The 108,407-nt window shown below is 44.6% G+C and carries 141 protein-coding genes and 22 pseudogenes (2 of these 163 only partly in view); 93 read left to right on the top strand and 70 right to left on the bottom strand.

Features of this window, described 5'->3' with window-relative positions:
- The 3 genes from rnhB to DXE37_RS07830 all read left to right on the top strand — a co-directional run.
- Positions 1 to 443, top strand: the 3' portion of a protein-coding gene (gene rnhB / locus DXE37_RS07840; protein WP_174221036.1) for a ribonuclease HII. It extends 151 nt beyond the left edge of the window; 443 of the gene's 594 nt are visible here — the last part of the coding sequence; its start codon lies beyond the left edge, outside the window; its stop codon occupies positions 441 to 443.
- A gap of 3 nt (positions 444 to 446) precedes the next feature.
- The gene (locus tag DXE37_RS07835; RefSeq protein ID WP_114637094.1) at positions 447 to 1,271 is read left to right on the top strand and encodes a TrmH family RNA methyltransferase; all 825 of its coding nucleotides are present in this window, start codon (positions 447 to 449) and stop codon (positions 1,269 to 1,271) included.
- A 451-nt stretch (positions 1,272 to 1,722) separates the two neighbouring features.
- Positions 1,723 to 3,072 carry a bifunctional diguanylate cyclase/phosphodiesterase gene (locus tag DXE37_RS07830; protein WP_114637093.1) on the top strand — a complete coding sequence of 450 codons (1,350 nt, stop codon included), beginning with the start codon at positions 1,723 to 1,725 and terminating at the stop codon, positions 3,070 to 3,072.
- 22 nt (positions 3,073 to 3,094) lie between these two features.
- On the opposite strand, the pseudogene ppsR reads toward DXE37_RS07830, so the two are convergent.
- A pseudogene (gene ppsR, locus DXE37_RS07825) lies at positions 3,095 to 3,923 on the bottom strand (posphoenolpyruvate synthetase regulatory kinase/phosphorylase PpsR).
- Between the two features lie 106 nt (positions 3,924 to 4,029).
- On the opposite strand from ppsR, the pseudogene ppsA reads away from it, so the two are divergent.
- Positions 4,030 to 6,434: pseudogene (ppsA, locus tag DXE37_RS07820) on the top strand (phosphoenolpyruvate synthase).
- Between the two features lie 161 nt (positions 6,435 to 6,595).
- Here ppsA and DXE37_RS07815 read toward each other — a convergent pair.
- From DXE37_RS07815 to smpB, 6 genes and pseudogenes are all read right to left on the bottom strand, one after another.
- Positions 6,596 to 7,363 carry a peptidase gene (locus DXE37_RS07815; protein WP_197713174.1) on the bottom strand — a complete coding sequence of 256 codons (768 nt, stop codon included), beginning with the start codon at positions 7,361 to 7,363 and terminating at the stop codon, positions 6,596 to 6,598.
- A 16-nt stretch (positions 7,364 to 7,379) separates the two neighbouring features.
- On the bottom strand, positions 7,380 to 7,958 hold the full coding sequence (locus DXE37_RS11690; protein ID WP_197713173.1) for a transglutaminase-like domain-containing protein: 579 nt from the start codon (positions 7,956 to 7,958) through the stop codon (positions 7,380 to 7,382).
- Positions 7,959 to 8,023: 65 nt separating this feature from the next.
- Entirely contained in the window at positions 8,024 to 8,266 is a 243-nt protein-coding gene (locus tag DXE37_RS11685; protein ID WP_197713172.1) for a transglutaminase N-terminal domain-containing protein, read from the bottom strand.
- A 16-nt stretch (positions 8,267 to 8,282) separates the two neighbouring features.
- A pseudogene (locus tag DXE37_RS07805) lies at positions 8,283 to 9,263 on the bottom strand (alpha-E domain-containing protein).
- A 15-nt stretch (positions 9,264 to 9,278) separates the two neighbouring features.
- Positions 9,279 to 10,698 (bottom strand): annotated as a pseudogene (locus tag DXE37_RS07800) (circularly permuted type 2 ATP-grasp protein).
- A gap of 133 nt (positions 10,699 to 10,831) precedes the next feature.
- Positions 10,832 to 11,284, bottom strand: coding sequence for an SsrA-binding protein SmpB (gene smpB / locus DXE37_RS07795; protein ID WP_114637092.1), 453 nt, complete (start codon positions 11,282 to 11,284; stop codon positions 10,832 to 10,834).
- A 25-nt stretch (positions 11,285 to 11,309) separates the two neighbouring features.
- On the opposite strand from smpB, the gene DXE37_RS07790 reads away from it, so the two are divergent.
- The 22 genes and pseudogenes from DXE37_RS07790 to DXE37_RS07675 all read left to right on the top strand — a co-directional run bounded on the left by DXE37_RS07790 (position 11,310) and on the right by DXE37_RS07675 (position 28,708).
- Positions 11,310 to 11,741: a type II toxin-antitoxin system RatA family toxin gene (locus tag DXE37_RS07790; RefSeq protein ID WP_114637091.1), complete on the top strand. Its 432-nt coding sequence runs from the start codon at positions 11,310 to 11,312 to the stop codon at positions 11,739 to 11,741.
- Positions 11,734 to 12,084 carry an RnfH family protein gene (locus DXE37_RS07785; protein WP_114637090.1) on the top strand — a complete coding sequence of 117 codons (351 nt, stop codon included), beginning with the start codon at positions 11,734 to 11,736 and terminating at the stop codon, positions 12,082 to 12,084. The genes DXE37_RS07790 and DXE37_RS07785 overlap by 8 nt, the downstream gene beginning before the upstream one ends.
- A gap of 26 nt (positions 12,085 to 12,110) precedes the next feature.
- A complete protein-coding gene (gene guaB / locus DXE37_RS07780) occupies positions 12,111 to 13,574 on the top strand; it encodes an IMP dehydrogenase (protein ID WP_114637089.1) in 1,464 nt (487 codons plus the stop codon).
- Between the two features lie 26 nt (positions 13,575 to 13,600).
- Positions 13,601 to 15,208, top strand: coding sequence for a glutamine-hydrolyzing GMP synthase (guaA, locus tag DXE37_RS07775; protein WP_114637088.1), 1,608 nt, complete (start codon positions 13,601 to 13,603; stop codon positions 15,206 to 15,208).
- A 578-nt stretch (positions 15,209 to 15,786) separates the two neighbouring features.
- On the top strand, positions 15,787 to 16,107 hold the full coding sequence (locus DXE37_RS07765; protein ID WP_162786232.1) for a hypothetical protein: 321 nt from the start codon (positions 15,787 to 15,789) through the stop codon (positions 16,105 to 16,107).
- A complete protein-coding gene (locus DXE37_RS07760; protein WP_114637085.1) occupies positions 16,026 to 16,397 on the top strand; it encodes a glycosyltransferase in 372 nt (123 codons plus the stop codon). Before DXE37_RS07765 ends, DXE37_RS07760 begins: the two co-directional genes overlap by 82 nt.
- 1,177 nt (positions 16,398 to 17,574) lie before the next feature.
- A complete protein-coding gene (locus DXE37_RS07745; RefSeq protein ID WP_231971271.1) occupies positions 17,575 to 17,955 on the top strand; it encodes a hypothetical protein in 381 nt (126 codons plus the stop codon).
- Between the two features lie 520 nt (positions 17,956 to 18,475).
- Positions 18,476 to 19,942: pseudogene (locus DXE37_RS07740) on the top strand (PgaA family protein).
- A 105-nt stretch (positions 19,943 to 20,047) separates the two neighbouring features.
- Positions 20,048 to 20,578 (top strand): polysaccharide deacetylase family protein, encoded by a 531-nt coding sequence (locus DXE37_RS07730; RefSeq protein WP_114637079.1) that lies wholly within the window; start codon positions 20,048 to 20,050, stop codon positions 20,576 to 20,578.
- 18 nt (positions 20,579 to 20,596) lie between these two features.
- On the top strand, positions 20,597 to 21,352 hold the full coding sequence (locus tag DXE37_RS13650) for a poly-beta-1,6-N-acetyl-D-glucosamine N-deacetylase PgaB (protein WP_162786230.1): 756 nt from the start codon (positions 20,597 to 20,599) through the stop codon (positions 21,350 to 21,352).
- A pseudogene (locus DXE37_RS14395) lies at positions 21,319 to 21,866 on the top strand (poly-beta-1,6-N-acetyl-D-glucosamine N-deacetylase PgaB). Before DXE37_RS13650 ends, DXE37_RS14395 begins: the two are co-directional and overlap by 34 nt.
- A gap of 344 nt (positions 21,867 to 22,210) precedes the next feature.
- Positions 22,211 to 22,720 carry a ferritin-like domain-containing protein gene (locus DXE37_RS07710; protein WP_231971270.1) on the top strand — a complete coding sequence of 170 codons (510 nt, stop codon included), beginning with the start codon at positions 22,211 to 22,213 and terminating at the stop codon, positions 22,718 to 22,720.
- Positions 22,721 to 22,783: 63 nt separating this feature from the next.
- Positions 22,784 to 24,686: pseudogene (locus DXE37_RS07705) on the top strand (B12-binding domain-containing radical SAM protein).
- A 455-nt stretch (positions 24,687 to 25,141) separates the two neighbouring features.
- Positions 25,142 to 25,426: a hypothetical protein gene (locus DXE37_RS11680; protein WP_231971269.1), complete on the top strand. Its 285-nt coding sequence runs from the start codon at positions 25,142 to 25,144 to the stop codon at positions 25,424 to 25,426.
- 83 nt (positions 25,427 to 25,509) lie between these two features.
- Positions 25,510 to 26,167, top strand: a pseudogene (gene queE, locus DXE37_RS07695) (7-carboxy-7-deazaguanine synthase).
- Positions 26,168 to 26,203: 36 nt separating this feature from the next.
- Positions 26,204 to 26,667 (top strand): annotated as a pseudogene (locus DXE37_RS07690) (6-pyruvoyl trahydropterin synthase family protein).
- A complete protein-coding gene (gene tadA / locus DXE37_RS07685; RefSeq protein WP_114637076.1) occupies positions 26,668 to 27,126 on the top strand; it encodes a tRNA adenosine(34) deaminase TadA in 459 nt (152 codons plus the stop codon).
- Positions 27,123 to 27,287: a hypothetical protein gene (locus DXE37_RS12880; protein ID WP_231971267.1), complete on the top strand. Its 165-nt coding sequence runs from the start codon at positions 27,123 to 27,125 to the stop codon at positions 27,285 to 27,287. Before tadA ends, DXE37_RS12880 begins: the two co-directional genes overlap by 4 nt.
- Entirely contained in the window at positions 27,284 to 27,664 is a 381-nt protein-coding gene (locus DXE37_RS12875) for an LD-carboxypeptidase (RefSeq protein ID WP_231971266.1), read from the top strand. Before DXE37_RS12880 ends, DXE37_RS12875 begins: the two co-directional genes overlap by 4 nt.
- 58 nt (positions 27,665 to 27,722) lie before the next feature.
- Entirely contained in the window at positions 27,723 to 28,073 is a 351-nt protein-coding gene (locus DXE37_RS12870) for a S66 peptidase family protein (protein WP_269460356.1), read from the top strand.
- 4 nt (positions 28,074 to 28,077) lie between these two features.
- Entirely contained in the window at positions 28,078 to 28,275 is a 198-nt protein-coding gene (locus DXE37_RS11675; protein WP_197713170.1) for a heme-binding protein, read from the top strand.
- Position 28,276: 1 nt separating this feature from the next.
- Positions 28,277 to 28,708, top strand: a complete 432-nt coding sequence (locus tag DXE37_RS07675; protein ID WP_231971265.1) for an SOUL family heme-binding protein — start codon at positions 28,277 to 28,279, stop codon at positions 28,706 to 28,708.
- On the opposite strand, the gene rlmJ (DXE37_RS07670) is transcribed toward DXE37_RS07675, so the two are convergent.
- From rlmJ (DXE37_RS07670) to DXE37_RS07650, 6 genes are read right to left on the bottom strand one after another with little or no spacing between them, the layout of a single operon-like run.
- Positions 28,705 to 29,310: a 23S rRNA (adenine(2030)-N(6))-methyltransferase RlmJ gene (rlmJ, locus tag DXE37_RS07670; protein ID WP_331852145.1), complete on the bottom strand. Its 606-nt coding sequence runs from the start codon at positions 29,308 to 29,310 to the stop codon at positions 28,705 to 28,707. The genes DXE37_RS07675 and rlmJ (DXE37_RS07670) overlap by 4 nt on opposite strands.
- Positions 29,303 to 29,578 (bottom strand): 23S rRNA (adenine(2030)-N(6))-methyltransferase RlmJ, encoded by a 276-nt coding sequence (rlmJ, locus tag DXE37_RS14095; RefSeq protein ID WP_331852144.1) that lies wholly within the window; start codon positions 29,576 to 29,578, stop codon positions 29,303 to 29,305. The genes rlmJ (DXE37_RS07670) and rlmJ (DXE37_RS14095) overlap by 8 nt, the downstream gene beginning before the upstream one ends.
- A gap of 3 nt (positions 29,579 to 29,581) precedes the next feature.
- Positions 29,582 to 30,373: a phosphatase PAP2 family protein gene (locus DXE37_RS07665; protein WP_114637075.1), complete on the bottom strand. Its 792-nt coding sequence runs from the start codon at positions 30,371 to 30,373 to the stop codon at positions 29,582 to 29,584.
- Positions 30,370 to 31,638, bottom strand: a complete 1,269-nt coding sequence (locus tag DXE37_RS07660; RefSeq protein WP_114637074.1) for a glycosyltransferase family 9 protein — start codon at positions 31,636 to 31,638, stop codon at positions 30,370 to 30,372. The genes DXE37_RS07665 and DXE37_RS07660 overlap by 4 nt, the downstream gene beginning before the upstream one ends.
- Before the next feature lie 17 nt (positions 31,639 to 31,655).
- Complete coding sequence (locus DXE37_RS07655; RefSeq protein WP_114637073.1) at positions 31,656 to 32,699, bottom strand: lysylphosphatidylglycerol synthase transmembrane domain-containing protein; 1,044 nt, start codon at positions 32,697 to 32,699, stop codon at positions 31,656 to 31,658.
- Positions 32,700 to 32,748: 49 nt separating this feature from the next.
- Entirely contained in the window at positions 32,749 to 34,245 is a 1,497-nt protein-coding gene (locus tag DXE37_RS07650) for a glycosyltransferase family 39 protein (RefSeq protein ID WP_114637072.1), read from the bottom strand.
- A gap of 220 nt (positions 34,246 to 34,465) precedes the next feature.
- Here DXE37_RS07650 and DXE37_RS12865 point away from each other — a divergent pair, with 220 nt between their 5' ends.
- The gene (locus DXE37_RS12865) at positions 34,466 to 34,819 is read left to right on the top strand and encodes a DUF3047 domain-containing protein (protein WP_231971264.1); all 354 of its coding nucleotides are present in this window, start codon (positions 34,466 to 34,468) and stop codon (positions 34,817 to 34,819) included.
- On the top strand, positions 34,819 to 35,091 hold the full coding sequence (locus DXE37_RS12860; protein WP_231971263.1) for a DUF3047 domain-containing protein: 273 nt from the start codon (positions 34,819 to 34,821) through the stop codon (positions 35,089 to 35,091). The genes DXE37_RS12865 and DXE37_RS12860 overlap by 1 nt, the downstream gene beginning before the upstream one ends.
- 14 nt (positions 35,092 to 35,105) lie before the next feature.
- Here DXE37_RS12860 and DXE37_RS07640 read toward each other — a convergent pair whose 3' ends face one another.
- Positions 35,106 to 37,376: a heavy metal translocating P-type ATPase gene (locus tag DXE37_RS07640; RefSeq protein ID WP_114637071.1), complete on the bottom strand. Its 2,271-nt coding sequence runs from the start codon at positions 37,374 to 37,376 to the stop codon at positions 35,106 to 35,108.
- A gap of 51 nt (positions 37,377 to 37,427) precedes the next feature.
- Between DXE37_RS07640 and DXE37_RS14090 the strand changes: the two genes are divergently transcribed.
- The 20 genes and pseudogenes from DXE37_RS14090 (at position 37,428) to DXE37_RS07575 (ending at position 49,874) form a co-directional block, all read left to right on the top strand.
- On the top strand, positions 37,428 to 37,523 hold the full coding sequence (locus DXE37_RS14090; RefSeq protein WP_331852143.1) for a heavy-metal-associated domain-containing protein: 96 nt from the start codon (positions 37,428 to 37,430) through the stop codon (positions 37,521 to 37,523).
- A 164-nt stretch (positions 37,524 to 37,687) separates the two neighbouring features.
- Positions 37,688 to 38,335, top strand: a complete 648-nt coding sequence (locus tag DXE37_RS07630; protein WP_114637070.1) for a DUF47 domain-containing protein — start codon at positions 37,688 to 37,690, stop codon at positions 38,333 to 38,335.
- Between the two features lie 80 nt (positions 38,336 to 38,415).
- Positions 38,416 to 39,357: an inorganic phosphate transporter gene (locus DXE37_RS07625; RefSeq protein ID WP_231971379.1), complete on the top strand. Its 942-nt coding sequence runs from the start codon at positions 38,416 to 38,418 to the stop codon at positions 39,355 to 39,357.
- 130 nt (positions 39,358 to 39,487) lie between these two features.
- Positions 39,488 to 40,576: an iron-sulfur cluster carrier protein ApbC gene (gene apbC, locus DXE37_RS07620; RefSeq protein WP_114637068.1), complete on the top strand. Its 1,089-nt coding sequence runs from the start codon at positions 39,488 to 39,490 to the stop codon at positions 40,574 to 40,576.
- Positions 40,577 to 40,703: 127 nt separating this feature from the next.
- On the top strand, positions 40,704 to 41,117 hold the full coding sequence (locus DXE37_RS07615) for a DUF3305 domain-containing protein (RefSeq protein WP_197713168.1): 414 nt from the start codon (positions 40,704 to 40,706) through the stop codon (positions 41,115 to 41,117).
- Positions 41,118 to 41,315: 198 nt separating this feature from the next.
- On the top strand, positions 41,316 to 41,684 hold the full coding sequence (locus tag DXE37_RS07610; RefSeq protein ID WP_114637067.1) for a DUF3306 domain-containing protein: 369 nt from the start codon (positions 41,316 to 41,318) through the stop codon (positions 41,682 to 41,684).
- A gap of 11 nt (positions 41,685 to 41,695) precedes the next feature.
- Positions 41,696 to 42,097 (top strand): hypothetical protein, encoded by a 402-nt coding sequence (locus DXE37_RS12855; RefSeq protein WP_231971262.1) that lies wholly within the window; start codon positions 41,696 to 41,698, stop codon positions 42,095 to 42,097.
- A 20-nt stretch (positions 42,098 to 42,117) separates the two neighbouring features.
- Positions 42,118 to 42,558, top strand: a complete 441-nt coding sequence (locus tag DXE37_RS12850) for an ATP-binding protein (protein ID WP_231971261.1) — start codon at positions 42,118 to 42,120, stop codon at positions 42,556 to 42,558.
- A complete protein-coding gene (locus DXE37_RS12845) occupies positions 42,548 to 43,351 on the top strand; it encodes an ATP-binding protein (RefSeq protein WP_231971260.1) in 804 nt (267 codons plus the stop codon). The genes DXE37_RS12850 and DXE37_RS12845 overlap by 11 nt, the downstream gene beginning before the upstream one ends.
- Positions 43,320 to 43,787 carry a 4Fe-4S dicluster domain-containing protein gene (locus DXE37_RS12840; protein ID WP_231971259.1) on the top strand — a complete coding sequence of 156 codons (468 nt, stop codon included), beginning with the start codon at positions 43,320 to 43,322 and terminating at the stop codon, positions 43,785 to 43,787. Before DXE37_RS12845 ends, DXE37_RS12840 begins: the two co-directional genes overlap by 32 nt.
- Entirely contained in the window at positions 43,780 to 43,923 is a 144-nt protein-coding gene (locus DXE37_RS12835; RefSeq protein ID WP_231971258.1) for a hypothetical protein, read from the top strand. The genes DXE37_RS12840 and DXE37_RS12835 overlap by 8 nt, the downstream gene beginning before the upstream one ends.
- Positions 43,924 to 43,973: 50 nt before the next feature.
- Positions 43,974 to 44,429: a TorD/DmsD family molecular chaperone gene (locus DXE37_RS07600; RefSeq protein WP_231971257.1), complete on the top strand. Its 456-nt coding sequence runs from the start codon at positions 43,974 to 43,976 to the stop codon at positions 44,427 to 44,429.
- Positions 44,430 to 44,626: 197 nt separating this feature from the next.
- On the top strand, positions 44,627 to 44,767 hold the full coding sequence (locus tag DXE37_RS10850; protein WP_162786228.1) for a hypothetical protein: 141 nt from the start codon (positions 44,627 to 44,629) through the stop codon (positions 44,765 to 44,767).
- 70 nt (positions 44,768 to 44,837) lie between these two features.
- Positions 44,838 to 47,597 (top strand): annotated as a pseudogene (locus DXE37_RS07595) (formate dehydrogenase subunit alpha).
- Positions 47,598 to 47,624: 27 nt separating this feature from the next.
- On the top strand, positions 47,625 to 48,281 hold the full coding sequence (fdh3B, locus tag DXE37_RS07590) for a formate dehydrogenase FDH3 subunit beta (RefSeq protein WP_114637066.1): 657 nt from the start codon (positions 47,625 to 47,627) through the stop codon (positions 48,279 to 48,281).
- Positions 48,281 to 48,517 carry a hypothetical protein gene (locus DXE37_RS07585; RefSeq protein WP_114637065.1) on the top strand — a complete coding sequence of 79 codons (237 nt, stop codon included), beginning with the start codon at positions 48,281 to 48,283 and terminating at the stop codon, positions 48,515 to 48,517. Before fdh3B ends, DXE37_RS07585 begins: the two co-directional genes overlap by 1 nt.
- 47 nt (positions 48,518 to 48,564) lie before the next feature.
- Positions 48,565 to 48,906 (top strand): hypothetical protein, encoded by a 342-nt coding sequence (locus tag DXE37_RS11670; RefSeq protein WP_197713167.1) that lies wholly within the window; start codon positions 48,565 to 48,567, stop codon positions 48,904 to 48,906.
- 4 nt (positions 48,907 to 48,910) lie between these two features.
- Positions 48,911 to 49,261: a cytochrome b/b6 domain-containing protein gene (locus DXE37_RS11665; protein WP_197713166.1), complete on the top strand. Its 351-nt coding sequence runs from the start codon at positions 48,911 to 48,913 to the stop codon at positions 49,259 to 49,261.
- A 12-nt stretch (positions 49,262 to 49,273) separates the two neighbouring features.
- Entirely contained in the window at positions 49,274 to 49,555 is a 282-nt protein-coding gene (locus tag DXE37_RS11660; RefSeq protein ID WP_197713165.1) for a cytochrome b family protein, read from the top strand.
- Between the two features lie 46 nt (positions 49,556 to 49,601).
- On the top strand, positions 49,602 to 49,874 hold the full coding sequence (locus DXE37_RS07575; RefSeq protein ID WP_231971256.1) for a hypothetical protein: 273 nt from the start codon (positions 49,602 to 49,604) through the stop codon (positions 49,872 to 49,874).
- Here the strand turns inward: DXE37_RS07575 and DXE37_RS07570 are convergent.
- The 3 genes from DXE37_RS07570 to DXE37_RS07565 are packed head-to-tail and all read right to left on the bottom strand — an operon-like array spanning position 49,871 to position 51,270.
- Complete coding sequence (locus DXE37_RS07570) at positions 49,871 to 50,578, bottom strand: ATP-binding cassette domain-containing protein (RefSeq protein WP_114637064.1); 708 nt, start codon at positions 50,576 to 50,578, stop codon at positions 49,871 to 49,873. The genes DXE37_RS07575 and DXE37_RS07570 overlap by 4 nt on opposite strands.
- Positions 50,571 to 50,696: a hypothetical protein gene (locus DXE37_RS13645; protein ID WP_269460325.1), complete on the bottom strand. Its 126-nt coding sequence runs from the start codon at positions 50,694 to 50,696 to the stop codon at positions 50,571 to 50,573. The genes DXE37_RS07570 and DXE37_RS13645 overlap by 8 nt, the downstream gene beginning before the upstream one ends.
- A 22-nt stretch (positions 50,697 to 50,718) precedes the next feature.
- Entirely contained in the window at positions 50,719 to 51,270 is a 552-nt protein-coding gene (locus tag DXE37_RS07565; RefSeq protein WP_231971255.1) for an ABC transporter permease, read from the bottom strand.
- Positions 51,271 to 51,336: 66 nt separating this feature from the next.
- On the opposite strand from DXE37_RS07565, the gene DXE37_RS07560 reads away from it, so the two are divergent.
- From DXE37_RS07560 to cls, 3 genes are all read left to right on the top strand, one after another.
- Positions 51,337 to 51,516, top strand: coding sequence for a (2Fe-2S)-binding protein (locus DXE37_RS07560; protein WP_114637063.1), 180 nt, complete (start codon positions 51,337 to 51,339; stop codon positions 51,514 to 51,516).
- Between the two features lie 213 nt (positions 51,517 to 51,729).
- Entirely contained in the window at positions 51,730 to 52,236 is a 507-nt protein-coding gene (locus DXE37_RS07555) for a hypothetical protein (RefSeq protein ID WP_231971254.1), read from the top strand.
- Positions 52,237 to 52,287: 51 nt separating this feature from the next.
- Complete coding sequence (gene cls / locus DXE37_RS07550) at positions 52,288 to 53,763, top strand: cardiolipin synthase (RefSeq protein WP_114637062.1); 1,476 nt, start codon at positions 52,288 to 52,290, stop codon at positions 53,761 to 53,763.
- Positions 53,764 to 53,799: 36 nt separating this feature from the next.
- On the opposite strand, the gene DXE37_RS12830 is transcribed toward cls, so the two are convergent.
- From DXE37_RS12830 to DXE37_RS07540, 3 genes and pseudogenes are all read right to left on the bottom strand, one after another.
- The gene (locus DXE37_RS12830) at positions 53,800 to 54,141 is read right to left on the bottom strand and encodes a CoA transferase (protein ID WP_231971253.1); all 342 of its coding nucleotides are present in this window, start codon (positions 54,139 to 54,141) and stop codon (positions 53,800 to 53,802) included.
- A pseudogene (locus DXE37_RS07545) lies at positions 54,089 to 54,664 on the bottom strand (CoA transferase). The gene DXE37_RS12830 and the pseudogene DXE37_RS07545 overlap by 53 nt, the downstream one beginning before the upstream one ends.
- Before the next feature lie 11 nt (positions 54,665 to 54,675).
- A pseudogene (locus DXE37_RS07540) lies at positions 54,676 to 55,818 on the bottom strand (acyl-CoA dehydrogenase family protein).
- A 160-nt stretch (positions 55,819 to 55,978) separates the two neighbouring features.
- On the opposite strand from DXE37_RS07540, the gene DXE37_RS07535 reads away from it, so the two are divergent.
- Positions 55,979 to 56,482 carry a YqaA family protein gene (locus DXE37_RS07535; RefSeq protein ID WP_114637061.1) on the top strand — a complete coding sequence of 168 codons (504 nt, stop codon included), beginning with the start codon at positions 55,979 to 55,981 and terminating at the stop codon, positions 56,480 to 56,482.
- Between the two features lie 18 nt (positions 56,483 to 56,500).
- On the opposite strand, the gene DXE37_RS07530 is transcribed toward DXE37_RS07535, so the two are convergent.
- From DXE37_RS07530 to DXE37_RS07500, 12 genes are all read right to left on the bottom strand, one after another.
- Complete coding sequence (locus tag DXE37_RS07530; RefSeq protein ID WP_269460324.1) at positions 56,501 to 56,878, bottom strand: ATP-binding cassette domain-containing protein; 378 nt, start codon at positions 56,876 to 56,878, stop codon at positions 56,501 to 56,503.
- Entirely contained in the window at positions 56,875 to 57,111 is a 237-nt protein-coding gene (locus DXE37_RS13640) for an ATP-binding cassette domain-containing protein (protein WP_269460323.1), read from the bottom strand. Before DXE37_RS13640 ends, DXE37_RS07530 begins: the two co-directional genes overlap by 4 nt.
- 107 nt (positions 57,112 to 57,218) lie before the next feature.
- Positions 57,219 to 57,644 (bottom strand): ATP-binding cassette domain-containing protein, encoded by a 426-nt coding sequence (locus DXE37_RS13635; protein ID WP_269460322.1) that lies wholly within the window; start codon positions 57,642 to 57,644, stop codon positions 57,219 to 57,221.
- Positions 57,645 to 57,652: 8 nt separating this feature from the next.
- The gene (locus DXE37_RS13630) at positions 57,653 to 57,976 is read right to left on the bottom strand and encodes an ATP-binding cassette domain-containing protein (RefSeq protein WP_269460321.1); all 324 of its coding nucleotides are present in this window, start codon (positions 57,974 to 57,976) and stop codon (positions 57,653 to 57,655) included.
- Positions 57,976 to 58,125 carry a hypothetical protein gene (locus DXE37_RS12815; RefSeq protein ID WP_231971252.1) on the bottom strand — a complete coding sequence of 50 codons (150 nt, stop codon included), beginning with the start codon at positions 58,123 to 58,125 and terminating at the stop codon, positions 57,976 to 57,978. The genes DXE37_RS13630 and DXE37_RS12815 overlap by 1 nt, the downstream gene beginning before the upstream one ends.
- Entirely contained in the window at positions 58,113 to 58,442 is a 330-nt protein-coding gene (locus DXE37_RS13625) for an ABC transporter permease subunit (RefSeq protein WP_269460320.1), read from the bottom strand. The genes DXE37_RS12815 and DXE37_RS13625 overlap by 13 nt, the downstream gene beginning before the upstream one ends.
- Before the next feature lie 58 nt (positions 58,443 to 58,500).
- Positions 58,501 to 58,809 carry a branched-chain amino acid ABC transporter permease gene (locus tag DXE37_RS13620; protein ID WP_269460319.1) on the bottom strand — a complete coding sequence of 103 codons (309 nt, stop codon included), beginning with the start codon at positions 58,807 to 58,809 and terminating at the stop codon, positions 58,501 to 58,503.
- Between the two features lie 142 nt (positions 58,810 to 58,951).
- Positions 58,952 to 59,122 (bottom strand): hypothetical protein, encoded by a 171-nt coding sequence (locus tag DXE37_RS13615; protein WP_269460318.1) that lies wholly within the window; start codon positions 59,120 to 59,122, stop codon positions 58,952 to 58,954.
- A gap of 14 nt (positions 59,123 to 59,136) precedes the next feature.
- On the bottom strand, positions 59,137 to 59,823 hold the full coding sequence (locus DXE37_RS07515; protein WP_269460317.1) for a branched-chain amino acid ABC transporter permease: 687 nt from the start codon (positions 59,821 to 59,823) through the stop codon (positions 59,137 to 59,139).
- Positions 59,824 to 59,914: 91 nt separating this feature from the next.
- Positions 59,915 to 61,078, bottom strand: a complete 1,164-nt coding sequence (locus tag DXE37_RS07510; RefSeq protein ID WP_197713228.1) for an ABC transporter substrate-binding protein — start codon at positions 61,076 to 61,078, stop codon at positions 59,915 to 59,917.
- A 149-nt stretch (positions 61,079 to 61,227) separates the two neighbouring features.
- On the bottom strand, positions 61,228 to 61,596 hold the full coding sequence (locus tag DXE37_RS07505; RefSeq protein WP_162786227.1) for an FAD-dependent monooxygenase: 369 nt from the start codon (positions 61,594 to 61,596) through the stop codon (positions 61,228 to 61,230).
- Positions 61,557 to 62,114 carry an FAD binding domain-containing protein gene (locus tag DXE37_RS07500; RefSeq protein WP_114637059.1) on the bottom strand — a complete coding sequence of 186 codons (558 nt, stop codon included), beginning with the start codon at positions 62,112 to 62,114 and terminating at the stop codon, positions 61,557 to 61,559. The genes DXE37_RS07505 and DXE37_RS07500 overlap by 40 nt, the downstream gene beginning before the upstream one ends.
- Between DXE37_RS07500 and DXE37_RS11655 the strand changes: the two genes are divergently transcribed.
- The 9 genes and pseudogenes from DXE37_RS11655 (at position 62,106) to DXE37_RS07470 (ending at position 68,172) form a co-directional block, all read left to right on the top strand.
- On the top strand, positions 62,106 to 62,633 hold the full coding sequence (locus DXE37_RS11655) for an FAD binding domain-containing protein (RefSeq protein ID WP_197713164.1): 528 nt from the start codon (positions 62,106 to 62,108) through the stop codon (positions 62,631 to 62,633). The genes DXE37_RS07500 and DXE37_RS11655 overlap by 9 nt on opposite strands.
- Positions 62,634 to 62,693: 60 nt before the next feature.
- Positions 62,694 to 62,930 (top strand): hypothetical protein, encoded by a 237-nt coding sequence (locus DXE37_RS11650; RefSeq protein ID WP_197713227.1) that lies wholly within the window; start codon positions 62,694 to 62,696, stop codon positions 62,928 to 62,930.
- A 71-nt stretch (positions 62,931 to 63,001) separates the two neighbouring features.
- The gene (locus DXE37_RS07490; RefSeq protein WP_114637058.1) at positions 63,002 to 63,511 is read left to right on the top strand and encodes a (2Fe-2S)-binding protein; all 510 of its coding nucleotides are present in this window, start codon (positions 63,002 to 63,004) and stop codon (positions 63,509 to 63,511) included.
- A 20-nt stretch (positions 63,512 to 63,531) separates the two neighbouring features.
- Complete coding sequence (locus tag DXE37_RS12810) at positions 63,532 to 63,876, top strand: hypothetical protein (RefSeq protein ID WP_231971251.1); 345 nt, start codon at positions 63,532 to 63,534, stop codon at positions 63,874 to 63,876.
- Positions 63,813 to 65,081, top strand: coding sequence for a xanthine dehydrogenase family protein molybdopterin-binding subunit (locus tag DXE37_RS13610; protein ID WP_269460316.1), 1,269 nt, complete (start codon positions 63,813 to 63,815; stop codon positions 65,079 to 65,081). The genes DXE37_RS12810 and DXE37_RS13610 overlap by 64 nt, the downstream gene beginning before the upstream one ends.
- Positions 65,050 to 65,745 carry a molybdopterin cofactor-binding domain-containing protein gene (locus DXE37_RS13605; RefSeq protein ID WP_269460315.1) on the top strand — a complete coding sequence of 232 codons (696 nt, stop codon included), beginning with the start codon at positions 65,050 to 65,052 and terminating at the stop codon, positions 65,743 to 65,745. The genes DXE37_RS13610 and DXE37_RS13605 overlap by 32 nt, the downstream gene beginning before the upstream one ends.
- 314 nt (positions 65,746 to 66,059) lie before the next feature.
- Positions 66,060 to 66,840: pseudogene (locus DXE37_RS07480) on the top strand (3-hydroxybutyrate dehydrogenase).
- Positions 66,841 to 66,974: 134 nt separating this feature from the next.
- Entirely contained in the window at positions 66,975 to 67,550 is a 576-nt protein-coding gene (gene sodB, locus DXE37_RS07475) for a superoxide dismutase [Fe] (protein ID WP_114637057.1), read from the top strand.
- A 28-nt stretch (positions 67,551 to 67,578) separates the two neighbouring features.
- A complete protein-coding gene (locus DXE37_RS07470) occupies positions 67,579 to 68,172 on the top strand; it encodes a urate hydroxylase PuuD (protein WP_114637056.1) in 594 nt (197 codons plus the stop codon).
- 208 nt (positions 68,173 to 68,380) lie between these two features.
- Here DXE37_RS07470 and DXE37_RS13600 read toward each other — a convergent pair whose 3' ends face one another.
- The 5 genes from DXE37_RS13600 to DXE37_RS07455 form a co-directional block, all read right to left on the bottom strand.
- A complete protein-coding gene (locus DXE37_RS13600) occupies positions 68,381 to 68,881 on the bottom strand; it encodes an FAD-dependent oxidoreductase (protein ID WP_197713163.1) in 501 nt (166 codons plus the stop codon).
- Positions 68,848 to 69,096 carry an FAD-dependent oxidoreductase gene (locus DXE37_RS13595; RefSeq protein WP_197713162.1) on the bottom strand — a complete coding sequence of 83 codons (249 nt, stop codon included), beginning with the start codon at positions 69,094 to 69,096 and terminating at the stop codon, positions 68,848 to 68,850. The genes DXE37_RS13600 and DXE37_RS13595 overlap by 34 nt, the downstream gene beginning before the upstream one ends.
- Positions 69,059 to 69,433 carry an FAD-dependent oxidoreductase gene (locus DXE37_RS13590; RefSeq protein WP_269460314.1) on the bottom strand — a complete coding sequence of 125 codons (375 nt, stop codon included), beginning with the start codon at positions 69,431 to 69,433 and terminating at the stop codon, positions 69,059 to 69,061. Before DXE37_RS13590 ends, DXE37_RS13595 begins: the two co-directional genes overlap by 38 nt.
- A gap of 132 nt (positions 69,434 to 69,565) precedes the next feature.
- Positions 69,566 to 69,661 carry a rubredoxin gene (locus DXE37_RS14390; protein ID WP_415066901.1) on the bottom strand — a complete coding sequence of 32 codons (96 nt, stop codon included), beginning with the start codon at positions 69,659 to 69,661 and terminating at the stop codon, positions 69,566 to 69,568.
- A gap of 64 nt (positions 69,662 to 69,725) precedes the next feature.
- Complete coding sequence (locus tag DXE37_RS07455) at positions 69,726 to 70,208, bottom strand: rubrerythrin family protein (RefSeq protein ID WP_114637569.1); 483 nt, start codon at positions 70,206 to 70,208, stop codon at positions 69,726 to 69,728.
- A gap of 144 nt (positions 70,209 to 70,352) precedes the next feature.
- Here DXE37_RS07455 and DXE37_RS07450 point away from each other — a divergent pair, with 144 nt between their 5' ends.
- Both DXE37_RS07450 and DXE37_RS07445 read left to right on the top strand, forming a co-directional pair.
- Positions 70,353 to 71,261, top strand: a complete 909-nt coding sequence (locus DXE37_RS07450; protein ID WP_114637055.1) for a hydrogen peroxide-inducible genes activator — start codon at positions 70,353 to 70,355, stop codon at positions 71,259 to 71,261.
- Positions 71,262 to 71,342: 81 nt separating this feature from the next.
- Positions 71,343 to 72,443: pseudogene (locus DXE37_RS07445) on the top strand (alkene reductase).
- Between the two features lie 83 nt (positions 72,444 to 72,526).
- Here the strand turns inward: DXE37_RS07445 and DXE37_RS12795 are convergent.
- The 6 genes and pseudogenes from DXE37_RS12795 to DXE37_RS07430 all read right to left on the bottom strand — a co-directional run bounded on the left by DXE37_RS12795 (position 72,527) and on the right by DXE37_RS07430 (position 75,503).
- Positions 72,527 to 72,673 (bottom strand): hypothetical protein, encoded by a 147-nt coding sequence (locus tag DXE37_RS12795; protein WP_231971250.1) that lies wholly within the window; start codon positions 72,671 to 72,673, stop codon positions 72,527 to 72,529.
- A 23-nt stretch (positions 72,674 to 72,696) separates the two neighbouring features.
- Entirely contained in the window at positions 72,697 to 73,083 is a 387-nt protein-coding gene (locus DXE37_RS07440; protein WP_162786226.1) for a cytochrome b, read from the bottom strand.
- Positions 73,084 to 73,343: 260 nt separating this feature from the next.
- On the bottom strand, positions 73,344 to 73,535 hold the full coding sequence (locus tag DXE37_RS10845) for a hypothetical protein (protein ID WP_162786225.1): 192 nt from the start codon (positions 73,533 to 73,535) through the stop codon (positions 73,344 to 73,346).
- A gap of 21 nt (positions 73,536 to 73,556) precedes the next feature.
- On the bottom strand, positions 73,557 to 73,919 hold the full coding sequence (locus DXE37_RS12790) for a bestrophin-like domain (protein WP_231971248.1): 363 nt from the start codon (positions 73,917 to 73,919) through the stop codon (positions 73,557 to 73,559).
- Positions 73,920 to 73,931: 12 nt separating this feature from the next.
- The gene (locus DXE37_RS12785) at positions 73,932 to 74,291 is read right to left on the bottom strand and encodes a hypothetical protein (RefSeq protein WP_231971247.1); all 360 of its coding nucleotides are present in this window, start codon (positions 74,289 to 74,291) and stop codon (positions 73,932 to 73,934) included.
- 66 nt (positions 74,292 to 74,357) lie between these two features.
- Positions 74,358 to 75,503 (bottom strand): annotated as a pseudogene (locus tag DXE37_RS07430) (alpha-hydroxy acid oxidase).
- A 145-nt stretch (positions 75,504 to 75,648) separates the two neighbouring features.
- Here DXE37_RS07430 and DXE37_RS14085 point away from each other — a divergent pair.
- The 3 genes and pseudogenes from DXE37_RS14085 (at position 75,649) to DXE37_RS07420 (ending at position 77,808) form a co-directional block, all read left to right on the top strand.
- Complete coding sequence (locus DXE37_RS14085; RefSeq protein ID WP_331852142.1) at positions 75,649 to 76,203, top strand: DMT family transporter; 555 nt, start codon at positions 75,649 to 75,651, stop codon at positions 76,201 to 76,203.
- A gap of 131 nt (positions 76,204 to 76,334) precedes the next feature.
- Entirely contained in the window at positions 76,335 to 76,547 is a 213-nt protein-coding gene (locus DXE37_RS14080) for an EamA family transporter (protein WP_331852141.1), read from the top strand.
- A 117-nt stretch (positions 76,548 to 76,664) separates the two neighbouring features.
- Positions 76,665 to 77,808: pseudogene (locus DXE37_RS07420) on the top strand (aminotransferase class V-fold PLP-dependent enzyme).
- Here DXE37_RS07420 and DXE37_RS07415 read toward each other — a convergent pair.
- A pseudogene (locus DXE37_RS07415) lies at positions 77,745 to 78,361 on the bottom strand (FABP family protein). The pseudogenes DXE37_RS07420 and DXE37_RS07415 sit on opposite strands and share 64 nt — an antisense overlap.
- A gap of 81 nt (positions 78,362 to 78,442) precedes the next feature.
- Here DXE37_RS07415 and DXE37_RS07410 point away from each other — a divergent pair.
- Complete coding sequence (locus tag DXE37_RS07410) at positions 78,443 to 78,652, top strand: protein tyrosine phosphatase (protein WP_231971246.1); 210 nt, start codon at positions 78,443 to 78,445, stop codon at positions 78,650 to 78,652.
- Between the two features lie 104 nt (positions 78,653 to 78,756).
- On the opposite strand, the gene DXE37_RS07405 is transcribed toward DXE37_RS07410, so the two are convergent.
- Together DXE37_RS07405 and DXE37_RS07400 are read right to left on the bottom strand one after the other, a co-directional pair.
- A complete protein-coding gene (locus DXE37_RS07405) occupies positions 78,757 to 79,734 on the bottom strand; it encodes a DMT family transporter (protein WP_114637053.1) in 978 nt (325 codons plus the stop codon).
- Between the two features lie 6 nt (positions 79,735 to 79,740).
- Positions 79,741 to 80,625: an NAD(P)H-hydrate dehydratase gene (locus tag DXE37_RS07400; RefSeq protein ID WP_114637052.1), complete on the bottom strand. Its 885-nt coding sequence runs from the start codon at positions 80,623 to 80,625 to the stop codon at positions 79,741 to 79,743.
- Between the two features lie 63 nt (positions 80,626 to 80,688).
- On the opposite strand from DXE37_RS07400, the gene DXE37_RS12780 reads away from it, so the two are divergent.
- From DXE37_RS12780 to DXE37_RS12765, 4 genes are read left to right on the top strand one after another with little or no spacing between them, the layout of a single operon-like run.
- The gene (locus tag DXE37_RS12780; RefSeq protein ID WP_231971245.1) at positions 80,689 to 81,282 is read left to right on the top strand and encodes an MBL fold metallo-hydrolase; all 594 of its coding nucleotides are present in this window, start codon (positions 80,689 to 80,691) and stop codon (positions 81,280 to 81,282) included.
- The gene (locus DXE37_RS12775; protein WP_231971244.1) at positions 81,279 to 81,446 is read left to right on the top strand and encodes a hypothetical protein; all 168 of its coding nucleotides are present in this window, start codon (positions 81,279 to 81,281) and stop codon (positions 81,444 to 81,446) included. Before DXE37_RS12780 ends, DXE37_RS12775 begins: the two co-directional genes overlap by 4 nt.
- Positions 81,422 to 81,820, top strand: a complete 399-nt coding sequence (locus DXE37_RS12770; RefSeq protein WP_231971243.1) for a hypothetical protein — start codon at positions 81,422 to 81,424, stop codon at positions 81,818 to 81,820. Before DXE37_RS12775 ends, DXE37_RS12770 begins: the two co-directional genes overlap by 25 nt.
- Before the next feature lie 45 nt (positions 81,821 to 81,865).
- Positions 81,866 to 82,108 carry an MBL fold metallo-hydrolase RNA specificity domain-containing protein gene (locus DXE37_RS12765; protein ID WP_231971242.1) on the top strand — a complete coding sequence of 81 codons (243 nt, stop codon included), beginning with the start codon at positions 81,866 to 81,868 and terminating at the stop codon, positions 82,106 to 82,108.
- Positions 82,109 to 82,148: 40 nt separating this feature from the next.
- Here the strand turns inward: DXE37_RS12765 and DXE37_RS07390 are convergent, their stop codons facing one another.
- Both DXE37_RS07390 and DXE37_RS07385 read right to left on the bottom strand, forming a co-directional pair.
- On the bottom strand, positions 82,149 to 82,727 hold the full coding sequence (locus DXE37_RS07390) for a type 2 periplasmic-binding domain-containing protein (RefSeq protein WP_231971376.1): 579 nt from the start codon (positions 82,725 to 82,727) through the stop codon (positions 82,149 to 82,151).
- 309 nt (positions 82,728 to 83,036) lie between these two features.
- Complete coding sequence (locus DXE37_RS07385) at positions 83,037 to 83,228, bottom strand: hypothetical protein (RefSeq protein WP_114637051.1); 192 nt, start codon at positions 83,226 to 83,228, stop codon at positions 83,037 to 83,039.
- A gap of 296 nt (positions 83,229 to 83,524) precedes the next feature.
- Here DXE37_RS07385 and DXE37_RS11630 point away from each other — a divergent pair, with 296 nt between their 5' ends.
- The 4 genes from DXE37_RS11630 to DXE37_RS07370 all read left to right on the top strand — a co-directional run bounded on the left by DXE37_RS11630 (position 83,525) and on the right by DXE37_RS07370 (position 86,020).
- The gene (locus tag DXE37_RS11630; protein WP_197713160.1) at positions 83,525 to 83,767 is read left to right on the top strand and encodes a hypothetical protein; all 243 of its coding nucleotides are present in this window, start codon (positions 83,525 to 83,527) and stop codon (positions 83,765 to 83,767) included.
- Entirely contained in the window at positions 83,761 to 84,255 is a 495-nt protein-coding gene (locus DXE37_RS11625) for an LOG family protein (protein ID WP_197713159.1), read from the top strand. The genes DXE37_RS11630 and DXE37_RS11625 overlap by 7 nt, the downstream gene beginning before the upstream one ends.
- A 28-nt stretch (positions 84,256 to 84,283) precedes the next feature.
- Positions 84,284 to 84,637, top strand: coding sequence for a hypothetical protein (locus DXE37_RS07375; protein ID WP_231971241.1), 354 nt, complete (start codon positions 84,284 to 84,286; stop codon positions 84,635 to 84,637).
- Positions 84,638 to 84,826: 189 nt separating this feature from the next.
- Complete coding sequence (locus tag DXE37_RS07370; protein ID WP_231971240.1) at positions 84,827 to 86,020, top strand: BaiN/RdsA family NAD(P)/FAD-dependent oxidoreductase; 1,194 nt, start codon at positions 84,827 to 84,829, stop codon at positions 86,018 to 86,020.
- A gap of 27 nt (positions 86,021 to 86,047) precedes the next feature.
- On the opposite strand, the pseudogene DXE37_RS07365 reads toward DXE37_RS07370, so the two are convergent.
- Positions 86,048 to 86,383: pseudogene (locus DXE37_RS07365) on the bottom strand (TerC family protein); the annotation flags it as partial.
- A gap of 17 nt (positions 86,384 to 86,400) precedes the next feature.
- Positions 86,401 to 86,760 (bottom strand): group II truncated hemoglobin, encoded by a 360-nt coding sequence (locus tag DXE37_RS07360; protein WP_269460355.1) that lies wholly within the window; start codon positions 86,758 to 86,760, stop codon positions 86,401 to 86,403.
- Between the two features lie 146 nt (positions 86,761 to 86,906).
- Here DXE37_RS07360 and DXE37_RS12760 point away from each other — a divergent pair, with 146 nt between their 5' ends.
- Positions 86,907 to 87,071 carry a hypothetical protein gene (locus tag DXE37_RS12760; RefSeq protein ID WP_231971238.1) on the top strand — a complete coding sequence of 55 codons (165 nt, stop codon included), beginning with the start codon at positions 86,907 to 86,909 and terminating at the stop codon, positions 87,069 to 87,071.
- A 14-nt stretch (positions 87,072 to 87,085) separates the two neighbouring features.
- Positions 87,086 to 87,415 carry a hypothetical protein gene (locus tag DXE37_RS12755; protein ID WP_231971237.1) on the top strand — a complete coding sequence of 110 codons (330 nt, stop codon included), beginning with the start codon at positions 87,086 to 87,088 and terminating at the stop codon, positions 87,413 to 87,415.
- A 63-nt stretch (positions 87,416 to 87,478) separates the two neighbouring features.
- Here DXE37_RS12755 and DXE37_RS07350 read toward each other — a convergent pair whose 3' ends face one another.
- Positions 87,479 to 87,661 carry a TIGR02450 family Trp-rich protein gene (locus DXE37_RS07350; protein WP_231971236.1) on the bottom strand — a complete coding sequence of 61 codons (183 nt, stop codon included), beginning with the start codon at positions 87,659 to 87,661 and terminating at the stop codon, positions 87,479 to 87,481.
- 531 nt (positions 87,662 to 88,192) lie between these two features.
- Between DXE37_RS07350 and DXE37_RS12750 the strand changes: the two genes are divergently transcribed.
- The 4 genes and pseudogenes from DXE37_RS12750 to DXE37_RS14075 all read left to right on the top strand — a co-directional run bounded on the left by DXE37_RS12750 (position 88,193) and on the right by DXE37_RS14075 (position 89,247).
- Positions 88,193 to 88,333, top strand: coding sequence for a hypothetical protein (locus tag DXE37_RS12750; protein ID WP_231971235.1), 141 nt, complete (start codon positions 88,193 to 88,195; stop codon positions 88,331 to 88,333).
- Positions 88,311 to 88,637 carry a hypothetical protein gene (locus tag DXE37_RS12745; RefSeq protein ID WP_231971234.1) on the top strand — a complete coding sequence of 109 codons (327 nt, stop codon included), beginning with the start codon at positions 88,311 to 88,313 and terminating at the stop codon, positions 88,635 to 88,637. Before DXE37_RS12750 ends, DXE37_RS12745 begins: the two co-directional genes overlap by 23 nt.
- A pseudogene (locus DXE37_RS14385) lies at positions 88,603 to 89,182 on the top strand (fumarylacetoacetate hydrolase family protein). The gene DXE37_RS12745 and the pseudogene DXE37_RS14385 overlap by 35 nt, the downstream one beginning before the upstream one ends.
- Positions 89,149 to 89,247 (top strand): hypothetical protein, encoded by a 99-nt coding sequence (locus DXE37_RS14075; RefSeq protein ID WP_331852140.1) that lies wholly within the window; start codon positions 89,149 to 89,151, stop codon positions 89,245 to 89,247. The pseudogene DXE37_RS14385 and the gene DXE37_RS14075 overlap by 34 nt, the downstream one beginning before the upstream one ends.
- Positions 89,248 to 89,285: 38 nt before the next feature.
- On the opposite strand, the pseudogene DXE37_RS07340 reads toward DXE37_RS14075, so the two are convergent.
- A pseudogene (locus DXE37_RS07340) lies at positions 89,286 to 90,882 on the bottom strand (rhodanese homology domain-containing protein).
- Positions 90,883 to 91,333: 451 nt separating this feature from the next.
- Here DXE37_RS07340 and DXE37_RS12730 point away from each other — a divergent pair.
- Positions 91,334 to 91,606: a cupin domain-containing protein gene (locus DXE37_RS12730; RefSeq protein ID WP_114637050.1), complete on the top strand. Its 273-nt coding sequence runs from the start codon at positions 91,334 to 91,336 to the stop codon at positions 91,604 to 91,606.
- On the opposite strand, the gene selD is transcribed toward DXE37_RS12730, so the two are convergent.
- From selD to DXE37_RS07295, 8 genes and pseudogenes are all read right to left on the bottom strand, one after another.
- Positions 91,598 to 92,662 (bottom strand): selenide, water dikinase SelD, encoded by a 1,065-nt coding sequence (selD, locus tag DXE37_RS07325; RefSeq protein ID WP_114637049.1) that lies wholly within the window; start codon positions 92,660 to 92,662, stop codon positions 91,598 to 91,600. The genes DXE37_RS12730 and selD overlap by 9 nt on opposite strands.
- A 34-nt stretch (positions 92,663 to 92,696) precedes the next feature.
- Positions 92,697 to 93,272: a TlpA disulfide reductase family protein gene (locus tag DXE37_RS07320; RefSeq protein ID WP_162786224.1), complete on the bottom strand. Its 576-nt coding sequence runs from the start codon at positions 93,270 to 93,272 to the stop codon at positions 92,697 to 92,699.
- Positions 93,265 to 94,047, bottom strand: a complete 783-nt coding sequence (locus DXE37_RS07315) for a transglutaminase-like domain-containing protein (RefSeq protein WP_197713158.1) — start codon at positions 94,045 to 94,047, stop codon at positions 93,265 to 93,267. Before DXE37_RS07315 ends, DXE37_RS07320 begins: the two co-directional genes overlap by 8 nt.
- A gap of 24 nt (positions 94,048 to 94,071) precedes the next feature.
- Positions 94,072 to 94,275, bottom strand: coding sequence for a hypothetical protein (locus tag DXE37_RS11620; protein WP_197713157.1), 204 nt, complete (start codon positions 94,273 to 94,275; stop codon positions 94,072 to 94,074).
- A gap of 170 nt (positions 94,276 to 94,445) precedes the next feature.
- Positions 94,446 to 95,727: pseudogene (locus tag DXE37_RS07310) on the bottom strand (DEAD/DEAH box helicase).
- 134 nt (positions 95,728 to 95,861) lie between these two features.
- Positions 95,862 to 96,440 carry a cysteine dioxygenase family protein gene (locus DXE37_RS07305; protein WP_114637047.1) on the bottom strand — a complete coding sequence of 193 codons (579 nt, stop codon included), beginning with the start codon at positions 96,438 to 96,440 and terminating at the stop codon, positions 95,862 to 95,864.
- An 11-nt stretch (positions 96,441 to 96,451) separates the two neighbouring features.
- Positions 96,452 to 96,877, bottom strand: coding sequence for a YbgC/FadM family acyl-CoA thioesterase (locus DXE37_RS07300; RefSeq protein ID WP_114637568.1), 426 nt, complete (start codon positions 96,875 to 96,877; stop codon positions 96,452 to 96,454).
- 16 nt (positions 96,878 to 96,893) lie between these two features.
- Positions 96,894 to 97,331: a GNAT family N-acetyltransferase gene (locus DXE37_RS07295; protein ID WP_231971231.1), complete on the bottom strand. Its 438-nt coding sequence runs from the start codon at positions 97,329 to 97,331 to the stop codon at positions 96,894 to 96,896.
- Positions 97,332 to 97,513: 182 nt separating this feature from the next.
- Between DXE37_RS07295 and DXE37_RS07290 the strand changes: the two genes are divergently transcribed.
- Positions 97,514 to 98,095, top strand: coding sequence for a hypothetical protein (locus DXE37_RS07290; RefSeq protein ID WP_114637567.1), 582 nt, complete (start codon positions 97,514 to 97,516; stop codon positions 98,093 to 98,095).
- 89 nt (positions 98,096 to 98,184) lie between these two features.
- On the opposite strand, the gene DXE37_RS12725 is transcribed toward DXE37_RS07290, so the two are convergent.
- From DXE37_RS12725 to DXE37_RS07275, 5 genes are read right to left on the bottom strand one after another with little or no spacing between them, the layout of a single operon-like run.
- On the bottom strand, positions 98,185 to 98,295 hold the full coding sequence (locus tag DXE37_RS12725; RefSeq protein ID WP_269460313.1) for a TOBE domain-containing protein: 111 nt from the start codon (positions 98,293 to 98,295) through the stop codon (positions 98,185 to 98,187).
- On the bottom strand, positions 98,292 to 98,411 hold the full coding sequence (locus DXE37_RS12720; RefSeq protein ID WP_231971230.1) for a TOBE domain-containing protein: 120 nt from the start codon (positions 98,409 to 98,411) through the stop codon (positions 98,292 to 98,294). Before DXE37_RS12720 ends, DXE37_RS12725 begins: the two co-directional genes overlap by 4 nt.
- 8 nt (positions 98,412 to 98,419) lie before the next feature.
- Positions 98,420 to 98,626, bottom strand: coding sequence for a hypothetical protein (locus tag DXE37_RS11615; protein ID WP_197713156.1), 207 nt, complete (start codon positions 98,624 to 98,626; stop codon positions 98,420 to 98,422).
- On the bottom strand, positions 98,613 to 99,128 hold the full coding sequence (locus tag DXE37_RS07280; protein WP_197713155.1) for a substrate-binding domain-containing protein: 516 nt from the start codon (positions 99,126 to 99,128) through the stop codon (positions 98,613 to 98,615). The genes DXE37_RS11615 and DXE37_RS07280 overlap by 14 nt, the downstream gene beginning before the upstream one ends.
- 5 nt (positions 99,129 to 99,133) lie before the next feature.
- On the bottom strand, positions 99,134 to 99,913 hold the full coding sequence (locus DXE37_RS07275) for an ABC transporter substrate-binding protein (RefSeq protein ID WP_114637045.1): 780 nt from the start codon (positions 99,911 to 99,913) through the stop codon (positions 99,134 to 99,136).
- Positions 99,914 to 100,185: 272 nt separating this feature from the next.
- On the opposite strand from DXE37_RS07275, the gene DXE37_RS11610 reads away from it, so the two are divergent.
- Together DXE37_RS11610 and DXE37_RS11605 are read left to right on the top strand one after the other, a co-directional pair.
- The gene (locus DXE37_RS11610; protein ID WP_331852139.1) at positions 100,186 to 100,461 is read left to right on the top strand and encodes a hypothetical protein; all 276 of its coding nucleotides are present in this window, start codon (positions 100,186 to 100,188) and stop codon (positions 100,459 to 100,461) included.
- On the top strand, positions 100,442 to 101,053 hold the full coding sequence (locus DXE37_RS11605; protein WP_197713153.1) for a substrate-binding domain-containing protein: 612 nt from the start codon (positions 100,442 to 100,444) through the stop codon (positions 101,051 to 101,053). The genes DXE37_RS11610 and DXE37_RS11605 overlap by 20 nt, the downstream gene beginning before the upstream one ends.
- Positions 101,054 to 101,145: 92 nt before the next feature.
- Here DXE37_RS11605 and DXE37_RS13580 read toward each other — a convergent pair whose 3' ends face one another.
- Positions 101,146 to 101,271, bottom strand: a complete 126-nt coding sequence (locus DXE37_RS13580; protein WP_269460312.1) for a hypothetical protein — start codon at positions 101,269 to 101,271, stop codon at positions 101,146 to 101,148.
- Here DXE37_RS13580 and DXE37_RS14380 point away from each other — a divergent pair.
- Both DXE37_RS14380 and DXE37_RS11600 read left to right on the top strand, forming a co-directional pair.
- Positions 101,236 to 101,445: a substrate-binding domain-containing protein gene (locus DXE37_RS14380; RefSeq protein ID WP_415067140.1), complete on the top strand. Its 210-nt coding sequence runs from the start codon at positions 101,236 to 101,238 to the stop codon at positions 101,443 to 101,445. The two genes, DXE37_RS13580 and DXE37_RS14380, sit on opposite strands and share 36 nt — an antisense overlap.
- Positions 101,393 to 101,656: a substrate-binding domain-containing protein gene (locus tag DXE37_RS11600; protein ID WP_197713152.1), complete on the top strand. Its 264-nt coding sequence runs from the start codon at positions 101,393 to 101,395 to the stop codon at positions 101,654 to 101,656. Before DXE37_RS14380 ends, DXE37_RS11600 begins: the two co-directional genes overlap by 53 nt.
- A gap of 9 nt (positions 101,657 to 101,665) precedes the next feature.
- Here DXE37_RS11600 and DXE37_RS07260 read toward each other — a convergent pair whose 3' ends face one another.
- A complete protein-coding gene (locus DXE37_RS07260; RefSeq protein ID WP_114637044.1) occupies positions 101,666 to 102,292 on the bottom strand; it encodes an FMN-binding negative transcriptional regulator in 627 nt (208 codons plus the stop codon).
- Between the two features lie 180 nt (positions 102,293 to 102,472).
- On the opposite strand from DXE37_RS07260, the gene DXE37_RS07255 reads away from it, so the two are divergent.
- From DXE37_RS07255 to DXE37_RS07240, 4 genes are all read left to right on the top strand, one after another.
- A complete protein-coding gene (locus DXE37_RS07255) occupies positions 102,473 to 102,718 on the top strand; it encodes a FeoA family protein (protein ID WP_114637043.1) in 246 nt (81 codons plus the stop codon).
- Positions 102,711 to 104,624, top strand: coding sequence for a ferrous iron transporter B (gene feoB / locus DXE37_RS07250; RefSeq protein ID WP_114637042.1), 1,914 nt, complete (start codon positions 102,711 to 102,713; stop codon positions 104,622 to 104,624). The genes DXE37_RS07255 and feoB overlap by 8 nt, the downstream gene beginning before the upstream one ends.
- A 119-nt stretch (positions 104,625 to 104,743) precedes the next feature.
- Positions 104,744 to 105,094 carry a c-type cytochrome gene (locus tag DXE37_RS07245; protein WP_114637041.1) on the top strand — a complete coding sequence of 117 codons (351 nt, stop codon included), beginning with the start codon at positions 104,744 to 104,746 and terminating at the stop codon, positions 105,092 to 105,094.
- Positions 105,095 to 105,296: 202 nt separating this feature from the next.
- Positions 105,297 to 105,956 carry a hypothetical protein gene (locus DXE37_RS07240; RefSeq protein WP_114637040.1) on the top strand — a complete coding sequence of 220 codons (660 nt, stop codon included), beginning with the start codon at positions 105,297 to 105,299 and terminating at the stop codon, positions 105,954 to 105,956.
- Between the two features lie 76 nt (positions 105,957 to 106,032).
- Here the strand turns inward: DXE37_RS07240 and DXE37_RS07235 are convergent, their stop codons facing one another.
- Together DXE37_RS07235 and DXE37_RS13575 are read right to left on the bottom strand one after the other, a co-directional pair.
- Entirely contained in the window at positions 106,033 to 106,689 is a 657-nt protein-coding gene (locus DXE37_RS07235; protein WP_415067137.1) for a Bug family tripartite tricarboxylate transporter substrate binding protein, read from the bottom strand.
- Positions 106,620 to 106,967 carry a tripartite tricarboxylate transporter substrate-binding protein gene (locus DXE37_RS13575; RefSeq protein ID WP_269460310.1) on the bottom strand — a complete coding sequence of 116 codons (348 nt, stop codon included), beginning with the start codon at positions 106,965 to 106,967 and terminating at the stop codon, positions 106,620 to 106,622. The genes DXE37_RS07235 and DXE37_RS13575 overlap by 70 nt, the downstream gene beginning before the upstream one ends.
- 195 nt (positions 106,968 to 107,162) lie before the next feature.
- On the opposite strand from DXE37_RS13575, the gene DXE37_RS07230 reads away from it, so the two are divergent.
- Positions 107,163 to 107,423, top strand: coding sequence for a SemiSWEET transporter (locus DXE37_RS07230; protein WP_114637039.1), 261 nt, complete (start codon positions 107,163 to 107,165; stop codon positions 107,421 to 107,423).
- 36 nt (positions 107,424 to 107,459) lie between these two features.
- Positions 107,460 to 108,057: pseudogene (locus tag DXE37_RS07225) on the top strand (fumarylacetoacetate hydrolase family protein).
- Positions 108,058 to 108,075: 18 nt separating this feature from the next.
- Here the strand turns inward: DXE37_RS07225 and DXE37_RS07220 are convergent.
- Positions 108,076 to 108,407: the end of an enoyl-CoA hydratase/isomerase family protein gene (locus DXE37_RS07220; RefSeq protein WP_114637038.1), read on the bottom strand. The gene runs 448 nt beyond the window's last position; only the last 332 of its 780 coding nucleotides appear in the window; the start codon falls outside the window, past its right edge; it ends in the stop codon at positions 108,076 to 108,078.

The raw sequence follows: 108,407 nt of genomic DNA, 5'->3' as shown, positions 1-108,407 counted from the left end.
TCTACCAGCAGATCTTGGAGAGGTCGAAAGCCTGGGGTATTGGTGAGGCAAGCCCTGCTGAGATTGATGAGATCAATATTCTTCAGGCTACCATGCTGGCTATGCGCCGTGCCATTGAAGATCTCACCATTCGTATGGGTGCTTGGCCTGAGAAAGCATTGATTGATGGCAATCGCTGCCCAGAGTTGCCAATTTCGGCGGAGGCAATTGTGAAGGGCGATGCGAAAGAACCAGCGATTTCTGCGGCTTCTATTATTGCTAAAGTGACGCGCGATCGTCAGATGGTGGCTTTGCATGAACGTCATCCCGAGTATAGGTTTGCACAACATATGGGTTATCCAACAGAAGCCCATTTTGCAGCTCTCCAGCAATATGGTGCGTGCGATCAACATCGACGTAGTTTTTCACCAGTTCGTAAGGTATTGGAATCCATTGCAAATTAAGCTATGAACTTCGATCTCATTACCTCCAAAGAGAATCCTTTATTTAAAGAGATTCGTAATCTACAAACTACTGGTTCGAAGGGGCAGAAGGCTAGGTTAGCCAGTGGTCATGCATTATTAGAGGGGATTCATCTTGTGCAAACTTGGGTAGGTGATCCAGCCCTAAAAACTCTCTTCACCTCTGAAATGGGGCTTAAGAATTTAGAGATTTCCCAAGCGGTCTATGAGCATTTGGATGTTTGCCCCGAGACTAAGGTATATCAGCTAGATAGCGCTCTCTGGGATTTATTGAGCGATTTAGTCAATGCACCACATCTCGCTGGTTTGTTGAATCTTCCAAAATCAATAATCTCTCCCCCGCAATCTATTGCAACATTAGATGGTGATGTGGTGATATTGGATCGAGTACAAGATGCAGGTAATGTAGGTTCTATCTTGCGCACAGCCGCCGCCGCGGGTTTCACCCAAGTCATTGCTTTGTCAGGGTGCGCACATTTGTGGTCAAACAAAGTGTTGCGCGCGGGTATGGGAGCGCATCGTCTTCTAGATTTATACGAAGGTTGGTCTAACCAGCAAGTATTAAGTGCTGTAACTGCATCCTTATTATCGGCAACTGCAGATGCAGAGCAAGATCTTTACACTTTAAAAAAAGAGCTCTTTCATCCTGTTGCATGGGTAATGGGCAGCGAAGGGCGGGGCGTTTCTGAAGAGCTCTTTGCGCAAGCCAAGGGTGTCTCCATCCCTATTGACCCAAGAGTAGAGTCCTTGAATGTTTCAACGGCTGCTGCGGTATGCCTTTTTGAGACTATGCGGATTAGACGTATTTAATCTCATCTCCTATCCCTAATAAAAGCTTTATTTATCAAAGGCCTAGCACTTGGCAGTGCAGGAATGCTCATAAAATGATTAAATAATTTAAAATTATCAATAATGAAGAATCCTAGCGAGTTTCATAAACCTCCTTGTTTTAAGTCAAAAACAATTTTTTAGAAGTAGCTAAGATAGCTTCAACAACACTTATCTTTGTAAAGGCAACTTATAAGATGTTTATGGTCTTTGCAAAAGAACAATTCAATGGATTTTTTACAGAGAACGGCCAAAATACATAATGGTTGTTCTTGAATCCTTTGGCGCTGCGAAGCGCAACCTTCGTATTATTAAACCTATCTCGATTGGCCTTGCGATCGTCTTGATCGGCAACGCTTTTGTTTCTATTTAGCTGCTTTGCAAGAGTAGTGTCGAGGATCGTTTAGCGCAACTATCAAATCTGTCATCTGTCTTGGCTGAGCATACTGCTCAAACTATATTTTCGGCTAATACTGCGTTGGATAGCATTTACGATGTGATCGAATTGGCTCACATTAAAAATGAAAAGAGTTTTCGAGAGTTCGCCTCTAAAAAAGATTTATATGAAGCTTTAAAAGAGAAAGCTGGAACAAATCCCATATTGGATGTCAGTACATTTGTGGGCTCTGATGGAAAGGTTCTGAATTTTTCAAGGGAGTATCCGCCGCCAGATATCAACTTGAAGGATAGGGATTGCTTTAAATATCTAAGCGTCACCGATGATGATGTATCGACGTTCTATAGCGTCCCTGTACAAAATAAAGAGACAGGTAAATGGGTTTTTTATCTTGCTAAACGGATTAATGGCAGCAAACATGAATTTTTGAGCCTAGTACTCATTGGCGTTTCAGTTGAGATGATTTCTAACTTCTATAAGGGCGTGAGCTCTAGCTTGGGTGATGGCGCCTCTATTATTTTGTACCGAAGTGACAATACATTGCTTACACGTTGGCCCTTAGTGACTAAACAAATTGGACAGGTTAATTCTTTGGGATTGATTGAGCAATCATTAGCGCATGCTGATCTCAAAAATGGTGTCGTATTTTCATCTAATGCGGCATTTACTAATCCTGGTGAGGTGGGTATCACCAGAATGCTCTCTTATAAAAGGGTTAATGGCTATCCCTTTATCGTTGGTGCTACGCTTCCAGAATCAGTATATCTATCTAATTGGTACAAGAATGCTATTGGTGTATTGGTAGCTACCACGCTCAGCTTAATTGCGTTGATTGTTGGCACCTATTATTTGTTGGGGTCATATAGTAAAGGTGTAGAAGAGCATTACCATCGTGCAAACCACGATATTTTGACTGGTCTACCAAATAAAGGCCTATTCTTTGATCGCTTTAGTCAGGCCATCAATCAGGCTAAGCATAACAAAACAAATTTAGCAAATTTATTTATTGATCTTGATAATCTCAAAACAATCAATGACGCCTATAGCCATGATGCTGGTGATGCGTTACTTATAGAGGTTGCCAAGAGATTAAAGGCGAGTGTGCGTGTATCGGATACCGTTGGACGTATTGGTGGGGATGAGTTTGTAGTCTTATTGCTAGGTTCTGATACTGAGGCTCATGTCTTGCAAATAGCAGAAAATATTCGGCAATCACTGATGAAGCCAGTGAGTTATGAGGGTAATGAGTTGACTTCAAGCGCGAGCATTGGAATTGCTTTACATCCAATGCATGGAGAAGACGGGGTAGAGTTAATGAGACGCGCAGATGAAGCTATGTATAAGGCTAAAACCAGCGGTAGAAATCAAATCGTTTTTTCGAGTTAACACTATTGCGGCAGCTAGAGCTCTAACCCAAAATAGTTTTGTCTGATTTAATGGCTTGCAATACGGTGGTGGCAATCTCTTCAATTGATTTGTTGGTGGTGAGTGCCCATGGAATTGATTGTTTTTTCATCATTGCTGTCGCTTCATTGATTTCGTAGCGGCAGTTTTCTAGCTTCGCATAATTACTACCAGGGCGCCTTTCATTACGTATCTCTGAGAGTCGCTCGGCATCAATCATGAGGCCAAAAATTTTATGGCGATAGGGTACCAAGTCTTTTGGAAGTTGACCACGCTCAAAGTCTTCAGGAATCAGTGGGTAGTTCGCTGCCTTAAGTCCGTACTGCATTGCTAAATAGAGGCTAGTTGGCGTTTTCCCCACTCGGGAAATGCCAATTAGAATGACATCAGCTTCAGCCAGGTTTTGATTAGATTGGCCATCATCATGGGCTAAAGAGTGGTTAATAGCTTCTATGCGATTTTTATAGGCCTCGGTATCGGCGTTATGGTGCAGGCGGTTCATGGCATGAGTAGATTTCATGTCTAAAGCCGCTTCTAATGGGGCCACAAAAGTCTGGAACATATCGAGGATAAGGCCATTTGCTTTGCCAACAATCGAATTGAGCTCAGAATTCACTAAAGTGGTGAAAACAATGGGTTGCACCCCATATTTGCTAGCCGCCTGATTGATACTGCTGACAGCATCATGAGCTTTATCTACGGCTATCCACAAAAGGCACCCGAATATGCCTAAAAGTGGCCTCAAATTGGGTCAAACTTGACTGGCTGAAGTTCTCGGCCGTAATGCCGGTGCCGTCGGAGACAATAAAAATAATACGGGTTTCGTTAGACATGGATTTAGCTTAAAAGTCAGGGTCAGCACTACAATAGGATCATATTAAAGCATGCCCCATTTAGGGTGGCCGCTAGACCAGTTTCCTTATCTTTTGAGAGTATTTTATGTCCAACCAACAGCGACAAAATAGCAGTATGGTTGATGCCTATGTTTTACCTTTTGAGCAACTTCGCATGACAGATGTTGAGTCAGTCGGCGGTAAGAATGCTTCCTTAGGCGAAATGATTTCTCAATTAGCTTCAACCGGGATACGTGTGCCAACTGGATTTGTTACTACGGCATTGGCATTTCGTGATTTTCTGAAGCACAACAATTTGACTGAGCTTATTCAACAACGTTTGGATGGCTTGAATATTGATGATGTTCGTGCGTTAGCGGAAGCTGGTGCGGAGATTCGTCATTGGATTGAAACAGCGCCATTTCAGCGTAAGCTTGATGAAGAAATCCGTAAAGCATTTGCTGTTTTGGATGATTCAGGTAAAGGCTCTTTTGCTGTGCGTTCATCAGCCACCGCTGAAGACTTGCCAGACGCGTCATTTGCCGGTCAACAAGAAACTTTCTTGAACGTTGAAGGTATTGATGATGTTCTCAAGAAGATTCGTGAGGTATTTGCATCTCTTTACAACGATCGCGCTATCTCTTATCGCGTTCATAAGGGCTTTGCCCATGCTGAAGTAGCCTTATCTGCTGGTATTCAGCGAATGGTTCGCTCCGACCTTGGTGCTGCTGGCGTCATGTTTACATTAGACGCTGAGTCAGGATTTGAGGATGTAGTGTTCATTACATCAAGCTATGGCTTGGGCGAGACCGTTGTTCAAGGTGCCGTAAATCCAGATGAGTTTTATGTTTTCAAAACCACCTTAGTGCAAGGTAAAAAAGCGATCATTCGTCGCTCTTTAGGTTCGAAGTTAATTCAGATGCAATTTGCACCTAAAGGCTCTGCGGAAAAAGTACAGACTGTTGATGTATCCCCAGAGAAACGTAACCGTTTCTCTTTAGAGGATGCAGGCATTACTGAGTTGGCTAAATACGCCATGATCATCGAGAAGCACTACGGTCGTCCATGGATATTGAGCGGGGCAAAGACGGTCAAGATGGCCGTATTTACATCCTTCAAGCGCGTCCTGAGACTGTGAAGAGTCAGGCGGCCGGTCAAGTCGAGATGCGCTACAAACTCAAAGGTAGCTCTAAAGTGTTGGCAAAAGGACGTGCTATTGGGCAAAAGATTGGCGCAGGCCCTGTACGCATCATTCGCGATCCAAGCGAAATGGATCGAGTTCAGCCTGGTGATGTATTAGTTGCTGATATGACTGATCCAAACTGGGAGCCGGTAATGAAACGTGCTTCTGCGATTGTGACTAATCGTGGAGGACGTACTTGCCATGCGGCGATTATTGCGCGTGAGCTCGGCGTGCCTGCAGTGGTTGGTTGTGGCGACGCTACAGAGCATTTGCAAGACGGCATGATGGTGACTGTTTCCTGTGCCGAAGGAGATGAAGGTCATATCTATGATGGCTTGATCGAGACAGAGGTAACAGAGGTATCTCGTGGCGTATTGCCCGAGATTCCAGTGAAGATCACCATGAATATTGGTAATCCTCAATTAGCATTTGATTTCTGCCAGATCCCAAATGCGGGCGTAGGCTTGGCCCGCCTTGAGTTCATTATCAATAACTACATTGGCGTTCACCCTCGCGCAGTTTTGGAGTATCCAAACATTGACCCTGATCTTAAACGTGCAGTGGAGAGTGTTGCTCGTGGCTACGCTGGCCCACGTCAGTTCTATGAAGACAAATTGGTTGAGGGTGTAGCCACTATTGCAGCGGCTTTCTATCCAAAACCGGTCATTGTTCGTTTGTCAGACTTCAAATCCAATGAGTACAAGAAGTTGATTGGTGGATCACGTTATGAACCCGATGAAGAAAACCCAATGCTGGGTTTCCGCGGTGCCTCACGTTATGTGTCAGAAGACTTCGGCGAAGTTTTTGCCCTAGAGTGTGCAGCAATGAAGCGCGTACGTGAAGATATGGGCTTGGATAACGTGGAAATCATGGTTCCGTTTGTGCGTACGATCAAGCAAGTTGAACGCGTTATCAACATGATGGAAAAGTTTGGTCTCAAGCGTGGCGTTAATGGCCTGCGTTTGATCATGATGTGCGAGATTCCTTCAAATGCAATCTTGGCTGACCGGTTCCTAGAGTATTTCGACGGATTCTCTATTGGCTCTAACGATATGACCCAATTAACTTTGGGTCTAGATCGTGACTCCGGTATGGAATTGTTGGCCATTGACTTTGATGAGCGTGATCCAGCAGTGGAATTTATGATTGCTCGTTCAATTGATGCCTGCCGCAAACAAAATAAATACGTTGGTATTTGTGGTCAAGGCCCTTCAGATCATCCAGACTTCGCTCGTTGGCTAGTGGAGAAGGGTATTACCTCAATCTCATTAAATCCAGATAGCGTAGTGACTACCTGGGAAATGTTAGGCAAGAATCTCAAAGCCTAATTTAACAATTCGTAAAACTAAAAAGGCCTAGATTTTTCTAGGCCTTTTTAGTTTGGAACTCAGATGTGCAAGTTAACTGTGTCGCTTACTTTTTCTTGGAAGTCGACTTTTTACTAACAATTTTCTTTACTGGCTTGCTTGTTTTAGTGGCTGCGGGGGATTTAACCGCCTGCTTTTTGGATGGGGAAGATTGATTGGTACAGCACCCATTTTCTTAGCGGGAATGGGAGATGTCGCTGGATTTTTGAGCGCCACTCCAGCTGGGTTTCAGCAATCGAATTAAAAGCCTCTCGCAACCTCTCTCCCCACGATTGATGAATCATCGCAAAATAAGGATTCGCATCATCAAGAGTAACTAGTTTTGTAGCCTTTAGAGAGTTGTTTTCATAAACGAGCATATCCAGAGGCAAGCCAACTGAAATATTACTTTTTAAGGTTGAGTCCATCGAGATGAGTGCGCATTTAGTTGCTAGATTTAGTGGGGTTGTAAAGTTAAGCACTCGATCCAAAATGGGTTTGCCGTATTTGGATTCTCCAATTTGGAAATAACAAGTTTCTGGAGTGGATTCAATAAAGTTTCCAGCGGAATAAATGTTAAATAGGCGTGGCTTTTCACCTTTTACTTGGCCACCGAAAATCATATTGCAATTAAAGTCGAGCCCCGCCTTTTCAAGAGCCGCATGATCACGTTCAAAAACTTGTTTGATGGCGTTACCGACAACAACCGCGGCTTCATATGAGTTTTTAGCAGTCCACAGATTCCTGCCCTTGAAGGCTTGACCCTGAAGCAGAATTTCTTTAACAGACTGCGTGATAGCAAGATTGCCAGCGCTCATGAGAGCAAAGGAGCGATCCTTATTTTGAAATAAGGTCATTTTTCTAAAGGTGCCAATTTGGTCTACACTAGCATTTGTCCAAGTGTCAGACAAGAAAACCAGACTGTCTTTAAAGCAAAGACCAACACAATACGTCATACACTGACCCTCTTAATAATTTCTTGGAATTATCCCTTAATTGTCTAAGAGGGTTGCTATGGCAACTGTTGAATGGAAATGTTCGCAGTAAGCTCTTCACCCCCCCCCCGCCACCCGAGCGTACGCCCTTCACGGGTGCTGCTGAATAGTAATCTCGCCCAATAGCCAAGCGGATATGACGAGAATCAATTAAGCAAGCATGGGTAATATCCACGCTGGTCCAAATGCCTTGATCGATGTCGCTACAAAAATCGATCCATGCGTGGCTAGCTAAATTAGGCGATTCTTCAGCGAAAAAGTAGCCGCTCACGTAGCGCGCAGGAATGCCAGTTGCGCGACATAAGCTGAGCATAATGTGGGCATGATCTTGGCAAACACCAGATTTCATGGCAAAAGATTGCGCAACTGTAGTGGCAAAGTTGGTTTGGCCTGGAGAGTAGACAATCAAGCCTTGAGCGGCCTCGGCGAATTTAAGCACTTGATCAACAGAATTTTTCTTGGGCAGACTATAGGAGAAGTATTCCAACCTCTCCTCTGTAGGTTCGGTCAAATTAGTTTGCTGCAAAAGGTAATAAGGTGGACTGCTTTGGCGTCATCAATGAACTCAAAGGCATCTTACGTATGTAATTCACCTTCAGCCTCGATCATCATCGAGGTATAAGGACTTTCTTGTACAAATACGCTGCAGACATTGCCAAAAGTATCTATTAAGCTAGATGCCTTGACCGGGGTGCTAATTCGCCACTTATCGATTTGCTGCCCCGCAGTTGTTGGAGGTGTTAAGCGTAATTCTTGAATGGAATAACGCACTGGAGTTTCATAGCGGTATTCCGTACGATGGCGAATTTTAAGATGCATATAGTCTTCGTGATTCTTAGGCAACAGCCAGTGGAATGAGATAAGCGTTACTGAACTCATCAGCTATGTGGTTAATGCGCTCTAAGAAGGCCTCAATGAATTCTTCGAGACCTTGTTCGAATACCTCATCAATATCGGAATAATCTAAGCTTGCTTTGAGCTTTCCTAGCAAGCGTTCAATCTCTTTTGATTGTTGATTCTTCACCTCAGAAATGAGGGGGATTAATTCATTCACGCAGCATACTAAGGAACGTGGCATCTGCTTATTGAAGATCAGTGGTTCCGCTACTTGTTTGGGCGTGACTTGATCGGAGTAATTTTGACGATAAATCTCAAATGCCGACACAGAGCGTAACAAAGCGGCCCAATGATAGAAGTCAAAAAACTCTCCATCGGGTTCCATCTTCAGAAGATTTCTGTACGCCTAGAACCTTAAGGGCATCCTGATCTTCATATTTTGTTTCTAAGATACGAGCAGTATTATCAGCATGCTCTAGTAAAGTTCCCATGTTGATGAAGTAAAAAGCTTCATTCTTGAGCAGAGTGCCATAAAAGACGCTTCTAAAGAGGTGGCAACGATGTTTTACCCATTCCAGCAAGCGACACTAGGGTCAGTCTGATGTCTTGCCTCTAAGATGCGCTGTAATTCAAGCCAAGCGGTGTTCTGGGTTTCCCAAACTTCCGATGTAATTTTGCCGCGAATCATACGAGCATTTTCACGCGCAGCAAATAAGCAAGAAACAATACTAGAAGGATTACTGGTTTCATAAATCATGAAGTCCAAGACGTTCTCGCGATTGATCACAGCATATTTGCTGAGGAAAGCATCCTCTAACTTTGAAATCGTGAGTAATTTTTTCCAGCTTTGCTCTAAAAATTCAGCAGGTTGTGGGAGTAGGGAGGTTTGATGGTTTATATCCAACATGCGAGCAGTGTTCTCTGCACGTTCGGTGTAACGGGCCATCCAATAAAGACAATCAGCGGTACGACTTAACATTTTCTCTGGTTCCTCTTACTCTTCCAGTACCCAGGCGTCTTTAGTGCCGCCACCTTGGGAGGAGTTCACTACTAAAGAACCTTCTTTGAGTGCGACTCTAGTTAGGCCACCTTGGTACCATCTTGATAGTCTTTCCTGAGAGCACAAATGGCCTTAAGTCAATGTGTCTTGGAGCAACCTGACTCTACAAAGGTGGGGCAGGTGGAGAGAGCTAAAGTGGGTTGGGCAATGTATTTATCTGGGTTAGCATGAGATGCGTTCTAAATTCTTCAATCTCTGCCTTGGTTGAGGCTGGGCCTACTAACATACCGTATCCACCAGCGCCATGGGTCAGTTTGACTGCCAACTTATCTAGATTGGCTAGCGTATAAGCCAAATCATCTGGTTTGCGACACTGGAATGTAGGCACATTATTGAGGATGGGTTTTTCGCCAAGATAAACTCGATCATCTCGGGAACATATGGATAGATGGATTTGTCATCGGCAATTCCACTACCAATTGCATTTGCTAAGGTGACGCGTTACCAGCGCGATGAGCTGATAAGAGTCCTGCTACACCCAAAGTGGAATCAGAGCGGAATGCCGGTGGGTCCAAGAAATCATCATCGACACGACGATAAATCACATCAACACGCTCTGGTCCTTGAGTCGTACGCATAAAGACTTGCTCATTTTTTACAAACAAGTCCTTACCTTCCACTAGCTCAACACCCATTTGTTGCGCTAAATAGCTGTGCTCAAAATAAGCAGAGTTATACATGCCGGGGTTCGTCAGAACAACTACGTTTGGTTTTTTAACATCATCCGGCTTAACCGATTTGAGACACTCCAGTAAAAGATCTGGATAGCGCTCTACAGGTGCTACGCGGTATTTCTGAAAGAGGTCCGGAAAGAGGCGCATCATCATCTTGCGGTCTTCGACCATGTAAGACACACCCGAAGGAACGCGTAAGTTATCTTCCAATACGTAGAATTCGCCTTCACCAGCGCGAACGATATCAATACCAGCTATTTGTGCATAGATGTCGCGTGGCACACGCTCACATTATTACGCATCTCAGGTCGATATTGAGCATTGTTATAAATTTGTTCGGCGGGGACAATTCCCGCTTTAATAATCTCTTCATCGTGATACACGTCGTAGATGAAGCGGTTCAGTGCTTTTACCCGTTGACGCAGACCAGCCTCGAGTTGCTCCCATTCTTTGGCAGTAAATATTCGAGGTACCTGATCAAAAGGAATAGTTCTTTCTGAGCCGAGATCATCTCCATAGACGGCAAAGGTAATGCCTACCCGTCTAAAGATGAGGTCAGCTTCAGCACGCTTGAGACCCATGAGGGTGTCGCTTTGCTGTTTTAACCAGTTGTGGAAGATTTGGTAGTGGGAACGCGCTTTGCCTGCGGCGTCGAGCATTTCATCAAAAGGCAATTTCATAGTTATAAAACTAATGCCTTTTATAAGTAATAGGTAGGTGATTTTGAAGCGGCTTGGTGCTAACTTGCACCATAAAAGTGCATAAATGAGAGATTGCTGGCTCTAAAGTCGGTCCAACCGAGTTTTTGACTACTTAGGCGTTCAAATCACCCCGAGCGATACGTCCTTTTTGTACTTCCCATTCACGTTCTTTAGTCGCAGCACGTTTGTCATGCTGCTTTTTACCTCTAGCTAGACCAATTTCGCATTTCACATTCCCTTTTGAGAAGTGCAGATTCAATGGGACTAGCGTGTAACCCTTTTGCTCCACTTTACCAATCAGCTTGCGGATTTCAATAGCGTTGAGCAATAACTTCCTGGTGCGGGTGTTATCGGGAACGATATGGGTGGAGGCAGATAGCAAGGGGGTGATATGGCAGCCAATCAAAAACAGCTCCGCCTTGCGAATGACGACATACGCTTTTTTAATGTGCACGCGATCTGCACGAACGGCTTTTACCTCCCAGCCCTCCAGAACAAGCCCTGCTTCGAAGCGCTCCTCGATAAAATAATCAAAAAAGGCTTTTTTGTTATCAACGATACTCATATTTATTTAGCTCTCAGGAACGATTATGGCAGACGTCTACAAGACCGTTTTAATTGACCAGTCAGCTGACCGCATGTATAGCTTAGTCACTGATGTCGCCCGCTATCCAGAATTCCTGCCTTGGTGTGGTGGGGTGGAAATTTTTGAGCAAACTGAGACAGTCCTCGATGCCAAAATCAATATTCACTTCAAAGGCATCACACAGTATTTTCATACTCGTAACGTCAACCATCGTCCAGAAACCATTGATATGGTCTTTGTAGATGGGCCGTTTAAGCATTTTTCGGGGCAGTGGAACTTTATTCCGCTAAGGGAAGACGCCTGCAAGGTGGAGTTCAAACTTCACTGGGAGTTTAAGAGCGTTATTCTCGATAAGATTATTGGTCCCGTATTTGGTCATATTGCCGGTACCTTTATGGATTGCTTTGTAAAGCGAGCGGAGGATCTCTATGGTTGACCGGTCACTTGACCTTTTGCTATGTGATGCCAGGCAGGGTGAGCCAGTCTTAAGACCTTTTAAGCTAATCATTGACGGCAATGAGGCTCCAACCGTTGGACTAGCCTTGATTCAGGCTGGGATTGCTGTTGGTCCAGATGACCCTGTTTTAGCGAGAAAGGGCTCCTTTGGAGTCTTTGGCAAGCGTAAAGAATGGGATAGCCCCATCTATGCTGGCGATCGCTTAGAGCTTTATTCCCCGCTATTAATTGATCCCAAGACGGTTAGACGCAAGAAGGCTAATCAGAACCAAGATGCTAAATTCCAGGCCGCCGCAGCTAAAAGAAAGGCTAGGAGGCTATAATCTGTTTTTGCGACTAGGGGTTTTGCATGCGACTCATTCAAAAAGCACTCACTTTTGACGATGTGCTCCTCGTACCGGCCTATTCATCGGTACTCCCTCGAGATGCCAGTTTGGCAAGTAAGTTGACTCGAGAAATTTCACTTAATACACCATTGGTGTCCGCTGCTATGGATACTGTCACTGAAGGTCGTTTGGCAATTGCCATGGCTAGTGAAGGCGGCATTGGCATCATTCATAAAAACTTGAAGCCTGCTGAACAAGCGCGCGAAGTTGCCAAAGTAAAACGATATGAATCTGGCGTACTGCGTGATCCAATCACGATCAGCCCTGACGTAACTTTGCGTCAAGTGATTCAGCTCTCTCGTGAGCATGGCTTTTCCGGCTTCCCAGTGCTCGTTGGCAAAGAGGTGGTGGGCATCATCACGAATCGCGATTTGCGCTTTGAAGAAGATTTAGACGCTCCAGTAAAAAACAAGATGACCCCATGCGAGCGTTTAATTACTGTTAAAGAAGGTGGCTCATTAGAAGAAGCAAAGCGCTTGATGAGTCAACATCGCTTAGAGCGTGTACTGGTTGTCAATGATCGGTTTGAATTACGCGGATTAATCACCGTGAAAGATATTCTGAAGGCTACAGAACATCCGAATGCTTGTAAAGACAGCGAAGGCAAGCTTCGTGTGGGCGCGGCAGTGGGTGTGGGCCCGGACAATGATGAGCGAATTGAGCTCTTAGTACGTGCTGGTGTTGACGTGATTGTGGTTGATACGGCGCATGGCCACAGCCAGGGCGTATTAGATCGCGTCAAATGGGTGAAGCAAAACTTCCCACACGTGCAAGTGATTGGTGGCAATATTGCTACAGGCGATGCTGCAAAAGCATTGGCTGATCACGGTGCCGATGGTGTCAAAGTTGGTATTGGCCTCGGATCAATTTGTACCACTCGTATTATTGCTGGTGTAGGCGTTCCTCAGATTACGGCAATTGTGAATGTCGCAACTGCTCTCAAAGGCACTGGTATTCCATTGATTGCTGATGGTGGCGTTCGTTACTCTGGTGACGTTGCTAAAGCATTGGCAGCTGGCGCAAGTTCTGTGATGATGGGTGGCATGTTTGCTGGCACTGAAGAAGCGCCTGGTGAAGTATTTTTGTATCAAGGCCGCTCTTACAAGAGTTATCGCGGAATGGGTTCTTTGGGTGCGATGGCTGATGGTTCGGCTGATCGTTATTTCCAAAGCGATATCGTTGCCAATGCTGAGAAGCTTGTGCCTGAAGGCATTGAAGGTCAAGTTCCTTACAAAGGTAGCGTACTGGCAATCTTGCATCAACTCACTGGCGGTATTCGTTCTTCCATGGGTTACCTTGGATGTAGAACAATTGATGAGTTGCATGAAAAAGCCAACTTTGTAGAGATCACTTCAGCTGGCGTACGCGAGTCGCATGTCCATGATGTGAAGATCACTAAAGAAGCGCCAAATTACCATGTTGATTAAGACTTAGATTAGGGCAGCTCCTTTTCGTGCACGACAAAATACTGATTCTCGACTTTGGTTCACAAGTAACTCAACTTATTGTTCGGCGCGTGCGCGATGGCCGCGTATATTCGGAGATCCATCCTTATGATTGTGATCCAGAATTCATCCGCAAATTCATTCAAGAGCAGGGCGGCAAAGGCATCATTCTGTCGGGTGGCCCAAGTTCAGTTACTGAAGAAGGTAGTCCAAGAGCCCCTCAGATTGTTTTCGAGCTTGGCGTTCCCGTTCTGGGAATTTGTTACGGCATGCAAACCATGGCTACCCGATTGGGTGGAGCGGTTGCATCGGCTGAGTCCTTAGGTAAGGCGCGTGAGTTTGGTTACTCTGAAGTAAGAGCTCATGGTCATACTCATTTGCTTAAAGGTATTCAAGATTTCTCTACCAGTGAGGGCCATGGCATCCTCAAAGTGTGGATGAGTCATGGCGACTTCGTCACGACATTGCCTCCATCCTTTAAGTTGATGGCTTCAACTGAGTCCTGCCCCATTGCTGGCATGGCGGATGAAGAACGTCGTTTCTATGCATTTCAGTTTCATCCTGAGGTGGCTCACACTATCCAAGGTACTGCCATTATTGAGCGCTTTGTGCATGAGATTTGTAAGTGCAAGCCAGATTGGGTAATGGGTGATTACGTTGCTGAGGCTGTAGACAATATTCGCAAGCAAGTGGGCGATGAAGAAGTGATTCTGGGTCTATCTGGTGGCGTTGATTCTAGTGTTGCTGCCGCCTTGCTTCACCGAGCAATTGGTGATCAACTCACGTGTGTCTTTGTTGATCATGGTCTTCTGCGTTTGAATGAAGGCGACATGGTGATGGAGATGTTCGCACGCAACTTGGGTGTGAAAGTGATCCGTATTGATGCTAAAGAGACTTTCATGGGTAAGTTAGCAGGTGTTGCTGATCCAGAGGCAAAACGCAAGATCATCGGTAAAGAATTCGTGGAAATTTTCCAAACTGAATCTGGAAAAATTAAGAATGCCAAATGGCTTGCTCAAGGAACTATCTATCCAGATGTAATTGAGTCTGCCGGTAAAGATAAGAAGGGCGCGCATACCATTAAGAGTCACCATAACGTTGGTGGCTTGCCAGAGGATATGCATCTCAAATTGCTTGAACCGTTGCGTGAGTTGTTCAAGGATGAAGTGCGCGAGCTTGGTGTTGCACTGGGTTTGCCGCGCGAGATGGTGTATCGCCATCCATTCCCAGGGCCTGGTCTAGGTGTTCGTATCTTGGGCGAGGTGAAGGCTGAATTTGCGAGCTTATTACAGCGCGCTGATGCCATCTTTATTGAAGAGCTGCGCAATACGATCGATGAAGCTAGTCAAAAATCTTGGTATGACCTCACTAGTCAAGCATTCGCAGTATTCTTGCCAGTCAAGTCTGTTGGTGTAATGGGTGATGGTAGAACATATGAATATGTGGTTGCCCTCAGGGCAGTGCAAACTCAAGATTTTATGACGGCACACTGGGCTCGCTTGCCACATGAATTACTTGGCAAAGTCTCCAATCGCATCATCAATGAAGTGCGTGGCATCAATCGCGTTGTCTATGACATCAGTGGAAAACCGCCAGCAACGATTGAGTGGGAATAATAGGCGTTACAAGGGTCGCAATAAAAGCTTCTTAAAGCACTGTTTTTGTGCCGGGGAAATTAAGGCGATTTCCTTTTACGCATTGCCACTATCAAGATTAATAAGCCCGTAAAAATCATGACAACTGCAGCAATATGAGTTGCGATCATTGCATGAATAAACTCGATAAAAAATCGCCATTCATTGGCTGATTTCGCCCAAAAATCGTTTGATTTAAAAAAATTAGAAAACTTTTCCTGAAGAGCTGATAGTCCAAAGTAGTTGGCAATCAAAACAAACCCGTTGAGTACCAGTAGTAATCCAAAGACTATTTCAACGGTAAATGAAATGCGCTTATACCTGCGGTCCGATCTTTCATCTTTCTTTCAGACTCCTTCGGCTTAATATCTGGATGATGGTATGAGGTGTAAAGAGTTACTTTAGACCGCTTGCTAGAGTTTAAGCAGTTTTGGGGCCTAAATAATAATAAATTAAGGGCTAATACCGACTAAAATAAAACTGCAAAATAACAAATACCTTGTTGATTTAATAACTTCACGGTTCACGAGACAATTCAGGCATAGGTCCTATAGTTAACGATGACCCTTTTTCATGACATATTCACTCCACAAGTGCTTGAATGGATGGCAAGGTTTTGCTTTGGCTATCCTTTTGTCATGTCCTGGTACTGGATTGTTGGGTCAATTCTGTATTGGTTTATTCGTGAGCGCCATAGATCAGAATACACGTCGCCCCCACATCTTCTTGAAACACCATTAGTTTCTGTTCTGTTCCCTTGTTTCAATGAGGCAGATCAATTACATGAAACTATGGTGGTATTAATGGATTTTCTCGCTACCCAAATTATGAAGCCATTGCCATCAATGATGGCTCAAGCGATAACACCGGAGAAATATTAGATCAACTGGTTCATCAATACCCGAATCTGCGAGTCGCGCACCTTGTTGAAAATTATGGAAAGTCAACAGCATTGAATGCGGGATTATTGATGGCTCGCGGAAACTTATTGGTTTGCATTGACGGCGATGCTTTACTGGATCCCCATGCAATCCATTGGCTAGTGTTTCGTTTTCTAACGAATGACAGATTAGGCGGCATCAGCGGGAACCCTCGTATTCGAAATCGATCAACTCTATTGGGTAAGTTGCAAGTAGGTGAGTTTTCTTCGATAGTTGGCATGATTAAGTGAACCCAGTCTATATATGGCGCTCTATTTACTGTATCTGGGGTGGGGGTTTGTGCGTTCAGAAAAATAGCAGTGATGGAAGCGGGCTTATGGGCCCCAGAGGCAATGACCGATGATGTGGATCTAACACTGCGAATCGAAGCAAAAGGCTGGGGGTTGCTTTTGAACCCCATGCTTTATGCTGAATTTTGATGCCCGAAACGCTCAGAGGTCTATGGAATCAGCGAGTGCGCTGGTCCGAAGGTGGTTCCCAGGCCGCCATTAATGCCACCAAAGCCATTTTTCGATCACGCCCATTCACTTGGTCACTCCTTTTGATTTGGAGTAACTTCTTTGTTAGTACCTTATGGGCATTTTGCATTGTGATCTGATTTACCTTGCTCAATGTCAATCAATTTTTAGAGGGTGATGTCTTCACCATTTATCAAAATTTTCTGCCACATTGATGGGGAATTATTTTGGCGAGCACCTATCTCCTCCAGTCCTTGGTTGGATTAGCGCTTGATCGCCCGTACGATAAGACATCGCTTAAATCATTTGGATGGATTATTTGGTATCTATTGCTGTATTGGTGTCTGCAAACTTGTAGCTGTGTCGTAGGCTTTACTAAAGCCTTATTTAGGCCGGCAAAAATCAAAGGCACATGGGTTAAGTCCAGATAGGGAGGTGAGATGAAAGGAATTCCACAAATCAATTGGCCGCCCATCATCAATGACGACAAAATTCCGCTATGGATTAGGTTGCGCGATATAGTGCTTACCACGAGTGCGTGGATAATTATTGTATTAACTTTGCATAACTTCCTGTGGCTCGTTTTTGACTTTTTCTCCGATCCCATTTTTGAACTGACTAATACTGACACAGTTAACTGGTCAGTAATTTGGCAGAAGTTATCAAGGTTTTTATATCGCCCTTGGATTAGTGGTTTGGATCTGTTTTCTTGGCTTGTGGAGAAAGAAAATTATCAACAGTACAAGATATATTAAGACCGCCAGTCCGGCAGAGCAGATAAAAAAGCTTGAAATTGAATTAGGTGTATTGCCAGCAGATGTTGAAAATTGGCATGATATAAGACCGGCACAGGTTTTTATCAATAGCGATAATCGCATTTATAAAATTATTCTATTCACAAAGAACTAAATTGTGCTTTAAATACTATGCACCTCTGATCGCTGTATTTTTGCAAATACCATTTGCATTGGTGTGTGGGCAAACATCTTCAGCAGAATTGGAATATCAAAAAGCTTTAGAGCTTAATAAATCTGCTAATTATCTAGAGTCTGCCAAAATCCTTAAAGCTCTCATGATTTCCAATCCAGAAATTGAGCGCTATAAACCTGATTACATAGCTGTAGCTAGCAACGCCAATCTGTGTAGCGAGGTTGTGAAATTTGGAAATAAAAACCACCTTACCCATGCGCCGGTTTATGTCCAAGAAGCCATCTTCTCTTGTATTGCCAAATTGGATTCTTATGCTAAAGCGGAAGAAGTTGCTAAATCAATTTTAGGCAATCACGGTAAGAATGAATCCATTGAATTGAATATGGTGGTTCTGGCGTGAAATCAAAAGAAATTTGATGCTGTTCTCTATTGGAGCGCGCGCTTTTTGCGAGATTATCCTAAAAACCAATCTGCTTGGGAGCTCAGAGCGGGTGCACTTTAGGATGTTGGTGATCGATATGCAGCCCTTTTAATTTATGACGATATCAATCGATATCATCCAAAGGATTCGGGAACGTAACAACAAGTTATTCAAGTGCTATTAGATTAGATATGGGCATTCCTCACCTGGCTTTATATTTAATTGATAGCAAGGGTTGGTATTGCTCTAATAATCAAAAATTGCGCGCAATGCATAACTCGGGTGCGCAAGATCTTCTCGCTGGTCAGTGGCTGATTCTGCGGTAGCTCCAAATCGCTTTATCGCAGTCGATAAAGGCATCAACGCACTGAATGCTGCATTGGCTTATGCTAAATCCATTGGAGCAACCGAAGACCAGATTGACTCAATCGAATTTGATTTAATTGTTGCTTACAACAAAAGGAATGAATGGGATAAATCCCTTGCACTTTATGATCGGATGGTCGCAAGTGGCAAGACAGTACCAGACTATGCCTTACTGGCGGTTGCTTCGAGCTATAGCGGAAAGAAAAAACCAATTCAAGAAGGTGTCATCCTGAAAAAGCTTTATGAGAAAAATCCAAATGATTTGGATGTTGAGCTGGCTCAATACTTCAACCTGACTGACCGAGATCAGTATTCAGAGGCAAAGCAACTGCTGGATAAAATAACAACACAACTTAAAGCACATCCAAAATATTTGCCTAAACGAGACTTTGATTACACCAGTGCAATGATAGAAGCGGTGGGTTTTGAATCCTATCAAGAGAAGTACCAAGAAGCCGATAAAAAACTACAACCACTTCTGAGTGAAATTCCTTCGAACGCAGACTTGCTGAAAACTGCTGGGAACCTAAGAGAAGCCCAAGGAATGCACGAAGCGGCTGCTGATTATTATTCCATTGCAGCAAAGCAAGACCCGCAAGATGTTGAAGCAAAAATTGGCTATGCCAATGCTCGAACGAGTCAGGGCGATATATCCACTTTCATTAAGACTGTGAACGAGCTAAGGCCAGACTATTCGGATATTAATGCGGTAAAGGATGCTGGCAAACGGCTTGATGCATATAAAGCAGGGTATGTCACAGGTAATTTTGTTTTGGGTAATGGTCAATACTTTGGTCAGACAAACAATAACCGAACTAGCGATCTACGTGTCTACAGTGCTCCCATTGATGACAATTTTCGGGGTTTTGCTCGCTACCGAGACTTAAATAGCGGCCCTGCAATTCCTGTGACTGATCAAGGGGTTGGTGGCGGTATTCAATATACTGGCATTCATCAAGAGGCTGAACTTGAAATGGGTAGCGCCGGATATTTTCGTGCTGAAGGAACTCAAACCTTAAATGATTATTGGTCTATTACTGGGGCCTTTGAAAAAAATGCTTTTTACTTGATGCTGGGCTCTCTCTATGCCACTTCGGGAGGAAATGTCGGAGGAATGAATGTCAAGTGGAAAAATGGAGACACTACAGACGCCGCGCTGGGTTATCGTTATTGGGCTCTACCGAATAATAATAAACAAGAAATTTATGGCAACGTAAACCAGCGCCCGTTGACGGAATATAGCTATAAAGTAGATATCTCTGGTTGAATTGGTAATCAACAAAATACCAACTCTAATGTGAGCTACTTTGCTCCTATTACCCAAACAGAATATTCGGGAACACTCAACCTACGAATTTTGCAATGGCGTGACATTGAAACCAAGAAATATGATTTTTGGCATCGTCTGTTTGCCTCGTATGGTGTTGTTACCCAATCTGGTTTCATCGCCCAACCGATGAATAACTATGGTTATGGTCAAGACTTTAATGTTGGTGATAAACGGACCCTCAGCTGGGGTGTTGGCAGAACTAGTTTTTCGTTTAATGGTGTTCGGTCAAGCTATACCACGGGGCATCTCAACTTTGAGTCGCGCTTCTAAATGAAAAAGTTCAAATATCTTCTCATCACCCTGATCCTCCTGAGCAATCTTACATAGGGCGCTAAAGATTTTAAGGTGTTGAGCTTTCATGACATCGTGCAGGAGATGAACAGCAGTTCTGAGCCTGATGATGTCAGCGCAGATAATCTGCTTACTTACTTTTCATGGTTAAAAGCCAATGGCTATACCGTGATTTCGATTCAGGATGTGATCAATGCCAATAAAGGTGGCAAGCCATTGCCTGATAACTCCATTGTCCTCACTTTTGATGATGGCTATAAAAGCTTTTATACCTATGTACTACCGATCTTGAAGGCCTTTAACTATCCTGCAATCTTAGCAATTGTTGGTTCTTGGCTTGATGTTCCAGAAAATGGTACGGTTTTTTATGCGGGCAAGCAGGTGCCTCGCTCGAAATTCTTATCTCTCAATGAGTTAAATGAGCTTGCGAAGAGTGGCTTAGTAGAAATAGCCTCTCATACCTGTGACTTACATCACGGTGTTATAGGTAATGCTCAAGGCAATGATATGCCGGCACTAACTACTTTTGAATATAACCAAAAAACACAACAATACGAAACTGAAGAGCATTACCTCAATCGGATTCGGTCCGATTTAAATAAAAATAATGCATGAATTAAACGGCATACGGGTGTGACTCCTAGAATTATTGTCTGGCCCTATGGTAGATATAACAGTGTTGGGCAAAAAATTGCCAAGAGTCTTGGTATGGATATTGCTATTACATTGGACGATGGAGAAAATCTTGAACTACAGTCAGTAGAAAGTATCCGTCGCATTTACCTGATCGATAATCCGAAGATTGATGATTTTGTAGCTAACTTGCGAGAACATCCTCCAGCACTGGAGCGAGTCATGCATGTCGATCTGGATTATGTTTACGATAAAGACCCGGCCCAGCAAGAAAAGAATTTAGGCACTTTAATAGAGAGGATTCTCGCATCTGGCGTCACTACGGTTTACCTCCAAGCGTTTGCGGATGATGATGGAACTGGTGTAGCTAAGAGTGTGTATTTTAAGAACAGCTATATGCCGATCAAAGCAGATATCTTTGGTCGAGTTAGTTGGCAACTAAAGACTCGTGCAGGCGTAAAAGTATTTGCTTGGATGCCACTCTTGGTATTTGATCCAGGCCCTGAAAAACTACGCAAATTAGATGTGGTTCAATCGATTGATGGCAGTAAAGGCATTGGTTACTTAAGGCTAAGTCCTTTCTCGGATCGTTCGCGCCAATTTATTAAGGGAATCTATACCGATCTAGGTCGTTATGCCAACTTTGAGGGGATATTGATTCATGATGATGCGACTCTCTCAGATAAGGAAGACGCAAGCCCGCCCGCCAGCATTGCAGTACTATGCCAAACACTGGGGGTTGCCATCCAATATTGATGCTATCTCCCAAAATCCCGCTTACAACGGAAAAATGGTACAAAGCTAAAATAGAAACGTTGACTCAGTTTTCAATGGAAATACGAGCAGCGGCGGAGCAATACCGAAAGCCCATCAGTCTTGCGCGTAACTACTATGCTGAAGTCGCACTAAACCCTAAGGCGGAAGAATGGTTTGCTCAACCCATTTCAAATGGTTTACAGAACTACAACTGGGTGGCGCTGATGGCGATGCCCTACATGGAAAAGCTAAGAACCCTGCACAATGGCTTAATAATCTCATTGACGTTACCCAAGCTTATCCTCATGCTAAGGAAAAACTTTTATATGAATTGCAAGCAAAAGATTGGCGCACAGGCAAGCCCATTCCAACCAATGAATTGAGTGCTTGGATGCGTAATATGAGAGTTAAAGGCATTCTCAATTTTGGCTACTATCCTGATGACCAATTTACAAACAGCCCCAACATCAAAATACTCAAGAAGGAGCTTTCAGCGAAAGCAGTATTTCAATAACCGTTTAGCATCTCTGTGGTTTAAATATTCGCTATCGGGAATTTGCTAATTAAATCTTACGACCTGGGAAGCAATACCACCCCTATTTTTAATGTCATAATAGGGGGCGAAAAGACTTAGGATCTTTAAATGAATGATTTACGCCAAATTGCCTTGGAAATATTGGCGCAGACTGATGCGCAATTCAAAGTAAATCATCTCCTCAAGTTATTTAAGAACTTTCAGCAGCAAAAAATTCATCTAGACTCTGCTACAAAGATTGATTCCGAGAATTTTGTCCTTCCTAGGCGTCCAGCAAAGCCGGAGCTTGTTTCTAAAAGAAGGATGGATACTCTCTCGGGGGTATGGCGGGTCTTTTGCACTCACTTGCTCACATTGAATTTAATGCGTTGAACCTGGCGCTAGATGCTATCTGGCGTTTTGCAAATATGCCCAAGCAATACTATGAAGATTGGCTCACCGTTGCCAAGGAAGAGGCGTATCACTTTAGTTTGATTGGTGAGTATTTGCAGGTGCTGGGATTTAGCTACGGAGACTTTACTGCTCACAATAGTTTGTGGGAGATGGTGGAGAGAACAACTGATTCAGTCATGGCAAGAATGGCGCTGGTCACCAGAACGATGGAAGCGCGAGGATTGGATGCGGTGCCGATGATTCGTGATCGATTTAAGCAGATAAAAGATGATCGGGCAGTGGAGATACTGGAGATCATTCTGCGCGATGAAATTAGCCATGTGCGTATTGGTAATCATTGGTTTAATTTCTTATGCGCTCAGGAAAATATCTTCCCCATTACTGCATATCGAGAACTAGCAAGAAAATATCGTGCCCCTGTTTTTAAGGCCCCCATTTAATTTGGAGGCGCGTATGCAGGCTGGTTTACATCTGAAGAGTTAAATCTCCTTGGGGCATAGGCAATGAATCTGAAGGTATTAAGTCTGACTCCACCGATGACTCAGCCCAATACGCCGTACCCATCTACCGCCTATCTGACGGGATTTCTGAGGTCTCGTGGGGTTAAATGCTGTACAAGAGGATTTGGCTTTGGAGCTCGTATTGAGTTTTTTCACGCCAGAGGGCTTAACCGAAGTGCGTACTCAAGCGCTCGATGTTCCAGAGGAAAGGCGTAGCGCCAGTGTTAATTTCTTCTTGGATCATTTTGATGCATATCAATCAACTATCTCCTCAGTTATCCGCTTTTTACAGGGGCATGATAGCACTTTAAGTCACCGTATTAATTCGCGTGATTTTTTGCCCGAGGGGCCGCCGCTTTCATTCACTTGATGCATTTGATGATGAGGAAGATGATCCGTTGGCTTGGGCCTTCGGTGCTCTGGGTTCTCAAGATCGTGCTCGTCATATCACCACGCTCTATCTCAACGACTTATTCGATGTGTTGCGTGATGCAGTGGATGATCGATTTGAATTTGTGCGTTATGCAGAGCCTTTGGCCAGTAGTCAGCCCACATTTACACCTCTTCATGGGCGCTCACCGCTAAACCGACGCTGATGGACATGCATTTGCAGGGGCTTGCAAGATAAGCGATTGAGCGTCATCAGCCTAAGCTAGTGTTGTTATCTGTGCCTTTTCTTGGGGCAATGTATGCTGCTTTGCGAATAGTGCAAGTCATCAAAAACAACTTTCCAGAAATCAAGATTGCTTTAGGGGGAGGGTATGTTAATACTGAACTACGTGAGTTATCAGATACTCGAATTTTTGACTATGTAGACTTCATCACCTTAGATTCGGGTGAGCGTCCTCTGCTTGCTTTGCTTGAGCATCTTGAGGGTAAGCGTTCTGTGGAGAGGCTAGTCCGCGCCTTTATTCGTAACGTAAATAATCAAGTGCAATATCTCAACTGGCAGGAGCCTGATATTCCTTTTGAGGAGGTGGGGACTGCCACTTGGGATGGATTACCATTAGATTCTTATTTATCACTGTTGGATATGCTCAATCCGATGCATCGATTATGGAGCGATGGTCGTTGGAATAAATTAACTGTTGCACATGGCTGCTATTGGAAAAAGTGTAGCTTTTGCGATGTATCGTTAGATTACATTTCTCGATATGAAGCTGCTTCGGCAAGTTTGTTGGTTGATCGGATTGAACAAATTATTGCTGAAACTGGACAGACCGGTTTTCATTTCGTGGACGAAGCCGCTCCTCCAAAAATGTTAAAGGCTTTGGCTCACGAGTTAATAGCTCGTAAGGTAGTTATTTCATGGTGGGGTAATATCCGCTTTGAAAAAACTTTTACCCCAGAGTTGGCTGAGCTCTTAGCAAAAAGTGGTTGTATTGCAATGTTAGGCGGCCTTGAGGTGGCATCAGATAAACTATTGAACCTAATAAAAAAAGGGGTTTCAGTTGAGCAAGTAGCCCAAGTAACCAAAGGTTTCTCAGATGCGGGTATCTTGGTGCATGCATATCTGATGTATGGTTTCCCAACCCAAACCGTGCAAGAAACCATTGATGCATTGGAATATGTAAGGCAACTTTTTGAGTATGGCTGCATTCAGAGCGGTTTCTTTCATTGGTTTACATGCACCGTACATTCGTCCGTCGGGCTCAATCCTCAAGAGTATGGAATTGAGTTGATTCCATTGCCAGAGATCACATTTGCTAAGAATGATGTTGCCTTTATCGATCCCACTGGAGCTGATCATGATTTACTTGGCCAAGGTTTAAAAAAGGCCATCTACAACTATATGCATGGCGTAGGTTTTGAGAATAGAGCTCAGTCTTGGTTTGAGGGCTTGGGAATTGCTATTCCCAAGACCACCATTCCAAAAAATTATATTGAGCAAGCCTTATACGGGTAATTTAGTAATGAGTTTCAGAACTACAATGGTACTAAGCCTTCATGCTGCGGGGCAGAGGAATTAGATGGCAACATATACTTTACGCATGAATCTTCTCCAAAAAATTTTCCTCTTGACAATGTCATTTTTAATGGTGGGGTGCATTTCATCTCAACCATTTCCACAAGGCGTTGCTGAAGTTCAGCCGCAGCCAATCCCTAAAGTTCGGGCCCCAAAAGTGGGTCAGGAGTGGGTATATCAAATTCGAAATGTTTTTAATCAAGATATCGTTGATATCGTGACCGGAGAGGGTAGTCTCGGTTGGCGACGAAATCCGTATTGCTCGTACCGGTGCTAAAACAGGGCCACTGCCAGATGAGATTCAGTCACCTTGGGGTTATGTCCTCCAAGATCCCCACTGGAAGCCAGCTCAGATATTTGCAAAGCCTATTCCACTATGGCCTTTACAACTAAATGTGGGCTGGAAAGGATTTTTTAGTACTCAGTATCAAGTTTCTTCTTATCCCGATGCAAATTACTACTGGGGATTGGGAATGACTGCCTTGCAATGGGAGCGCATGAAAACCCCTGCGGGCGAGTTTTTGGCTCTACGGGTTCATAACGAAATGCCATATTTTGTGAGCAACGATCTCTTTAGGTTTGCCAATGAAAGACAAGAGGACTTATGGTTTGCTCCAGAAATCGGTCGTTGGGTCATCCGCAGAAGTTCTGGGCGCTATATCACTGCCGGGGTTTATTAGTCAAATGCCTATTGGGAAGGATTATCTACAGTGGGAGTTAATCTCCTGGAAATAGGCAAAGCGCTTAAAATAGACGCATTGCTATGTATACCGTAAAAGAACTATTTCCCACGCTTCAGGGCGAAGGTGCTCACGCTGGTAGGGCAGCAGTGTTTTGCCGCTTTGTGCAGGTTGCAACCTTTGGAGCGGGCGTGAAGAAGATCGCACTACTGCGGTTTGCCAGTTTTGCGATACCGATTTTGTGGGGAGCGATGGTTTGGGTGGTGGTAAGTTTGAAACAGCCAATGCCCTTGCTGATGCAATTGAATCCTCCTGGCGAAGTGCTTCTGCAGGACCTCAGCAACGTTATGTTGTGTTTACTGGAGGCGAACCTCTTTTGCAATTGGATGAGGAATTAATTGCCGCTCTTCATCAAAAAGGCTTCGAAGTTGCTATTGAGACCAATGGCACGATTAAAGTTCCCAAGGGGGTTGATTGGGTTTGCGTCAGTCCAAAAGCGGGTGCTGAATTAATCGTTCTCCAAGCGGATGGGTTAAAGCTTGTGATTCCACAAAATGACCATAGAGAGTTAAGAAAAGCTCATGGCTCGATTTGAAGAAGATGGATTACCACAATCGCTTCTTGCAGCCAATGGATGGATCGAACCTCAAAAGCAATACTGAATTAGCGGTAAGCTTATGTCAAAAGAGGCCCTTATGGAGATTAAGTTTGCAATCTCATAAACTCATCGGGATTCGCTAAGCAAGTTAAGCTCAAAAATAATGAATGAAGTAATCAATGACTAATAAACAACCTGCCATCTCCATCACGCGTCGCCTTGAGTTTGACTCAGGACATCGTATTCCAAATCATGATGGCCAATGTCGCCATCTCCATGGTCACCGCTACGCCATTGAAGTCACGCTCACTGGAGAAGTAGCAGATCATCCCGGGAAAGCAGATGACGGAATGGTGCTTGATTTTGGCGATATCAAGCGCTTAACTAATCAACATATTGTTGAGCTTTGGGAGCATGCTTTTTAGTGGCAAAAGAGGATGAGGCTTTGGTTGCTTTCTTATCCAGTTTGCCTAATCATAAAACAGTCATCATGGAGCATGTGTCTACTGTTGAGAATTTAGCGAACGCTGCTTTCGCAATTTTGCAGCCTATATTTACCGAAACCTTTGGGGGTCGCTTAGAGCTTTCTTTAATTCGACTCTATGAGACACCCAATTGCTGGGCGGATGTTCATCCCTCTTAAATGACCCAAGCAGAGCTTGACCATCAATTTATGCTTTTAACTATTGAGCAAGCTCAATTAGCAGCCCAATCTGGCGAGATTCCTGTAGGTGCGGTATTGGTTCGTGATGGCCAAGTAATTTCTAAGGCATTTAATAAGTCCATTGCCAATCATGATCCTAGTGCTCATGCAGAAATGTTGGCACTACGGGAAGCAGCCCGGCTTGAAGAAAATTACCGCATTCCTGGTAGCACCTTATATGTGACGCTTGAGCCCTGCGCAATGTGTTCTGGTGCTATGCTCCATGCTAGGATTAGTCGAGTGGTATTTGGCGCCTCAGATCCCAAAACAGGCGCAGCTGGAAGTGTGCTTGATTTATTCGCATCAAAACAGATTAATCATCAAACCAGTGTTGAAGGTGGCGTTATGGGTGAAGAGTGCGGTCAATTATTGCGCGATTTTTTTAGGGAGCGACGTTGAAATCGATTCATCTGATTGCTCCTTCAGGAGCTAGCCTAGATAGTAAGAGTCTATTAGCTGGGATTCATTGGCTAGAGGGCCAAGGCTTAACCATCCAAAATGCTGACTGCGTACATCGCGTCTATGAGCGCTTTGCTGGAAGTGACAAAGATCGGTTTTGAACGAATTAAATAAAATCTCTCAATTAGATCCTCAGAACGTCGTGATAGCTATGCGCGGAGGATACGGTCTACATCGCTTGCTTCCAAATATTGAGTGGGATTCAATCGCAAATGCCATTCAAAATGGCCCGCAAGTTTGTGGTCATAGTGACTTCACTGTATTTCAGCTGGGATTATTGGCTAAGACTGGTGCTATTATATTGGCTGGACCGATGCTGAACCATGATTTTGGCCGAATGGGAGATGATGGCTCTCCTGTGGTGCCTGATGAATTTATGTGGAACCACTTTCAGTCAGCTATCCGAAATCGCGCACTCCAATGTGAGGTATCAACGCCGCAATCCTTCTTGCGGCGCAAAAGATACACAAACCATTAGGGGTTTATTGTGGGGTGGTAACTTAACCGTCTTGGCTAGTTTAGTGGGAACTCCCTAAATACCGAGCCCTAAACAAACTCAGGGCGGTATTTTATTTCTAGAGGATGTTAATGAGCATCCTTATCGTATCGAAAGAATGCTGATGCAGCTTTTAGATGCAGGCATTCTTGCAAATCAGGGTGCAATATTGCTAGGTAGTTTTTCTACCTACCGTCTTTATGATAACGATAAGGGCTACTCAATAGAACGCGCTATTGAAGCTATTCGAAAAAAGCGTTTGCTAGCAGAAATACCAATCCTTACTGGGCTCCCCTTTGGGCATCAGGCAAATAAATTGACCTTGCCAATTGGCTCTCAAGTTAGTTTAAATTTCAATTCCAATGGCTTTGAACTCAAAGCGAAGTGGTAATTTTTTGAGCCATTTATTCATGCGGGGCGTCTTCATTCTGACGGCGCTCATTTTTACTGGGACAGCAATGGCAACAGAAGAGCCAAAATTTACTATTCTTGAAAAAGAGCCGCCTTTTGAGGTTCGAGCTTATGCGCCCATGATTGTTGCTGAAGTGCAGGTGGAGGGCGGATTTGGATGGGGCATCAAGCCAGGGCTTTAAGTTGACTGCTGCTTATATCTTCGGACAAAATCAGGTGAGTGAAAAAATCGCCATGACTGCGCCTGTAACAGTTGAAGATCAGGTGCCCAAGAATGCCAAGATAGCAATGACTGCGCCAGTAGGAATTGAATCCTCTGCTGGCAAGTGGACTGTGTCTTTTGTGATGCCTGCTGAATACACCATGGACACCATACCCAAACCCATCAATTCTCAGGTTCAGCTTCGGCAAATTCCTGCGCTTAAAAAGGCAGTGATTAGTTTTAGTGGTTTTTATAATGCTCAGAAAGTTGCTGAAAAAACCCTAGAACTGGAACAGTGGATGAAAGCTCGTAATTTGCAGTCAAACGGTTCACCCAATTTTGCGCGCTATAACCCGCCCTGGACATTACCTTTTATGCGCCGTAACGAGGTCATCATCACATTGCATGATTAGTTTTTCGCCTCAAAACTCTTTAAGAGAAACTGGCTGCCAGCATTCATTCCCAAAGCCTTAGTCAGAAGTGGCAGAGCTTGCGCTAAATGTTTTTCTAAAGTCCAAGGAGGGTTAATGATGAACATACCACTTGCTTGTAGGCGATGTTTGCCGGGAGAATTTTCGACGCGTAGTTCAGCATGTAGCCAAGAGCGTTTGTGTATCGCAGCAATTTTTTTAAGCCGGTCAGGAAGCGCCGCTGATTCTCTTCTGGAGATTACTGGATACCAAATAGCGTAGCAGCCAGTTGCAAAGCGCTGCAATGCTTCTTCCATTGCAACTTCCAGATAGCGGTAATCTTGCTTATCTTCATAGGAAGGGTCTATTACTAGGCCACGTCGACTGGGGGGAGGAAGTAGTCCTTTAAGTCTATTAAAGCTATTTTCAGCGTAGATATCAATTTGTTTTGATTGCTTTAACTCGCTAATGTTATGGCGCAGAATGTCTATTTCTTTGGGGCGCAATTCAAATAATTTGAGTCGATCTTGCGGACGTAATAGGCGGGCCAAAATAAAGGGAGAGCCTGGATAAGTGTTGAGCTGATCTTCAGCATTCTCAGCCAAACTGTAATCTAAATAGCTTTGAACACTTTCTGGAATGGGGTTCCCCGCTTTCCTTGTACTTGAGTAGCCGAAATATGCCTCCCTCCGCTTCTTTGCTGACAGAGGCAAATTCATCCGCTAGGCTATAAATACCAGCGCCAGCGTGTGTATCGACGATAGTTAACGCAGCAGGCTTTTCTTGTAGATATTCTACAAGATGAATGAGTGTGAGGTGCTTGAGAATATCAGCATGACTGCCTGCATGAAAAGCATGACGATAGCTAAACATAAATTATTTGAGGTTACCTGAAGCTTGATTAAATTGTGCTTTCACAAAGAAGATCAAGGTGATTGTCACGATAGCAATAGAAGCGTATTGCAATGGTAAGTTAAGCTCTAGATCCATGGTTTGGGTAAAGTGTGCATAGATTGCAGCTCCACCACCGAGCGCAATAATGCGCGGCCAAATTTTCTGAGGCGCGAGTTGATTCTCCGGAACATATTGCGCCAGAATTGCGCCCACCATGCCACACCAAATGCCAATTCCAGCTCCGGCCAATACATCTGAGAGCCAGTGAGCTCCCACTCCTATGCGCGAGAGCCCTACGAGCGTCGCCACGATGAAAAGAGGTAATGCTTTGATACGTTTAGATTGATCGCAGGAAAAATAAAGCGCGCTTGCAATAGCAAAAGCTGTCAATGTATGACCCGAAGGAAATGCTTTACTCAACAAGGGCGCTCCAAAGTGATAAAAACTTTCAATGCTGAGGATCCTTTCAGGTCTTGGTAAATCAAAAAGACGCTTTAGGCTAAAACTTGCTAAGGCTGTAATTCCTCCTGCAAATATTCCTGCGCTCAATAGACGGGGTGCCAAGAGGAGTAATGGAAAAGCGAGTGCAAATACACCCCAGCCGTTACCTAAAAATGTCAGCCAGGCCCATAAGGTATCGGGTAGCAACTGTGTAAAGCGGTTGATGAATAAAAAACTACTGGTTTGAATTTCACCAAAATAAATTGCGCAAGCGAGTGCAAGCGGAGCTAGTGGAGTGAACCAAGCAAAAGTGGGCATTACTTTCTTGCTCATCCAGCAGAACGACCCTTTGCTTGATCGGCGGCTTGTAGTTGTATGACTACTTTTTCTAATACTTGATGGACAGTAATCGCTTGCATACAGACATTGTCATGACAAGGGGTCTTGCGATGGTTAGCTGCACTAACACAAGGCGAGCAGGCTAAGTTAGCAGTGATGGCAATGAAATTGCCAACCGACCCATATAGTGCAGGGGTCTCTGGACCAAATAGAACAACGGTTCTTAATGGCGTCACTGCTGAGAAGTGGCCTGGACCAGAATCGTTAGTCACCATGACATCAGACAGGGTGTAGAGTGGTGGCAGCTCTGCAAAACTCACTTGGCCTGCAAAGTTCAGGGCATTTTTCACATTAGCGACTGAGCGAACCTTATCCACATATACAAATTCAGCGGGAGAGCCAGTAATCAAGATGAGATCGTCGGGATATTGTTGGTGAATTGCTTGAATCAGTTCAGAAAAACGTTGTTGCGCCCAGCGACGTTGCGGAAGAAGGTCGCTAGCATTCGGATTGATGAGAATAAGGCGATCTTTTCCGGATGTGTAATTGATTTTTGCTTCCTTGGCGAGTTTTTCGATGCGCTCACGCACTTTTTCAAGAGTGTTTGGATTGATGATGGCTTGCTCAAGTCGAACCGCTGAATCTGGAATCTCAATCTTGCTAAACGGCACCTCAATTTTTTGAGCAAAAGCTGCATGAATTAAGGATAGAAAATTCTTGGTAATGTGAATATGTGGGTTGTAGTGGACTTTGCGAGTGAGCATGAAGCCGCGCCATAATCCTTCGCCATGGAAGATGTGATAGCCAACACGACGACGTGCGCCACACATACCGGTTAGTAGGGCGGTGAATCGCGAGAAAAGTTCTAAATCAATTACGGTATCGATGCGGTGTTTACGGGCAAGCACTAAAAAGCGCAAGGTATCTTTAATTAAGCCATCCAAGCTAGATGAATCAATCGTGAAGACGTTTTCTGGTTTAACGGTATTGAGTAGAGTCAAGCTAGCGCGATTGCTCTTGAAGATTAGGAAATATAACTCTGCGCCACGTGCTTGCGCATTGCGCATCGCTGGATCGACTAAAATTGCGCTACCCATTTCAGATAGTTCAATGAATAGCAGTCTTTTTGGTGTCTGTGGACCGCGGCCGAATACATTTTTAATGTGATCTACCAGGGCAACTATAGGACTCACAATTGCACAAAGCGGGACGCCGACCCAATGATCGATGGCGCGCATAGTATTGACACTAATAGTCATAGCCTTACTCTAGAAAATTATTTTCGTTTTAATAAAAAATAGGCACCAGGCAGAACCGACAGCACGGTTATGGCACCATAACTAATCGAGGCCAGCACTGTCAATGAAGGGTTCACACCCCACAAGGCGAGGACGGATGAAAGCGTGGCTTCACGCAGACCCCAGCCGGAAATGCTGATAGGCAACATCAGTAATAAACTCAGTGCTGGCAGGCCAATCATTAAGCCCTCTATAGGGGCATCCACTCCATAGGCTTTCAAGCAAAAGAGCAAAGTCAATATGGCGAGGAAATGAATGCCAATTGCCAAGCATGCTTGAGCAATGTTATTGGGCCAAGCAAAAGCGAGCTGGATGCCTGGCATGGCTTGATTCATATTAAAACGATCCAATACTTTTTGTAAGAGTTGCTTGCTCGGAGTCCAGGCCAATATCACTGCAATCACAACGCCAGCGAGCAACATGACGGCCATTACCGCATAGCCCAAGTCTTTACCCCATGCTGCAAGGGTGGCTCCGCCCAATATCAATCCAATTCCACCAAGCAAGTTATTGCCCGCTAAGCCCAATAGGCGATCGACTAAAACCATGGCAAAACTCAGACGTAACTTTGGCGTAGCGTGTTCAAGATCTACTGAATGATGAAGTTCTTCATCGAGCTCTTTGGTTTCAGTCAGATTACCTGTGCTAGTTAGGTGGGTAGCAGTGATGGCACGATAACTATCTCCACCTAATGTACTTGGTAGACCTTGATTAATGAGACCGCCCGTAAAGTAAAGGCCTATGTAAGAATAAATGCGGCGAGGAAATCCTACGGACTGCATAAATAATCCCCAGCGATAACCACCGCAAATAAATGCCAACATCATGCTACCCAATGCAGCTAAGAACCAAAGTGGCTGCATCTGAATATGACTATCAAATAGAGAGTGCCAATTTATGCCGCTAGTTGCTTTCCATAAAAGAGCAATCGATAACAGAATGCGAATCGTGGGCCAAGCCCGCTTTAGAATGGATTTCCACCCCGATTGGGCTTTGGGAGTGGATTGGGCGGATGAACTCATAAGCGTAAGGATAATGCCTTAGGCGCCTAAGGTCTTAAATTTGGGGGAATTACTCCATCCGACCAGCGCCTTGCCAATGGGTGCAAAGGCTAAAGTCAAATTTTGATAAGACACGACCAAATCGCATAATTTCTAAGCTGTCCAAGGGCTTGCAAGCTTCAAAAGCAGCGCTATCTTCTAAAGGCATGGGGAGTGGCATGCCAGACCATTGAACAAGAAGAGCGTTCGCCCCCTGCGGGAGCTTCCCAAACCAGAGATCAAATTGGTCTTTCCTCTGGTCTAAAACAAATACTGGGGTAGGCGAGGCATACCAAGCGGCACGGCTACCTAAAGTCCAATTTTGCACGGCAATACCCTCTGCATTGAAGATCTTTGTTAGTTCGGCTGCTTTTTGGCCTGCTGCCTTCCAGCCATATAAATCAGCAATAGGATTGGATTTGATTGAAGCCGAACTAATCCCGCCAGATAAGACGTAGCCAAAGCCGATGCAACATAAAGTGATTTGCAAGATAAATAGAATGCGAATCCACTGACGATGCTGTGTGGCCCAAACCTTTGCCAAACCAATTCCTGCAAATGGCGCTAAACAGAACCACGCAGGTGAAGTCCAGTGAGGTAGGCCGCCACCGCCAGAGAGGCTGACAAAGATGGCAAAAGGAATAAAAAAGAAACTAAAGAGTGCTAGCAATGAAAGTTTCGTTCCATGTATGCAGTCTTTTAAAAAAACAAAAACCCCCAGTATTAAAAGAGGGCCAAAGACGAGTATTTGAACGCCAATGTAAGCGGCCAATCTTCGCCAAAGCCACTCGCCACCGCTACCGTGGGCAAGCTGATATTTAAAAGAGATCCAATCATTTACCCAATTCCAATAAAGAACTGGAGTAACAAGCAATAAAGCGATAAGAGCTGCAGTCCAAAAGCCAACTTTGGTCAGCCAGTGTTTTCGTGGTGCGCTTAAGAAGACAATGAGTAATGCAAGGGCAGTAAAGCTAGCTGTGTATTTGCTGAGGCCTGCGAGGCCCAGAAGAACACCAGTAGTCAGCCAATCACTCATCCCAAAATAATCTTGAGTGAGCCAACGAAGCGCCATCAACATCAGACCAAGACTCAAGGGGGTCAATAAAGTATCAGGCAATAAACCAATTGCCAAAATATGAAGCATGGGCGCTGCAATGATAGTTAATATGGCCATCAATCCGCATAAGTTTGCAGACGGGGGTGCACTTGTGAGATATCCGGAGTTACGCCCGCGAATGAAGTGATGTACTTCAACGGTGACTTGATAAACCAAATAGCAGGAAATTATCCAGAGCAATTCGGGGATTAATCGAATGAGTCCTTCTGAAGAGGTAAGGGCCACCAATGGCCACTGAATCCACCCCACCAAAGGCGGGTGATCAAAGTAGCTCCAAGCTAAATGTTGGGCATATAGCGCATAGTGAGCTTCATCAACTGAAAATTCGATTGAAAAGCCAAAAGCTAAGCGCACCCCTGCGGCAATCAAGACACAGATGACGGCCCAACTGGAAGGAGATTGATGGCGCATAGCCTGATTTTAGACTCATGCCGACCATTCTTTGGGACAATTGAATAATGTTGAAACAACTCATTCGATATTCATTCTTGAGCGTGACCTTTTTCTTGGTCGAGTGTGCGGGTCTCAGTAGCGATTCAGTACAAAACGAAGTTGGTCAAGCTATTAACCTTGATCAATTGCCGGCTCAGGATAAATTACCTAAATTCTCGAGCGAGACTGCATGTGAGGCATGCCCAATGGGTGGAACTTTTATCGCATTGTTCCATTTAAAAAGAATACGGTTTATCGTCTAGAAAACTATCAAGGTGGAATGGTTCTTAGCGCTAATTCCAAAACATCTGCTTCAGGATTAGCTGTCAAGTTGCGTCCGCGTCAGGCATCCAATTTGCTGTTGCAGTGGGAGTGGAAGGCGATAACCCCAATTGTTAATGCTGTTAATGCCGATGATTATACGGATGATGCACCGCTTCGTATTTTGGTTGCATTCGACGGTAATAAATCAAAATTACCCTTAAAAGAAAAAATGACTTTTGAAATGGTTAATCTCATCAGTGGTCAAGAAATGCCATATGCCACATTATAATGTATATCTGGTCCGGAAAGTCTCCCGTCGACACCATCATTACTAATATACACACCTCCCGAGTCAAGATGATTGTGGTGGATTCTGGTTGGGATAATTTGGGTCAGTGGCACAAACATCAACGTGATTTAGCTGCTGACTTTAAGCGGGCTTATGGAGAAGCTCCTGGTGAAGTAATTGGCATTGCATTGCTGACTGATACTGACAATACCAAATCGGAAACTCGCGCTTTTTATGGCGATATTGAATTGATTCGCAAGAATCAAAAGTAATAGGTCAATCTTGTCTAGTGTTGGGAAGGGCGCCAGCGCTTTAGTAAGAGTGCATTGCTCAGCACGCAGAAACTCGATAGTGCCATAGCGCTACCCGCCAGCATCGGGGATAAGTAGCCTAAGGCTGCCAAAGGGATGCCAGTGGCGTTAAAGATAAATGCCCAGAACAAATTCTGCTGAATTTTTTGCCAGGTTCTCTTCGAAATATCAATTGCATTCGCTACCAAGATTGGGTCACCTCGCATTAAGGTAATGACCGCAGCTTGCATTGCGACATCAGTACCTGTTGACATTGCCATCCCCACATCGGCAGTGGCTAATGCTGGTGCATCGTTTACACCGTCACCAACCATGGCAACGAATTGACGTTGACCATCTTTTTGTTGGAGTTGACGAATAATGTCAGCTTTATCGCTTGGCAAAATTTGTGCAAATACTTCATGAATGCCTATCGTATTTGCCACCCGTTTAGCAGCGGCAAGATTATCGCCAGAGAGCATGACTGCGCGAATATCTAAACGGTGTAAAGAGGATATTGCTTCTTTGGAGCTGTCTTTAAGTTCGTCCCCAAAAGTAATGATGGCAATTGGCGTTGAAGGTATTTCATGATTCATTAATACGGAAACAGTTTGCCCCGCATGAAAACACGGTTGTGCTTTTTTCAAGATCACAGCGTAATGCGGGTTACCTTCTAGTGAGGCAATGCTTTGGAGGGTAAGATTTTGACCCTTAAAAGCGCCAAAGTTGGGTTTACCGCTAATGCCAATACCTGGCAAAGCTTTACTTTCGCTTGGAATGGAGGGCTCAAGCCCCTTTTGCTTTGCTGCCTCCAGTAGTGCTTTTGCAAGAGGATGTTCGCTGCCAAGTTGTAGGCCTGCAGCACTAGCAAGAATATCTTCTTCAGTATGGGAGTTCGCAAAAGAAACAACCTCCAGCAATCGTGGTTTGCCAATCGTCAGCGTGCCTGTTTTATCGAAAGCAACCACGTTTAAGCGGTGTGCTAGCTCCAATACCTGAGGGTCTTTAATCAATATCCCATAGCGAGCTGCGACACCAGTTCCTGCCATGATAGCTGCCGGTGTAGCTAGACCAAGGGCGCAAGGGCAAGCAATGACCAGAACAGAGACTGCTCTCAGTATGGCAATTGAAGCAGAGCCTAGATAAAACCAATTGGCCACTCCAGTAATGATTGCTATAACAATCACACTAGGAACAAAAATAGCGCTGACTTGATCAACCAATTTTTGGATGGGCGCTTTTTGGGTTTGAGCATCCTCCACCAAGGAAATGATTTTTGAAAGAACACTTTCCACACCTACGGCTTGGGCTTCTATCACCAGTAGATCTTCGCCATTCAATGAACCGCCAATGACTTTTTCGTTGACATGTTTTTTGACGGGATCACTCTCCCCAGTCAGTAGAGACTCATCGACATGGCTACTGCCACGCAGAATGATGCCGTCTACCGGTATGCGTTCACCTGGCAAGACGAGGATGCGGTCTTTGGGGAAAACTTGATCTAAGGGAAGGTCACGAAATTGATCTAATGGTGAGCTTTCAGAGATGATGAAATTTCCATCGATTACTTTGGCATGCTCAGGCCAGAGTTTCTGTAGGGCGCGTAGCGCTTCACTAGTTTGTTGCTTGGCTCTCGCTTCCAACCATTTACCCAGCATGACCATACAAATGATCACTGCAGAGCCTTCAAAATACAGCTCATGTGTGGCATGTTCAGAAGCCAACATTTGGTAAACACTTAATCCGTAGGCAGCGCTGGTACCAAGCGCTACTAGTAAATCCATATTGCCAACCACTGACATGAGGGATTTGAAGCCAGCTTTATAAAAGTGCCATCCTAAAAAAAATTGAACTGGACTTGCAAGGAGTAGTTGCCACTTTGGAGCAAGCGCCCAATGGATTCCGAATGGCATGAGGAACATTGGCAAAAAGAGTGGAACAGAAAGAGCAAGGCCTAGTAACACATGCCCCAAACCATCAGTCCCCCAGAATAATTTTGCGGGGGCTAATTCTGGTATGCCATGTGGAGCGCTGACTTTGGCTTCATACCCCGTCTTTTGCACTATGGCGATGATTTCATCAATTTTGGTCCCAGAATGGGGGTTCAGGCGTATTTTTGCTTGTTCAGTGGCTAAATTGACGCTTGCTGCCTCTACCCCAGGGATTTTGTCCAAAGCCTTCTCAACTCTGCCCACACAAGATGCGCAGGTCATGCCGCCGATATCTAGAGTAAATAGCTCGGAATTCATATCTTTTTGAAGGCTCATATAGAAGATAATCTACTCCATGAAAGCCATACTTACATCAAAAAGGCCAATATGCTGACTCTAAAAGTATCCGGAATGACTTGTGGTGGCTGCATAAATGCCGTTACCCGAGCAATACAGGCTGAGGATCCGCAAGCAACGGTGTAGGCAGATTTGGAGACTCAGATCATCAATCTAGAGACGAGCTTATCTGCGGAACAGGTAAGTCAGCTCATCACAGATGCTGGCTTTCCTGTTCTTCAATAGCAATTGATTAGAATTACCGCAAATCTAATAAAACTAGCATTTTTGTCCTCAAAGGATCGTGATTTATGTTCTTCAGTAAGTTAATGCCTCACGATGGTAATTTCTTCGAGCTTTTCAATGAGCACGCCAACAATATTGTTTCCGCATCCGAATCTTTTTTAAAATTTGTTGAGTACTACGGCGATGAAGCATTGCGTGCCAAATACACTCAAGAGGTAGATAAAGCAGAACATGCTTGTGATGATGTTGTGAAAGAAGTGCATCGTCGTTTGCATAAAACTTTCATCACCCCGATCGATAGAGACCAAATTTTTTCACTGATTAATACGATGGATGATGTAGCAGACCTGCTGCAAAATGGTACAGAAGCAATGCATTTGTATGATGTAAAGAGAATGACGCCTGAGATGTTGCAAATGGCAGAGCTCTGCAACCAGTGTTGTATTGGAATGAGAAATGCGGTTGCCACGTTAAAAGACATCTCTGATCCAGAGGTAGCCAAAGCTGCTTTAAAGACCTGTGACGAGATTGATCATTTGGAGTCTGGAGCGGATCGTCTGCTTTCTACGGCGATTACAAAGCTATTCCGCGAAGATATCGAAGTGCGTGAGCTGATTAAGTGCCAGTGCATCTATGAGTTACTCGAGGAAGTTACCGATAAATGTGAGGATGTTGCCAATTTGGTTGAAGGTATCGTTCTTGAAAACTCTTAAGGCGAAATAAGTTGCCAGCGACAGAAGTAGCTTTTTGGGTTGTTGCGCTTTTGGTAGTGCTAGCCCTTGCATTCGATTTCATGAATGGCTTTCATGATGCTGCTAACTCTATTGCAACGGTAGTATCGACTGGCGTACTCAAGCCACAGCAGGCAGTTGTATTTGCAGCCTTCTTTAATTTTCTAGCTATTTTTATTTTCCATTTAAGCGTAGCTGCCACAGTTGGTAAGGGAATTGTTCATCCAGCTGCAGTGGATTTGCACGTGATCCTCGGTGCTTTAGTAGGCGCAATTATTTGGAATGTAATTACTTGGTATTACGGAATTCCATCAAGTTCTTCACATGCGTTGTTCGGCGGCTTAGTTGGTGCTGCACTACCTAAGGCTGGTGTTGATGGCTTGGTCTGGTCAGCAATCCTCAAGACAGTTTCTTTTATTTTTATCTCACCGTTTGTTGGCTTCCTGCTTGGTTCTTTAATGATGCTACTGGTTGCTTGGGTATGTAGAAACGCAAACCTGGCCAAAACCGATCGTTGGTTCCGCCGTCTTCAACTGCTATCTGCGAGTGCATATAGCTTGGGTCATGGTGGTAATGACGCACAAAAGACAATTGGCATTATTTGGCTGTTGCTTATTATTACTGGGTACGCAGAGGCTAGCTCAAAGATGCCACCAACTTGGACCATTATTTGTTGTTACATCGCGATTGCGATGGGTACGATGTTTGGTGGTTGGCGCATAGTGAAAACTATGGGTCAGAAGCTTACAAAATTGAAGCCAGTCGGCGGTTTCTGTGCTGAGACAGGCGGGGCGATTACCTTATTTGCTGCTACCGCTTTAGGTGTGCCTGTTTCCACTACCCATACAATTACTGGGGCTATTGTTGGCGTAGGCTCAACACAAAGAGCTAGCGCAGTCCGCTGGGGGGTTGCTGGAAACATTGTTTGGGCATGGATCTTCACTATTCCAGCGACTGCCTTAATGTCAATGGCTGTCTATTATCTAAGCTTGCTGATTTTTTAAGGCATTAGATGCCTGCTGAAGCTAATCACTTTCAGCAAATATTCCCGGCTACGAGTAAGCTAGCGCTAATTAAGAAAGTGCTAAATATCTAGAGACACATTCTAGGTGGATACATTAATAGGAGAAAGTAGTGTCAGTTACCCCAGAGTTAGTGCAGGCGACTTTAAAAAACTTAGTCGACTCTAATACAAAGATTGATTATGTAGCTGCTAAAAACGTGAGAAATCTCCGCGTTGAAGATGGTGATATTTCCTTAGATATCATCTTAGGTTATCCAGCTAAAAGTCAATTTGGCTCTATTCGCAAGTCAGTCATTGCTGCTTTGCGCGAATTGCCTGGCGTAAAAAATGTCAGTGTTAATGTTTCTAGTCACATCGTTGCGCATGCAGTTCAACGTGGCGTCAAGTTGTTGCCTGGCGTAAAAAATATTATTGCGGTTGCTAGCGGTAAGGGTGGAGTTGGCAAGTCGACCACTGCTGTGAACTTGGCGCTGGCTCTTGCAGCTGAGGGCGCACAGGTAGGAATTTTGGATGCCGATATTTATGGACCAAGCCAACCTATGATGTTGGGTATCACTGGAAGGCCAGACTCTATTGAAGAAAATACGATCGAGCCTATGGAGGCTTACGGCTTGCAAGCAAGCTCAATTGGTTTTCTGATTGATGATGATGCACCTATGGTCTGGCGCGGCCCTATGGTGACTTCTGCCTTGGAGCAACTATTAAGACAAACTCGTTGGCGCGATTTGGATTATTTAATTGTCGATATGCCTCCTGGTACGGGGGATATTCAATTGACCTTGGCGCAAAAGGCTCCCGTTACCGGTTCTGTGATTGTGACTACTCCTCAGGACATTGCATTGTTAGATGCCCGTAAGGGTCTGAAGATGTTTGAGAAGGTAGGGGTGCCTATCATCGGAATCATTGAAAACATGAGTACGTATGTTTGTACTAAGTGCGGCCATGAAGAGCATGTATTTGGCGCTGGTGGTGGCGAAAAAATGTGTAAAGAATACGGGGTTGATTTCTTGGGGTCTTTGCCGCTGAATCTTTCTATTCGAGAGCAGGCTGATGCGGGGCGTCCCACTGTAGTAGCAGATCCTGATGGAGCAATCAGCGCCATTTATAAAGGTATTGCTAGACAGGTTGCCATTCGTGTTGCTACTCTATCTAAAGATATGAGCAGTAAATTTCCGAACATTGTGGTTCAAAACACCTGAGGACTTATGCGTTTTGCAGTATTGATGCGTAAACAAAATATTGACAACCCGTGGGTCTCATGCCGCTGGGTGCCTCAGGAGGTATTGCCTGATTTTGGGCAATTCAATAACAATCCAAGTAATTCCATTGCGGGCCAATTCTTGGGGGCGCGATGCGGAGGGGGAGTCTTGGCTATTTACAGGTTATGAGTTAGACCTCTTTCCTGATGAGGCTGAAGGTTACTACCTCAATGTATCTGCGACCACTCCGAGTTGGTTTGTCATGTGGCGCCTAGAAGAAGATGTAGAGCGCTATATAGATGAGCAATCCATTGACTTGGCAAAGTCAGAGACCTCATTTGCAGTACCGCATCGTATTTGTGTCAGTTACAACGAAGCTGCTCGCTTGCTGGATGGCGGGGAGTCAGTAGACACTATCCCTATGAGTGAGCAGCATGCAACTTGGTTACAAGAGTACGCAAACGAGCACTATCATCCAGAGCCAAAAAAACGTCATAAGCCCGCTTCATTTAAAGGTGCTGAGCGCCCCATGGAGGAATAATGGCTGATGGATTTTTAGGTCGTTGGTCTAGGCGCAAATCTGGGTTAGAGGTTGACGGTCCTCAAGAGAAAAAATAGAGACCCTTAAAAGAGTCTGTGCAAGATCTTCCTACTGAGAAGGCTGCAGAGGAGGCGCCACCACTACCTACTTTGGAAGATGTAGCTAATCGATCGCTTTGATCCAGACTTTTCAGCTTTTATGAAGCCAGATGTAGATCCGGCTGTTCAGCAGGCTGTACTCAAGAAGATGTTTACTGATCCTCATTTCAATATCATGGACGGCTTAGATATCTATATTGATGACTACAGCAAGCCTGATCCGCTCCCACCGGGTATGCTGGAGAGAATGGTGCAGAGTGATATGTTGAATCTGTTCCATAAGTCTGCCGATCTGGTATCTCCGGATTCTGGGCAGACCGAAAGCCAAGAGCTAGGTCTTCAAGCAGAAAGCAACTCAGAAGAGTTACAAAGCCAAAGTGCTTTAACATCCACACAGCAAAAACCTTCTACTCAGTTGGATGAAGTGCCCAATGTATTACCAATAGAGCCCGAACAGAAAAAAGCTTAAGAAGATAGCGCATGAGTCAAAAATTAATTTGCAACTGCAATGGCACGATGCCTTTGGATGCAAAAGCGATGGGAGTGCCCATCCATCAGTCTTTATGTAGACAAGAGGTCGGCTCATTTTTAAAAGCCCTTGATGGCTCCGAATCCTTGGTGATTGCCTGTACGCAAGAGGGAGCCCTCTTCAGTGAGTTAGCCGATAAAGCGGAGAAGCCGCTAATAGCCCCATTGCGTTTTGTCAATATTCGTGAAGTTGCTGGTTGGACTCAAGAAGCAGCTCTATCGGGACCAAAAATTGCTGCCTTGTTGGCATTAGCTGACATGCCTGAAGCGGAACCCGTTCCTGTGGTGAGCTATGGAAAGCCAGGGCAGACTATTAATTATCGGCGCAGGCTCTCAAGCCACTCCTTGGGCTGAGAAATTGAGTCAGTCTTTAAATGTTTCTGTTTTATGTACGGGAACCTGGCGATCTGCCGTTGAATCGAAGTTATCCTATTTTTACCGGAGTTGTCACAAAGCTTGATGGCTATCTAGGTAATTTTTCGGTTAATTGGGATTTACAAAATCCGATAGATCCCGAGATGTGTGCGCGATGTGGGGCATGTGTAGAAGTTTGCTCAGAAAATGCTATCAATTTATCTTTTCAGATTGACCTCGATAAATGCAAATCCCATCGCGCTTGCGTTACTGCTTGTGCCAGCATAGGAGCTATTTCTTTTGATCGAAAAGAGCGTGAACGTAGTTCTGACTTTGATCTGATTCTAGATTTGCGTGCTGATCCCAAAATGCGTATGAGTCAAACTCCCCAAGGTTACTTTGCGCCAGGAACTGATCCCTTGGATCAGGCATTGGCGACTAATCAGTTAGATGGTGGGTGAGTTTGAGAAGCCAAAATATTTTGTCTATAACGAGAAAATTTGTGCGTACGGTCGCAATGGCAAAGTTGGGTGCAATGCTTGTATAGATGTTTGCTCAACTGGTGCTATCGGATCTATTTTCAAAAATGGTCAAGGTACTGTCGAAGTAAATCCAAATCTCTGCATGGGTTGCGGAGCTTGTGCCACCACAAGTCCATCTGGTGCAATGCGCTACAATTATCCGAGCGTTGCTCATCAGGGTAAAGAGTTAAAAATGCTCGCAAGTGTATTTACTGCAGAGGCTAAAAAAATAAATCAAGCAATGGCACCCAGCTTGCTATTGCATACCTTAAAAGCAGGCTCACAAATGATTGATGGGCTCGGCCGATCTGCCCATATCATGCCCAAGCAATTTGAGGGGCTTCCTGCTTTTGTGATTCCTTACGGAATAGAGCACATTACTTCAACTGGTCTAGATTTATGGTTCGGTGCTCTTAGCTACGGTTTTGCTGAGGTCACGCTCTTATTGAGCGGTGATGAAGATCCCGCATACCGAGCTGCATTGGAAGAGCAAGCAGAATTAGCCAATAGCATTCTGAAGGCTTATGGTTTTGACGAGCGCATTCATTTGATACTGGCAAGCGCTACCGATGATTTATCTACGGTTTCAAAAGCAATGGGAGCTTTACGTCAGCGCGGCTCATTGAGTCCTATTTTGCACTCCCGCAAGTATTGGTTTATCGAACCAAAAGCGCGAAACGCTAGAAGCTGTTTTAGAGTATTTGCAAAAACAGGCCAAGACACCTTTGCCTGAAGCTGGAGTTGCGCTACCAAAATCTTCCTTAATTGGTGGGTTAGCAATTAATAAAGATGCTTGCACCTTGTGTATGTCGTGTGTCAGTGGTTGCCCAGAGGGCGCGCTTTTAGATAATCCCGATGAGCCCATACTGTCCTTTATTGAAAAACAGTGTGTTCAATGCGGCCTCTGTGTTCAAACTTGCCTAGAAAAAGCATTAACACTTACCCCTCGTTTGCAGACAGTAGAGCAACGTAAGCAAAGGGTGAAATTGAATGAAACCGAACCTTTCCACTGCATTAGCTGTGGCAAAGTCTTTGGAACACTCAAGATGGTTAACTTGATGCTCACTAAGCTAGGTGCGCACGGCGCTTTTGCTGGGGCCGCAATGGATCGATTGAAGATGTGTAGTGATTGTCGCGTAGTAGATATGGTGAAAAAGAATCATGAGTGAAAATGCAAAAGAAGTATTGAAAGACAGGCCATCTACAGAAGTGGGTGATGTGGGCTTGCCCGAAGATCTCGCAAGAGCAGATTTATATGGTTTGATTGCCCGTTTTTTCAGATGTCGCCTGATCAAGAGTTGCTAGATCAAATTGCCGCCACCGCTGATTAGCATGACGCTGCAGATGAAGCACCTTTGGCTAAAGTTTGGATAGACGTGGCGGAAGTAGCAAAAAATAACCCGGCCAAGGCTTGGCATGATGAATTTGATTTGAATTTCATTAGCGTTGGGAAGCCGAACGTCGTGCTAAATGGCTCCTTCTATATGGCTGGCCATTTAAATGAAAAGCCATTGGTGAATATTCGCAAAGCTTTGGAAGAATTCGGGTTGGAAGCCGCAGAAGAAGTGACTGAAACTGAAGATCATATTTTAGCGCTGTGCGAAGTGATGCGCTACCTCATTGCCGGTGATGATGTAGAAGTTTCAACCCTTACAAATCAAAGGGTTTTTTTCAATGAGCATATCCGCTCTTGGTACGATGAATTGTGCGATGCAATAGAAGACATTCCGGAGATGCATTTATATAGTCCTGTAGCCGCTCACACTAGAGAATTCCTAGCTATCGAGGGTCAAGGCTTTGACATGATTTAATGTTGCGGTGCAACAGAGGGAATGTCCTAACACTTCTATTTGAAGTGAATATGTCAAAAATGCAATTACTAATTACACTTGCGCTATATCAAGAATAATCAAATAGGAGCATGCCATGAGCACTAAATCCAAAGTTGCTTTAAGCGAAGAAAATAAGCTGTCGCGCCATAAGTTCTTTATTGGTGCAAGCGCTGCCGTTGGCGCTGTTTGCAGTAGTCGGTCAAACCCCAGTTGGTAAGGCCGTGATCCAAGAAATTAGTGGGACTACTGCAATCAAAGACGCAGGCCAAACGATGGCTGCGCACGTGCGTAAATATTACGAAACTACTTTGATTTAATTATTTTTTATCTTGCTATCGCTGTAACTGTTATCCAATAAAATACAAAAAACTTTTTCAGGGACACCATATGAGTCTGACTCGTAAATCCAATACCCCACAAAACAGTCGTACAACATCGCATCTGATCGGCAGCTTGTCACGAGGCTTAAAAGCCGCCGTGCCAACAATGGATCGCCGCACATTCCTAAAGCGCTCAGGCGTTGGAGTGGGTACTGGTATCGCGCAAGCCAATTGAGTTTTGTTCAAAAAGCTGCTGCTGAGCCAAGCAAAGCAATGCTTGATGGCAAAGGCAAGATTGAAGTCAAGAGATCTATTTGCACACACTGTTCAGCTGGTTGCGCAGTAGATGCGACCGTTGAGAATGGTGTTTGGGTTCGCCAAGATCCAGTCTTTGATTCTCCAATCAATATGGGTGCTCATGTGCTAAGGGCGCTGCTTTGCGTGAGCACGGTTATGGCGACTATCGCTTACGTTACCCAATGAAGTTGGTTGATGGAAAGTATCAGCGTATTTCTTGGGATCAGGCGCTAACTGAAATTACAGCTCAGATGAAGAGCATTCGTGAGAAATATTCTCCAGATGCGATGTTCTTTATCGGATCCTCTAAGCACAACAACGAACAGGCCTACTTATTGCGTAAGCGAGTCTCTTTCTTTGGTATCAACAATACAGACCATCAGGCTCGTATTTGTCACTCCACAACGGTTGCAGGTGTTGCTAACACTTGGGGCCATGGTGCGATGACCAATAGCTACAACGACATGATGAATTCTAAGGCGGCTTTGTACATTGGCTCAAACGCTGCAGAAGCTCATCCAGTTTCTATGTTGATGTTGTTACACGCAAAAAAACGGATGCAAAGTGATCGTGGTTGATCCACGTTACACCCGTACAGCTGCTAAGTCAGATCAATATATCCGCATTCGTTCAGGCACAGATATTCCATTCTTATTTGGCGTGCTGTATCACATCTTTAAAAATGGCTGGGAAGATAAGAAGTACATCAACGACCGTGTTTACGGCGTGGAAGAGATCCGCAAAGAAGTGATGGAAAAGTGGACTCCTGCTGCTGTTGAGGAGGCATGTGGTGTACCTGAGACTCAGGTTTATCAAGCTGCTAAGACCATGGCCATGAATCGTCCTAGTACTGTTGTTTGGCGTATGGGTCAGACACAGCACACCATTGGCAATGCCATGGTGCGTGCATCCTGTATTTTGCAGTTGGCATTAGGTAACGTTGGTAAGTCTGGCGGCGGTACAAACATTTTCCGCGGTCACGATAACGTTCAAGGCGCAACTGACGTAGGTCCTAACCCAGACGCATTGCCTGGCTACTATGGCTTGGCCGCTGGCTCATGGAAACACTTCGCAACGGTTTGGGGTGTTGATTATGAGTGGATTAAGGGGCGTTATGCACCTGACATGATGGAGAAATCCGGTACGACAGTTTCTCGTTGGGTTGATGCTGTTCTCGAAAAGAACGACATGATCGATCAGCAAACTAACGTTAAAGGTTTGTTCTTCTGGGGTCACGCTCCTAACTCACAAACTCGCGGCTTGGATATGAAGCGTGCGGTGAATAAGTTAGATCTCTTGGTTGTAGTAGATGCTTAGGTTTTGGCGAAGAGTTGTCAAAGAATTACAAAATGCTCAATTCCAAATTTGCTGGAAAGCAATGGAAGGAGCCACAGAATGAGGACATCTTGCGTGAGAGATTATTAATCGCTCCGTATGGACGATTGGCTATACCGGCCAAACTCCTGAGCGTCTCAAAGCGCATATGAGAATGGTTGCCACATTTGAGCCTAAGACCCTGAAATCACGTGGTGGAATAGACCCAGTTACTGTCTATAACACTACTGGCGATTGCTATGGTTTGCCTTGGCCTTATTACGGTACGGCTGCAATCAAACACCCAGGCTCACCTAATCTGTATGGCACCAGTAAGAGTGTGATGGAGGGTGGTGGTAACTTCCGTGCGAACTTCGGTGTTGAGCGCGAAGGTGTGAGCTTATTGGCGGGTGATGGTTCTTGCTCTAAGGGCTCAGCTATTACCACTGGTTACCCAGAATTTGATCACGTGTTCGTGAAGAAATTAGGTTGGTGGGATCAGTTGACTGATGAGGAGAAGAAGCTCGCTGAAGGTAAGAACTGGAAGACTGACTTATCCGGTGGTATTCAGCGCGTGGTAATGAAAAATGGTTGTCATCCATTTGGCAATGCAAAAGCGCGTGCAGTGGTTTGGAACTTCCCGGATGCGATTCCAATTCACCGTGAAGCACTCTACAATACCAATGCGCCAATGATGCGCAAGTATCCAACCGCCGCTGATAAGAAGAATTTCTGGCGCTTACCAACTCTCTATAAGACTGTTTAAGATCAAAACTTGAACCAGAAGTTATATGAGAAGTTCCCAATCATTCTGACCTCTGGTCGTTTGGTTGAGTACGAGGGTGGAGATGATGAGACTTGTTCTAACCCATGGTTGGCAGAACTCCAACAAGAAAACTTTGTGGAGATCAATCCTAAGGCAACAGCAGATCGCGGTATCAAAAACTGGGATTATGTTTGGGTGAGGCCACCTACAGGCGCACAGATCAAAGTGCGTGTATTGGTTACCGAGCGTGTTGACCAAGGAACTGCATTCATACCATTCCACTTTGCTGGCTGGTGGCAGGGTGCTGACTTGCGTAAATACTATCCAGAGGATGCGGCACCTGTAGTACAGGGTGAAGCGGTAAATACTGCAACTACTTATGGTTATGACATGGTGACGATGATGCAAGAAACAAAAACCACTATGTGTCAAATCGAGAAATTTGCCTAAGTCAAAAAATAAAGTCAGGAGAACACAATGGCAAGAATGAAATTTATTTGTGACACAGAACGATGCATTGAGTGCAACGGTTGTGTTGCTGCCTGTAAGAACGACAACGAAGTACCTTGGGGCGTCAACCGCCGTCGCGTTGTCACCGTTAACGATGGCATCATCGGTCAAGAGAAATTTGTATCAGTTGCTTGTATGCACTGTACAGATGCACCTTGCATGGCGGTATGCCCAGTAGATTGCTTCTATCGCACCGATGAAGGTGTTGTATTGCATGACAAGGATATCTGCATTGGTTGTGGTTATTGCTCATTTGCATGTCCATTTGGCGCACCTCAGTTCCTGAATAAAGGTGCCTTTGGTACACGTAGCAAAATGGATAAGTGCACATTCTGTAGCGGTGGACCAGAAGAGAACGGTAGCGTTGCTGAGTTTGAAAAATATGGCCGTAATCGTTTGGCTGAAGGTAAATTACCGCTTTGCGCTGAAATGTGTTCTACCAAAGCCTTGATCGGTGGTGATAGCGACACCATTACTGGCATCTTTAATAATCGTGTTGCTACACGTGAAAAGAATGGTAAATGCCCAGGTTCCAAAGCTTTTGGTTGGTCCATAGCTTATGGCGGTCCAGATACACCACCCCCAACCCCAACGCCTGCTGCAAAAATTCCAGGAGCTAAATAATGAAAGTCAATTTCAAAACTCTCGGTTTGTGTTTTGCGGCAGCTACTCTAATGGCAGCTTGTTCTGAGCCACCAGAAATTGCAGCTAAAGCTGCTAAGCGTCCTGATGTCGCCCCTTATATGGGTGCTAACAACGGCTTCGTGACAAAAGGTTGGACACCAGGAAATCAGGCTAGCTGGACTGAGTCGGTTGACAAGCGAACTCAAGGCCAGAACGAATACAGTCGCGTTAAGTGATCAACTAAACAACAATAAATAAAACGAAAACGTTTAAGGACATGTGTATGAAACGATCATTTTCTAAAGTTCTACGCACTTTGGTGGTGGCTGTTGGTTTGTCGCTGACTCTGGCGAGCGGAATCAGTTTTGCTGAGCGTGCACCGATGCCGCCTCTGCCGTCTGCTAGCGGAACGGATATTAATCCAGCCTCGGTACCTGCTAATCCCAATAGTTTGGAGAATGGTACTCAAGCCCAGACTCAGCCAGTCAACCCTTCCATTTTTACTACTGCCAATAGCGACCCATACAACTATGTTAGCATTCCGGACAAAGAATCGAGTGTTCTGATTCAGCGCTCTGGTCAAGAATGGCGCGTGATTCGCAAGGGCATCATTAAAGCTTCATGAGCCTATGTCCGGCGTCAAAATTAAACGTTTCAGCGCGTTTGATCGCTTAGTTCACTGGTTGATGGCATTTAGCTTTTTAGCACTCGCTTTCACAGGTTTATTGATCCTGTACGGAAAATATTTTGCAATGCCTTTGATGGGTAGGGTGGCTTACGGCTCTTTCCTCATGGTTTGTAAAAATATTCATAACTTCACAGGTCCTTTGTTCACAATTTGTGTCGTGATCTTCTTCTTATTGTTTGCTCATAAGAACTTGCCTGGCAAAGGTGACCTGCAGCGGTATTTAACCTTTGGTGGGATTTTCAGCGGCAAGCATGTACCAGCAGGCTTCTTTAACGGTGGCGAAAAGATTTAGTTCTGGTTTGGTATGACATTCTTGGGCTTGGTGATTTCAGCATCAGGATTTGTGCTCGACATGATCGTGCCATTCATGACCATTGAATACACCCGCGGCACTATGCAGATTGCCAACATTATTCACAGCAGCGCTGCGATCTTGATGTCTGCAATGGCAATGGGTCATATTTACATCGGTACCATTGGTATGCAAGGTTCAATCGATGGCATGAAGACTGGTTACGTAGATGCTACTTGGGCTAAAGAGCATCATGAGCTCTGGTATGACGAACTGAAAAAAAGTAAGCCATGAAAAAATCATTGCTTTTGTATTTTGCTCATTCACCGCAACTTTGGCGTTGGCAGCATTGCCACCGTTATCTCCTGAAGCACAGGAGGCGGCAAACTTAGCTAAAGCTAAAACTGCTTATGGTGACAGGGTTGGTGCATACAAATTATGTTTGGCGCAAAACAAAGTTGCCGATCAATTTAGGGTTGCGGGCACTCCTGCTCCTGCTGCCTGTGTAGCTCCGCTACCTTTTGTTCCTCCGGGTAGCGGCTGCAGCCGTTCCTGCAGCAGCTCCTGCGGCCCCTGCAGCTACAACGGCACCTGCGGCTGCCAAGTGGATTAATCAGTAAGTAATTCTTGATGCAGGTAGCGCTTCGCTGCCTGTGTTTGAGGATCTGCAAAGAAAGGACCTACGGGTCCTTTTTCTTTTATCTCACCTTGATCGATGAAAATAATATGTTCAGCAATGCGTTGTACTTGCGCAAGCTGGTGAGATGAAAAGATGACATTTGCGCCCTGATGAGCAAATTGACGCATGAGTTCTTCAACTTGTTCGGTGCTATTCGGATCAAGATTGGCAGTAGGTTCATCTAGTAAAACTAAATTGGGTTTTTGGAGAATTGCTCGAGCTAGACAAAGTTTTTGCCGCTCACCTGCAGATAATTTATGGGCAGAGCTATTTGCTAATTTACTGAGTCCCACCTGCTCAATTGCTTGGATTACATCCGCTTGCGTAATAGATGTATCTACATCTTTCACCATTGCTATGTTCGTTGCCGCCGATGCTTTAATCATGGGGGTGTGATGCAGTACTAGTGCTGTTTTCGTTTTAAAGGAATAGCTTACTGTTCCACTATCCGGTTTAATGGGGCCGTCTAACAGTTTAAGTAGGGTTGTTTTTCCAGCACCGTTCGGCCCAATGCAGGCTGTAATTCTGTCTACTGGAATTATTGCATGTGGAATATTGAGAATGACCCTGCCATTGCTCTTGACGATGACGTCTTTTAGTTCAATAAATGGATTTAAATGTTCGATTGAATTAACCATAGCGGCGCTCAGCAATTTGACGAACTGCAAAGGTAAATAGATTCGCTAGCAGAACAATGGATAGCAGGACAATGCCAAGGGCCAGCGCTAAAGGGAGATCTCCTTTACTAGTCTCCAAGGCAATGGCAGTGGCCATGGTTCTAGTCGAATGATCTATGTTGCCACCAACAATCATGACTGCACCAACCCTCTGATATTGCTCTAGCTAATCCTGCCAAGATCGCAATCGTTAAAGAGAAGCGGCAATCCCAAATCAGCCATTTAAATCGAGAAAGTGGCGGCAATCGGAGGCTCATAAACGAATCACGATGGATTCTCCAAGAATCCTCCAGAATTTGTCTACTGAGGGCGGCGATTAAGGGGGTTGTAAGTAAAGTCTGTGCCACGATCATGCCTTTGGGCGTAAAAAGCCAACCCCAAGCTCCTAGAGGGCCTGAGCGAGATGGCATGAGGTAAACTAAGACTCCAACAATTACGGTGGGCACCCCCATGAGGGTATTGATCGTCACAATAATCGTCTTTTTGCCTACAAATTGTTCGGTTGCCAGTAAGGCGCCTATCGGAAGCCCTAAAAGGGTTCCAATCAGAAGGGCTATCAGGCTCACTTGCAGGGAAACCAAAACAATCCCTAGAAACCCCCTCCATCTAGATGGGCGAGGCAGGGTGAGGGCGTCTTGAAAGGCTTTCAACATGGGCTTGATTCTATCAAGGCAGTGGCAAAATGGCTGTAATGAGACTAATTACCCTATTTTCAATCTATGGCTGAAGTGGTTTGCCTCTGCAATAAGGTCCTCGATGTGGATTTGCGTGAGTATTTGGATGCTCATCCAGTGAACTCCATTGACGAACTGAGAGAACAAGCCTCTATTTGCAATAAATGTATGCAGTGCCAGGAATTGGTTGAGGGTGAGATTTATTTGGCGCGTATTCGGCGCTAAAGTGCAACAGGTCAGTTTTGATGAGCTCCAGTAAACCTGTCCGTTTCACGGTGTTGAGTATGAATCTTCATAAAGGTTTATCGCCTTTGCATCGGCATTCAACGATTTACCAGTTACGTCAAAAAATGCGCACTCATTATCCCGACCTACTTTTTTTACAAGTAGTTGCAACAAGAGCATCGAGGTAGGGTAAAACGTTTTTCGCATTGGCCGTTGACTGAACTCACTCACTTTCTGTCAGAGGATTTTTGGCGTGATTGGCATTATGGAAAAAATGTTGAGTATCGCGATGGACATCATGGAAACGCAATTCTTTCCAAGCATCCCCAGCAAAAAGGAAATAATTACGACATATCGGCCTATCGATTTGAAGGTCGAGGGCTATTGCATAGTGTGACCAATCTAGAAGGCGTAGATAAATCTATCCATTGTTTTTGTGTTCACCTAGCGCTCTTTGAGAGAGGGCGTGAGCGACAGTTGGAGGCTATCATTGGGCATATCCAAGAATTGACTCAAGGGGGTCCCACGATTGTGGCAAGAAACTTTAATGATTGGCGCAATCGAATTGGTGCCCCTATGAGAGCCGCTGGCTTTGAGGAAGTCTTTGAGACCTTGACTGGATCACCAGCAAAAACGTTTCCTAGTGTCAAACCACTGCTGCCTATGGATAGGATTTATGTTCGTGGCTTCAAAATTCATTCATGCAAATATTTTGCATGAATGGATAAAACTATCAGATCACCTAGGCATTACTGCTGAATTGGAACTTGTATGAATATTATGGCATTTATTTTTGGCTCAGTTTTTGGGTTTTCATTAATTTGGGTTCCAATTGCTCATGTCGCCATTATCTTATTGTTCGGCCTGCATTTAATTTCAGTCAGAAGACCAGTAGGTGTAGTCTTTGCTTGGTTTCTCATTGTGATATTGCTCCCATTGCTTGGCATTGCTTTATATATTTTGATTGGGGAGCGACCTGTTGGACGAAAGCTCACCCGCAAGATCATTCATATGAATCGCGAATACGAAAAGCTCACCGAGATGATGCGCCAGCAGTTTGCTGCTGATAGGCAGAGGTTGCCTGTTGAGGGAAGAGCCCTCAGTCTTTTAGCCGAATCAAAAAATGGCTCACCAGTAGTAGCAGGAAACAAAATTAAATTACATACAAACTCACTCAATATCCTGCAAAACTTTATTGATGAAATCAATCAAGCCAAAAAGAGTTTGCATTTAGAGTTTTATATATGGGCTTTAGGTGGCGATGCTGATCGGGTTTGTGAGGCACTCATTGCAGCTGCCAAGCGGGGTGTAGCCTGTCGCGTCCTACTAGATTCCTTGGGTAGTAAAGATTGGTTTAAGTCTCATTGGCCAGCGGATTTTCGGAATGCGAGCATACAAGTAATAGAGGCTTTGCCTATTCAGATAGGGCGTTTTCAATTTCGCCGAGCCGATTTGCGCCTTCACCGAAAAATATTTGTGATTGATGGGGCGATTGTTTGGACGGGTAGTATGAATTTGGTTGACCCGCGCACCTTCAAGCAAGATTCTGGAGTGGGTGAGTGGGTTGATGCCATGGTCCGCATTGAAGGTCCAGTGGCATCACAATTTGAGCTAACTTTTGCGTTTGACTGGAGCGTCGATGACCCCAAGATTCAGAATTTTAATGATCGTGAGCCACCAGCATCATCTCATGAGGGTGGTGCAATAGTGCAAGAATTTTCTTCTGGCCCCGTATATCGCGACGATATTCTCTATCAAGTTTTGCTCTCCGCCATTATGGATGTGCGTGAAGAGTTAACCATCACTACCCCGTACTTTGGCCCTGATGATGGATTGATTCAGGCCCTGATGGCAGCTGCCCGCAGAGGGGTTAAGGTAACGCTAATCGTTCCTAAGTTGAACGATTCGACTTTAGTAGCTTGGAGTAGTAAAAGCTTCTATGAAGACCTATTGACCGCAGGCATAGTGATTGCTGAATTTCATGGCGGCTTGTTACATACCAAGAGTCTATTGATCGATAAGCGAATTGCTATCTTTGGTTCAGTGAATTTTGACCAACGCAGCTTGCGTCTAAACTTTGAAATCAGTCTGATTGTGTATAACGTGGATTTCTGCGCAAAACTGGAAAAGTTGATTGACTCCTATTTAGAGCAATCAGATTACGTTGATCCAAAAGTGTGGGCAAAAAGACCTACATGGCAGCGATACCTTGAAAATGCCGCTCATCTCACATCTCCACTGCTTTAAATTGCTCCACTAGCCCGCATAGCCGTTATCTCAGACTCAGGTCATTCCTAATTCTTTGAGAATGGAGTCTATGTGCTCTCCAACTGCAGGGATAGCATCCATACGGTATTGATAGCTATCATTTAATTCTGGTGGTAGCAGAGCAGGGATGGGCCCATTTGGAGTGCCTACTGGAGTCCAGCGATCGCGGGCTTTGAGCTGCTCATGCTTCCAAAGTCCTTCCATATCATTTAGGTGAGCGTTTGCTATTTGCGCTTTTTTTAGTCTAGCGATCAATTGCTCTGAAGTCAGCTTGCTAAAGTAGTGATTGATGATTTCCAATAGTTCAGCGCGTTTTCCCTCTTTGCAGTAAAGCTGCCAAAATATTGGTGTAGGCATACATCCCTGCGGCAATATCAGCAATTGAGTTACCCGCTTTGCTCGGTGTCTCTGGTGTCCCGGTAATTGAAAGGAACCCTGCTTCACTTTGGATTAAAAGGTCGTAAGCCTTTTTATCTCGATAGGGTCCATTGTTTCCATAACCTGAAATCGCGCAGGTAATGAGACCAGGATTTTCTTTTTGCAAAACTTCAGGGCCTAGCCCCATACGATTGGCTGCACCAGGGGCAAGATTTTGAATAAAGACATCTGCCGTCTTTAATAAATTCTTTAAAATACTGCCATTGCAGAGTCTTGCTTAAGATCAAGCGTTAAACTTTCTTTGGAGCGATTAACCCAAACAAAGTGAGAGGATTGGCCTTCAACTTGGGTGTCCATAGCCTCTAGCGAAATCTCCGCCACCAGGGCGCTCAATTTTAATAATGCGCGCACCTAAATCAGCTAACTGTCGAGTGCAGAATGGGGCGGCAATAACATGCTCGAGAGCAACTACCGTTATGCCGTCTAAGGGGCGAATACCCATGTCGATATTTTTTAGAAAGATCTAGGAAGGCCAAGCACATGCTCGGCAATATAGGAGTAGATCAAGTTTGTTGAAATGGGTGCCACTTGATATAGCCGTGTTTCTCTAAACTTGCGCTCAACATCATATTCATTCGCAAAACCAAAGCCACCATGGGTTTGTAAACACACATTAGCAGCCTCCCAAGATGCTTTGGCGGCAAGAAAATTTGGCCATGTTAGCTTCAGGCCCACAGGGTTGATAGGCGTCAAATAGCTCACAAGCCTTGAAGCGCATCAGATTAGCGGCTTCAGTTTCAATATAGCTATCCGCAATCGGACGATCAAACACCACACGATCATTTGCATAGCGACGAGCACGATCAATAAACCAATAAGCATCACCAATACACTCGGCAGCGATTAAGACGCGCTCCGCATTGAGTCCATCAAGAATGTACTTAAATCCCTGGCCTTCTGTGCCAATGAGATTTTCAGCGGGAATTTCTAAATTATCAAAGAAGACCTCATTGGTTTCATGATTGACCATATTCGCAATCGGCCGTACTTCCATGCCTTTGCCAATTGCATCGGCTAGATTCACGATGAAGATCGACATGCCTTCAGATTTCCGTTGCACTTCATTGATGGGGGTAGTTCGGGCTAAGAGGATCATTAGATCTGAATGCTGTATGCGAGAGATCCAAACTTTTTGGCCATTGACAACATACTTATCCCCTTTTTTAACTGCAGTAATTTTCAGTTTGGTGGTATCTCGGTACCAGTCGTGGGTTCAGTGACTGCCATGCTTTGAAGTCGTAATTCACCGGATGCAATTTTGGGCAGATACATTTTCTTTTGAGCGTCAAATCCATGACGCAATAGTGTGCCCATGTTGTACATCTGGCCGTGACACGAACGTGAATTTCCGCCAGAAAGATTAATTTCTTCCATGATCACAGATGCTTCAGCAAGGCCCAGTCCGGAGCTACCATATTCCTCAGGAATTAGTGCGGCCAACCAACCAGCCTTCGTCATGGTATCTACAAAAGCTTCTGGATAAGCTCTTTCATGATCAATCTTTTGCCAATAAGCTGAATCAAAAGTGCTACAGAGGTTGCGTAATGCTTCGCGCATTTCTTGATATTGGTCTGGCTTGGGAATAGGTTGATTCATGGGTGTCTCAAAATATGGGTTTTATGATGTTTTTTCTGCCTTAGGCGTTAGTTTAAGCAAGATTTGAAAATCTTGGAGGTTGTCTAAAACAAGGCAAAATAGGCTCTATGAGAACCGAACACATGAAGTCTGATGCTATTCCCATGGGGGAAATTGCTTAATGGAGCATCTGTTTGGGAATTTTTTTGCATGGTTTGAAATGCCTGCAGTTGGCTTGCCGGCAGTATTCATTAGCTCCTTTATTTCTGCAACGTTAATTCCGGCGGGATCTGAGCCCATCCTGTTTGGCTACATTACTCTAAACTCACACTTATTTTGGGTTGCAATTGCAGTTGCTACGATTGGTAATACATTAGGTGGGATGCTCGATTGGTGGCTAGGAGTTCTTGCGCGCAATAGTTTCAAATTAATGGATGAGCCTCGCAATAGCCGCTTGAAGCGCTGGCTTGGAGCTTGGGGTCCAAGGTTGCTGTTGCTGTCATGGCTACCAGGTTTGGGAGACCCCTTATGCCTTGCAGCAGGATGGCTGAAGTTGCCATGGCAGCCATGCCTTATCTATATGTTTATTGGTAAGTTGTTGCGTTTTATTACGCTAACATGGTTGCTAACTATGGTTCCAGAAAGTTTTTGGCACCAGTTGGGTCATTGGCTACATCTCATTTAAAGCAAATAGAGTCAATTTTTAAACGGCGCAATACTTTTGCTGAATATCGTAATTGTTTAAAAGATTCTGAGCAGTGTCATGAAACACTATTTCACCTTGATCAAGAATGTAAGCACGATCAGAAATTTTCAGAGCTTGCTGGACATTTTGCTCTACCAGCAAAATAGTTAAGCCTTGCTGTTTTAATTTGGCAAATAGCTCAAACATTTCATCAACAAAAACCGGCATGATGCATTCGGATGGCTCATCAAGCAGGATCACTTTAGGTTTAGCGATCATTGCTCTAGTAATTGCTAGCATTTGTTGCTCACCACCCGATATTGAGGTGCCATCTTGATGCAGACGCTCTTTCAGTTTCGGGAAGGTTTCCGCAATTTCATCAACTAAGGCACTCATATCGCCCTTATTTTTTGAGCGATGACGCCAAGTTCTAGATTTTCTTTAACAGTAAGGCCTGGAGCGATTCGACGGTCCTCTGGAACGTATGCCAAGCCTAGATGAAAGCGTTCGTGAGCGGGTAAATCTAAAAATGAAGTGCCATCAATTGCAGCTTTGCCTTGACGCTTAGATAGAAGACCCATTAAGGAGCGTAGGGTGGTTGTTTTGCCAGCGCCATTGCGACCCAGCAATGGTCACAATCTCCCCCTTTATTTACTTCAAGAGAGACTCCCTGTAAGACGTGACTACGGTCATACCAGGCATTTAAGTTTTCAACACGCAACATGTTTTGCTTTCTTTAACCTTGACCCAGGTACACACGACGTACCTCAGCACCATTTTGGATTTCTTCTGGAGTACCCTCTGCAAGGAACTCGCCATGATGAAGAACGATGATGCGCTTGCAAAGACCCATAATCAGTTTCATCTTGTGCTCAATCAAGATGGCAGTACGCTCGCTCGCAAGTGTGCGAATCAGCTCCATCATGACCAAGGTCTCCTCTGGAGACATGCCAGCAGTAGGTTCATCCAACAACAATAGACTAGGATTGCAGGCAAGTGCCATCGCAATCTCAAGTGCACGTTGCTGACCATGAGCTAAGTCACCAGTCTTTTTATTACGTAAATGCTCAAGATTGACTCGATGAAGTAATTCATCGACAATCTCAATTGGCTTCGGATAGCTTTGGGCATTTCGTAAAAAGTTATAGCGCGCTGTTTCCATTTGAGCTGCTATACACGTACGTTTTCATGAGCACTTAATTGCTTAAAGACATTGGTAATCTGAAAGCTTTTAGAGATTCCAATGCGAGCAAACTCATGTTGCTGCATACCAGTAATGTCTTTGCCATTAAATAGAATTTGACCGCTTGTGGGAGGGAATGCGCCACTTAAGACATTAAAGAATGTACTCTTGCCAGCACCATTGGGGCCAATGATGGCCGTGAGTGTTCTAGGCATAAAGCTAGTGGATACATTTTGTAGTGCCTTGAACTTACCAAAGCTCTTGCTGACATTGCGCGCCTCAAGAATAGAAGCAATGGTTGCGCTATTCATTATTTTGAATTCTGATTAATTTGTAGCTTGCTCAGAATGGTTCCCCAAATCCCTTTGGGGAAGAACAGCACAAAGAACATGAAAACTAAGCCAACAACGGCCATCCAGTGTTTGGTGAAGGTAGTGACAACGTCCTCTAAATAGAGCATGACCGCGGCGCCAATAAAGGAGCCAAAGAAAGTGCCCATGCCACCCAGAGAATGCTCATCATGACGGCTTGACCAGACGGGAGATAGTGCAAGGAGTCGATTGGAACAATGGAAAGGTGCAGGGCGTGGAGAGAGCCGGCTAATCCACAGATAGCTGCTGATAATACAAATACCAGCAGCTTAGTACGAGCAACATCAAATCCACAAGCAGCAGCACGTTTCTCGTTTTCTCGGATCACCTCCATTACCGCCCCTAAAGGGGAGCTCAAAATACGGGAGATAAGACAGATCGCGATGACTACAAAAAAGAGGATCACGTACTACTTAACAAGCGGGTTTAAGAAGTCAACAGGGATGCCTAGGATCTTGAATTCATCAACCCTGACGCCACGGCAAGCCATTCTCGCCACCAGTAAGACTCTCTGCTTTATAAAAAATGTAATACACAATTTGATCAAGCGCCAAAGTCACCATAGAGAAGTAGATGCCTCTAGTACGAATAGCTAGGTAGCCCATAATGAGTCCGCCAATGGCTGAGCCAACGATACCAACCAAAATCGCAACACCCCAAGGCATCCCATAATGAACAATGCCAATTCCAGTGAGATAGCTGCCAATACCTAAGAAGGCCGCATGACCAAAGGATAGAAGGCCCATGTAGCCGAATAACAAGTTAAAGCCCATGGCAAAAAACCAAAGATCAAAATATTAATTGCCAGCGCCTCATAAGGCATAATGAATGGGAAGATGGCTAAAAATAGCGTACTAGCTAGTATGCGATGGCGTGCAATAAGTTGAAAAAATGAATTCATAGATATACGGAGCCTTAGCCCATCGCTCCTGCTTTACCAAATAAACCTTGTGGACGGATTAATAACACTACTGCCATCAAGACAAAAATAGAAAGTTCGGCTAAATCCGGGAAGAAGGGGGATGTCATGCTGTAAACCATGCCTATTAATAGGCCAGCCACGACAGCGCCTACTGGCGAACCCATGCCGCCAACGACAGTTACTCTACAAATGATTCCGCCAAAATCGGAATACCCATTTCTGGATTAACAGATCGAGTGGGTGAGGCGAGAATTCCGGAAAGGCCTGCAATTGCGCAGCCAAGACCAAAAACCAAAAGCCAAACTTTGGCAATATCAACGCCAAGCACTTTCACGATTTCTTGGTCAGCAGTTCCCGCTTTGATAATAAGGCCATAACGTGTTTTCTGAATGAAAAACCAAACTCCAAAAATAATGCCTGCGGTAGCTGCAATTAAAAACAGGCGATATTTTTTAGGGAAGTATCCAATTCCTACGTTGACTGTTCCGCCCAAACCCTCAGGGGTAACTGAAGGCAAGCCTTCAATACCGAAGGTAATCCGCATGACTTCGATTAAGACATAAGAAAGACCAAAGGTGAGTAATCGCGGATAGTCAAGGCCGCGCCCATGGAGTGGCCTCACTAAGAAGCGTTCTGTCAGGAGTCCGATTGCACCTGTGAACAATGGTGTGAGAACTAAGCTAAACCAAAAGCTTCCTGTGACACCTAGAAAGTACACACCCAAGAAAGCGCCGTGAGCGAAGTTCACCACATTGAGCATGCCAAAAATGAGGCATAGGCTAAGTGCGAGAAGTGCATAAATACTACCTAAGGTTACGCCTGTCAGTAGTTGCATGCAAAGAAGTTCAAATGAAAGACCGGTCATATATTTACTCAGAAAAACTACCCTTCACCTCATGGCAAAAAAAAGGGGGGTGGGTCAGGGTGAATTCTCCATCCACCCTGAAATTTTTGGATTAGGCTTTGTGACCTAGCTCAGCGCAAGAGCGCATGTTTTTCTCAGTAGTAGGTTCAATCGTCAAAATATTGAAGACGTCATACTTGTCTTTCATATTCTTGGATTTGGACTCAACAATAAGGACGGTCTGTACTGCTTGATGGTCACATTTGCGATAGTACTCGGGACCTTTATACCAGTCGTATTTGAGATTCTCCATCGCTGAAACCACTTTCATAGTTTCAGTGGACTTAGCGATTTTGATTGAGGCGAGTATGCTCTTAACGCCCGCATAGCCTAGTGCGCCGTAATCTGATTGAACTGAACCGTTATACATTTTGCGGAATGCGTCATTAAATGCTTTTGCAGTTGGGATGCGATCTTCAAGACCCCAGTAATAGGATGTACCACCAATAATGCCTTCGAATGCTTCTGGATCGCCAGCAAGGCGTGAGGTATACAGCAGTACTGGCGCAACGATCTTCATGCTCGATTTCAGGCCGAAGTCAGTACATTGTTTTGCTGCATTCACTAAGTCGCGACCAAAGTTACAAAGCACCAAAATATTTGAGTTCAACGCTTTAATACGAGGCAAGAAAGCGGAGTAATCCGATGCGCCTAATGGATGACGGATATCGGCTAGGGTGGTGGCTCCCAGTTCTTTCCCAGCACGTTCAAATGCGCGCACCATCTCATGACCGTAGGCGTAATCGGCTGTAAGGAAGACAATTTTTTTACCAAAATGCGGAATGGAATAGCGGGCCACAGCACCAGCAGTCATCGTCGGGTTCAGCGCTTCGTGGAATGTATAAATGCTCCAGTCTTTTGCTTCATTGATTGCATCAGATTGACTGATGGAATTAAAGAGTACCTTACGTTCTTTACAAACAGCATTGATTGAAAGTTGTGTTGCAGCAGAGAATGAGCCTACAACAAAGTTCACTTTATCTTTTTCGATTAACTCTAAAGTACGTGTAGCTGCTTCACCAGGATTGAGCTTGTCATCGCGCACCAATAGTTCTGCTTTACGTCCATTAAAGCCACCAGCGTCGTTAAATTCTTTAATGGCTAATTCAGCAGCCTTCACTTGGTCTTGTGCTTCTGCAGAAAATGGACCGGTTAACGCAGTTGGAAAGCCAATCTTAATGGTATTGGCTTGAGCATTTGCAACATTTAACCAAATGTGGGGTGCTTGCTACTGCAGCTCCACCAATTAACATCTGGCGTCTAGTTTGATTCGTTACTTTTTGTTTCATGGTTGTCTCCTCCATATAAAACCTTGTTAAATAAGAATGCTTTTAGTTTTTTTCAAATCTTAACTGAATGCGCTTTTTAATGTACGGATTCAGGCACTGCTTTCCCTTGAGCCAATAGCTCGCTCAGATCAATGGCGGTTTCCGCCATGACTGTGTTGGCATTTTTTTTCAGGTCATCGGAATCCCTAATACCTTTACTGCCCTGTGCTTGCATATAGCGTCTCAAATATTGGGCTCTTGCAACTACCTGTTGGTCGAGTTTGAGATGCTCATTTCCATAGGCATTTAAGGCATCTGGAGTGGCGCCAAACTCAGCAATATGTCGAGTAAGGGACATGGCCTCGTCTCCAGCCTTGGTGACACCCATTCCCACATGCGGCCTACCAACAAATGCAGCATCACCCATTAAGGCGATTCTGCCAAACACAATTTCTTCCGAGCGCACATCATAGATGGCTTGAAAAAAAGAGCTGCTGTCTTTTCAAGTATCTCTGCATATTGTGGCGCCAAGATATCTTGCGCTACTTTGCGCATGTGAGAGATGTTTTTCCATGAAACTTTGAGTGGCGGAATCCCGGTGGGATAAAAATGCCCATCGTTATCTGTCAGTAGGTTGACCAGCTCTTCATGCTCAGAAGCAGGGCGGTACCAAACGAAGTTATAGTGACGTTTTCCTGGGCGGGTATCGTTACCTGATCCAGCGACGGGGTAGCCCAACATCTGCTCTCTATTTGGTAAGCAGAAGCCAAAATAGTTAAAGAGCGTCTCGAGCGTGTAATTCGATAAGCAGGCCTCATCACATACACCGCGCCATGCTATATACCCAGCATACTCAGGCTGAATCTGTGGGGCGACTTGAGCTCTTACTGCTGGGCGAATGCCATCCGAAGCAATGAGGAGCTCTGCTTCAAAGAGGCTGCCATCTTCGCACTGCACTTGAACGTTTTTTGCGTCTTGAGTCACCGTTTTTACTGCCTTACCTTGCAGATAGCGCTCGTTCGGAAAGCTCTCCTTGAGCAGGGGGGTGATAATGCGCGCCTGATAGCCGGCGGACAGACTCTGTTGGCTACATTAAATATGCGCTTATCTGAACCGAGCGTTTTAATTGATATTACGGATTTAAAAGAACTACAAGGCATCACGGCAGTTGGTGATCAATTGTGGATTGGCGCATTGGTGACCCACACAGAAATTGAAGATTCAGAATTAGTGGCAAAACATGCACCACTCTTAAAAGCGGCTGCGCCACACATTGCCCATCGTGCTATTCGTAACCTAGGAACTTGGGGAGGTTCGCTAGCCTATGGAGATCCCGCCGCTGAATGGCCTGCTTGTAGCTTAACTTTGCAAGCCACCATGATTATTCATGGCCCAGCAGGTGGGCGCAGAATTTTTGCAAAAGACTTTTTTATTGATCTATACACGACCTCTCTCGAGCCTGATGAAATTCTGGTGGCTACTGAGATTCCCCTTGCTAGTTAACAAGCAGTTTTCTATTTTCATGAGTTAGCTAGACGTCATGGCGACTATGCAGTTGCTGGTTTGGCAGCGGTTGCACAAAAGCAAGGCGATGTTCTCGATCATTGTGCATTCACATTCTTTTCAGTGGGCGCCACTCCAGTAATGGCAACACAGGCCCAAGAGATAGTGAATGGCCAAAAGTTAAATGATGAATTGATTGCTAAAGCTGTAGCTACTGCGCGGGATGAAATTGAAGTCATCGCAGATATTACAAATAGCGCAGAAGCTAAACAGCATTTAAATTGGTGTACTGCTTGAGCGTGGACTCAAGCAGGTGGTTGCTTAAAACGCAATCAATAAAACATCGGCAGAAAAATTCGGAGATCAGTATGAGTTTGAAGAAAAAAATTTCAATGACCGTAAACGGTCGGCTTGTGAACGCAGAGATTGAGGCTCGCAAGCATCTAGTGGATTTCTTGCGTGAAGATCTGCATTTAAAAGGACCGCACTTGGGCTGTGAGCAAGGTGCATGTGGCGCCTGTACCGTCAAGGTGGATGGGCAAATTATCCGCGGGTGCCTGTTTTTGGCTGTTCAAGCCGATGGGAAAGTGGTTGAGACGGTTGAGGGCTTAACCAAAAATGGTGTGCTAGCAGACCTTCAAGAGTCTTTTATGCGGCATAACGCAATGCAGTGCGGCTTCTGCTCATCAGGAATGTTGTTGGCAGCAGCAGAGCTCATCGAAAAGCAACCCAAGGCAACTCGTGAGCAAGTGCATGAATGGATATCCGGAAATTATTGCCGTTGCACTGGCTATCACTCGATAGTCGACGCGATTGTTGCAGTGTTAGATGCGCGCGCAAAAGGCCAAACTATTAAACCTATAGTTACTTACGCTTAGAGTGTGAAGGAGATCATATTATGAATAAGTCAAGTGATTTAAAGGGAATGGCGCTTGATTCAGTAACAAACGATCAGCGTTATATCGGGCATAGCGAACCTAGGCATGGCGCTCGTCGTTTGCTTGAGGGTCAAGGTACATATATTGACGATATTCAATTGCCACGTATGGCTTATGTAGTGTTCTGGCGATCCCCAGTAGCACACATGAGAATCGGCAAAATTCATACTGAACACGCAAGCAAGATGCCTGGGGTACTCGCAGTTGTTGATGGTGTGCAAATGGCAAAGATTTGTAAGCCATGGGTTGCCACTTTAGGACATTTGGCTGGCATGAAGTCAGCACCTCTCAGCATGCTTTGGTGATCGAACGCGCTTGTTGGCAGGGTGAGCCAGTAGTGACGGTAGTGGCTGAAACTAGAGCGCAAGCAGAAGATGCCTTGCAACATATTGATGTGGAGCGGGAAGAATTGCCTGCCGTGGTTTCAATGGAGATTGCGTTAGATGTGGATACCCCTGTTATTCATCCAGAACTTGGCGACAATTTGTGTTTCACCCGTACCTTAGATGTAGGTAATGTGGATGAGGTGTTTGCAACTGCCGATGTCGTCGCAGAAGCTACTTTTGGATTTGGGCGACATACCGGAGTGACACTAGAGCCACGTTGTCAAATTGCGGATTACAACCCAGGCGATTGTCGCTTGACAGTATATCACTCACAACAAGCACCGCATAATATGATGCAAGATTTATATTGCCGTCAGTTTGGATTATCAGAATCGGATGTACATGTCATTTGTAAGGATGTGGGTGGCTCATTCGGCATTAAGGTTCATGCTTATCCTGATGATTTTGCAACCGTAGGGCTGGCGATGATGCTTGAGCGTCCAGTGAAGTTTGTTGCTGACCGCCTCGAATCCTTTACGAGTGATATTCATGCGCGCAAGCATCGTATTAAAGGTCGGATTGCCGCCAATAAGGCTGGTGATATCTTGGCCTTTGAGATTGATGATTTGACTGCAATTGGCCCATATTCCATGTTCCCAAGAACAAGCGCAATCGAAGGTAATCAAGTGGTGAATTTAGTGGGTGGACCCTACAAGCATCAAAACTATCGTGCGCATTTAAATGTCGTGTTCCAGAATAAAACACCTACATGTCAGTACCGTGGGGTAGGTCATCCGATTGCTTGCGCTGTTACCGAAGGTTTGATTGATTTGGCCGCACAAAAATTGCAGATGGATCCTCTGGAATTTCGCAAACGTAACGTTATTCCTGATGACGCCTACCCTTACCTTGGAATATCTGGCATCAGGTTAGAGGTGTTATCGCATGAACAATGTTTGAGAACTATTGAAAAGATGATGGACTATTCTGCCTTGCGTAAAGAGCAGGCTGAACTCCGCAAGCAGGGAATTTATCGTGGCATTAGTTTTGCCACCTTAATTGAGTTAACCAATCCAAGTCCTGCTTTTTATGGAGTCGGTGGTGCGCGCATTGCCTCTCAGGATGGGGCGATCGTTCGCATGGACCCAAGTGGTGTGGGTTTCGGTATTAGTTGGTGTTGGTGAGCAAGGGCAAGGTACCGAAGGTATTTACACTCAAATTGTTGCTGATGCTGTCGGCGTTTCTATTGATCGAGTACGGGTTGTTACTGGAGATACGGATGTCACGCCATGCGGTGGTGGAACATGGGCGTCCCGTGGCGCTGAGGTTGGCGGCGAAGCTGTTCTTTTGGCTTCGCAAGCTTTGCAGGAAAACATTATTAAACTCGCAAGCGCGATATTAAATCGACCAGTTGCCGACCTCATTGTGCGTCGTGGTCATATTTTGGATAAAGCAACTGGAGAGCAACTATTGCCATTCAGTGAAGTGGGAAGAATTGGTTACTTCCGAACAGATACTTTGCCGCCAGGTTTTTCAGCTGACTTAATGGTGACACGTCATTACACTCAAAAAGAATACCCATTCATCTTTACTAATGGCGTACAAGCTTCGTATGTAGAAGTGGATCCTGACACAGGCTTTGTGAAGTTACTTAAACATTGGGCCGTAGAAGACTGTGGTCGGGTGATTAATCCAATGTTAGTCAATGAACAAGTGCGCGGTGCAATTGTTCAAGGTATTGGCGGCGTCTTGTTTGAAGAGTGTTTGTACGATGAGAATGGTTTGCTGCGTAATGGCAGCATGGCTGACTATTTTGGTACCAATGGCAAACGAGATGCCAGATATTGAAGTGGCTCACGTAGAAACCCCAACCCAATTCAAAATTAGGCGCTAAGGGAGCTGGCGAGGCTGGGACAGCGGGTGCGCCTGGAGCGGTACAAAATGCGATTAATGACGCTTTAGCCCTATTCAATACAGCCGTCTTTAACCAGCCAATTACCTGCGAAAAGATTCTGCGGGCTCTTCAGAAAATCTAGTCTTCACTTCGTTCCAGACCACCCTAGTGCAGAAGCATCTAGGGTGGGTCAGCTCATCCTGTAACATCGTGTTTTAGGCTTTTAGATCTCATGAGGCCCTTTAGTTAACTTAATGCGGTAAAAAATATGTCCACATCAAAAGGTAAAACTGCACTAGTTACAGGATCCACCAGTGGTATTGGTTTGGGGATAGCTATTGCATTGGCAAAGCAGGGCGTCAATATTATGGTCAATGGCTTTGGCGAGGAGGATGAAGCAATAGCAAAAAATTAAAGCCTGTGGTGTAGAAGTCGACTATCACGGTGCTGATATGAGTAAGCCCGCTGAAATCGAGGATCTAATTAAGCAAACTGAAAAACGTTTTGGTTCGCTTGATATCCTAGTGAATAATGCTGGCATTCAGTACACGGCAAACATTGAGGACTTTCCAGCAAATAAATGGGATGCGATTATTGCGATTAATCTTAGTTCCGCATTTCATACAACCCATCATGCATTGCCAGGAATGCAGCAACGTAACTGGGGTCGTATTATTAATATCGCCGCCTCAGTACATGGTTTGGTTGCGTCTACTCAGAAGGCTGCTTACGTTGCCGCTAAGCACGGCATTGTTGGCTTGACAAAAGTAACTCCTCTTGAGAGTACACACTCAGGTATTACTTGTAATACAATTTGTCCTGGTTGGGTTTTAACTCCGTTAGTTCAAAAACAGGTTGACGCTCGCGCTGAACGTGAGGGTATTTCAAATGAGACTGCTAAGAAGACGCTGGTCTCTGAGAAACAGCCTTCCGGAGAGTTTGTAACCCCAGAGCAATTGGCTGCTTTAGCGATATTCCTGTGCGGCCCAGATGCCTCTGAAGTGCGCGGCGTGGCTTGGATATGGGATGGTGGCTGGACGGCTCAATAACGCCTCAAGCCCCACAAACAAAGGCCGGCAAGTGTTCTTTACCGGTTTTTTTATGCGCTTAAACAAAAAAGCCAGAATAGTCTATAGTTATCGCAAAATAATCTATATTTTTAGCTTAATTAAAGGGAATACAAATGGAACATACCTTACCTCAGTTGCCATACGCGCTTGACGCACTCGCTCCTTATATTTCTAAGGAAACATTGGAGTTCCACTATGGCAAGCATCATCAGACTTATGTCACTAATTTGAACAATCTGATTAAGGGCACTGAGTTTGAAAACTCAACTCTCGAAGAAATTGTTAAGAAATCCACTGGCGGCATCTTCAATAACGCTGCACAAGTATGGAACCATACTTTTTATTGGCTAGGTATGAAGCCAAATGGTGGTGCACCTACAGGTGCTCTAGAGGATGCGATTAATGCGAAGTGGGGCTCCTTTGATAAATTTAAAGAAGAATTTACAAAGTGCGCTGTGGGCACATTTGGATCGGGTTGGGCGTGGCTAGTTAAGAAGCCAGACGGCACTTTAGATTTAGTTTCTACCAGCAATGCTGCCACTCCAGTAACCACAGATGCTAAGCCTTTGTTAACCTGCGACGTTTGGGAGCATGCATACTATATTGACACTCGTAATGCTCGCCCAAAATACCTGGAGAATTTTTGGAATCTCGTTAACTGGGATTTTGCTAGCCAAAACTTTGCTTAATCGGCTTAACCAATAATAGGAAATTTTCATGGCCTCTATCTTGACCTCATTGGGACGCACCGTATTTGCAGGTTTTGTCCTGCTTGTCTTAATTATTTTGGTTTTGGGCGGTAACTTTGGTTCAGTAGAACTGCCATTTGTTTTCCGTTGGTTGCATGTGATGTTTGGTGTGATGTGGATCGGTTTGCTCTGGTACTTTAACTTTGTGCAAATTCCTTCAATGCCAAAAATTCCAGATGAGCAAAAACCAGCTATTGGCAAAGTAATCGCTCCAACCGCATTATTTTGGTTCCGTTACGCAGCGTTATTTACTGTAGTAACTGGCTTAATTATCGCGGGCTTAAATGGTTATTTGCATCAAGCGTTTACATTGCAGTCCCCATTTCGTGCAATTGGATTGGGCATGTGGATTGCTCTGATAATGGCATTTAATGTCTGGTTCATTATTTGGCCAAATCAAAAGCGTGCCCTTGGTATTGTTGCTGTTGAAGCTGATGTAAAAGCAAAGTCTGCGCGCGTTGCAATGTTGACTTCTCGCTTGAATACCTTGCTATCAATTCCAATGCTGTTCTTGATGGTTGCGCAGTCACACAACACAACTTGGTTCGTGATCGTTTCTTAATCACTGCATGCTGTGTAGTAAAAAGGCCCGCTTTGCGGGCCTTTTTATTTGTTGCTTCCATACACCTCTAACAAGGAAGTAGGGCGACGATGCTTAATTCAAAATGGCAGGTAATTCCTTGGTTAGGGCGCTACGCTGTGCGGTGGCTGTACCCATTGCCTAGTAACTTGCCATCTGCAGACTCAAAGCGAACCTCCAAGCCGCCCCCTCAATAGGGTTGGTGACCCCCCATTGGGCCTTCTGCACCTTTGGCTGGTGGAGAAACTACTGTAGCTAAAGCAGGTGTTTTGACCATGACAGGCATGGCGGGGTATGTCAGAGCGGTAGTCTGGCTAATCAAGGTGGGAGCTAATGTTCTAGCTGCTTGCATGATCGGCATAACGTAGGGCAGTACCAGGCCTTCCACTTCTGCGCAATCTCCGAGCGCATAAATATTTTTGATATTGGTTGCAAGCTCACGATTCACTTGAATTCCAATGCCAGTTTGTATGTTGGCAGATTTTGCTAGTTCAATTCTGGGCTTCAGCCCCACTGCTGACAAAAATACATCGCAAGAAGAAATAGTGTTGCCATTTTCCAGCGTCACCTGCAGGATCTCGCCCGTACGATCAATAGATTTTACGGTTGTAGATAGATGCCAGCGTATACCTGCAGCACTTAATTTCTCTTGAAGCTCTAGGGCTGCAGCAGCAGGTAATAGGCGACCCAATAGCTGTGGAGCCAGGTCAATGCATCTACCTCATAACTACCTAAAGCGAGGTCGTTGGCAAATTCGCAGCCAATCAGACCAGCACCAAGAATAGCAACTTTCTTTTTTCCTGAAATGAGATTGCGAAAGCGTGTGTAATCTTCCAGATCATTTACGGTGATGACTTCATTGGCCGCACTACCTTGAAGTGGCAGACGAATTTGGTCGGCACCCAAGGCCAGTACTATTTCCAAAGGGAGCTTCACCTTTATTAGTCATTATGGTTTGAGACTCAGCGTTGATGGACTGGACATCGCAATCAGCTAGGACAGTAAGCTCGAGTTGAGTTGCCATACCATCAGCTAGAGTGGAGATGGGTTGAGCCGCTTCTTTTTTTCCAGCTAGGGCAGTAGAAAGCATGGGCTTGGAATAGAAGTAACCAGGCTCCCGAGTGACCAAAGTAATTGGTACTGCTTTATCCAATTTACGAATTTCACGGATGACGGTATAGCCAGCCAATCCGCTGCCGATGATGACAATCGCGGATTGTGGTTGGGGGGTAGTTTGATCCAAAGCTGGACTCTCCAAAATAGCGGAAAAATTAAAAGGGTGAGGAAGAGAAATGCAAAAGCTTAGCTTACTTGAACCATCTCAAAGTCGGCTTTTGCAACACTACAGTCTGGGCGCTCCCAATCTTCTGGTGCGTCAGGCCCATACCGTTCCTGCTGGAATACCATCTTCTGGGATTCCTTTTACTTCGTCATAGATATAACCACAGACGAGATATTGCCAAGTTTTCATACTGATTCCTTTGTTAATTGTTGAATTTTAAATTTAATTGCTAAATATTTCTCTAGGAGTCTTATTAGGCTGCAAAAACTTTTGCTTTCTCTAGGGCCTGCTCATAGTGGTTTGCGTGATGCTCTTCAACATTTGCCAAGGCTGCGAAGTGTTTAGCTGCTCTGGCTAAGACTGCTTGAAACTGTTCTGCATGCTCCTTAGATTCTGCAATTTGCTCATCAATTTCTTTGATGGCTGCGCTACTATCTTCCTCTACTGCCGTTTTACGGAATGATGGGTACATTTCGGTGTACTCATAAGTTTCTCCTTCAATAGCTATCTCTAAAGCTTTTGTTGGTGTAATAGTGCTTGCGAGGTAGAGTAAATCCAAATGCCCAAATGCATGCATGATTTCTTGATCTGCAATTGCCTCGAAAATCTTTGCAGTTTCCTCATCGCCAGCAGCTCGCGCTAATTTAGCAAAGCAACGATATTTAATGTGAGCCATGGATTCACCTGCAAATGCAGATTCCAAGTTCTGGATTGTTTTGATTTCTGGACGTGCCATTTTGAATCCCTTCTTCATTATTTCTGTTTGTTGGCGGTTCATTCGTATTGAAAAACCATAGGAGAAGTGTGCGCTTAAACTAATTATCAGTCCAATGAATCATTATGATAGTATTTATCTAATAAATCGATAAATGGTGGAAATATGGCTTATCTTCCGTCTCTAAGGCAGCTAGGGTACTTTATTGCCTTGGCAAAAGAACTGAATTTCACGCGTGCAGCCCAAGTCTGTTTTGTTGGCCAATCCACTTTAAGTGCTGGATTAAAGGAATTAGAGGATGCTCTCGGGGTCCATCTAGTTGAGCGTGATCGCCAAAATGTTTCCATTACCCCAATCGGACTTGAGGTTCTTGAGCGTGCCAAAGCAATCTTGGCAGCTTCGGAAGATTTGGTTGAGTATGCGGGTGCGACTGGCAAGCTGATGACTGCGACGATTCGTTTGGGCGTGATTCCAACGATTGCGCCATTTTTACTACCTACGGTCTTGCCCGAAATTCGTAGACGTTTTCCTGAGCTCAAGGTAACCCTCAGAGAAGATCTCACGGCAAACTTGCTTTCAAGATTGGCGGAGCATAAATTAGACTTTGCATTGATAGCATTGCCCTATGATGTGACAGGATTGCTAGTGCAAGAATTATTCGATGATCCTTTCTGGCTGGTTGCTAAAGAAGGGGATCCAGCGCTAAAGGGTAAAGAGGTAACTTTGCCCGCCAAGACGGCTGAGCGACTTTTACTTCTAGAGGAAGGGCACTGTTTGCGAGAGCATAGTTTGCAAGCCTGCAAGCGCGCTGATATTCGTAAAGCAGAAGGCTTAGAGGCAACCAGCCTTTTAACCTTGTTACAGATGGTGGAGTCAGGACTGGGGATTGCTTTGCTTCCTGGTATGGCAGTCAAGAGTAGCTTGTTGAATAACTTTGAATTAGTTGCAAAAGAGTTGGCCTCTCCAGCGCCCAAAAGAATTATTGCTTTGGTGGCACGCTCATCAACCGCGCATATTCAAGAGTTCAATGCTTTGGCTGATTGCATTCGGGAACAACTTGAAGTTAGCCCATAAACTTTTGTATTAATGATCTCAGCAAGATCGATCAATTCTTGTTACAGCCTCCCATCTTATTTATTACTTAAAGGACAGTAAATGTCAGGCAAAGAAATGATGTTCACCCCAGTAAGTCTCGGTTCGATTCAACTGAAAAACCGCCTTGTTATGGCGCCGCTCACCAGAATGCGCGCAGGTGCTGGTGATGTACCAAGTCCATTGGTAAAAACATACTACGCTTAGCGCGCTAGTGTAGGACTTATCATTACCGAGGCCACTCAAATCTCCCCTCTTGGCAAAGGATATCCAGCTACTCCAGGCATTTATTCCGCCGAGCAGACGGCAGCATGGAAAGAAATTGTGCAAATGGTACATGCAAAAGGCGGTTCCATCGTAACGCAGTTATGGCACGTGGGGCGTATTTCACATTCTTCTTTGCATCCAGAGCAAGGTGTACCAGAGGCGCCTTCAGCAATTGCTGCAAGTGGTTAAACCTATGGAGCAGACTGGAAGTTGCATGATTATGAAACTCCTAGAGCAATGAGTTTGGAAGACATCGCCTGTTTGCTGAAAGAATTTGAGGTGGCAGCACAAAATGCAAAAGTTGCAGATTTTGATGGCATTGAAATTCACTCGGCCAATGGTTATTTACTGGATCAATTTTTGCAAGATAAAACCAATCAGCGCACAGATGAATATGGTGGCTTAATCGAAAATCGCTTGCGTTTATTGGGTCAGGTGATTGAGACTGTGAGCAAGGTATTTCCTAGTGATAAAGTGGGAGTACGCCTTTCACCTTACGGCACCTTTAATGATATGGCTGATAGTGATCCAGTCGCATTATTCACGGCTGTAATTAAAAAGTTAAATGGCTATAACTTGGCATACGTTCATATGATTGAACCGCGCTCTACTAGCGCTGGAGATGGCGATCAAGTTTATGAAGAAGCTCCAGTTACATCAGAAATGTTCCATTCTGTTTGTGAAGGAAAATTTATTACTGCTGGTGGCTACGATCAGGCGATGGGCGAGAAAGTATTGGAGGAGGGTTTGGCTGATGCTGTAGCTTACGGCCGTATTTATATTGCAAACCCAGATTTGGCTGAAAGATTCCAGAAGGGCGCTGCTTTGAATCCATATAACCGTGCTACTTTTTATGGCGGCAATGAGGTGGGATACACCGACCATCCAACGCTTTAAATCATTGCCGCAGTTGTCGGTGGCGTTGATCAATCCTGCTTTTTAAGCGGGATTATTTTTTGTCTTCAGGATCCTTCAGAAGATCATATTGATTTGCCACCAGTAGCATGGCAAGGGATGCGCAACCCATGGCAAAGAATTGCCATTAATGTAGCATGGCAGTTCCCGACCACAGTCATCAAGACCGTCCAGCCAACAGCCATTTTGGCTTTTTTAGAAAGTGGCTTCATTGAATCATTGCTCCAGACGTATTTTAGGCATTTACTTTATTTAACATGCGACGAAGTGTATCGTCTTTGATGACGTAATGTTGCCACAATCCCGCCAAGGCGTGAATGCCAATCAAAAAGTAGAGAGAATTGCCCAAGAACTCGTGTATTCCTTCCACCAATTTTTTCATCTCTGGATTGGGGGTGACAAATTGAGGCCACACCAAGCCGAAGAAATGGATTTCTTTGCCGCCATATTGAAAATACAGAAGACCAAATATGGGGGATATCAGGAGTAGGGCATAGAGTAGCCAATGCATTGCTTTGGCGAATGAAACAAACAACGATTTAGGGTTCGTAGGCTGAGGAACGCCGTAAGTTACACGGATCATCAGGCGCAAAGCCATAGAGAATAAAAATGAGCTGCCCAATCACACGCCGTGAACTGTTTTGCATAGTTCACGAGGTTCGCTCCCCTTGGGAAATTGCCCCTTAAGCTCAATAGCTACAAAGGCGGCTATGACTAAGACGAAAACAAGCCAATGAAAGAATATGGAGGCTGGGTGGTATTTGGTTCTGGTCATAGTGCGTCAATATTAGATGGATTCATCATAAATGATAATGAATCTTATTAACATTATCCATACTAAGGATAATCCCCTTCTAATTGAGAGGGTTAAGGCATTAATGCTCAGTTATTGAGTCTTACCTTGGCGCTAAGTTCATTGGCTATGCCACGTTTGTCTAGTTGAGAGAGTCTGAGAGCCTCAACCTCAAAGTCTAGTTGTTCGGGATGAAATTCTTCATCATTTTGGAGATGTATGACATAAGTCCACACCAGTTCACGACCGCGATTTTTAAAAACATCTACTACGCGTTTCATCAGGTCCGCCTTTGGTAGGAACTATTTTTTACTGACAGATGAATTGATAACTTCCATCTGTTGAATGAGGTTAATTTTTAGTGCTACTAGATTTTTTGCTTCAACGCGAATGACGCCACCCCTTGGAGAATCAATGTCAGCAATTAAAAAGAAAGATACTGAGATGACCAAAGGAAAGATCATGAAGAGCCCGATATTGTTCTTGAAATTACGGGCTCCAAATCCCACTAGCAAATTGGCACAGAGGGCTATCGCTGTCATTAATGCCCATGTGGTAGCAGGTATTCGGTTCCACCAAGATGCTTGAACATAACCTTGTGCATTGATGACATCATTCATTCCTGCTGTAACTAGTGTGAGAGAGGCATTGGGTTGGGCGCGCACCGATGGGGTAATCTAATTCCATAGTGCAGTTTGTAGTAAATCCGTTTTGCTACGGATTTCAACAACAACTTCATGGCTCTGTTTGGAGTAAAACAATATGCGTTGATCTACATATTCAAGCAATAGTTTTTTGGTAGCAATAGAAACGTCTGGCGGCAATAGATCCGCCCTTAAGAATTCAGTCCCGATCGCATTAGCCTCTCCTTCTTCAAGAACTTTGTGCTGATCATGGCGATCGATTGTCATTGAAAAAGTAAAGCCAATGATTAAAGCTAATAAGGAGAGGGTTGCAGTCTGAATAATGCCTAAGTCTGTAGAGGTCTCAGTATCTTTTGTGCGAAATTGGCTCAGGAAAACATTTCCGAACCACACGTAGAAAGCGAGTGATACGAATGTGATGCCAAAAACTAAGAAGGGGTAATTAAGTGGGTGAAAAATTTAAAAGGTTCCTGGATATAAAATATCTTTAGTTACATTCTGAATATCGCGATGACCGGTAAATGCCATAGTGATGTCCAATTCATTATGAATAATTTCAAGGCATTTAGTAACCCCGGCCTCTCCCATAGCGCCTAAGCCATATAGAAAGGGTCTGCCAATCATGGTGCCGCGTGCGCCAAGAGCCCAGGCTTTTAAAACATCTTGACCTGAGCGTATGCCGCCATCCATCCATACTTCAATATCTTTGCTAACCGCATCTACGATTCCGGGCAAAGCTTGAATACTCGAAATAGCACCGTCTAATTGACGACCGCCATGGTTGGAGACAATCAATGCATCAGCTCCAGAGTTTGCTGCTAAGCGAGCATCACCTTCATCCAAGATTCCTTTGATGATGAGCTTTCCACCCCAGAGTTTTTTGATCCACTCCACATCGCCCCAATCAAGGCCAGGATCAAATTGTTCTGCGGTCCATGAGGAGAGGGAGGACATGTTGCCAGCACCAGTGGCGTGACCAACAATATTTCGGAAGGTTCTATGGGGTGTCAACGCCATACCCATGCACCAACGTGGCTTGGTGGCCATATTGATCATATTGGCGATCGTCAGTTTAAGTGGGGCGGAGAGGCCGTTCTTGAGGTCTTTATGACGCTGACCCAAGACTTGTAAATCTAACGTGAGAACGAGTGCGGAGCATTTTGCTGCTTTGGCGCGTTCAATCAAGCGCTCAATAAAGCCACGGTCTTTCATGACATACAGCTGAAACTAAAATGGTTTAGTTGTGCGTTCTGCAACGTCCTCAATAGAGCAAATACTCATCGTCGATAAGCAAAATGGCACACCAAATTTTTCAGCTGCCTTGGCTGCCAAAATTTCACCATCAGCATGCTGCATGCCAGTAAGACCGGTAGGGGCGAGCGCAACTGGCATAGCTACTTCTTGACCAATCATCGTCGTTTTGGTGGTGCGATTGGTCATATTGACTGCTACACGCTGACGTAACTTAATCTTCTGAAAATCAGATTCATTGGCGCGGTAGGTTGACTCAGTCCACGAACCGGAGTCTGCATAGTCATAGAATATCTTGGGAGTACGTTTTTGATGGAGGACCCGCAAGTCTTCTATGTTGGCAATGATTGCCACTATGATTCCTTCGATTTAATGCAAATTTATTGAAGCTAAAGCTTAATTTAAGCTCTATCTTAGCAATACCGAGGATTTGTTTCTACAATGCAAGGGTATCCCTTGTTTCGGGACCTTAAATGCTGTCTCCCCACTAAGTTTCTGAATGTACCAACTCAATTTTGCAACCATTGCCTATTTGCTAACCGCCACTGCTTTATGGGCTGGAGATGCAATTGCCGGGTGCTTATTGGTTGGCGGTATCTCGCCGATTACTTTGAGTGCAGTCCGCTGGGGCTTGGCTGCTGTGCTGCTATTTCCTTTGGGTTGGCGCATTTTTATCCCCAAAAGTCCATTATGGAAAACCAAGAAGTGTCTTTTGATCCTGGGGCTATTTGGGGTTGGAAGTTATAACGTATTGCTGTGCCTTGCTTTGCAAACATCTACGGCAATTAATGTGACTTTGATTGGCGCTACCATGCCTATTTGGATGTTATTGATTGGCGCATTGTTTTATCAAGTAAAACCTAGCATGTTGCAATTGATTGGTGCGGTTGTAAGCTTGCTTGGTGTTGGCATTGTATTAATATGCGGCGATCTTGCTGCTTTGCTATCTATGGAAATGGTCATTGGCGATCTGTTGATCATGCTGGCCACAATCTTGTGGGCCTTTTATAGTTGGATGTTAACTCGTACGGGTTCTAGTACAGAGCGGAAATGACCATGGGCTGAATTTCTTTTGGCGCAAATTACAGTTGATCTTTTGTGGACCGGGTTATTTGATGGTATCGAAATTGCCGCAGGTCATGCCTTTATCGATCTCAACTGGGTGGACGATCTTTAATAGTTTTTGTGGCTATCGGTCCTTCATTAATTGCTTACTGCTGGGGGCTCGGTGTGAATGGCGCTGGACCAACTGTTGCCGCCTTTTTTGCTAATTTCATTCCTTTGTTTACTGCACTACTATCAGCCGCAATGCTGGGCGAACCCCCGCAATTTTTTCATGGACTTGCTTTCGCTTTAATTGTGGTTGGTATCGAAATTGCCGCCAGACGACGACTGTAAATCTGTTGAAATACCGCTAAAAATGCCTTTTTTAGCGGTATTTGGACTTCAAACACCCAAAAAAGTCTTAAATCGGTATCATTTGGGGCTAATCACATCTTTCCCTAGGAAATTACTATGTCAGGCTTACTTCCCAATGTAGATCCAGACGGTTTATTGGAGTTCTCGGTTGTTTATACCGACCGCTCTTTGAACCACATGTCTGAAGAATTCAAGCGTGTGATGGTCGATATTTCTAGTGTCCTCAAGGATGCCTACAACGCTAGCTCCGCTGTGATTGTTCCAGGCAGCGGTACCTTTGGTATGGAGGCAGTTGCTCGCCAATTTGCCAATAATGAAAAATGCTTAGTCTTGCGTAATGGCTGGTTTAGTTATCGTTGGACCCAAATTTTTGATTTGGCTAATATCACCAGCGACATTACCGTTATCAAAGGTCGTCAATTGCAAGATTCAACGCAGGGTGTATTTGCGCCAGCCCCAATCGAAGAAGTTGTAGCTTTCATTAAGAAAGAAAAGCCTGCGGTGGTATTTGCGCCGCACGTCGAAACGTTCTGCTAGAATTATTCTGCCAGATGATTACATCAAAGCAGTTGGCGAAGCAGTGCGTTCCGTTAACGGCATTTTTGTTTTGGACTGTATTGCCTCAGGTGCAATGTGGGTTGACATGAAGGCATGTGAAGTGGATGTACTTATCTCTGCGCCGCAAAAAGGCTGGAGCAGTTCTCCTTGCTGCGCCTTAATTGCTTTAGGTGAAAGAGCACGCGAGCGTATCGAGTCGACTCAAAGCAGTAGCTTTTCAATGAACTTGAAAAAGTGGCTCCAGATTATGGAAGCTTATGAAAAAGGTGGTCACGTGTATCACACCACTATGCCTACTGATGCGTTGAAGATTTTGCGTAACGTAATGAAGGAAACCCAGTCTCTTGGTTTTGCTGCCTTAAAGGCAAAGCAGATTGAGCTTGGTACCAAGGTGCGCCAATTGCTAGTGTCCAAAGGATACCCTTCGGTTGCTGCTAAGGGTTATGAATCACCAGGCGTGGTAGTGAGTTACACCAAAGATCCAGATATTCAGTCGGGTAAAAAGTTTGTTGCTCTTGGCTTACAAACTGCTGCAGGTGTTCCTCTGCAGTGCGATGAAAGACCTGACTTCCGCACCTTCCGCTTAGGTTTATTTGTGATAGAACGCGAGCATCACCATTATCTTGCTAGAGGATTGGGCATAGCCTCTCCAATTTTATGTAGCGTATTGTTATCAACGTGATGAAATAGCTCTTCTTGATCTTTGATTTTCATGATGGTGTCTTGTTCATAAGACTAAGTGCCATCATTGTTAATCGTTACCTGAATCCGAAACTCCACCGTTATAAACGCGTAATCTAAAAATGGATTAGATGAGATTCCTGCGTAACGATCATCTTCTCTTGCGTATAGTTCAAATTGCTTTGTATCAGGACTCGCTTTCCCTGCAGCCATCGTAATCATTCCTCGAGGTATGGTCAGGGTATGAATCAGATTTCCAGTTGCGGGCTCCCATAACCAGCAGCCAACTTGATCGTGATAGGTCTTCACTTGATTAGGTTTAGTAATGTGAGTGTGATATCTCAAGCCATAAAATAGCTGCGGCCCATTAGTCTGAGGGTCAATAGGTTGAAGTTCAATGCGCTCTATATAGGCTTGTTTTTTGGGGCCTTCAGCCCCAGACCATGAATGCCTTCCCAGATTCCTGCCATGCCCGTCAAAGGGCCAAGCTCTTCAAGTGTATTCACTGAGTAGCCTTGTGGTTCGGTAAAGATATTGCTCGGAAAATCGCTCATAAACTAACCTTTAAAAATGAAGCATTTATCTCAGATTTTTGAGCATTATCAAATTATCCACAAACTCTCCTGGAGATCCTCATGATTTCACGTATTGCACGCCTAAGCCTGGCATCCCTTATTTCTGTTGTAATCGGACTCTCTCCAATTGTTGTGATGGCCGCTGATCCTGCGCCTGCTCCGGTTGCTGCTCCAGCGGCGGCGCCAGTAGCAACACCTGCTGCCTCTCCGACTGAGAAAGCGGCTAAGAAAAAGGCTAAGAAAGAAAAGAAAGCAGAAAAAAGCAGATAAAAAGCCAAAAAGAAAGCCAAAAAGAAAGCAAAAAAGAAAGCAAAAAAGAAAGCAAAAAAACCTAAAGCTGCTGCCGAAGTAGTTGCGCAATAAATCGAACCCTCTTAATTGAGGGGTTCTGCACTATCTGAGTTATCAGATGTTTTAGGATCTGGTGACTTTTTTCTTGGGGCGTCATTACGCACTAGTATCCACATTGCCGCCATTACCAAAGCCATGCCGCTAATCTGCGTCCATGTAATCGGTTCACCCAAGATCAAATAACCCATAAAGATGGCGGATACGGGCCCCAATATTCCGGCTTGCGCAACAAGAGGCGAGCCAATACGATTGATGGCAATCATAATTAACAACATCGGAATCACTGTGCACACGCTGGCATTGAGCAAGCTGAACCAATAGATTTGTAGTGGCTGCTGAAAAATAGCTATAGGATTGTGAATGGTTGATTGCGCTATGCTCAAGATAGCGGAGGCAGTGCTGGCATAGACTACTAAACGAATGCTGCCAATGCGCTTCACCATTTCTCCGGCGCCAATCATGTAGGTGGCATACGAGCAGGCGCTACCGAATACCAAAATCATTCCGAACCAAGCAAGCACGCCAGTTGAGCTAGCATCTTGAATGAAAACAATAAAGACCCCAAGGTATCCAACGATGAGCGCATACCACTGTAATCGTGAGATAGGTTTTTTTAAAACAAAATAAGAGATCAAAAGAACGATGGTGGGGGTGAGGTAGAGAACAATTCGCTCTAAGCCAACTGAAATATATTGAAGCCCCAAGAAATCAATATAGCTTGCTAAAAAATAGCCTAAAAATCCCAGAAAAAATAATTTGCCACGATCAAGCCAAGTAGTAGGATCCATTGGTTTACGACGTGATTCCCACCAAAAGATTCCCCAAAACAAGGGGAGTGCTATTAGCATGCGTAAGGCCAAAAGAGTTTCAGCATTTGCTCCGTAATCAAAGGCCAGTTTTACGAGAATCGCTTTGCCTGAAAAAAGCATGGAGCCAACTCCGGCCATCAAAATGCCGTAGAGATAGCGTCTATGCTGATGTGATGTGCTTGCTGAATGCATCGTTATTTATAACAGCTTATTGAGCAATGCTCGCATCTCCAAAATATTTTCGGAGGGGGTAAGGCCAATCGGGCCTATGCCTTTATTGACTAAGCTATCTGCTGCACTAGCATGAAGTTGAACTGCAATTCCGGTTGATTGCCAAAGATCAAGATGATGACGAACTCCCTGACCGGCAATAGCCGCAATACATCCCGTAAGCACATCGCCCATACCGCCGGTGCCCATACCAGGGTTGCCCGCCATGCATTGAACAGGGCTATGTTGTGGAGATGCGAGCAGGGTGTGTTGTCCTTTTAGTACCACAATCGATTGTGTTAATGCCACCAGCTCATTGATTGTGCTTGTGCGATCAGATTGAACTTTTTCTGATGAGCTCTTTAGGAGATTCGCTGCTTCGCCAGGATGAGGCGTTAGAACGGTAAGTTCTGGAAATTGCTGGTTACGATTTTGAAGAAGTTCTAGCAGTTCACCGGACTCGCTAATGAGATTTAGGGCATCAGCATCGATCACCAATGGAACATGGGGATATAAAAGTGATGTTCGTAAGCATTGGATTGCCAATGCCGACTTTCCAAGACCTGGGCCAATGGCAATGACATCAGGCTGGGCAGTCTTTAGTGCATCACCAATGCTATTAGCAACTAGACGAATCATGAGCTCAGGTTGATCGGCATCTGCATGCGCAGACGCGGGGTCTAGCATTTCCAGAATGGTCCAACCTGCGCCTAAATGTAGACAAGCATTGCCAGCAAGCAGCAGGGCGCCGGCCATACCAGGCGCGCCACCAATCAAGACGACTTTCCCTGCATGGCCCTTATGTTCTGCTGGCTCGCGCTTTAAAAGTTTGACAAGGTCAAAGGTGTCTAGAGGCTTAGCTTGGGAGTTCATATAAGTAGTATCGCTCTGATGCAGAGGGATTGAGCTAATTATAGGAAAGAGTATGCTGAGAGCATGAAGATCCAATTTCTTGGTGCTGCAGGTGAGGTAACGGGCTCTCGCCATGCTGTTGAAGTTAATTTGGCTGGAAAGACCAGGCATTTCATGGTGGATTATGGAATGTTCCAGGGCGGACGCAAGGCAACCAATAAAAATCTTGAGCCCTTGCCGTTCTCACCAAAAGAGCTCGATTTTGTGATCCTGACACATGCACATATTGATCATAGTGGTCTACTGCCGCGTTTGTGCGCCCAAGGATTTAATGGGCCTATTTACTGCACCTCTGCAACTTATGAATTATTGAAAATTCTTTTGCTTGATAGCGCCCACTTGCAACGTGCCGATGTAGAGAGAGCTGAAAGAAAACAAAAAGCGGGTAAGTGGCGCGGAGAAATGCCAGTTGCACTGTATTCCAGGGAAGGGGTAGAGATGACTCTGACCCAGTTTGAAGTGGTGGAATATGGACAGCAAATTGAGTTGATGCCAGGAATTCATTTAGAGTTTCGGAACGCGGGACATATGTTGGGCTCTGCCATAGCTGTTATCGATGTCGCTGAAGATGGCTCTCAATCAAAACGATATGTTTTCTCAGGGGCGATATTGGGATGAAAGGCAAAGTCTTAATGCCCGACCCTGATTTGATCAAAAGTGCTGATGTTGTTGTGGTGGAATCCACCTACGGCGATCGTTTGCATCGCAGTCTGCAAGATACCGAAGATGAACTAGTTGAAGTCATTGCGTGTCAACCATGGATGCGCATGGCAATGTGGTGATGCCAGCTTTTGTGGTAGGTCGTACACAAGAAATATTATTTCTGTTAATTGATCTGGCGCGAAGAAAGCGACTTCCGCATTTGAGTATTTGGGTCGATTCACCTATAGCAACTGCAGCCACACATTTGACCCAGCATTTTTTTAACCAGTTAGATGGTCAATCTCAAGTAACTTTTACATGGCATAAAAATAATCCGAGCGCAGTAGATCTTCGGTTTATTGCTGATGTGGAAGAGTCTAAAGCGCTGAACAAAGTCAAGGGTGGTGCCATTATTATTTCAGCGAGTGGTATGTGTGATGCCGGTCGTATTGTGCATCACTTAGAGGCGAACTTACCACGCTCTCAGAACGCCATTGTAATTACTGGATTTTAGGCATATGGCAGTCTTGGTAGGCGATTAGTAGACAAGGCACGTAAGGTGCGCCTATTTGGCGAAGAGATAGCAGTCAAGGCATCGATTCATACTATCGGAGGTCTCTCGGCCCATGCTGATCAGGCTGGCTTACTAGAGTGGTTGAGAGGATTTGAGCAGACCCCTAAAACAGTCTTTATAGTGCATGGTGAGCCAGAATCATCATCAGTTCTGGCGGCAAGCATTCGGGATGAGTTGCATTGGAAAAATGTCATTATTCCCGAGCGTTTGCATACCTACCAATGTTAGTTTGCTAGCATGGAGTAGTCGGATTAAGTGACCACTTAAATTAATCGGCTACTTTTGCGCCTTGAATATTGTGGCGTTTCATACTTTCAGCTACAAATCCAGATTGTTTTAATTCGGAAATGACATTACTCAGATACGTATTGGTGGCTTCATAATTTGGCCTGGCTTTTGGAATTCCAATGGCTTGATTGATCACCATAAATCGCCCCGGAAGCATCCGTAAACCTTCATAGCGCTTTGCATCACTTTCTAATTGCTGTTTGACGCCGGCCGCTACATTTCCTTTGCCGAGCATGAAATCATCTACAACCGCTTGTGAGCTGGCTGCTCTCAGTAAAGATGCATGCTTGATTTCTCTTGTGAGATAAAGGTCGTATGCGCTTCCTTTGCCAACTACTATCTCTGTCCCAACAGTATCTACCTCTTCATTTGCCTTGATCGGGGAAGAAGTCTTGACTATATACGCCCCCTCAATTTGAATATAGGCGGGTGTATAGCTAATATCGGCACTTCGTACCGGATCGATTGCAACGAAGACTAGATCAATGTCACCGGATTTGACTGCGTCTACTGTAGCGTCAGCAGTTTTAAATGGAATGAGTTCTACCGGTAATTGAATACGTTTACTAATTTCAGTTGCAATATTGATGGTTACGCCGAACAGACGCTTTGCTTTGTATTGGGATCCTCTGCCAGAATGGGATTTCCTAAATTGATGCCAACGCGTATAGTGCCGGTGGGTGCAAGCGAGGTAAGAGAAGTAGAGTCTATATTTTTCATAGCAGGTGATTGACTAGAAGATTGGCCGAGTGTAAATTGCAAAACACAAAGTAGCACCAGAGAAAAGCTTAAAGAAATCAGTTGATTCATCAAAGTGATGATATAAAAAAACCGCGGCGGACCGCGGTTTTATTTACGAAAGAAGAGATTACTTTTTAGCGTCTGCGGCAGGAGCTGCTGCTGGTGCTGCTGGAGCATCTTTCTTGGCTTCTTCCATGTGTGCAGCTTCGGCACCATGTTTTTCGCCGCTCATATCAATGGCGCCATCGCTTTTGAGGAGTAAATAGGCTGTGGCACCAATTAATACTAGTACCATGATGATGATTGAACGATTGCTCATTGCTTTTCCTTCGGTTTGGTTGAAATTGCGCCAATTTTAACTCGGGATAGGTGCTGGGTAAATCCCAAATAGCCCTAGAACCCCATATCCTCGTGAGAAATAGGCATTAACATTTATTCGAAGTGCGGGTTAAGATCTCTCTATAGATAGCTTAAAGGTTGCAATATGAGTTCAAAGCTCCCCATTAATAACAATAATGCGCAAACCATTGCTGAATTTTTAAACCTTCATAAGAGTCAACTTTCAGAAGAGGGCTTTGATGAATCCTATAAATTTGCATTCGATGATGAGGCTTTTTGTCTCGCAAAGAAACCATTGGGATTCGTTTTGAACTAGAGCTTCTGAAGCCAGAGATTTTATTAAAAGAGCACGGGATTGATCATACGATTACAGTGTTTGGTTCAACCCGCTTTGTGAGTCGTGAGCATGCACTGGATATGGAAAAGAAGGCGACGACTCCAGAAGCGCTTGCACTTGCTAAGAAAGCACTTTACATAGCAAGTACTATGAATCCGCCAAAGAGTTTGGTTCATTGGTAGCGCAATATAACGCAACGCAAGAGAGTGATGCTGACAAGCTTCGCATTTGTACGGGTGGTGGCCTAGGAGTTATGGAGGCCGCTAATCGCGGAGCTTATGAAGCAGGCGATAAAACCATTGGTTTTAATATCAGCCTTCCTAGAGAGCAGCATCCCAATCCGTATATCAGTCCAGGCTTAAGTTTTCGCTTTCATTACTTTGCTTTGCGCAAGATGCGCTTTATGTTGCGTGCCAGAGCAATCGCTGCCTATCCTGGGGGTTTTGGGTCATTTGATGAGTTGTTTGAAGTCTTGACCCTTATACAAACCAAGAAAGTGGTGCCTATTCCTGTGATATTGGTAGGAATAGATTATTGGAATGAAATGATCAATTTTAAGCATATGGTTGAGTTTGGCGTGATTGATCAAGAAGACATGCACAGCATTCATTTTGTGGAAACTGCTCAGAAAGTATGGCAGGACATTCAGAATTGGTATCAACTGGGCTGAATGAGGGCGCATCTGTAAAATCAAGACCATGACCGCTACACATACATCGCTTGCTACCCCTCTAGACCTCCCTGGCTACCTGGTGGGTGGCACCATGCTCTTATTGATCATGGTTTTTCATGGAATGGTTCTACTGCAAATTGCTAAACGTTATGAGGTAAAAACGTTTCTCTATCTATCGGAGAAAAAATACTCGGCTGTTGCCCTTTGTTTTTATATTTCCGTGTTCTATTTATTCTTGACGCATATCGTTGAAATCTTCCTTTGGGGAATTGCTTTATGTACATTGAATTTGATTTCTGGATTGGGTCAAAGCATTTTGTTTAGTGGCAGCACCTATGCTGCTATGGGATTTATGGAAGGCATTCTTCCTGATGGTTGAAAAATGTTAGCAGTTATCATTGCCTTCTCGGGGATGTTTGCATTTGCTTGGACTGCCTCAGTCATGATTTCAATGACTAAAAATTTTCGTCAAGCTTATAACCAAGCTGCACATGAGAAAGCTGAATATCTCATCCGATATCATTGATCGCTTTGAGGTAATGCATGAGTAAAACTTGGGACGCCATCATTGTGGCGTGGTGGAGCAGTAGGCCTTTTCTGCGCAGGTGTGGCGGGCCAGCTCGGAAAAAATATTCTAGTACTAGATCATGCTGAAATCTTGGGTGAAAATATTCGGAATAGTGGAGGCGGTCGCTGTAACTTCACTAATTTACATAGTAGCCCAGTCAATTTTCTATCTCTCAATCAGCATTTTGTGAAGAGTGCGCTAGCTAGGTATCCCTCAGCAGAGTTCATTAAGTTGGTAGCGGCCCATGGAATTGATTTTCATGAGAAGCATCAAGGCCAATTATTTTGTGATGATTCAGCCAAACAAATTATTGAAATGCTCTTTGCGGAATGTTCAAAAGGCAAGGTGACGATTCGAAATCCCGTTACCATCAAATCGATTCAGCAAGAAGGAGATCTATGGGCTGTTGCTACGGATGATGGTCTTGAAAAATCTAGAGCAGTCGTGATGGCAACAGGAGGTTTACCGGTACCGGCGATTGGTGCTACCGCCTATTCATTGGATATTGCGAAGCAGTTTGGTCTGAACGTCATCGCTCCGAGGCCTGCCTTAGTGCCGCTTTCCTTTACTGCAGAAACTTTTGGAAACCTGAATGAATTAGCCGGTCTAAGTATCCCAGTTCGAATCGCTGCTGGCTCTAAGGGTAGGCGTTATGGTGCTTGTAGATTTAACGAGGACTTATTGCTTACTCATAAAGGCTTGTCTGGACCCGCAGTACTTCAGGCGAGCGGTTATTGGGAAGAGGGTGAGCCAATTCACATTGATTGGTTGGGGGCTATTGAGCGACCTGGAGGCTTTAACTGCGATGAACTTTTTAATAACGAAGAGAATCGCGTAAAGCTTTCTGAAACGATTCTGGCATCGGTGCTGCCGCAACGTTTAGCGAAGGCCTTTGCTGATCAAAGGGGCTTGACCGGTCGTAAATGGGCTGAAGTGTCTAAGAAAGATCGGCAAGCCCTTAAAGAGCTCCTTACTAACTGGTCAGTCAAACCAGCGGGCACTCTTGGCTGGAAAAAGGCCGAGGTGATGTTGGGTGGTGTAGATACTAAAGATCTTGATGGTCAGACAATGATATCTCGAAAAAATCGTGGATTATTTTTTATCGGAGCGTGTGTAGATGTCACAGGACATCTGGGTGGACATAACTTTCAGTGGGCCTGGGCAAGCGGCTTTGTATGTGCACAGGCCTTATAAATCTTGTCGAGTGAAGACGTAATTCTTTTAGCTTAGTCGTTTTTTCTTCTCACGCGAGCGAATATTGAGTAGCTCAACCGTCAATGAGAATGCCATCGCTACATATACGTAGCCTTTAGGAATATGAAGCCCCATTCCTTCTGCAATCAGAACAACTCCCACGACAGTTAAAAAGGACAGAGCGAGCACTTTAATTGAGGGGTGACGCTGGACAAAATCTCCAATCGGTTTTGCCGCAATGAGCATGATGAAAACCGAAGCTAGAACAGCTGCGATCATGACGCTAATTTGATCGACCATACCTACTGCAGTAATCACGCTATCCAAAGAAAAGATAATATCGAGAAGCCCAATTTGTAAAACTGAATTCTATCTTTTAACTAGTTCGGCTGATTTCTCACCCAATCTGCTGTGTTAAAAAAAGATTCTTCTAATTGTTTTGCGACATTCCCAGAAATCTCGCAATCCTCGAGTGCTTGATACATACAGGCTAGCCACTGATCTTGCTCTTTTAGGCCTATCTTAAAAGGTAGATGACGCGCTCTTAGCATGGGGTGTCCATATTTGGGTGAGTAAATATCGGGACCACCCATCCAGCCGGTTAGGAAAAACTTCAGCTTCTCCCGCGAACTTGAAAGATCCTGAGGGTACATAGCGCGTAAATCACTAAAAATAGGTTCTAGAGCCATTAAATCGTAAAAACGATCGACTAATTCATCGATTTTGTCGATGCCGCCAATAGCGTCCTAAATAGATTGTCGTTCTGTCATATGGCCATTTTAATGCTGGAAATTAGGGGAATTGGCAGTTCATCCTTTTCGGTATAGAGTTAAGCATGGAAGCCTTATTAACCTTCGATTAACCCTTATTTATCAGGAGAGTGGTGATGGACGAAAAAGATCTTCAAAAATGGCAACAAGAAAAGGCCAAAGAATTATTTGATTACTCACATAAATTATTGGATGCAGCAAAACAGTTGAGCGAGCACCATATTGTAGAGATGGAATGGGGCATGAAAAATGCCTTAGATAGTGCAAAGTCAGCGGCTTAGAGAAATTAAAAGGCTTGCAAGAGGAAGCTGCTAAAGAAGCTGCCAAACGTGCGGCTGTTTATCAAAAGAAAGTCAAATCTGTTTTAAAGGATATTGGCGAGAGTGCTGCCGATGAAACAGAAAAGCATCTTGAGAAAGTTCGCAGTTCACTTGTAAGCTGGTTAGAGGATGCGGAGAATAAAATACCTTCTCACGCTGATAAGCTTTCTAAAGTAGTAAATGAAATGTCTACAATGGGTCAGAAAATGTTTAAAGAAGGGCGTAAGATTGTGAATCAAGTGGCTGATGCTGCCGAAAAGAATATCGACGACCTAGTAAAAAAATCTTCTAGCTCCAAAAAGTAGTTAGATCAACCGAGCTTCTTAAGTGGCTGAAGATTAAAACCACCTCAGAACAGGGGCGGTTTTTTATTTCCAGCCTTGCAACCATAACTCGCTATTGGTGAGGTCACGCCATGGAATGAGTGTTGTCTGCTTGGAGTAGACCGCTTCAATTTCAACAAACTCAATTTTTTCGTTTGGCGGTTCTGGAAGAATTACCTTGCTGACCAAAAATGCTTTTGCTTGGCAATCGGCTTTACTGCTGTCCATTTAGTAAGGAGTAATTTCTTTGGATTTAATTTATTCACAATGAAGTTGGTTCTGAATGAATGATTGATAAAACGCTTATAAAGTGCTGCACTGAAATTCTTGCCCATTGCTTATAAGCAATCCAGAAGAAGGTGTAAAAATGGTGCTCGATTGTCTAGTTTCAGAAGGACATTGTTGACCAAAGTAGCTGAGATTTCCCAAACTACCGCAGTAATCCAGAGTTTGCTTTCCTTGAACTCCATTTTTGCTTTGCGAAGCACCAGGGCAATCTTGGATTCTGAGGGAGAATTACAGCTCCAACTGGTATAGGTTTCCCGTTCACAGACACAGATCCCAAGTAGGATGGTAGCGTAGGCCAGGAGAGGCGAATGTAGGAGAGTTTTCTAGGAAAGCGCATATGCCAAGAATAATGAATTTTCCAATATTCTGCCCAAGATCGAAGTTTGGCATTAATATTTACGACAGATTCCTGGTGAAGTACGCCATCTGAATGCTGTAGGCAGTTAAAACAAAAATATTTAAGGAGATGCTGTGGATACAAATCGAAGAGATGCGCTTAAATTGGGCGCATCCGCTGCTATGAGTAGCATGTTGATTTCTAATGCGATTGCTGCCCCTGATAGTCAGCCAAAGATTGGTCGTAGAGCTGATGACTGGCAAAGCGGGCTTTAGGGTTGCTAATTACTTGCCAAAAATGGGCGCTACTTCTAGATTGGGTTTGGTAACCAACGATGGCATGGTAGTCGCTATTCCTGCTGAAGCAGCGCGTCAAAAAGTGCAGCTCTCGTTTGATCCTAGCTCAATGATTTCCTTGGCAGCTTCTGGCAATAAGGGTTTGCAGGAGTTGGTTGCATTATTTAAAAACCGTAGTAATAATTCTTTAAATGTGAATCAAGTGGTGTTGTTATCCCCCGTACTAAAACCACAGAGCAATATTTATTGTGTGGGCTGGAAGGAACTATCTAGATCATTTTGATGAGGGTAAAGATAGACGCGCTGATCAAGGTGTGAAGGAGTATCCAAAAGTGCCAGTTCTCTTTACCAAGGGAACTCAAACGATGAATGGACCTTTTGATTCTATTCCTTATGATGACTCTTACTCGACCATGATTGATTGGGAAGCTGAGCTAGCTGTAGTGATTGGCAAGAGGGTAAAAATATTTCAGAAGAAAACGCCATGGATTACGTCTTTGGCTATGCTGCCTATAATGACACTACAGCTCGTGATGTTCAGCAAAAACGGCATTCTGGCCAATGGTTTAAAGGGAAGAGTTTGGACGGACATGGCCAATGGGGCCATGGATTGTGACAGCGGGTGGCGTTAATCTAGATGACACGCGCATCATCTGTCGCGCCAATGGCGTTGAAAAACAAAATGCTAGTTATAAGCAGATGTTTTTCAAGATTCCAGTAGTGATTGCCGAACTCTCACGTAGTCTCACGCTGTTGTCCGGCGACATCATTGCCCACCGGGCATTCCTTCAGGCGTGGGTTACAGCAGAAAGCCCCCAGAGTTCTTGAAGCCTGGTGACATGATGGAAACTGAAATTACTGGTGTTGGCATTATTCGCAACAAAATTGCTTAATTCAATCACCTAGGCAACTGCAAGGATGGTGTAATGATTTATAGGACCCAGAAATGATGGGTTCCATCCTTGCCTAGTTGCTCAACTAAGCCAAACTCCCAATCGAGATAAGCCTGCACATATTGCTGCGGGGTCTACGCTGGTGCCTTCATATGGACGCTTGTAGCGATCTAGGGGAGGGGAGGCTAGATGACTGGACCTTTCTCAAGTTCGAGTCCGGCCTTAACCCATACAGCATTTCCGCCTTCTAAAACAAGTACTTCTGCTTTAGTGATGGCTTGCAATTCTTTTGCTGCAAAGAGACTTAACTCTGGTGGGGAGCTAGTAACAATATAGCTGTCAACCTGAGGAATTTTTTTCATCGCTTCAGTAAGCTCTGAGCGCAGAGCATACCAGCTGCCAGGGATATGTCCCTTGACATAGTTGGCGTGTGTACTGAAGTCAATGGCAATCGTAGTGCTATCGGCTTTAAGCCAATTAGAAACAGTAATCGTATCTACGCTGTCTATATTTGGTAAGGCTGGCATAGGCCGCTTGCCACATTCCTTTTTCAGTGAGATCAGCACTCTCGACCCCATCTAATACATAAACATCCCATGCCATTTGCGCTAACCATGATGCTGGCATATTTGCTCTTACACCGCCACCACTCGGATCTGCTAACACTACTCGAGCACCACGTACTGGGGCAACCATCTCCGTTTCTTGCACCAGCTGTCCGCCAGGCACTGATCTAAATCCAGGGAGGTGCCCCGCTTCAAACTCTTCAGGGGTTCCGAGTGTCGAAAAGGTAAGTAGTGCGATCAGTTTAAGCTTTCCATCCCCCTCAACGTCATTCAGGCTTGCGCGTTTCACTCCGGCTCTGTCAGCAACACTTCGAGCGCGGATTGCCGCATCATTCTTTGTATCCTCACTCACTTCATGAAATTTTCTGCTTTGATCTTTATCAAGCTCTTGTCCTGCCAAAGTCCAGCCTATAGTGCCATTGCGTAGGGCATTCACTTCATTGGGAATGTCTGCATTAATTAATGATTGTGTGCCGATAATGCTGCGAGTTCTGCCAGCGCGGTTGACGATGACCTTCGTCTTTGGGTTAGGAGCTAACTCAGGGAGGCGCAGCACCAGCTCTGCACCTGGTACGCTAATACCCGTAGGAATACTCATGGTGTTGTATTCATCAAAGCGGCGCACATCTACGACAACAACATCTTCTTTGTTGTCGATTAGTTGTTTTACTTCTTGCGCTGATAAAGATGGGGTATGGCGTTTAGCCTCAACAAACTCGCCAAAAGATTTGCTGGGAACATTGACGTCTTTAAATAATTCGCCTTCTGCTGCTTTCCAGCCTTGAACGCCGCACTCGTATACCGATACATCGGTATAACCAAGCTTCACTAAGCGTTGTGCAGCCAATTGCGCAAATCCTTCGCCATCATCCAGCGTGACAATAGGAACATCCTTCTTTGGTAACTTTGCATACGCATCAATCTCGATTCTAGAAGGCGGCAGATTTGCTGCGAATAGAGGGTGTTCTTGGGCGTGAGGATCCTCTTCACGCACATCTAAAAAGGCAATCTCCTCTTTATTCAGGAGTTTGTTGCGCACAAAGGAATAGTTTTTAGTCTGAATGGTCATACTGTCTCTTATAAGTTTATTTTTTCTTCTAGTCTAACTTGGCGCCAGATTTTTTCACAACTTCGCCCCAGCGCGTTATTTCTTGGTTGATGTATGCGGCTAGTTCAGGGCGAGTCATTTTGGGAACGGTTGCGCCCATAGAGGCCCAGCGCTCTTTAATCTCAGGGGAAGTAAGGGCTATCTGAACCTCTGAGCGCTTGGAAACTCAAGCTCCACATAGGCACTAAAAGGGGTAATACCCAATTCATTCCAGAAAATTTCGGTAATGGCGCCGCGATAATGAATCGCCCCCTGGCATTGCTCTACCGATTGCCCAACCTAACTGCGATATTCTTCAAAGGCATTTTGGTCTTGTAATTCAATGAGGCCTATCACTTTAATCGTCATATGATCTGTCGCATCCTTATTCTGGCTTAATGGTAGAAGTGTATAGCTAGGCTATAGTTTAGGCATGAACAAAGAGCAATTTCTGCAACTACTTGTGCGGGAAGGATTTCCTGATCCGGTAGAGGTGCATCAGATTCCAAATGGAAGCTTGGGTTTACATACCCACCCATTTGAGGTGAGAGCTCTAATAATCAAAGGCAGCATCCAGATACCCCTAAATGGGCAGAGTGCCAACTATCACGTTGGAGAAATGTTTTCTCTGGATTTTGAGCGGGCCCATGAAGAATCTTATGGGCTTGATGGGGTAACTTATCTGGCTTCTAGAAGATCAGTTTGAAATCACGAGAGGTTTGTCTTGGCGCTTGGTCATTTGACCAATGACCCGAGCACCCAAGAAGCGATGCTGATTAAAAATATCTAGCACCTCTTTTACGCTATCAGAACTACAAGATACCAGTAAGCCACCACTAGTTTGAGGGTCGGTTAGTAGTGCGCGTTGAGCAGGCGTGAAATTCTCTGGTAGACCAACTTCATTGCCGTAGCTGAGCCAGTTACGATTGGAAGCGCCAGTAACGATTCCATCATCAGCTAAGGTTTGGACATTTGAGAGCAGAGGTACCTGACTCCAGTCGATATGGGCCGTGCAGTGAGATCCCCGTGCTAGTTCGAGAGCGTGGCCGGCTAAGCCAAATCCAGTCACATCAGTGAGAGCGTGTACATTAGGAAGCTTAGCCAAATCAGGGCCTGCAGAATTCAATTTGGTGGTGTTTGAAATCATTTCGCGATAACCATCCGGACCTAAAAGATCTTTTTTGAGTGCGGCCGATAACACACCCACACCTAATGGCTTCCCTAGAATTAGCACATCACCAGGCTGGGCACTCGCATTACTTTTCACGCGCTTGGGATCTACGATACCAATCGCTACTAGGCCATATATAGGTTCTACCGAGTCAATCGTATGACCACCAGCAATCGGTATGCCTGCACTACGACAGGTTTCTGCTCCACCTTCCAAAATTCGGGCGATGGTTTTATTCGACAGCACTTTAATTGGCATCCCTACTAAAGCTAGAGCAAATAATGGGGTGCCACCCATCGCATAGATGTCACTAATCGCATTGGTGGCTGCAATCTTTCCAAAGTCAAATGGATCATCTACGATAGGCATAAAAAAATCAGTGGTAGCAACGATGGCCTGCGTCTCATTAATCTGATAAACAGCCGCATCATCTGAGGTTTCAATACTAATGAGTAATTCTTTTGGAAAGGGTAACTGCGGAACGTCTTTCAGAATTTCAGAGAGTACGCCCGGTGCAATTTTGCAACCACAACCGCCACCATGTGAAAGAGATGTCAGGCGGGGTTCAGAAGTGGGATTTGGTGTGTTCATATGTTGAGAGTATCAGAAGCGGGAAGATATGAGCTTATTGGCGCAAAAGACTTTCTATTTTTCCTTTAACTGCATTGCTATCTATATTTTCTATTGCGCCAATCCAAACACCTTCAATTTTGCCGCTTTTACTAACAAGAAAGGTTGTTGGAAGGTCGCGGGCTCTCCAGGATTTATAAACTGCACTGTTGCGATCGAGCAATATTTCAACACTGTTTTCAGAGAACCCATTTCCTTTCAGAAACTGCATGACACGCGATTTCATTTCGGCAAGATTGACTGCTAAAACGACTAATCCTTTGGGGCCATAATTTTCTTGAAGCTGGCTCAGCTCTTCAAATTCTTCTCGACATGGTTCACACCAGCTCGCCCAAAAATTGACTACGATAACTTTGCCTTTGAGATTGGTAATGTCAACGGATTTACCCGCAAGATTATTGAGTTGCAGTGTCGGAGCGACTGCAGAGAGTCCTAAAATTGGTACTCGCCACTCAGCCTTTGCTGAATAACTGGTGATTATGAGTAAAGAAAAAGCCAGCGCAAGAGCGAGTTCTCGGGCTGGCCTACACATAGACATCTTCATCAAGCTTATTAATGAAGAGTTAGCCAATACGTCTACTGGTTATTTTGTACTTGAAGTTATCCGGATCAAGTGAGTTAAAACGACCTTCAGTATTTTCTGCCTGCGGATACATTAAGAATGGGATTTCACCCTTTTTGCCCAGCATTGAACCTGGCAAAGTAAGGTCATGATCGTAGTTGTATGCCATCCAATTCATCTCCCAATTGCCAAACAGATAATCACGAATAGCGATTACTTTGGGATCTGTTACTGCTAGGCCGCCAGTTTCCTCTAGGATCACCTTGCGAACATCTGCTGGATCGACTGGTACCCAGCCATAGCCAGAGGCATAAAACTCAGCACGGCAGTGTTGGGCCTTTGTGATGTCTCCAGTCTTGCCTAAGCTTTTATAGCCACGAGTAGAGTCAGCAATACGGATGCCATACACATCACGCGCAGGTAGTCCAACAGAGCGTGAAAGAGCCACGAATATTGCATTGATATCAGCGCATTTACCGCCCAAGTTATTCGTCTCTAGCATGAGCTTGACATTACCTTGGCCGTAACCACGTGTCTTAGGGTTTCGATGGGTGTTATCGACAACCCAGTTATAAATAGCTTTCGCTTTATCAACATCAGAAGTATTTGCTGGCAAACCTGCAATGCATTCTTGGGCTTTTACTTTCACGATGCCATCGGTCGGAAGGTATTTTGTCCCGCGCGTCCAAAAGCGCTGCTCTTCTTTCGAGAGTTTTAAGCTAGGGTTGGGAGTAGAGATTTCAAGATTGCGATTGCGAGTACTTACTAATATCGAAACTTTCACTGAATGGTTTTGTGCTGATTTATCTCATTTAGTCCAAAGCATGCGAGCTTGTTTATTTGGAGTTTCATAAATTTGATTGATAGCCTTGGGGTCGCTTGCCTTAGGACGAATGGCTAAGGTTTTGAAGTAGTCGGTATCCAAAACTAAAGGCAACGGAATCCAAGTTTCTGCACTGCCATTCGGGGAATCTCTAGGTTGACTTCGGTCACGATCTCGTAAGTAGTCCACTCAGGCGAGGACTGGGCAAAGACGGATGCGATTGGGCTGAGTGAGGGGATGGTGAATGCACCAATAATCGTTTTAATGGCTGAACGACGGGATGTGGTCATGATCCTATATCTTTAAATGAATTAAATATGGTTACTGCTTAAATTTAGAAGGGTATTTTAACTAATCGTTTAACGGTTAAAGCTTCTTTTGGGCGGACTGCTCCGTTTTGCTGGAGTCTTTTTGGCCGGTGCGCCACTCGATCCAGTAGGCCTTGGCTTCCTAGATTGCTGATGCTGTTGACTGCGCAATTGAATCGGTTGAGCTACTGCATTGGGGCCTGGTTCAAATCCGGCTATTACTTCTTGAGGAAGTTTTTGCTTGATTAACTTCTCAATATCTCTGAGCATCTGATGTTCATCAACACATACCAAAGACACTGCTACCCCATTAGATCCCGCACGACCGGTACGTCCAATGCGATGGACATAGTCTTCCGAAACATTAGGGAGGTCGTAGTTCACGACATGAGGAAGTTGATCAATATCAATCCCTCGAGTAGCAATATTTGTGGCAACTAATGCTGTTAACTTACCGGCTTTGAAATCAGCCAAGGCTTTAGTGCGCGCCGTCTGACTTTTATTGCCATGAATGGCCATGCTGGTGATGCCATCCTTTTCTAATTGCGTTACCAACTTATTAGCGCCATGTTTGGTACGGGTAAAAACCAGTACTTGCTTCCAGTCGTTACTTTTAATCAGGTGAGCTAACAGAGGGTGCTTCTTTGTTCTATCGACTGGGTGGATAAGCTGTGCAATTGCTTCATTCGTACTATTACTGCGTGCAACCTCTATTAGCTCGGGTGCATTCAGTAAGCCATCGGCTAGAGCTTTAATTTCAGTTGAAAAGGTTGCAGAAAATAATAGGTTCTGACGTTTTTTGGGAAGTGCCGCTAAGATTTTCTTAATGTCACGTAAGAGGCCCATATCGAGCATGCGATCTGCTTCATCGAGCACTAAAATTTCGATATCGTTGAGTGATACGCATTTTTGAGACATGAGATCAAGCAGTCGCCCAGGGGTGTGGCAACCAAAATATCAAGTCCACCGGCAATAGCTTTAATTTGCGGATTAGCCCCAACTCCTCCAAAGATGATGGTTGATTTCAGGCCTGTATACTTTCCATAGGTCACAACTGACTCTTGGACTTGCGCAGCAAGCTCTCGCGTTGGGGTCAGAATTAAAACGCGTAAAAGACGTTTTCCCGAACTGGTTTTAGAGGAGCTAAGGCGTTGCAAAATGGGTAAGGTGAAGCCAGCAGTTTTCCCGTACCAGTTTGTGCGGCGGCCAATAGATCTCCACCTTTGAGAACTGCAGGAATCGATTTTGCTTGAATAGGAGTAGGGCTGGTATAGCCTTCTTCAGCAATAGCACGAAGAATGGGTTCTGATAAACCAAGATCTGTAAATAACATAGGGGCCAATAAAGTATTGACCCGTATTCAATTAAAAGACTATCCCGGTCAATGGGGTGAGCTGCCACGCTAAGGCGTTTGCAGTAAGAGGCTCTATTTTAAGTCGTTCATCGTAAAGCAAGAGATTTAATGGTTTATGGAGAATTCCAAAGATTTGGCACCAGCTTATTGGCGTACCCAGAAACGAATGACTTTTCTGCGCCAGTGAGAGGATCAAATACCGAGCGATGAATTCGACCAATATTGCCACCATACACATGAATGCTGATTGAAGCTTGATCTAGCAAATGATTTTCCACGACATGAATGTCGTGCGTATCTGGAGAGACAGTATCAACAATGCCTGGTGGGTAGATATGTGCATTACCTGCTTGATATGACCCATCTATTTGACGATAGTAGGGCGTGCCTTTCTCTTCACCGCGTAGTTGACCAATCATCCCCCAAACAGTGTGATTATGAAGCGGTGTTTTCTGGCCAGGACCCCAAACAAAACTCACTACTGAGAAACGGTCTAAAGGATCGGCATAGAGAAGGTATTGTTGGTAATACTGCGGATGGGGTTTAGTAAATTCTTCTGGAAGCCAGTCATCTACGGCAATCAGTTTTTCTAAAAGATGCTTACCTTTGGTAAAAATAATTTCTTCGCTAGGCTTTTGCTCTGGCAGAAGAGTAAAGTCTTTAACAAAGTTGAGTAATTTTTCATCAACCATAGATTGCTCTATCACTCGGCAATAAATAACCAGTCGGGAATAGCTTTGGGTTTCAGGGTAGTGGTGTCTATGCACACAATATGAAGAACAGCGCTGGCGATTACTTCCATATCTTCAACATTTCCCTGGAATATTCTTCTTTGTGCTGTTTGCTTTACTGCAACCTGCGTACGGCCGCGATGTTCAATCACTTGATCTATAAAAAGAATGTCATCGAGGCGACCAGGTTTATAGAAGTTCATTTTTAGTTCGCGTACTGGTAGCAAGACTCCAAACTCTTTGATTAACTTGGTAGGAGTGAGATCTCGCTGGGCCAGCCATTCAGCGCGACTACGTTCAAATATTTCTAGATAGCGACCATGGTAAATAAAGCCAGCAGCATCCGTATCTGAATAGCAAACGCGATAAATGAAAGGTGGGTTGGTATTTGTAGTCATGAGTAGCAATCTAAAATCAGTCAATCTGGGGCAATACAAGAATCATATTACGATGTGCAATACCAGCCTCATCAAAGATAGACCCTTCAGCTTGAAAACCCAATTTTTCATAAAAAGGTATGGCGCTTACCTGAGAGTGCAAGATGATCTTGCTTGCACCTTGGGATTTGGCTAAATCAATCAGTTTCTCAAGTATTTTGCCGCCTAAGCCTCGCCCCCTAAATCTAGAGAGAACAGCCATGCGACCAATTTGGAACTCACCGGACCCTAAATTAACTAACCTGCCGGTTCCTGCGGATTGTGTGCCTTCATAAGCAAGTGCATGGGTTGCCGATAGATCAAATTCATCTAATTCAAGGACAACCGGAACCCCTTGCTCCTGAACGAATACCGTTTCCCGAATTAAAAAGGTGTCATTTTCGGCCTCTTTCCACGATTTAATGATGATTTCCAAAATCTATTTTGTCCTAGGTGCTTGTTCTCTCCAATTTACCAAAGCTGGAGGGAAATTAGGGTAGTTAGAGGGGTATTTGGGTGGTACTTAGGGGCTATTTTTACATGACTCAATCCATGGTTACAACGAATTGTGGCTCTCATTTGGGCCCATCTGAAACCTTTTACTCATTAGGAGTTATTTTGAAGAAATCTTTATTAGCTGGTTTATTTGCTGCTGTAGGCATTGTTTGTGCAGGATCTGTATTTGCACAAGCTCCTGCAAAGATGTTGCCTTTGGCAGCTGACGTAGTAGTTTTGACCGCTACCGTTGATTCAGTAGATGTAGCAAAACGTACCGTAGTGTTGAAAGATGCGAATGGTAATTTGGCGCAAATGAACGTATCTAAATCCATCAATGATTTGGAAAAAGTTAAAAAGGGCGATGTTTTTTTAATTGAGCATGCTCAAGCGGTTGCTGTTGGTTTGACTGCTGCTGGTAAAGGTCAAAAGCCTGGTGCTTCTGGCGTACGCTCAGTGGTAGTAGCTGGCAAAGGCTCTGCTAAACCTTTTGAAGAAACTACTGACACGATTTATGCGACTGTGAAGATTTCTGCAATTGATCAGAAAACACGCATCGTGACTTTCACAATGTCAAGCGGCGAGAAGCAAAAAGTTAAAGTAGATCTTGCTGTTTTGGGGCTTGAGAAATTCAAAGCTGGTGATGACGTCATGATTGAGTTTGTTGATGACACAGCGATTGGTTTCGTAACACCTAAGAAGTAAGTTTAGGCATTTAACTGGCTGAGTAGTACGCCAGTGGTAAAAAAGCCCGCAATTGCGGGCTTTTTTATTGGTCAGTATTTGATGTTTACTTATGCGTCTTTTGCAATCATGACAGCAGAAGCCTTAATTACCGCCCAAGCTTGATCACCTACCTTAAGGTTTAGTTCCTCCGCTGCCTCATTAGTAATGGATGCGGTCACACGATGTGGCCACCGCCGATATCTAACTTCACATGAGAAGTGGTTTGGCCCATTTTGAGCTCTACTATTTTTCCGCTAAGAGTGTTACGAGCGCTGAATTTGACTTTGAGTTCCATGATTTCTCCTAATGAACGTATTGCTTTGCGTATGCAGCATCATTATAAAGTGGCTCCTTATATTTGGATTTTCCGTAGTTGCGGATAATCGTCTGCCCTTCATCTGAAGCCACAAATTGAATGAATTTCACGGCAACATCACGATTGAGGGTAGCGCCAGCAGGGGTGGCAAGAGCATCGTAGGTGTTTACTAAAAATTTGTCACCACGATACAAAATCTGCAAATTCGGGGCGATATCTTTTTCGGCGACCCAGGTACTGCTGTCCGTCATGATTTGAATAAGCATCCGCTCCGTTAGTAGCAGACTTGATATTGGCAGGATCACTCTTTGGCCCTACGATATAAAACTCATTGGATCCAATCAGTGTTCGGTTGGTGGCCCAGCCATCGGCAATCGCCTTATTGACGGCTTCAGGAGCATGCACCATGATCATGTCAACTTGTGCAGTTTTAAGAAGGTTTAATGAAGCACCGCTACCAGCCTTAATCCAAATTAAGCGAGCACCTTCTTTTTTGTCAAAGACCTCACCCAGCGCTTGAAGCAGACCTAATTCACCAGGGCTACCAGTAGCCAAGTGAAAACTTTGTGCACCTCGCCCATAGAGCGCTTCTAGCTTCAAGGGGCTGCTCTGTGACATAGTAGTATTCACTCCGAAGTAGGCAAGTGTGGCAACAATGAGGGATTTCATAGTCCACGAAATATTCTTGTTATGCATGTTGATTATTTCTTGGCATTAGGAAAGAAGAGTTGCTCGCCATCAATCTTGTAGCTAGCTATCACTTCTTGACCATTCTTTGAAATGAGCCAGTCGATAAATTCTTGGCCCTGTGCTTTTTTCACGTGCGGAAATTTGGCAGGATTAACCAGCATGACGCCATACTGATTAAAGAGCTTAGGATCCCCTTGAACCAAGATAGCAAGATCACCGCGATTTTTAAAGCTCAACCAGGTTCCACGATCCGCCAAAATATAGCCATTCATAGCTGAAGCAGTGTTGAGGGCAGGACCCATACCAGAGCCTCTTTCCTTATACCAAGATAGACTTGGTGCAACAGGGATACCAGCGCCTTTCCAGTAACGTAGTTCGGCTGCATGGGTACCACTTTTATCACCACGAGAAACAAAAGGAGCTTGAGCAGCTGCAATTTTTTGGAAGGCAGCCTGAATGTCTTTTCCACCACCAACTTTTGCAGGGTCTGATTTAGAGTCTATCAAAATGAAATCGTTGTACATGACTTCATAGCGCTTAGTTGAATAACCTTCTTCAACAAATTTTTCTTCAGCAGGTTTATCATGCACAAATACAACATCAGCATCACCACGTCTACCAATATCTAATGCCTGTCCTGTGCCTACAGCAACCACCTTTACTTCTATGCCTGTTTTTATTTTGAAGATGGAGAGCATGTAGTTAAAAAGACCGGATTGCTCAGTAGAAGTGGTGGATGACACCACAATACTTTTTCTTGGGCAGGTGCAGGGTTTGCAAAAAGACCAAATGTGATTAGTAGGATTGCAATAAAGCGTGTGGAAAGTTGTCTCATATAGGTATTTTTAAATGGTTAAGTTAATATTTGCCATATTACAAAACATCAATATGCAAAAAATTACATATGCGAATATAAATTAGGCCGACGCTGGTTTTTGGCAATAAGACCGCTAGAGACCCTGATATCATTAATCTGGTCTGGCTTACAAGTCTATTAAGGGATATTGACCAAGGGAAAACTTTGGTATCCGCCTGTAAAAAGGCTAGTCTATCGTATCGGAATGTGTGGCAAAAGGTAAATGAGGTTGAAGAGGCTCTAGGCTTTAAGTTAATGGATCGTGTTCGTGGACATGGCTCGCAACTATCTGAATATGCTCATTACCTCATTCAGTTTATTGACGATTTTGATGAGAAGACTCGGCGACTGGGCCAAACTAGCCTAGCCCATCTGGAAGAGGGGTTTGCGCAATTTAGGGTGAAATCTGAAAAACGCTGGAGTTTGGCAAGTAGTAGCGATCCTATTATTCAAAAAGTAATGGGTGGAGTGGATCCGCATTGATTTGATTATTGCGGGTTCGGGTGAGGCATTAGATCGCCTCCTAAATTATGAAGTAGATATTGCAGGTTTTCATGTTTCAGATCCTCAAGCTTCAAAGACTATTACTAAGCGCTTGCAAAAAGAGGGTATGCAAATTTTTCCTGTGATGAAACGCGTTCAGGGTCTCATGATCGCAAAAGGGAACCCGCTTAATATCACTCGATTAAAGGATTTGGTACGCCCGAATATTCGGTTTATTAATCGCCAAAGAAGCTCGGGTACAAGATTGCTTTTGGATACGACACTTTCCAAAGAGGGTATTGATCCTAAAAAGATTAAGGATTATGAAAATGAAGAATTTACTCATTCGGCTATTGCCACTTCCATCCTAGCCAAGAAAGCAGGCGTAGGCATGGGGGTGAAGAGTGTTGCCCTTGAGAATGGTCTTGATTTCATACAAATGAAAGACGAAGTATTTTTCTTGGCAATGCGCGATGAATTGGTCTCAAATAAAGACATTGGAAAGTTTGTCCGCAAGATACGTCAGATGTCCGAGGAAGTGCCTGGTTATAAGTCTGTAGGACTGAAGCGACAAATTTCTGGATGGATATAAACTTATATCATCCATTCAAAGACCATGTTGAGATCTAGATTGCGCCTAATACTGTTTACGTTTTGTTTTTTTCTTGCGCAAGCGGTACATGCTCAAGTGGCCACTGTTGCCGTAGCAGCCAATCTGAAGGATGCTTTTTCAGAAATTTTTACTGCGTTTAAACCCAAAGGTGCGCCAGCGATATTTCTTCGCTTGGAGGCAAGAGTAGTATTGCTCAAGCCATTAGCAAAGCTAATAAAGTTGCCATTGCTAAACCTGAGCTTGCTCCTTACGGCAAGGCAGCGGTTGATTATTTAAAGGGGCAAGGTCTGTGGGATCTCGCTAAGGACAAGCTTGTTTATGCTGACAATATTGGATCAGCTACAAGCCTATGTGATGAGCGGTGCTGCTGATATTGGGTTTACTGCTGTATCTCTTGCCAAGTCGCCTAATGTAGTAAAGCAAACCCAATTTTTATTGCTTGATGATGGGTTATACCAACCGATTAAACAGCGCATGGTGCTCATTAAAGGTGCCCCTCAGGAGGCGATAGATTTATATCGCTTTATGCAAGGGTCTCAGGCTAAATCTATTTTGCAAAAGTATGGCTACATGACTCCATAGCCCCCATATTTATTTTGGGGGTCTCATATATCCAAGCATTGCTTGTAAAGTTTCTTGCGGTGACTTTTCTAATTGCGCTACGACAGCATCATAGTCCTCAGCAGGTCGATTCTGGCTCAGCTTAAGTTTACCAATCAAACTTTTCACTTCAATCTCGATGCCAATGATGGCCTTGAGCATGGTTTGAACATACTCCTCTGGAGCATCATCAAGCTTCCAAGTGGATTGATATGTTGGCTCATAGATATTGGTCATTTGTGATACGTGACTGCGAAGCCATTGTGAATCATCGATGAGTTTGATAAATCCTTCTACATGAACTGTTGCGTAGTTCCATGTGGGAACCACTTTCCCTGTCTCCTTTTTGGAGGGATACCATGAGGGTGTTACATAGGCATTAGGACCATGAAAAATGGCAGTCACCGATGAATTGCTGCTACCAGCAACTTTGGTTAAGGGGTTCATTTTGGCGACATGGCCATGTAACTTAGTCCTATCTGCGCTCAACATGAGGGGAAGGTGGTTGATTTCAAAATGACCATTCAGATTGGCGACGATCGTGGCCAATGGATATTCAGAAATGAGTTGACCCAGTAATGCAGGATCTTCTGCTAAAAAGTGTTTTGGTAGGTACATGGCGTATGAGGGTGACTACGATGTCATTAAGTATGCATGAATCCCGATCTTTTTGTTATAGATCAAGCCTTCGCAGGTCTAAATAGTCCATCATGCTTAGTGAAACTCTGCTTTAAACGAATGATATTCATTCTCATTTATCGCTATAATGAATCATATACCAGCTAAAAAGCATATTGAATGAATTTAGATCAAGTCGACTTAGGCAGTCTTTATCGCGTCAGTGAAGTAAATGCCCCTAAGGGTGCCCCGCAAATTAAAGGGCAGTTGGAGGATATTGGCTTTTTACCTGGTGAGCAGGTGGCGGTATTACGCAAAGGCTTGCTTGGCAAAGGACCATACATGGTTCGCGTGGGCGCCTCTACTTTTGCATTGCGTCAATCCGAGGCGCGGATGATCGTGGTTGAGTCTTTTGCGAATGTCTGAATCTACAGTTCATTTTTTCTCGAGCGAACCACTTGTCGCTTTATTGGGAAATCCCAATTGCGGAAAAACGGCATTATTTAATCTATTAACTGGAAGCCGCCAAAAGGTGGCCAATTACTCTGGCGTTACTGTTGAGCGCAAAGAAGGGCGCCTGACACTCGAGTCCGGAAAAAATATTCGCATTCTTGATCTGCCGGGCGCATACAGTCTTTACCCTAGATCTTTAGATGAGCGCGTGACTTGCAATGTATTGCTTGGTAGAGCAGAGGGTGAGAAACGTCCTGATCTAGTGATTTGTGTTTTGAGTGCCATGAATTTGCGTCGCAATTTACGTTTAGTGCTGGCCGCCAAACGTTTGGGATTACCTTGTATCGTTGTTCTGAACATGCTCGATATTGCGAAGCGTCAAGGGTTGCAAATCGATACAGCCGCACTCTCAAGTGAGTTGGGCTTGCCTGTACTTACTAGTATTGGCATTCAAGCCGATGGTGCCGATGAGATTAAGCGCCTTTTATCAGAGTTAGATTGGCGCAATTTAAATGGAATGCGCACAGGAACAAGCTATGCGACTTTAGAAAACGTTGCCTCTCATATAGCGCATGCTGAATCTGATAATATTCAAGTGCAAAGAATTTTGCAAAACCTCAAACTGGATCGGATTATTCCTGATCAGTTAAGCGATCGCTTGGATGTTGTTTTGCTTCACCCATTTTTTGGCCCTGTGATTTTGGTAGTGCTGCTTTTTTGTATTTTCCAGGCAGTGTTTAGTTGGGCTACCGTGCCTATGGACCTGATCAAATCTACAGTCGAGTATTTAGGCGGACAAATCATTGAAGTGCTGCCAAATGGATGGTTGCGTAGCTTGTTGGTTAACGGCATTTTGGCCGGCCTAGGGGGTGTGGTGATTTTCTTACCCCAGATTCTGATTCTGTTCTTCTTTATTCTTTTGCTTGAGGAGTCTGGTTATCTCCCTAGGGCTGCCTATTTGTTAGATAGGGTAATGGGATCGGTTGGCCTATCTGGTAGATCTTTTATTCCGCTCCTCTCTAGTTTTGCCTGTGCAATTCCAGGAATTATGGCCACCCGGAGTATCTCGAATGCCCGTGACCGGATGGTGACGATCTTAATTGCACCGATGATGACTTGTTCTGCTCGTCTGCCTGTCTATGCATTATTGATTTCAGCGTTTATTCCAGAACAAAAGCTATGGGCAGGAATTGATTTGCAAGGCTTGGTTTTATTCTTGCTATACCTTGCTGGAATTTTAAGTGCCATGGCAGTAGCTTGGATGTTGAAACGTTTTACCAGCGAGCAATTTCGCATAAATGCGCTGATGATGGAATTGCCCAGCTACCACTTACCGCGCTTAGGTAATTTAGCGATCAGCTTATGGCAGCGTGCAGAAATATTTTTACGACGTGTTGGCGGAATTATATTGATCATGACTGTTGGTTTGTGGGTCTTATCCAGTTTCCCATTTCCGCCGGAAGGTGCGACAGGTTCACCGATTCAATATAGTTTTGCCGGGATGATGGGGCAGGCATTAGCCCATGTATTTTCTCCCATTGGTTTTAATTGGCAAATCAGCATTGCTTTAGTGCTAGGCATGGCGGCCCGTGAGGTAGTAGTGAGTTCTTTGGCAACGGTATATGCCTTGTCTAGCTCAAGCATCGACGCGGCTGATGCACTCATTCCCTTGATCTCAAGTGGTTGGTCTTTGGCTACTGCACTCTCTTTATTGGCTTGGTTTGTATTTGCGCCGCAATGCTTATCAACCATCGCAGCAGTCAAACGCGAAACTGGTGGCTGGAAGATACCCATCATTATGTTGAGCTATCTATTCTGCTTGGCTTATACTGCCTCTTTCATCACTTATCAGATCGCCAGCGCGTTTGGTTTAGGGTAGTTGGACTTAGAGCAGGTTTTCTGAAATTCAGATAATCTCTTAAACATTCATCGTTTAAGAGAGTCTTTTAATGCGTCAACCATCATTTTTCTTCCCGTTCTTTTGTTTATTGGGCCTCTCTGCGTCAAATATGGCTGTGGCCCAAATCCGGAGAAAATACCTATAAGCAAGTCTGCGCTGATTGTCATGGAACGGGTGTACTAAACGCCCCCAAGTTTGGCGATAAAGCTAAGTGGGTCCTTTTGATAGCCGAGGGTCAAGTGACATTGACTGCCCATGCCTACTTTGGTGTGCGTGGAATGCCTCCTAAAGGCGGTAATCCCAATCTCAGTATTGAAGGTTTTTCGGATGCATTGGTTTATATGGTGAATAACTCAGGGGGGGGTAATTGGAAGTCACCAGATGCGAAAACAATTGCTGCTATTAACAAGGAAGTGGAAGCACGTAAAGCAGGGCTCAACAAAAAATAAGTAATCGCAGCAAGGCCTCTGGGCAATTGACGATGAACCCAACATCGTTGCTAGTCATTGTGAGTTGAGGAAGTCTAATTTCTCTCAATGCTTGTTAAACTCAGGCATCATGCAGATGCAAGCTCTCCCTATCAAGAAGTCGCTGACCAAAGGAATCCTATTGATTTGTTTAATTTGTTTATCATCTATGCCGTCTATCAGCATGGCAGTCCTGCAGGATGAAATTCAGGTTTACGATGATGAAATCAATGCTAAAGGTGAGGCTAGTGTGGGGCTACACGTCAACAGCACACCTCGAGGCATCCAGGCACCATCATATCCCGGTGAGGTAATGAGTAACAATGATGTGCGAGTAACGCCAGAGTTTGCTTATGGGCTTGGACACGACTTAGAGGCTGGCCTCTATATCTCTTGCGTTAATTATGACAATAAATTTCAATATGCCGCTACTAAGGTGTGGATGAAATGGTTGCCATTGCGCGAAGATAAAGGGGATGATTTTTTTGCTGGTGTCAATTTAGAGCTGGCTAATGTACAGCCACAATTTGATGAATCTAGATATAACAGCGAGCTACGTTTTATTGTCGGTAAGCACTTTGACGAATGGCTTTTCTCATTCAATCCGATTGTAGATATACCTCTCTCGCAACCCTATGTTCATCAGGCGCCGTATTTTTCGACAGCCACTCGCTTATCCAGAGAGATTACGCCTGAGTTAGCTTTGGGTGTTGGGTATTACTCGAATCTGAATCAAATTAATCAGCCCATCAATTATCAAAATACCCAGCAACTCGGCTTTTTGATGATGTACTACGATGGTAGGCCGCTCTCTTTTCAGGCTGGAGTTGGAAAATTTTTCTAACAGCACGGATTCATTAACGCTCAAAGCAATCTTTTCCGTGCCGTTAAATTAAGTACCTCTCAGGTGTTCGTCTGCTTTAATCCGGCTTGATGTTGGCGTCCTTGACAACTTTGCCCCACATCGCTAATTCTCTGTGAATGCGCGTGGCAGAGTCGGCTGGGGAGAGGTGGTTGACATAGACCCCTGCCGCTAACATCCGCTCTTGAACATCAGGTCGCTGCAAAATAGTCTTGATATCGGAGCTCAGTTTATCGATGATGGGTTTAGGTGTTCCTGCTGGAGCTAGGATGCCAAACATACTCACCACATCAAAGTTAGGTAATCCAGTAGCTTCAGTAGCTGTAGGTACGTCTGGCAATTGACTAATGCGTTTAGCAGTAGTTACCGCTAGTGGCCTTAATTGACCAGCTTGAATAAATTGCAATGCAGCTGGGACTGTCTCAGACATCGTTAATACTTGACCGCCAACCAGATCTGTCATTGCGGGTCCACTACCTTTGTAAGGTACAGGTAATAAATCTAGACCCAGTTGGTAGCGAAACATTTCCATTGCCAGACGTTGTGGCGCGCCGGCACCAGAAGAGGCAAAGGTCAGCTTTCCGGGATTGGCTTTTGCGTAGGCAATGAACTCTTTCATATTCTTTACGGGAACTGAAGGGTTTACTACAAACACGAGAGGCACGACTCCCACCACATCAACAGGTGTGAGATCTTTTTCAAGGTTGTACTTGATCTTGTCTTTATCAGGATTGGCGTTAATGGCATGTGAGGTGAGGGCCCCATTAAAAGGGTATAACCATCTGCTGGTGATTTAGCCACCATATCTGCGCCAATATTGCCGCTATCACCCCCGCGATTATCGGGAACCACTTGCTGGTTCAGTGACTTGGACAACTCTTGAGCCATGATGCGTCCAATGACATCTGTTGCTCCACCGGGCGGGTAAGGGATTACTAAGCGAATAGGCTTATCAGGGTAATTTTTTATTGCAGAATTGCTTGGTCTGTGCAAATAGTGGGCTGCTAATCATGCAGCTGCATAGGAGAAGGCCTAGACCTTGAATGAATGGTTGTCTCATTATGTATTTGTAGTATTAGGTTGGGTTACGAATTTCTATTATCTACAGAAATACACTTCCTGCTCTGGGTCAATGAATCCATCCTATCTCTGATTACAATGAAATGATGAGCCCTAGAGCCCCACCATATTGAAATCATCGGTTATTGCGCTGCATTCTTAACCACAATCGCTTTTTTACCTCAAGCGATTCAATCCTGGCGCACTAGAGATTTGACCGGAATTTCATTGGGTATGTATTCCTTATTCACTGCTGGGGTGGGCTTGTGGTTGGTATACGGCCTTATTATTGAGAAGTGGCCCCTGATATTGGCTAATGTGCTCACTTTTGCTTTGGCCCTCAGCATCTTATTGCTGAAATTGCGTCATACTGCTAAACATCCGAAATAAGTAATTTATGCTACCAAATTCCCAGAAAGGATTTCAATGAGCTCCACATTTGTGATTGATCCACCAGCAGTGGTGTCTCTGCCAGTGACGGGCGATTCGCGTCGCTTTGCAGTAAATTGTATTTATCATGACCGATGGTAAAAATAGGGTGTACCCCAATTTATCAAATGATGTTCATCATGAAATTGAAATGGTGGTCGCCATTGGTAAAGGTGGTGCGAACATCCCGGCAGATAAAGCGCTAGAACATGTTTATGGCTATGGAGTCGGACTAGACATGACGCGTCGCGATCTTCAAGGGGAAGCAAAAAAAGATGGGACGCCCATGGGACACGGGTAAGGCATTTGATCATCTGCCCCTTGCGGTGAAATTACCCCAGTGAGTCAGTGCGGGCCACCCTGCCAAGGGGGCTGTCAAGCTACTAGTGAATGGTGAAGTGCGCCAAGAGGGCGATTTGAATCAGTTGATCTGGAACGTTCCCGATACGATTGCCTATCTATCTACTTTATTTACACTGGAGCCAGGTGATTTGATCTTTTCTGGTACGCCAGCCGGCGTGGGGCCAGTGAAAAAGGCGATGTTCTAGAAGGAAGTGTTGCAGGTTTATCCGATCTAAAAACAACCATTGTTTAAATGAAATAAAGACTCGTTTTATTTGCCAGTCCATTGGGGTGAACGGCCTTCCAGAAAAGCGTTCACTCCCTCTCTAAAGTCTGCGCTGTTATAAGTTTCACGCATTAAATCTGTGCAATCAGGAAGGTTGCTTTGGAGTAGGCGGGCTAATGTCAGTTTGCTGGATTTTTGAGTGATAGGCGCCAGTGCCGCGAGTTTTACAGCGAGAGCATTCACTGCCTCATGAATTTCACTGGGTACTACAGTTTGATATAAGTATCCCGACTCTCGCAATTCAGGCGCTTTAATTAACTCAGCAGTTAACAGCATCTTCTTCACAGTGGGGAAGTCGAGATGAGCGGCAATCCACG

This window comes from Polynucleobacter necessarius (assembly GCF_900095205.1).
In the GTDB taxonomy this organism is placed as follows: domain Bacteria; phylum Pseudomonadota; class Gammaproteobacteria; order Burkholderiales; family Burkholderiaceae; genus Polynucleobacter; species Polynucleobacter necessarius_E.
Note: the sequence above shows the minus strand (reverse complement) of the source record. Positions and strands in the feature narration are given on the sequence as shown.

Bases quoted from the DNA above. Each gene is read 5' to 3' on its own strand.
- DXE37_RS07410 (WP_231971246.1), top strand. From the start codon at position 78,443: ATGATTTCACGTATTGCACGCCTAAGCCTGGCATCCCTTATTTCTGTT.
- DXE37_RS12810 (WP_231971251.1), top strand. From the start codon at position 63,532: ATGAATAAGTCAAGTGATTTAAAGGGAATGGCGCTTGATTCAGTAACA.
- DXE37_RS07565 (WP_231971255.1), bottom strand. From the start codon at position 51,270: ATGTTGAAAGCCTTTCAAGACGCCCTCACCCTGCCTCGCCCATCTAGA.
- DXE37_RS12815 (WP_231971252.1), bottom strand. From the start codon at position 58,125: ATGCTCTATTTAGAGGACGTTGTCACTACCTTCACCAAACACTGGATG.
- DXE37_RS12745 (WP_231971234.1), top strand. From the start codon at position 88,311: ATGACTGGCAAAGCGGGCTTTAGGGTTGCTAATTACTTGCCAAAAATG.
- DXE37_RS07385 (WP_114637051.1), bottom strand. From the start codon at position 83,228: ATGAGCAATCGTTCAATCATCATCATGGTACTAGTATTAATTGGTGCC.
- DXE37_RS07255 (WP_114637043.1), top strand. From the start codon at position 102,473: ATGAATTTAGATCAAGTCGACTTAGGCAGTCTTTATCGCGTCAGTGAA.
- selD (WP_114637049.1), bottom strand. From the start codon at position 92,662: ATGAACACACCAAATCCCACTTCTGAACCCCGCCTGACATCTCTTTCA.
- DXE37_RS13630 (WP_269460321.1), bottom strand. From the start codon at position 57,976: ATGAATAGCGCAACCATTGCTTCTATTCTTGAGGCGCGCAATGTCAGC.
- DXE37_RS07640 (WP_114637071.1), bottom strand. From the start codon at position 37,376: ATGAGCCTTCAAAAAGATATGAATTCCGAGCTATTTACTCTAGATATC.
- DXE37_RS07630 (WP_114637070.1), top strand. From the start codon at position 37,688: ATGTTCTTCAGTAAGTTAATGCCTCACGATGGTAATTTCTTCGAGCTT.
- DXE37_RS07765 (WP_162786232.1), top strand. From the start codon at position 15,787: ATGACCCTTTTTCATGACATATTCACTCCACAAGTGCTTGAATGGATG.
- DXE37_RS14390 (WP_415066901.1), bottom strand. From the start codon at position 69,661: ATGAAAACTTGGCAATATCTCGTCTGTGGTTATATCTATGACGAAGTA.
- DXE37_RS07405 (WP_114637053.1), bottom strand. From the start codon at position 79,734: ATGCATTCAGCAAGCACATCACATCAGCATAGACGCTATCTCTACGGC.
- DXE37_RS07280 (WP_197713155.1), bottom strand. From the start codon at position 99,128: ATGCATAACAAGAATATTTCGTGGACTATGAAATCCCTCATTGTTGCC.
- DXE37_RS07625 (WP_231971379.1), top strand. From the start codon at position 38,416: ATGAATGGCTTTCATGATGCTGCTAACTCTATTGCAACGGTAGTATCG.
- fdh3B (WP_114637066.1), top strand. From the start codon at position 47,625: ATGGCAAGAATGAAATTTATTTGTGACACAGAACGATGCATTGAGTGC.
- DXE37_RS07470 (WP_114637056.1), top strand. From the start codon at position 67,579: ATGGCCTCTATCTTGACCTCATTGGGACGCACCGTATTTGCAGGTTTT.
- DXE37_RS12795 (WP_231971250.1), bottom strand. From the start codon at position 72,673: ATGAAGCCACTTTCTAAAAAAGCCAAAATGGCTGTTGGCTGGACGGTC.
- rlmJ (WP_331852144.1), bottom strand. From the start codon at position 29,578: ATGTTTAGCTATCGTCATGCTTTTCATGCAGGCAGTCATGCTGATATT.
- DXE37_RS14090 (WP_331852143.1), top strand. From the start codon at position 37,428: ATGCTGACTCTAAAAGTATCCGGAATGACTTGTGGTGGCTGCATAAAT.
- DXE37_RS07305 (WP_114637047.1), bottom strand. From the start codon at position 96,440: ATGGTTGATGAAAAATTACTCAACTTTGTTAAAGACTTTACTCTTCTG.
- DXE37_RS07530 (WP_269460324.1), bottom strand. From the start codon at position 56,878: ATGAGTGCCTTAGTTGATGAAATTGCGGAAACCTTCCCGAAACTGAAA.
- DXE37_RS07710 (WP_231971270.1), top strand. From the start codon at position 22,211: ATGGCGGGTCTTTTGCACTCACTTGCTCACATTGAATTTAATGCGTTG.
- DXE37_RS07660 (WP_114637074.1), bottom strand. From the start codon at position 31,638: ATGACTATTAGTGTCAATACTATGCGCGCCATCGATCATTGGGTCGGC.
- DXE37_RS12860 (WP_231971263.1), top strand. From the start codon at position 34,819: ATGTATATCTGGTCCGGAAAGTCTCCCGTCGACACCATCATTACTAAT.
- smpB (WP_114637092.1), bottom strand. From the start codon at position 11,284: ATGAGTATCGTTGATAACAAAAAAGCCTTTTTTGATTATTTTATCGAG.
- DXE37_RS07730 (WP_114637079.1), top strand. From the start codon at position 20,048: ATGAACAGCAGTTCTGAGCCTGATGATGTCAGCGCAGATAATCTGCTT.
- DXE37_RS12720 (WP_231971230.1), bottom strand. From the start codon at position 98,411: ATGGAACTCAAAGTCAAATTCAGCGCTCGTAACACTCTTAGCGGAAAA.
- guaB (WP_114637089.1), top strand. From the start codon at position 12,111: ATGCGACTCATTCAAAAAGCACTCACTTTTGACGATGTGCTCCTCGTA.
- DXE37_RS12770 (WP_231971243.1), top strand. From the start codon at position 81,422: ATGGATGCGCATGGCAATGTGGTGATGCCAGCTTTTGTGGTAGGTCGT.
- DXE37_RS07610 (WP_114637067.1), top strand. From the start codon at position 41,316: ATGAAGCCAGATGTAGATCCGGCTGTTCAGCAGGCTGTACTCAAGAAG.
- DXE37_RS13610 (WP_269460316.1), top strand. From the start codon at position 63,813: ATGGGTTGCCACTTTAGGACATTTGGCTGGCATGAAGTCAGCACCTCT.
- DXE37_RS07650 (WP_114637072.1), bottom strand. From the start codon at position 34,245: ATGCGCCATCAATCTCCTTCCAGTTGGGCCGTCATCTGTGTCTTGATT.
- DXE37_RS07560 (WP_114637063.1), top strand. From the start codon at position 51,337: ATGGCTGAAGTGGTTTGCCTCTGCAATAAGGTCCTCGATGTGGATTTG.
- DXE37_RS07455 (WP_114637569.1), bottom strand. From the start codon at position 70,208: ATGGCACGTCCAGAAATCAAAACAATCCAGAACTTGGAATCTGCATTT.
- DXE37_RS12835 (WP_231971258.1), top strand. From the start codon at position 43,780: ATGAGTGAAAATGCAAAAGAAGTATTGAAAGACAGGCCATCTACAGAA.
- DXE37_RS12850 (WP_231971261.1), top strand. From the start codon at position 42,118: ATGTTTCTGTTTTATGTACGGGAACCTGGCGATCTGCCGTTGAATCGA.
- DXE37_RS12775 (WP_231971244.1), top strand. From the start codon at position 81,279: ATGAAAGGCAAAGTCTTAATGCCCGACCCTGATTTGATCAAAAGTGCT.
- DXE37_RS13635 (WP_269460322.1), bottom strand. From the start codon at position 57,644: ATGGAAACAGCGCGCTATAACTTTTTACGAAATGCCCAAAGCTATCCG.
- DXE37_RS07535 (WP_114637061.1), top strand. From the start codon at position 55,979: ATGGAGCATCTGTTTGGGAATTTTTTTGCATGGTTTGAAATGCCTGCA.
- DXE37_RS07790 (WP_114637091.1), top strand. From the start codon at position 11,310: ATGGCAGACGTCTACAAGACCGTTTTAATTGACCAGTCAGCTGACCGC.
- tadA (WP_114637076.1), top strand. From the start codon at position 26,668: ATGACCCAAGCAGAGCTTGACCATCAATTTATGCTTTTAACTATTGAG.
- DXE37_RS12830 (WP_231971253.1), bottom strand. From the start codon at position 54,141: ATGCCTACACCAATATTTTGGCAGCTTTACTGCAAAGAGGGAAAACGC.
- DXE37_RS12845 (WP_231971260.1), top strand. From the start codon at position 42,548: ATGGTGGGTGAGTTTGAGAAGCCAAAATATTTTGTCTATAACGAGAAA.
- DXE37_RS11600 (WP_197713152.1), top strand. From the start codon at position 101,393: ATGCTGACAATATTGGATCAGCTACAAGCCTATGTGATGAGCGGTGCT.
- DXE37_RS10845 (WP_162786225.1), bottom strand. From the start codon at position 73,535: ATGAAACGCGTAGTAGATGTTTTTAAAAATCGCGGTCGTGAACTGGTG.
- DXE37_RS13620 (WP_269460319.1), bottom strand. From the start codon at position 58,809: ATGGGCTTTAACTTGTTATTCGGCTACATGGGCCTTCTATCCTTTGGT.
- DXE37_RS11660 (WP_197713165.1), top strand. From the start codon at position 49,274: ATGACATTCTTGGGCTTGGTGATTTCAGCATCAGGATTTGTGCTCGAC.
- DXE37_RS12780 (WP_231971245.1), top strand. From the start codon at position 80,689: ATGAAGATCCAATTTCTTGGTGCTGCAGGTGAGGTAACGGGCTCTCGC.
- DXE37_RS12730 (WP_114637050.1), top strand. From the start codon at position 91,334: ATGAACAAAGAGCAATTTCTGCAACTACTTGTGCGGGAAGGATTTCCT.
- DXE37_RS07665 (WP_114637075.1), bottom strand. From the start codon at position 30,373: ATGAGCAAGAAAGTAATGCCCACTTTTGCTTGGTTCACTCCACTAGCT.
- DXE37_RS07400 (WP_114637052.1), bottom strand. From the start codon at position 80,625: ATGAACTCCCAAGCTAAGCCTCTAGACACCTTTGACCTTGTCAAACTT.
- DXE37_RS14085 (WP_331852142.1), top strand. From the start codon at position 75,649: ATGTACCAACTCAATTTTGCAACCATTGCCTATTTGCTAACCGCCACT.
- DXE37_RS12760 (WP_231971238.1), top strand. From the start codon at position 86,907: ATGGACGAAAAAGATCTTCAAAAATGGCAACAAGAAAAGGCCAAAGAA.
- DXE37_RS07835 (WP_114637094.1), top strand. From the start codon at position 447: ATGAACTTCGATCTCATTACCTCCAAAGAGAATCCTTTATTTAAAGAG.
- DXE37_RS07585 (WP_114637065.1), top strand. From the start codon at position 48,281: ATGAAAGTCAATTTCAAAACTCTCGGTTTGTGTTTTGCGGCAGCTACT.
- DXE37_RS13615 (WP_269460318.1), bottom strand. From the start codon at position 59,122: ATGGGTTCGCCAGTAGGCGCTGTCGTGGCTGGCCTATTAATAGGCATG.
- DXE37_RS11665 (WP_197713166.1), top strand. From the start codon at position 48,911: ATGTCCGGCGTCAAAATTAAACGTTTCAGCGCGTTTGATCGCTTAGTT.
- DXE37_RS07350 (WP_231971236.1), bottom strand. From the start codon at position 87,661: ATGGACAGCAGTAAAGCCGATTGCCAAGCAAAAGCATTTTTGGTCAGC.
- DXE37_RS07260 (WP_114637044.1), bottom strand. From the start codon at position 102,292: ATGTACCTACCAAAACACTTTTTAGCAGAAGATCCTGCATTACTGGGT.
- DXE37_RS07655 (WP_114637073.1), bottom strand. From the start codon at position 32,699: ATGAGTTCATCCGCCCAATCCACTCCCAAAGCCCAATCGGGGTGGAAA.
- DXE37_RS07515 (WP_269460317.1), bottom strand. From the start codon at position 59,823: ATGACCGGTCTTTCATTTGAACTTCTTTGCATGCAACTACTGACAGGC.
- DXE37_RS07375 (WP_231971241.1), top strand. From the start codon at position 84,284: ATGACCGCTACACATACATCGCTTGCTACCCCTCTAGACCTCCCTGGC.
- DXE37_RS12865 (WP_231971264.1), top strand. From the start codon at position 34,466: ATGCCCAATGGGTGGAACTTTTATCGCATTGTTCCATTTAAAAAGAAT.
- DXE37_RS11685 (WP_197713172.1), bottom strand. From the start codon at position 8,266: ATGCATCTTAAAATTCGCCATCGTACGGAATACCGCTATGAAACTCCA.
- DXE37_RS07450 (WP_114637055.1), top strand. From the start codon at position 70,353: ATGGCTTATCTTCCGTCTCTAAGGCAGCTAGGGTACTTTATTGCCTTG.
- sodB (WP_114637057.1), top strand. From the start codon at position 66,975: ATGGAACATACCTTACCTCAGTTGCCATACGCGCTTGACGCACTCGCT.
- DXE37_RS07300 (WP_114637568.1), bottom strand. From the start codon at position 96,877: ATGACTACAAATACCAACCCACCTTTCATTTATCGCGTTTGCTATTCA.
- DXE37_RS11670 (WP_197713167.1), top strand. From the start codon at position 48,565: ATGAAACGATCATTTTCTAAAGTTCTACGCACTTTGGTGGTGGCTGTT.
- DXE37_RS07785 (WP_114637090.1), top strand. From the start codon at position 11,734: ATGGTTGACCGGTCACTTGACCTTTTGCTATGTGATGCCAGGCAGGGT.
- cls (WP_114637062.1), top strand. From the start codon at position 52,288: ATGAATATTATGGCATTTATTTTTGGCTCAGTTTTTGGGTTTTCATTA.
- DXE37_RS07570 (WP_114637064.1), bottom strand. From the start codon at position 50,578: ATGGTTAATTCAATCGAACATTTAAATCCATTTATTGAACTAAAAGAC.
- DXE37_RS07490 (WP_114637058.1), top strand. From the start codon at position 63,002: ATGAGTTTGAAGAAAAAAATTTCAATGACCGTAAACGGTCGGCTTGTG.
- DXE37_RS07240 (WP_114637040.1), top strand. From the start codon at position 105,297: ATGGCAGTCCTGCAGGATGAAATTCAGGTTTACGATGATGAAATCAAT.
- DXE37_RS12855 (WP_231971262.1), top strand. From the start codon at position 41,696: ATGAGTCAAAAATTAATTTGCAACTGCAATGGCACGATGCCTTTGGAT.
- feoB (WP_114637042.1), top strand. From the start codon at position 102,711: ATGTCTGAATCTACAGTTCATTTTTTCTCGAGCGAACCACTTGTCGCT.